We start from the raw sequence: 86367 nt of genomic DNA on the forward strand, positions 1-86367 counted from the left end.
TACCCCCTCCCCCCCCCCCCCCCCCCCCCCCCCCCCCCCTCTCCCCCCCCCCCCCCCCCCCCCCCCCCCCTCTTCCCCCCCCCCTCCCCCCCCCCACCCCCCCCCCCCCCCCCGCGTTCGACTGGGCCTGTATACCGTCCGGTAGGTCTTGCCGACCAGAAGCGGGAGGCGACGACTTCAGGCGGAGTCCCCGGTCACACTCCGGCCGCCGGTTCCGCCGCCGCGGCCGCCTGGAGCAGCGAATCGTCCTCCGGACGGGCCCCGGAGAGGCGGTGCCGGGCGGCGATGAGGGCCATGTCGACGTCCCTGGTGCCGGTGGCCACGCACAGCGTGTAGGAGATGTCCGTGAGCCGCTGCCGTGCCTGCGGACTCTCCTCGGCCCCGAGCAGCGTGAGGGCCTCGTACTGGGCGATGAGGTCCTTCAGTACAGCGGGGTGTGCCATCAGCATGCGTTCTGCCTCCCTGGTGTGTCGCCGATGTAGGAAGTCGCAGCGCGAATACCCGCATGTGCTGCACGCATGCGACATCGGTTTCACCGTCCGCGAACCCCCGGGCCATCACCCGGTCGGGTGCTCTCCGGTCGCCGCCCGCCCGGCGGAACGGCGCTGCCGTGATCCTTCCGTGATCATGCCCCTGTGAGTCTGCAACCCCGAAGTGCCGTGCGCCGCCGTGTCGTTCCGGCCGCGCTCGGCGCCCTCAGCGTCCTGTCCCTGCTGTCCGCCCTGCCCGCCACCGCTCAGCCGGCGGACGGGAACACCCGGCGCGCCGCGCCGCCGCCCCGGCAGATCACGGCGGCGGAGGCGCGCACCGACGCCTACCTCCGTTCCGTGCACGACCGGCCCGAGGCCCTGCGCGATTTCTTCCGGCGGCTGCCCAAGGGCGGGGACCTGCACAACCACCTCTCCGGCGCGGTGTCCACGGAGTACCTGATCGGGCTGGCCGCCGAGGACGGGCTGTGTGTCGACACCGCGACGCTGACCGCGGTCTCCCCGCCCTGCGGCGCGGGCACCCGCCCAGCCGCCGACGCGCGCACCGACCGCGCCTTCCACGACGCGCTCGTCCGCGCCTGGTCCATGCAGGACTTCCCGCCGGACCAGAACGGCCACGACCACTTCTTCGACACCTTCGGCAAGTTCGGCGAGGTCACCTGGCGGCACCGGGGCAAGCTGCTCGCCGAGGCCGCCGGCACCGCCGTACGCAACAATCAGTTCTACCTGGAGACGATGGTCACCCCCGCCTCCGACGGTGCGAAGCAGCTCGCCGACCAGGTCGGCTGGGACGACGACCTCACCGCCCTGCACCGCAAGCTGCTCGCGGGCGGCAGGCTGGACAAGCTCGTCGCCGACGCCCGCGAGGAGGCCGACGCCGGCGACGCCGAGTTCCGTGCCGCCGCGCACTGCGGCACCCCGCAGGCCCGGCCGGCCTGCGGGCTCGTCGTCCGCTGGATCTCCCAGGCGTCCCGGGGCAGCGCGCCGCAGCGGGTCTTCACCCAGCTCGCCCTCGGCATGCGACTGGCCGAGGCCGACCCGCGCTTCGTCGCCGTCAACCTCGTCCAGCCCGAGGACTGGGACAGCTCCCTGCGCGACTACAGCCTGCAGATGCGGATGGTCGGCTATCTGCGCACCCAGTACCCGAAGGCCCATGTCACCCTGCACGCGGGCGAGTTGTGGCCCGGGCTGGTGAAGCCGGAGGATCTGGGCTTCCACATCAGGGAGGCCGTCGGCGTCGCCCGCACCGACCGCGTCGGGCACGGTGTCGACCTCGTCCACGAAGACGACTGGCAGCACACCGCACAGACCATGGCCGCCCGCCGCGTGGCCGTCGAGGTGCCCTTCTCCAGCAACGCCCAGATCCTCGGCGTCAAGGGAGCCGAGCACCCCTTCACCACCTACCGCCGCTACGGCGTGCCGGTCGTACTCGCCACCGACGACCCCGGCGTCTCCCGGATCGACATCGGTCACGAGTACCGGTACGCGGCCGACACCTACGGCCTGCGCTACCCCGAGTTGAAGGACCTGGCCCGCGCCTCGCTGGAGTACGGCTTCCTGCCCGGCGCGAGCCTGTGGCGGGGCAACCCCACCGCCGAGGGCTATCACCCGGTCCCGGCCTGCCGCGGTGAACGCCCGGGCCTGCCCGTGCGTGGCGCGGCCTGCCGGCACTTCCTCGCGGCCAGCCCGAAGGCTCGCCTGTCATGGCGCCAGGAGGCCGCCTTCGCAGCCTTCGAGCAGACGCACGCCCGCGCGGTGCGCTGACCGTATCCAGGTGACGCCAGGGCGGTGGGCCGTGCGCCCGCCCTGGCGTCCGGAAATCCTCCCTTGGCCGAGAAGGAGCCCACCGCACAAACGGTGGCCCCCCTTCCGCCGGTGCCGGGAGGGTGTGTCCGCGCCAATACCGCCGCGCGGTCCAGTTCTCCGGTGAGCCCCGCCGGCACCCCTGGGAGATGTGCGTGTACGGCCTGCGACGCACCGTCACGAGTTCTCCGTGACTTCTTCACGCGACGATCACTTTCGGCCGATCGTCGTCCCGGGCCCGTCCGGCGGGGCAGACGCCGCGCCGGGCGCCTGCCTAGCCTCCCGGGCCATGCGATCACCTCTGATGAGACGCCTCGGTCTCACCGCCGTCCTCGCCTTCGTCCTCGCCGTCTTCGGGTTCGCGCCCGGCGCGAGCGCCGCCGACCCCGCGCCGGCCGCGCTCACCTTCGCCACCGACAGCGCCACCACCACGCCCGGCGGCACCGTGCAGCTCTCGATGACCATCACGAACAACAAGACCTACGACATCTGGTTCGTGTACCAGACCATCGACCCGACCTGGCTGACCACCCAGCGCCCGGACCTCAAGTACAGCTTCACCGGCTGCAGCCTGGCCACCGCCGCCGGCAGCACCCCCTGTTCCGGTACCGGCCCGAACAACCTCGGCGCCAACTACGGCGCCACGGTCCCGCCCGGCCAGAGCCGCACCGTCACGCTGACCCTCCAGGTCGCCGCCGACTCCGGCTGCAACGGCAACATCGGCTTCTACTCGTACTACTACGCCGAGTTCAGCGACAGCACCAGCACCAGCGGCGGCCCCGTCTACACGCCCGAGACGCGCGTGCTCTGCGCCTGACGGATTATCTGGTTCCGCGGCGCGATGTCCTGAAATCGGCCTCCCCGCCGCAGCCGCGCCGCCACCCGGATCACCGGAACGTCGCCCGGCGGACCATCACGGTCCGCCGGTGCGTCGTGGAACGGCCGGACCAGCGCACGGAGCCGTCCCGGCGCCGCCGGCCCCTCGCGGCGACGACGAAGGAACGGGCCGTCGGGTTGCCTCGGAGCGCCGCTGGACACCTGCACTTTTCCGTCAGGTTTCGTAAGTCGACCACAAAAGCTACACAGAGCCATCACCATGTGACGCGACGGATGCGTCGACGACCGGCTTCTGAGGGGGACGCCGGCGTCACGCAAGGGGGTGCGTCCGCTCCATGGGAGCCGTGCTCACCCCTGCCCGGGGAGGGGACTTCACCGCATGAAGCGGACCATACGCACCACCGTGTCGACGGTGGGCGCGCTCATCGCCGCGCTCGGCCTCGGGGCCGGCCCGGCACAGGCCGACGCCGCAGCACCGCGGATCGACCTCAGAGTCCTGGTGGTGAGCGACGGCGGTCCGGCCACGGATGCCATCGCCGCCGAACTCGACACCGCCGGAACGCCGTACACCGAGGTCGACCTCACACGCTCCGACCGGCCCACCATCGACGCCGCCTTCCTCGCGGACACCGTCGACGGCCTGCCCCGGGCGAAGTTCCAGGCCGTGGTCCTGCCCAACGACAACCCGTTCGCGGCGGGTTCCGCCGAGACGGCCGCGCTCTCCGCCTACGAGAAGACGTACGCGATCCCCCAGGTCGACGCCTACACCTACGCCCGCCCCGAGGCCGGCCTGCAGTACCCGGTCTACGGCGGCTACTCGGGCAGCATCGACGGTGTCCGGGCCCAGGTCACCGCCGCCGGCAAGGCCGGGCCCTTCGGCTACCTCGACGGCGCGGTCCCGTTCGAGGACAACTCGCCCTCGGTCGGCGAGAGCTACGCCTATCTGTCGACCCCGGCCGCGGGCGCCGACTTCACCCCGTACGTCCAGGCACCCGTCCCCGGTACGTCGAAGCAGGGCTCCCTGGTCGGCGAGTACCGGCACGACGGGCGGCGCGAGCTGGTCGTCACCTTCGTCTACAACCAGTACCAGCAGCAGTTCCGGCTGCTGGCCCGCGGCATCGTGGACTGGATGACCGGCGGGGTGCACCTCGGCGCCTCCCGCAACTACTTCGCCGTGCACGTGGACGACGTGTTCGCCGCCGACGACCGCTGGGACACCCAGCTCAACTGCACACCCGGCGACGTGGACTGCACCAACGGGGCGGGCACGCCCAGCCCGATCCGGATGACCCCCGCGGACGTCGACCACGCCACCGCCTGGCAGAACAGCCACCACTTCACCCTCGACCTGGTCTACAACGGCGCCGGCAGCGTCGACCAGCGCGAGGACAACGACGGCGTCGACCAGCTCGCCGACAAGCTCCTCGCCGACCGCGACCAGTTCCGCTGGGTCAACCACACCTACACGCACGCCTTCCTCGGCTGCGAGCAGAACGTCACCGTCGTGCCGTGGAAGTGCGCGACCAACGCCGACGGCAGCACCAAGTGGGTCAGCCGCAGCGCGATCGCCTCGGAGATCGCCACCAACCGCGCCTGGGGCCAGGCCGCCGGACTCCCGTTGCAGACCGACGAGCTGGTCACCGGTGAGCACTCCGGGCTGAAGATCCTGCCGCAGCAGCCCCAGGACAACCCCAACCTCGCGCTCGCGCTCGCCGACGACAACGTCAAGTGGCTCGCCTCGGACAACTCCCGCGACCCCCAGCAGCGCCAGATCGGCCCCGCCACCACGGTCTCCCGCTATCCCATGAACGTCTTCTACAACGCGGGCAGGGCCGCCGAGCAGGTCGACGAGTACAACTGGCTCTACACCAGCCGCGCCCAGGGCGGCAGCGGCATCTGCGAGGACAACCCCGCGACCACCACCTGTCTTCCGGCCCCGCTGGACACCGGCACCGGCTACGCCGACCACATCGTGCCGCTGGAGACCCGGATCGCGTTCGGTCACGTGCTGTCCAACGACCCCAAGCCGCACTTCATCCACCAGTCCAACCTCGCCGAGGACCGCATCGCCTACCCGGTGCTGAACGGCGTACTCGACGGCTACGACGCCCTCTTCGCCGACAACACCCCCGTGGTGAACCTGCGGATGAAGGACATCGGCGTCGAACTCCAGCGCCGGGCCGCCTGGAAGAGCGCCCTGAACGCCGGCCAGGTCACCGCCTATCGCATCGGCGACTCCGTGACCGTCCAGGCACCGGCGGGAACCGCCGTCACCGCGACCCTGCCCACCGGCACCACGCTGGGCGGCGACGCCTTCGGCAGCGCCTACGCGGGCGAGGTGTCCGGCTGGACCGCCTCCTCCGGCGCCGCGCTCGCCTTCGCCCTGCCGTCCGCCGCCGCAGCCCCGGCCGGCAGTGCGGACGCCACGGCGGCGGCCACCGCCCCGGCCCCGCGCACCAAGGTCCCGACGGGCGTGAGCGAGCCGGTCCCGTACACCCCGGACAACTGAACGGCGCACCGACCCGAGGGCCCTTCCGGCGCCTCCCCCCTGTGGCGGGAGCCGGCCGGACGGGCCCGGGTCCTGGCCGCCCACCGGCGGACAGCGGCCCGCACGACCACCCCACACCTCGGCCGTGGAGCACAATCGATGCACGTTCACCACGGCGCGCGCCGCCCCCGCGCGGCGCACGTCACCCTGCTCACCGAAGGCACCTACCCGCACAGCCATGGCGGCGTCAGCGTCTGGTGCGACCAACTCGTCCAGGGCATGCCCGACCTCGACTTCGACGTCATCGCCGTCACCGGCACCGGACGCGAACCCGTCGTATGGGACCTGCCCGCCCACGTCCACGAAGTGCTCTCCGTCCCCATGTGGGGAGCCCCGCCGGACGGCCGTCCACCCCGGGGACGCGCCCGCAACCGGCTCCACGCCGCCTACGAACGCTTCCTGACGGCGCTGCTCGACCCGCACGCCGAGGACCAGTTCGCGCCCGCGCTCTACACCATGGCCCGGGCCGCCGCCGACGGCACCCTGAGCCCGTTCCTGCGCGGCGACCGGGCCATCGCCATCCTCGCCGCGGTGTGGAACCGTCCGGGACTGGCCGTCCACGCGGCCCGGCCCACCCTGCACGACGCGGTCACCGCCACCGCCCTGCTGGAACACGCCCTGCGTCCGCTCGCCGCACCCCCGCCCCGGCACGGTGTGGCGCACGCGGTCAGCGGCGGCGTGGCCGTGCTGCCCGGCCTCGCCGGACTGGAGCGGTACGAGGTCCCGCTGCTCCTCACCGAGCACGGCGTCTACCTGCGGGAACGCTACCTCGGCTACCGCACCGCCCCCTACCGCTGGCCGGTGAAGGCCGTCGTGCTCGGCTTCTTCCGCCTGCTGGCCGAGGAGAGCTACCGCCGGGCCGCCCTGATCACCCCCGGCAACCGCTACAACCGGCTCTGGGAGGAACAGGGCGGCGCCGACCCGGGGGCCATCCGCACCGTCTACAACGGCGTGGACCCGGCCGTCTTCCCGCCCGCCGGACCCGAACCCGAACAACCCACGCTCAGCTGGGCCGGCCGCGTCGACCCCATCAAGGACCTGGAGACCCTCATCCGCGCCTTCGCCCTGGTCCGCGAGGAGATACCCGAAGCCCGGCTGCGGCTCTTCGGCGGCACCCCACGCGGCGGAGAGGCGTACCGGGAACGCTGCGAAGCCCTCGCCGCCGACCTCGGGCACGCCGACGCCGTCACCTTCGAGGGCCGGGTCGACGACATCAAGGACGCCTACGCGGCCGGGAACGTCGTGATGCTCTCCAGCATCAGCGAGGGGTTCCCGTTCACCCTCATCGAGGCCATGTCCTGCGGCCGGGCGACCGTCTCGACGGACGTGGGCGGTGTGCGCGAGGCCGTCGGCGACAGCGGGCTCGTCGTCCCGCCGCGCGACCCGGCCCGGATGGCCGCCGCCGCGCTGGAGCTGCTGGCCGACGCCGAGCGGCGGCGGGCCATGGGGGAGGCGGCCCGGCTGCGGGTGATCGAGCAGTTCACCCTGCGCCAGACCATCGACACCTTCCGCTCCGTCTACCTCGAACTGCCCGTGCTCTCCCGGGCGTCCACCGCACGGGCCGACCAGGGGCAGTCCGGCCGGATCGCCGCGGGGAGCCTGGCCGGATGAGCGGACCCATGGCCCTCGAACCGGGCGGCACCGAGCAGGACACCCTCGCGCTGCGGCTCGCCGGCACACCCGTGCGCCGCGACGGCAGCACACCGTCCCCGGGCCTGCCCGGACACGGCCTCGACGAGGAGGCGGTGAGCCGCCTGGCCGCCGAACTCGCCGACCGCATCGGCCCCGCCGTCCACCCCTACGAAGTGGCCGCCCTGCTGGAGGCCGAGGGCCTGACCGCCGACCAGATCAAGGAACGGTACGGCCACCCGAACCTCTTCTCCCTCGCCGCCGCGCTCTACGAACAGGTGCCCCGGACCTTCCCGGAGCCCGCACCGGCCGCCGACCCCTGGCGCCCGGACCACGTCCGCTGCCTGCTGCGCGGTGTGCTGTTCGCCCTGCCGGGACTGGCCTACCCGCTCACCGCGCCCCTGTGGCACCCCGGGCGGCACGCCGCCGCGCTGATCGTCGCGGGCCTCGTCTCCTGGGCCTGGGGCCAGGCGCTCGGCCACCGCGCCCACTTACGGCTGGCGACCGGACGCCGGGAGGCCGCCCGCACCCTGCTGTCCGGCGCATCCGTGGGAGCGGCACTGGCCACGGCCGCCGCCGTCCCGCTCGCCGGGAGCGCTCCGGTGATCCTGGCGGGCGCGGCGCAGTCGCTGTACCTCGCGGCGGCGGGCGTCCTGCTCGTCCTGGCGCGCGAACGTCAGCTGCTGGCCGCGCTCACCCCGCTCCTCGCGGGCGCCGCCGTACTGCCCTGGTGGGAGCCCGGCACCCCGCTGCGCACCGGGCTGCCCCTGCTGGCGCTGCTGGCGACGCTCGCCGTGACCGGCCACGCCCTGCGCGCCGCCCTCGCCGCCCCGGCCACCACCGACGGCAAGCGGCCCCCGCCGCTGTCGTCCCTGCCCTACGGGCTGTTCGGGCTGGCCGCCGGTCTGCTCGTCCTGCTGGAAGGCCGCCGGGAGCCGTACGCGGTGATCGTCCTGACCGTCAGCATGGGCCCCGCCGAATGGCTGCTGTACCGCTACCGGGGCCTTGCCGTCGCCGCCCTCCGCGCCACCGCCACACCCGCCGGCTTCCTGCTGCGCTCGGCGGCCGTCCTCGGCCTGTGCCTGCTGGCCTATCTGCTGCCGTTGCTGCCCGCCGCGTACCTCACCGGCGCGGCGCCGGCCACCCTGCTGCTGCTCGCGGCCACCCTGTGGACCGCGCTGCTCCTCCAGGCGTTCGGGACCGCCTGGCCACCGGCCGCGATCTGTCTCGCGGCCGCGTGCGCGGCCGGCGCGGTCACCCTGCTGGACCTGCCACCCGGGCCGGCCGCGCTGCCGCTGTGCTGCGGTGCCGCCGTCCTGTGTCTCGTGGCGTGTGTGCTGCGGCTGCTCGGCCGCCCCGCCCGGCACGCCTGATGCCGTTCCCCGTCTCGATCAACCCATCGGAAGGACCACGCAGTTGACCTCCGCACCGCTCGCCGCCGTCACCGGAGCCGAGGGCTTCATCGGCTCCCACCTCACCGAGGCCCTGGTCGCCTCCGGACACCGGGTCAGAGCCATGGCCCAGTACAACTCCTTCTCCTCCTACGGCTGGCTGGAGACCCTCGCCCCGGACGTCCTGGACCACGTGGAGATCGTCCTCGGTGACGTCCGCGACCCCGGCTCGGTCCGCGGCCTGCTCGAAGGCGCCGACGTCGCCTATCACCTGGCCGCCCTGATCGCGATCCCGTATTCCTACCAGGCCCCGCACAGCTACGTGGAGACCAACGTCACCGGCACCCTGAACGTGCTGGAAGCCGTGCGCGCCCTCGGTACGCCCCGGCTTGTGCACACCTCCACCAGCGAGACCTACGGCACCGCGCGGACCGTACCCATCACCGAGGACCACCCCATCAACACCCAGTCCCCGTACGCCGCCTCCAAGGCCGGCGGGGACCGGCTGGCCGACAGCTACCACGCGAGTTTCGGCACCCCGGTCGTCACCCTCAGGCCGTTCAACACCTTCGGGCCGCGCCAGTCCATGCGCGCGGTCATCCCCACCGTCATCGGCCAGGTGGCCGCCGGGGAGCGCACCATCACCCTCGGGGATCTGCGGCCCACCCGCGACTTCACCTTCGTCAAGGACACCGCTCAGGCCTTCCTCGCCGTCGGCGGCGCGCCCGCCGAGCAGGTCGTCGGCCGCACCTTCAACGCCGGTACGGGCGGGGAGATCTCGGTCGGCGACCTCGTCGCACTGATCGGAAAGGTCATGGACACCGCCCTGGACGTCCGCGCCGACCCCGAGCGCATCCGGCCGGCGAACTCCGAGGTCATGCGGCTGGTCGCCGACGCCACCCGGCTCACGGGGGCCACCGGCTGGCAGCCCGCCCACACCCTGGAGCAGGGCCTGGCGCACACCGTGGAGTTCTTCCGCGACCCCGGCAACCTGGCCCGGTACAAGACCGGCATCTACAACATCTGACCCCGTCCGGCACGTCCCCCGTTCCTTGCGTCAACGAAGGAGGAGCCCCATGCACGCAGTGATCCTGGCGGGAGGCAAGGGCGTCCGGCTGCGGCCCTACACCACCGCGCTGCCCAAGCCGCTCGTCCCCATCGGCGACCAGCACGCCATTCTGGAGATCGTGCTGCGCCAGCTGTCGGCGGCCGGCTTCACCCGCTGCACCATCGCCATCGGCCACCTCGGCGAGATCATCCGCGCCTACGTCGGTAACGGCTCGCAGTGGGGCATGAGCGTCGACTACGCCACCGAGGAGAGCCCGCTCGGCACCATGGGCCCGCTGCTCACCCTCAAAGACCGGCTGCCCGAGACGTTCCTGGTGATGAACGGCGACGTCCTCACCGACCTCGACTACGCCGACGTGCTGCGCCGGCACGAGGAGTCGGGTGCGCCGCTGACCATCGCCACCTACGCCCGCAAGGTGCACATCGACTTCGGCGTGCTCACCACCGACGCGAGCAAGGTGGTCGCGTTCACCGAGAAGCCCAGCATGGACTACCGCGTCTCCATGGGCGTCTACGGTCTCAGCCGCGCCACCCTCGACGGCTACACGGCAGGCCTGCCGCTGGGCTTCGACGAACTGGTCCTCGATCTGCTCCGGGCCCAGGACCCGCCGCACGCCTACGAGTTCGACGGCTACTGGCTGGACATCGGCCGTCCCGACGACTACGACCGTGCCAACGCCGAGTTCACCAGCCGTAAGTCCCTGCTGCTCAAGGGAGCCTGAGTACCACATGCGCATTCTCGTCCTGGGCGGCACCGGATATCTGGGCCGCCACGTGGCCGAGCGGCTGCGCGCCCTTCCGGGCGCGCGGATCCTCGCCGCCGGCCGCTCCTCGTCGGCCGAGTTCCGCATCGACCTCGCCACCGACCGGCCGGAGCAGCTCGCGAAGACCCTGGCGGCGGCCGCGCCCGACGCCGTGGTCAACTGCGCGGGCGTCACCGGCGGCGACCCCGTGTCCCTGGCCGAGGTCAACGCCCGCGGTCCCGCCGTGCTGTGTGCCGCGTTGCGCGAGGCGGCCCCCACGGCCCGCCTGGTGCATCTCGGCTCGGCCGCCGAGTACGGGCCCGGCACCCCGGACGTGCCGGACACCGAGTCGGCGCCCGCCGGCCCGGTCACCCCCTACGGCGTGACCAAGCTCGCGGGCACGATCGCGGTCACCTCCGCCGCCCTGGACGGTGTGGTGCTGCGGGTCGGCAACCCGGTGGGCCCCGGGGCACCCCTCGCGAGCCTGCCCGGCCGGATGGCCGCACTGCTCCGCTCGGCCGGCGCCGGTGCGGTGCTGCGGCTCGGGGACCTGTCCGCGTACCGCGACTTCGTCGACGTGCGCGACGTCGCCGGCGCGGCCGCCCTGGCCGCCACGGCCCCGGGACACCTGCCGCCCGTCCTCAACATCAGCGGCGGAACGGCCGTGGCCGTGCGGGAACTGGTGCGCGGTCTGGCCCGGCGGGCGGGGTTCCAGGGGCAGTGGGAGGAGAGCAGGGGCGGCTCGGCGCGCTCGGCCCGGGTGTCGTGGCAGTGCTCCGACATCACCGCCGCCGACCGGGCCCTCGGCTGGCGTCCCGCCCACGACCTGGACGACGCCCTCGACGCACTGTGGGCGGCCACGGCGGAGAGCGGGCGACTGCCGTGAGCCTGCTGATACCGCTGTACGTGCACCCGGCCGAGGACCCCGGCGCCTGGCACCGCCTGATCACGTCGGCCGCCCGCACCTACGCCGTGGTCCTCAACCCCGCGAGCGGACCGGGCACCGCCCCCGACCCCGCGTTCCGGGCGGCCGCCCGGGCGCTGCGCGCGGCCGGCGCCCGCCTGCTCGGCTACGTCGACACCGACTACGGCGTACGGGACCGGGCGGAGATCGCCGAGGACACGCGCCGGTATCAGGCCTGGTACGAGGCGGACGGCTGCTTCCTCGACCGCGTCACCGCCGATGCGGCGGGCCTGCCCGCCTGCCGGGGTCTGGTCCGGGAGCTGCGTCGGCTCGGCGCGGCCACCGTCGTCCTCAACCCGGGCGTCCACCCGGCCCCGGGCTACGCCCGCCTCGCCGACCTGATCGTCACCTTCGAGGGCCACTGGACCACGTACGTCTCGGCGTTCATCCGGCCCGACTGGACCGCGCGCCACCCGCCCGACCGGTTCTGCCACCTCGTGTACGGCGTCCCCGCGGCCCTCGTCCCGCTCGCCGTGCGCACCGCGCACGAGCGGGGCGCGGGGGTGTGCGGGCCGGTGACGGGCGAACCGCCCAACCCCTGGGCCGTGTTGAGCCCGGCGCTCACCGGCGGAGAGGATGTGGAAGGCTGAGGCGAGTCCGCGTCCGCGCAATGGGAGGCAACCACCGGCATGGCCGTCATCCACCACACCACCCTCACGCCCACCAAGCTCGAACTGCTCGCCGACTGGCTGCCCACGCGCCCCTGGTACCGGGGCACGGGCACCCCGGTGCCGGCGAAGTCCGGTGGCTTCCGGCTGGACGACCCCGAGGGCGAGGTCGGTATCGAGTTCATGGTGACCACCGACACGACGAGCCCCGCCCCGACGGCCTACCTGGTGCCGCTCACCTACCGCGGCGCACCGCTGGAGGGTGCCGACCAGGCCCTCGTCGGCACGACGGAGCACGGGGTGCTGGGCAAGCGCTGGGTCTACGACGGCTGCCACGACCCGGTGCTGGTCACCGAGTTGCTGTCGCTGATCGGGGGCACGGCACAGGCGATGGCCCAGAGCATCACCGACACCCCGGACCACGAGGTGGTCCGCTCCTACGCGGGAACCCCCTTCGCCCCCGCGGCCTTCACTCCGAAGCCGGCCGACGACCGGGACGGCACGCACCTGCCCACGCCGCAGGGCACGGTGCTCCACATCCACCGTGTGCTCACCCCCATCGACGGGAACCCGGCGCTGCCGCCCCAGGGAGCCCTCGGCCATGTCGCCACCGGCTGGGCGGGCCCGGACGACACCCGGCTGCGGGCCGTCCTGATGACGCTGCGCACCGCCTGAGGCCAGGCGCCGTCCGCCGCAGGGCGGGCGGCGCCGTCGTCGGCGGCACGGCCCGCCCATCGGTCTGGCATGGACCCGTCATATCTGCCACTCTTTCGGCAGTCGTCGCCCCGACCCCATGAGGGCACGACAGGCTCCTCGGCACGACGAACGCGCAAGCCGTCCGCGGCCGCCCCGGCGCACCCCAGCCGACCGCGCGGCCTTCGAGCAGGCCGGGACCCCGGCCGCCGCAAAAGGAGTAGCGTGTGAGACCGACCCCCCACAAGGCCCTCGGCATCGGTGCGCTCACCGTCGCCGCCGTGGCCGCCCTCGTGCTCCCCGGCACATCCGCGGCCGCCCGCCCGGCCGCGGCCCCCGCCGCCTGTACTCCGGCCCAGGCGGTCACCAACGGCGGTTTCGAGAGCGGGACAGCACCGTGGACGGCGTCCTCCTCCACCGTGATCACCAGCCGCTCCGGACAGACCGCGCACGGCGGCAGCTCCTACGCCTGGCTGGACGGAGTCGGCAGCACCCGCACCGACACCCTCACCCAGGGCGTCACGATCCCCTCCGGGTGCGGCACCGCCACCCTGACCTTCTGGCTGCACATCGACACCACCGAGACGACCTCGTCCACCGCGTACGACAAGCTGACGGCCAAGCTCGGCGGCACGACACTGGCCACCTACTCCAACCTCGACAAGAACACCGGCTACGTCCAGAAGTCGATCGACGTGTCCTCGTTCGCCGGCCAGAGCGTGAACCTGTCCTTCACCGGCACCGAGGACTCCAGCCTCCGGACGAGCTTCGTCCTCGACGACATCGCCCTCGACACCTCCGGCGGCACCACTCCACCGCCGGCCGACTCCACCCGCACCCCGGCCGCACCCTCGTACACCGTCAGCCTCAGCAGCGACACGAGCGGCACCGTCTGGAACGGCCACGAGAGCGTCACCTTCACCAACGCCTCCGCCACCGCGCTCAGCGAGGTCTACCTGCGGCTGTGGGACAACTACCACGGCAGCTGCGACGCGATGCCGGTCAAGGTCGGCAACGTCACCGGCGGCACCGCCGGAGCCCTCTCCGTGGCCTGCACCGCCCTGAAGATCGACCTGCCGTCCCCGCTCGCCCAGGGCCAGAGCGCCACCATCGGCTTCGACCTCGGCATCACCGTGCCCAGCGGCGCCGACCGCTTCGGACACGACGGCGCGTTCAGCTTCATCGGCAACGCCCTGCCCGTCCTCGCGGTCCGCGACGGAGCGGGCTGGCACCTGGACCCGTACACCGACAACGGCGAGTCCTTCTACTCCCTGGCCGCCGACTTCAAGGTGACCCTCGACCACCCCAGCACCCTGCTGGTCCCGGCCACCGGCACCTCCACCGACACCCCCGGCTCCAGCGGCCGTACGGTCACCACGGCCACCGCCACCAAGGTCCGGGACTTCGCCTGGGCCGCCGGCCCCTTCACCAGGATCTCCGGCACCTCGGCCGCCGGCGTCCCGGTCAACGTCTACTCCGTCTCGGGCATCAGCTCCTCCAGCGCCCAGTCCATGCTCAGCACCGCCAAGACCGCCGTGGACGCCCACGCGGCCCGCTTCGGCGCGTATCCGTACGGCGAGCTGGACGCGGTCATCGACAACAACTACTGGTTCGGCGGAATGGAGTACCCGGGCTTCGTCCTCGACGTGGTCAGCACCACCGCGCTCACCCACGAGATCGCCCACCAGTGGTGGTACGGCATCGTCGGCGACGACGAGTACACCAGCCCCTGGCTGGACGAGTCCTTCACCGACTACGCCACCGACCTCGCCCTCGGCAAGACCGGCACCAACTGCTGGAGCAGCGTCTCCTGGGCCGCCGACGCCGAGAAGATCACCAACTCGATGGCCTACTGGGACGCGCACTCCTCGCGCTACTCCACCGTCGTCTACGGCTACGGCAAGTGCGCCCTGCACGACCTGCGGCGCCTCATCGGCGACACCGCCATGGCCAAGCTGCTGAAGGACTACGCGACCGCGCACTGGTACGGCGTGTCGAGCACGGCCGAGTTCAAGGCGGCGGCCCAGGCCGCCACGAGCACCGACCTGACCTCCTTCTGGACCCAGCACCGCATCGACGACTGACCCGCACGCGGCCGGCCGAGGGAGGCGCCCGGGCGTTTCTCCCGGCCGGCCGGAGCCACCCATATGGGTCAAACCCGGCCCGGGATGGCTGCGTTGGGCGGTACCCGGAGTGCGGTGCCGCCCGACCCCGGGTCAGATGGATTCCGTGCGACCTTCCATACGCCTTCACCGCAGCCGCTCACGCCCGGCCGTCACGGCCGCCCTGACCGGCCTCCTGCTCTCCCTGTCCACACCGGCGGCCGTGCCCGCGACCGCCCCGGACACACCCGCGCGGGGCAGCGCCTACATGGGCATGGGCGTCCTCGCCCACGACGGCGCCGGTCCCGACGCCCCGCCCCCCGCCAGCCGCGCGACCCAGACGGAAGGCGTCGACGTCTCCAGCCACCAGGGCGACGTCGACTGGCCGGCACTGTGGAGCGACGGCACGAAGTGGGCCTACACCAAGGGCACCGAGGGGACGTACTACACCAACCCCTACTTCGCCCAGCAGTACGACGGCTCGTACGGCGTCGGCATGGTCCGCGGCGCGTACCACTTCGCCACTCCGGACACCACCGGCGGCGCCGCGCAGGCCGACTACTTCGTGGATCACGGCGGCGCCTGGTCCAAGGACGGCAAGACGCTCCCCGGCGTCCTCGACATCGAGTGGAACCCCTACGGGGACGCCTGTTACGGCAAGTCGAAGAGCGAGATGGTCAGCTGGGTCCGTGACTTCCTGAACCGCTACAAGTCCCGCACCGGCCGCGACGCGGTCATCTACACGGCCACCAGCTGGTGGACCCAGTGCACCGGCGACCACGCCGGCTTCGGCGCGACCAACCCGCTGTGGATCGCCCGCTACGCCTCCACGGCGGGCACGCTTCCGTCGGGCTGGTCGGCGTACACGATGTGGCAGTACACCTCCACCGGGAAGACGGTCGGGGACCACGACCGGTTCAACGGCTCCGAGTCCCAGCTGCGGGACTTCGTCGCCGGCTGATGCCGGTCCCCGCGCGACCGCGGGCACTTGCCGGGCTTCAGCCGTCGCACCACGGCGCGGACGGCGAGGAACGACAGGAACTGCCGTGGTGCGGGGCCGATTTGTCCTCGTGGGTCTGGAGCGCGGCACCGCCGAGGACGAGGACACCGACCAGGGCGGCGATGACGGACTGGCCGACGACCGTGACGAAGGCGCCGGCGCGGGCGGCGACCAGGGCCGCCACGAGGGCGAGCGCGCCGACTCCTCCGGCGGCGGTCAGGTAACCCCACAGGGAGTCGGCCTCCGTCGTCCTGTCCGGGTCCAGGTCGAACCCGGACAGGAACCAGAGCCCGAAGACGACTGCCAGGGCCGTCAGTTCCAGGGGCCAGACCGCACCCGGCTCCGATGTCGGCGCCCGTGTCGGCACGGCGGCGCTCCTGGGGGCCGCCGGTGGCGTCGAAGGCAGGCGGGGCGACGGGGAGGTTCATGACCGCCACGGTGCCGTGCCGGGCGGGACGGGCGCATGAGTACACGTACTCAGAGCCCGAAGCCCACCGGGGCCGACGGGGACCGCCGCACCCGGGCGGGCGAACACGGACTGCGGCGTCCGGGAGGCGCTGTGAGACTGCTGGGAAGACGACCGGTGCAGGGGTGGTGACGCAGAGGTGACGGCAGAGCCGAGCGGGGCGCCCCTGGAGGACTTCCTCGCCGATCCCGCCCACTGCACCCTGGACCTGGCGACCGCCGTGGCCCACTGCGCGAAGTCGCTGGGCCTGCGGCACGCCGTGGTGTACCTGGCCGATCTGCAACAGCGTCATCTCGTGCCCCCCACCGACGTGGCCGCCACCATGCCCGTCGACGACTCGCTCGCCGGGTGGTGCTACCGCACCCAGTCCCTGCGCGTGGAGGAGTCCGACCGGGACGGGATGACGGCCTGGTTCCCGCTGCTGGACGGCGCCGAACGGCTCGGCGTGCTCGCCGTCCACGCGCAGGCGCTCACCCCGGACGCCCTGCGCCGGGGCCGGGCCCTGGCCGCCCTCCTGGCGATGATGGTCACCTCCAAGCGCGCCTACAAGGACTCCTTCGTACGGCGGGCCCGCACCGAGGCCATGCACCTGCCCGCCGAGATGCTGCGGGCCTTCCTGCCGCCGCGCACCATCGGCAACGGTCGCGTCGTCTCCACCGCCGTCGTCGAGCCCGCCTCCGACATCGGCGGCGACGCCTTCGACCACTCCCTGACCACGGACGCCCTGCACACCGTCGTCCTGGACGCGATGGGACACAACCTGCTCTCGGGGCTGACCAGCGCGGTGGCCCTGGCGGCCTGCCGCAACGCCCGGCGCACCGACGCCGATCTGCGCAGCCTCGTGGACAGCGTGGACGAGGCGCTCACCCGATGGCTGCCGGAGCAGTTCTGCACCGGGATCCTGGCCCGGCTCGACCACACCACCGGGGTCCTGGAATGGAGCAACTGCGGCCATCCCGCGCCCCTCCTGATCCGCGACCAGCGGCTGATCGTCGACGCGTTGGCCCGTGAGGCCGACCCGCCCATGGGGCTGCGCTCCCTGCTCTCCTCCCGGGACCGCCGGGTGCGAGATGCGGCTCCGGCCGGGCGACCGCGTGCTGCTCTACACCGACGGGGTCACCGAGGCGCGGATGGCCGACGGGAGGCTGCTCGGCCTGGAACGCTTCGCCGACTACGTGATCCGTGCCAGCGCCACCGGCGAGATCGCCCCGGAGACGCTGAGGCGCCTGATCCACTCGCTCCTGGACTCCCAGGACAGCCGGCTCCGCGACGACGCCACGATCCTCATGTTCGAGTGGCAGCCACCCGGCTGAGCCGGCCCCCTCACCTCCCGAGGGCGGAGGTGAGCGCGGCATCCCGAAACTCTGGTTCAAAGCCATGGTGGCCGGGCTGCCGGCGGCCGGGGCGAGCGGTCGCCTGCCGGTGCGGGGCGGCACCGGCGGTGAGCTGATGCGCGGCGCTGGTTAGGCTCGGTGCGTGCCGCACGTCGAAATCCTCCAGCTGCTGGTCTCCCCGGTGCACCGGCTCGCGGGCCGGCCGGGCGACGGCATGCCCGAGCTGCCGCCCGACGAACTGGTGACGACGGCCGAGGTCCGCGCGGGACTCGGCATCGTCGGCGACCGCTACTTCAACCACCCCGCCCACCGCAACGCGTCGATCACCCTCATGGCGGCCGAACGCATCCCACGCCAGGGGCCGGACGAGGCGGATCTGCTGCGGACCCGGCGCAACGTCCTGCTGCGCGGGATCGACATCGACGCCTACATCGGCGCGACCGTCTTCCTCGACTGCGGCACCGGTCCGGTCGAACTGGAGGTGCGCACCGCGGCCCGGCCGTGCGCCTGGATGGACACCACCCTCGGCCCCGGCGCCCAACGCGCGCTGCGCGGCGGCGGGGGAGTGCGCTGCCGCCCGCTGACCGACGGCATCCTCACCGTCGGCCCGGCCGTGTTCGGGGTACGGGAACCCAGCACGGTGCAGGGACAGCGCACGCCGGGATGAGTACGGCTACTCAGGCGCCGCACCTCGAAGATCATGAAGGCTGAGGGCATGACAACGCCCTCACCGATGACCTGTCCGCCCCAGCCGCACCCCGCACCGCGGCCCGCGCCCGCCCGGTCGCGCCGCGGACGGTGGGCCGGGCTCGTGGCCCTGCTCCTCGTCGTGGCGTGTGCGGTGGCGGCCCTCTGGTGGACACGCGGCGGGGACTCCGGCCCGCTGGCCGGCCGCCCCCGGGTCACGGACACGCGGGCCGGCCTCTCCTACGGTGTCCCGGAGGGCTGGAAGCACGACGCGGCCAAGGACAAGGGGCTGATCGACGCTTTCTCCTCGCAGATCACCAGCAGGACCCACGGCGCGTCCTCGTCCGCCGGCGGCACCGTGATCGCGGGCCCGGCGGGGCGGACCGTGGCCCGCGCCGACCTGCGCCGGGTGACGGAGTCGGCCGCCCGCTCCAACGCCGAGTTCTTCTTCCCCGACCAGCCCGCCACGCTGGAGGAGTCGCACGCCGCCGTCGTGGACGGCCAGCCGGCACACACCGCCGTCCTGCGCGTCGAGGGCGACGACGGCGACGCGCGTCTGGAGATGACCCTCGTGACCGTCCACGGCGAGCGCACCTCCTTCCTGCTCGGGCTCACCACCGGCACATCGGACCCGGCGCTCACCGCCGACCTGCACGACGTCCTGGCCAGCACCACCGTCTCGTGACCGGGCGCCGCCTCCCGGCCGGGCGCGGTCAGGTCCCCGAGGCGATCAGCCGGTCGGCCAGCCGATGGGCCTGCGCCAGCAGGGCGCCGTAGGTGGCGACCTCGTCGGGGTCGTCCGTCGTGGAACCGGCCAGGGCCCGGCGCAGTTCCCGCAGCGTGCCGCGCAGCTCCGCGACGGCCTCGCGCAGCGCGTCTTCGCACTCGTCGGCGAAGCGGCTGTCGCTGTAGAGGCGCAGGGCGCGGGCGGTCTGGCGCAGGAACTGCGCGTAGTGGCGGGCCAGTTCGGGGTGCGGCCGGGACGCCGAGCGGTCCTCGGCGGTGGCCTCCAGCACCGTGCGGGTCACTCCCGCGGTGTGGACGGCCGCGTAGTCCAGGACCACGACCGCGTCGTCGTACTCCTTGCCGACCGGCGGCAGGATGCCGGTGCGGCGGCGGCGCACGTTGGCGCGCAGGCTCTCCCGGCTCCACTCGACCGCCGAGTGGGCCTGCTCCACGAGCCGGTGCAGCCGCAGCGCCCGCTCGTGCCAGGTGCCGGCCTCGTCGGCGTCCCAGCGTCCTTCGGTCAGCCCGTCCGCCACGTCCCGCAGGATGTCGTGGGCCTCCTCGGTGGCGTCCCGCAGCACGGTACGGCTGTCACGCAGATACAGCGGCGGCCGGACCAGCGCGTTGACGGCGATGCCGACCACCGCGCCGAACAGCGCCTCGCCGAGCCGGGCCGCGGAGGTGGCGACGCCGACGGCCCCGCCGGTGAGGACGAACAGGGCGCCGGTGGCCGCGTAGATGCCCTGGCTGCCCAGGCGCCCCCAGTGGCCGAGCAGCATCGCCAGGGGCAGCACCACCGCCATCGCGATGACCGTGTCGTGCAGCAGCAGCCCGACCGCGGTGGCCACGACGGTGCCGGCCGCGATCGCGCCCAGCTGCTGCAGGCCGTGCGCGATCGACCGGTACACGGTCGACTCCACCAGCACCACGGCCACCCACGGTGCGACGAACGCCACCGGCGCGTGCAGCCACCAGCCCGCCACCGCCCAGGCCACCCACGCGGCCAGCGCCGCCTTCAGCGCCTGGACGGCCAGATCCCGCTCCCGGCACGGCCCGGCACAGGCCAGGCGCACCCCGTTCGCCGCGGCGAGCAGATCACGCCGGAACGTCTGCCATGTCACTCGTATCGCACGCACGCCGTCCCGGGTGCCACCCGGGACGGCGGTCCATACCGCCCGTCCGACTCGCATACCGTCCGGGCGACCGGTGCCGAACCGGCACCGCGCATCCCGCTCGCGGGCGACGGCACCCGCCGGTTCACCCTTCCCCGGTCGCCCGCCCCGCCCCGGTCCAGGCCGCCTCGCGCAGCCGCAGCAGCCGCAGACCGTTGAGGCCGACGAGGACCGCGACTGCGGGCACGGCGGCCGGCTCGTCGCGCACGATCACCGCGTCGGCGGTCTCCAGGGCCGGGTCCGACCCGGCGCGACCCAGCGCGATGCCGGTGTGCGCGGCGGCCGGGTCGGGCGCGTCGTTGACGCCGTCACGCTCCCTCGACCAGGCCGTCCGTCACATCGAGCACCTGCGCCCGGGGCTCAGTGACGCCACGGACGCCGAGGGGCCGGAGGAGGCGCCGCTCGGCACCGCCCGTCCAGGCGTCCGCGGCGTCACGGCGCGGCCGGCTCGCGCACCATGAACACGTCGACCGGATCCTCGGTCTCGCGCGTGAACCCGAGCCGCTCGTACAGCCGCCGGGCCGGACTGCCCTGCAGCACGTTCAGCCGGACCAGGGTGCCGTCGCGGTCGCACCGCTGGAGAAGCTCACCCAGTACGGCCGCACCGATGCCGCCGCCCTGCACGTGCGGGGCCAGATAGAAGTGCTCCAGCCAGTGGGCGTCCTCGGCCGGCCGCAGCGCCACGCAGCCGGCGAACGCGCCGCCCACCTCGATCACCCAGGTGTGCGCCGGCACGAAGCCGTCCCGCAGCCGCTGCCGGACACGGTGCTCGTCGTACCGCCCGAGCCGCTCCAGATCGGCCCGCAGCACGACGGCCCGCAACTCGGCCACCGCCTCGACGTCCGCCGCCGAAGCCGGCCGGATCCCCCACTCCATCATGATCGCCAGGCTACGGGCCCGACTCCGCACGGCGGCGGTCGACATGGAAGGACGCCGAACCGTCACGGCGGTACCGCGCGCAGGGCGTTCAGCACCGCCCAGACCACGGAGACGAACGGAACGGCCACCACCGCGCCGATCACCCCCGCGAGGATGCTGCCCGCGATGACGGACACGGCGACGACGAGCGGATGCAGCTGTACCGCCCAGCTCAGCACCAGCGGATGCAGCACATGCCCCTCCAGCTGGCCGATCACGACGACGAGGGCCAGCACGGCCGCGGCCGTGAGCGGCCCGCGCCCGGCGAGCGCGACGATCGTCGCGACCCCGAGCGCCACCGGCGAGCCCACCAGCGGCACGAACGCGGCGAAGAACTCCAGCAGGGTCAGCGGCAGCGCGAGCGGTACCCGCAGCACGAGCAGGACCACACCGACCAGCACGGCGTTGGTGGCCGCCACGATGATGATGCCGCGCGTGTACCCGGCGAAGGTCCGCCAGGCCGCGCGCCCTGCCCGGTCCCAGGCCGGGCGGGCACTGCTCGGCAGCAGCCTGTCGCGCGTCCAGTCCCACAGACGCTCGCCGGAATGGATGAAGAACACCGAGGCGAACAGCGCGAGCGCCCCGCCCGTGACCAGCTCGACCACCCGGCCGAACTCGCTGACCGCGCTGCTGAGCAGAGCCGACCGGTGCGAGGTGACATAGCGCGTCACCTGGTCCTGCAGTTCGGAGAGCCTGCCGGGACCCATCCGGAACGGCGGCCGTTGCAGCCACTCCTCGATCCGGTGCACACCGCCGCGGAAGTCACCTACCAGCCGGGTCCACTCACCCGCCACCGCGTTGCCCACCAGGGCGAGCAGGGCCAGCAGGAGCAGCAGGCTGCCCACGAGGGCCACGGCCACGCTCAGCGGTCTCGGCAGCACCCGGCTCAGCAGATCGGTGAGGGGGCGCAGCACGGACGTCACGACCAGCGCCAGGAAGAGGGCGACGGCGATGAGCTGGAAGCTGCCGAGAAGGCCGAACACCCCGTAGACGACGATGGCGACGAGAATGAGCCGCCAGGCGTAGGCCGCGCCGATCCGCAGCCACGGCACCGTCCGTTCGGCCGCCGTCTTCGGGCCGGGGCGCGGGGACGCCGGGAGCCGCACGGAGTACGCGGGCCGGCTGCCCAGCACCGCGCGCCCCGCCCGGCGTCCGCCTCCCGGCCCGGCCGCCCGCCCACGCGCATCGCCCACCATCGCTCCCGCCCGCTCTCCGTCCCGTTCGCTGACGGTCGGTCACATCTAGAGAACGGTAAGCGCAAGCCGGAGGAGCGGCCGGTGCAACGCGCCCGCGTCCGGCTTTCACCGGCGGGGGCTCATCATCGCGGTGCTGCTGCTTCCCGTCCCCGGCGTCCTGCTGTACGGCCTGGGCCAGGTCGAGAACCGGTGGGTGGTGCGGCCCGGGCCTCCCGGCACGCGCGTCCCCGCCGGCACCGTCGTGCGAGGTCGGACCGTCACTGGCCCGGCCGCGTGGCCTCCGATCCGCTGTGGGTCGGGCAGGCTGTCGACCTGCGGAGCGTCAGTGCTGCGTCGGCCCCCGGTGCGTCGCCTCGGTGGGCGCTTGCGCCCGCATCGAACCAGCGACGCGCGGCGCGGTCACGCCGTGCCGGTCCGTGCGCAAGAGCACCCGTGCGCGAGCGACGGTGCGCTCAGCCGGGCTCCCCGGTGTCCTCGGTCGCGCGGCCCACCGGCAGCAGCTCGCGGATGTCCGCGGGAAGCGCGCCTGCCATCCGCTCGGTCAGTTCCGGGGCCAGTGCGGCGTCGAGCACCTCCAGCACGGCGGCGGCCTCCAGCAGCGCCGTGTCCTCGTCGGTGCCGGCGCGGTCGGCGATGCGGCCGGCGAAGGCGGTCAGCCCGAACCGCTCGCCCGCCACGCCGGAGCCCGCCCCGGACGTGTCGGCCGCCTCCCGCATCGCCGCCGCCATGTCGTGCGGCAGCTGGGCGGCCACGTGCCGGGCCAGCCCGGCCGGCAGCCGTTCCGACAGTGTGGTCACGACCGCGTGCGCGGCCCGCTCGGCAGAACCCCGGTCGGGCAGGTGGGCGAGCGCCTGCACCTTGCCGATCATCTCGTCGTGATGCATGAGGCCGGTCCCTTCGTCAGGAAGTCCCCTCGACGCGCTGCACCGAGTACCCCGTGCCCGCCGACTCCGACCAGCGGGTACGCGAACGGCTACCGGGGTCAGCCCTCGGCCGTCCGCTGGGTCCAGGTCCAGGCGTACTGCAGCCAGTCCGCCACCGTCAGCGCGCCGAGGCCGCCGCAGACCAGCCGCGTGAACCGGGGCGCCGCCGCGTAGGAGCACATCAGGGCACCCGCGGCCCAGGCCGAGACGCAGAACGGGCAGGACACCAGATCGCCGACCGCCCGCCGGACCCCGCTGCCCCGGGGCTCGTCCACGACCTCGCTCGCCTCGCCGTCGTCGGCGCGGCGCGTGAACGGCGCCCGGACGAAGCTGGTGATCTTGTCCCGGGCGAGCAGGCGCGACGCCTTGTACGTCGCCGTGCCCAGCAGCACCACGTCCCACGGCGGCACCTCCTGCGGCAGCCGCACGCCCCGGTGCCGGGCCAGCAGCACGAAGGTGCCGGCGCTCGCCGCGAACACGGAGGCGAGGGCGGCGTAGCCGCCCAGCGGGACTTCGTCCCGGTCGTCGTAACGTGCGGCATCCGTCGTCATGAGATCTCCCGGACCTCCCTCTGCGTCGTCCACCTTGCGGCGGGCCCGCCCCGGGTTCCCCGGAGCGCGGCGGCGACACGCGACGAGCGGCGCCCGGGGAGGCCCGGCGGCTGGGTGCCCACCAGCGGGCGACGTGGCGCGGAACGCGGCGGGCGACGTGGGGGAGGCCACATATGACCTGGTTCGCACCCCCTCCCTGACCGGCCGGGTGCCGGGCTACCGTTGCGAGGAGCCCTGTTCCCCTCGTACCTCGGACGGCCCGGCTGTGCTCACTGATCTGTCCCCCCTCATCGCCGCGACGGCGCGCTGGCTGACGGTCGCCTACCCGGCGTGCGGCGGCGCGCTGGCCTCCGCCCTGTGCGAGGCGCAGGCCCGGCAGGCCGTGACCGTCGCCGCGTGGCTGCGGTACCCGACCGAGATCGACGCGGCCCTGGTCACCATGGCGGGGCCCGGTGGCACGGCCCGCCTCGACTGGATCACCGGAGCCGAGCCGACGGGTGACGAGCCGCCCGCGGAGTGGGCCTGGCGCACCTGGGTGGACGAGGTCGTGGCCAGCTGGGCGGCGGGCCTGCTGACCGACCCCGAGCTGGCCGGACTCGCCGTCGACGCACTCGCCGACGGTGAGCACGCCTCGGGCGCCCCGGTCGAGTTCCGGCGCCTGGTCGACCCCGACGACGGCGACCGGCGCGCCGCCGCCCTGCTGCGCCACCCCGACCTCCTCGCCCCCGTGGCGGGACTCCACCACGGCCAGCTCCTGGACCGGCTCAGGCCGGGCAGCGCCCTCGCCGCCTGACCGCCCACGCCGACGCCCCTTGCCGGGGACGCCGCGGAGCCGACACGGCGGCGGCCCGCCCCGTGCCGCCCGGACGGCGGCCGACGCACCGGCTGCCGCCGGGTAAGGCTCGGCCATGACGTTCAAGAATCCCGTGCAGCGCGGCGGCTCACGCCGCGGCCGGTTCGAGCAGTTCGCCGAGTACGCCTCCAACTTCACCAGCTCCCCGGTCTTCTTCCTCTTCTGCCTGCTCCTGGTCGGATTCTTCGTCGCGGCCCACGCCGCGCACCTGCCGCTCGAACTGCTGCTGCTCGCGGGCGAGTCCATGACCGCGGTGGCCCTGCTGCTCCTGGCGCTGCTCAAGAACGCCGAGATGCGCGCCGAGCACGCCATCCAGCGCAAGCTCGACGCGATCGCCGCGGCCCTGCTGGAAGCGCACGCGGACAAGCACGGCCGGGCGTTCGAGGACCTGCGCAATGCGATCCGGATGGAGGAAGAGACCTGACCTGGGCGGAGGAAACGCCGCCGTGGTTCTTCACGGCACCCCGTACAGGGACGAACATGCCGTGTCATGGACATTCTGCTCGTCGCCAGCGCGTTCAACAGCCTCTCCCAGCGCCTGTACGCCGAACTGTCGGACCACGGCCACCGCGTGGACGTCGTACTCGCCTCGCACGGCCCCGAACCGGTCCGGGCCGCCGTACGTGAGCTGCGGCCGGAACTGATCGTCGCGCCGATGCTCAAGACGGCCCTGCCCGAGGACGTGTGGCGGGAGCACACCTGCCTCATCGTGCACCCGGGACCGCCCGGTGACCGCGGCCCGTCCTCGCTGGACTGGGCCATCGCCGCACAGGCGCCCCGATGGGGCGTGACCGTGCTCCAGGCGGAGGCGGCGATGGACGCGGGCGCGATCTGGGCGGCCGAGCCGTTCCCCGTGCCGGCCGTCGGCAAGAGCGACCTCTACCGCAACGAGGCCTCCGACGCCGCCGTGACCGCCGTCCACACGGCCGTACGACGCTACGCCGAAGGCTCCCACAAGCCCCTCCCGCAGACCCACGAGTCGATCAGTGTCGTCTGGCGCGACCCCTTCCGGCAGGACCGGCGGCGCATCGACTGGCAGCGCGACGACACCGCGACCGTCCTGCGCAAGCTCCGCGGCGCCGACTCACAGCCAGGTGTCCTGGACGACGTCCTCGGCCGGGAGGTGTTCCTGCACGGCGGCCACCCCGAGGACCGGCTGCGCGGCCGAGCCGGCGAGCTGCTGGCACAGCGCGCGGGCGCCGTCTGCCGGGCCACCCGCGACGGCGCGGTCTGGATCCCCGAACTCCGCCCCCGCAAGAACTCCGGCGACCCCGCCCCCTTCCGGCGCCCGGCCGCGTCCGTCGTCGCCGCCTTCACGGGCGAGGGCACACCGCGCCTGCCCGAAGCCCCCGTCCCGTTCGAACTGCCCCCGGACCGGCGCACCTGGACCGACATCCGCTACCGGCAGCGCGCCGACGTCGGCTTCCTGTCCTTCTCGTTCCCCGGCGGCGCGATGAGCACCGACCAGTGCCGCCGGCTGCTCGCCGCCTACGAGTTCGCGCTCACCCGCCCCACCCGCGTCCTCGTGCTCGGCGGAACCCGCGACTTCTTCTCCAACGGCATCCACCTGAACGTCATCGAGGCGGCCCCCGACCCGGCCGAGGAGTCCTGGGCCAACCTCAACGCCATGGACGACCTCGTCGAGGCGGTGCTGCGCACCACCGACCGGCTGGTGGTGGCCGCGCTCGCCGGCAACGCGGCCGCCGGCGGCGCCATGCTCGCCCTCGCCGCCGACCAGGTCTGGTGCCGCACCGGCACCGTCCTCAACCCGCACTACCGGCGCATGGGCCTGTACGGCTCGGAGTTCTGGACGTACACCCTGCCCCGCCGCGTCGGCCCGGAGCACGCCCGCCGGCTGACCACCGACGCCCTGCCGGTCAGCGCGGCCGGCGCCCACCGGCTCGGACTCGCCGACCGGCTCGTACCGGCCGCGCCGCACGACTTCACGGCCGGCGTCGAGCGACTGGCGGCGGAACTCGCCACCGACCCGGACCTGGACCGGCACGTCGCCGCCAAGGGCGCGGCACGGGCGTCGGACGAACGCGAACGCCCGCTCGCCGCCCACCGGCACGACGAACTCGCCCGCATGCATGCCATCTTCTTCGACCCCCGCGCCCCCTACCACGCCCTGCGTTCGGCCTTCGTCCGCAAGACGCCGAGCGGCTCACCCCGGCCCCTCGCCGCACCCGCCGGGGACGTCCGATGAGGCCGCGGCTCCTGGTGGCCGGCGTCGGCAACATCTTCCTCGGCGACGACGCCTTCGGCCCCGAGGTGATCCGCGCCCTCGAATCCCGCCCGCTGCCGCCCGAGGTCCGGGTGCACGACTACGGCATCCGCGGCATGGACCTCGCCTACGCCCTGCTGGACGGCTGCGCCACCGCCGTCCTGGTCGACGCGGCCCCCCGCGGCCACCGCCCCGGCACCCTCTCCCTGATCGAAGCGGAACCGCCCGACGGCACCGTCCCGCCCGAGGCCCACGGCATGGACCCGGCGAAGGTACTGGCCCTGGCCGCGCACCTGGGCGACGAGCCCCTGCCCCGGGTGCTCGTCCTGGCCTGCGAGCCCCAAGCGCTGCCGAGCGGCGACGACGACCTCCTTCCGGACCTCAGCGCACCGGTGCGGGAAGCCGTCCACCGGGCCGTGGACGCGCTGCACGCGCTGGTCCCGGTCCTGCTCGCCGATCCCGCCGCTCCCGTACCTTCGTTGGGCCGCCCGATGGAATCCGGGACCCGGCACACGGCTGCGCTGCCCGGCACGGCGCCCGCCGGCGCCGAAGATCGGTGAGACCCCGGGCCGTACGCGACGCGGCCCGGGCTCCACCTCCACATCCGAGGAGCAGCGCCCATGTGCCGGTCCGACGTCAGACAGGCCGTCCTGGCGAAGAACGACGACCTCGCCGCGCACCTGCGCGGCGACCTCGCCCGGCAGGGCGTGAGCGTCGTCAACCTGCTGTCCAGCCCGGGCAGCGGCAAGACCGAACTCCTCGGCCGGGTCCTGGCCCAGGCGGTGGAGCGCGGCGTGCCGGTGGCCGCGCTGACCGCGGACCTGGCCACCGAGAACGACGCCGTCCGGCTGGCCCGCTCCGGCGCGCCCGTCCAGCAACTGCTCACCGACGGGCTCTGCCACCTGGAGGCCCGTCAGGTCCGCGCCCGGCTGGACGGCTGGCTGCCGCCGGACACCTCCGTGCTCTTCGTGGAGAACGTCGGCAACCTCGTCTGCCCGGCCGCCTACGACCTCGGCGAGACCCTGCGGATCGTGCTGATGGCCGTCACCGAGGGCGAGGACAAACCGCTGAAGTACCCCACCGCCTTCGGCTCCGCCCATCTGGTCGTCATCACCAAGACCGACCTGGCCGAACCGGCCGGCTTCGACGAGGCCGCCTTCCGGGCGAACGTGCACCAGGTCAACCCGGGCGTGGAGATCGTACGGTCCTGCGCCCGCACCGGCGTCGGCGTCGGCACCCTTCTCGACCGCGCCCTCGCCGCGCGGGACGGAGCCCCGCCGCACCGGCCGCCCCTCGCCCCGCGTCCGCACGGCCATCACCACCCCGAGTCCGCCCCCGTCGCATGACCGCCCCCGCCACCGGCCTCGTCCGCCGCAGACTCACCGTGCGCGGCACCGTCCAGGGCGTCGGCTTCCGCCCGCACGTGCACCGCCTGGCCGCCGGTCTCTCCCTCGCCGGATTCGTCGGCAACACCGGTGACGGCGTGGTCATCGAGGTCGAGGGGCCGGCGCGCGAGGTGGACCGCTTCTGCGACCGGCTCGCCCGCGAAACACCGCCCCTGGCCGCCGTCACCGGCATCGCCGGGGAAGACCTGCCCCCCACGGGCGACCCCGGCCCCTTCACCATCCGCACCACCGAGCGGGCCACCGGGCGCACCCAGCTGCCGCCCGACACCGCGACCTGCGCCGACTGCCTGCGCGAACTGTCCGACCCGGCCGACCGCCGCCACCGGCACCCCTTCGTCACCTGCACCCACTGCGGCCCCCGCTTCACCATCGCCACCGGCATGCCGTACGACCGCGCGGCCACGACCATGGCCGCCTTCCCGATGTGCCCCGCCTGCGCCCGGGAGTACGGCGATCCGGCCGACCGGCGCTTCCACGCCCAGCCCGTCGCCTGCCCCGACTGCGGCCCGAGGCTCCGCCTCGCCACGGCCGACGGCACCGGTGTCCGCCCGGCCCGCGACGCGGCCGCCCTCGCGGCCGCCCGGGCCCTGCTCGCCGCCGGACGGATCGTCGCCGTCAAAGGCGTCGGCGGCTACCACCTGGCCTGCGACGCGACGAACACCCGGGCCGTCACCACCCTGCGCGGCCGCAAGGAGCGGGGCGGCAAGGCCTTCGCGGTGATGTGCGCGGACCTGCCCACGGCCGAGCGGATCGCGGTCCTCACCGACGCCGAGCGGGCCGCTCTCACCAGCGCCCGCCGCCCCATCGTCCTGCTGCGCCGCCGCGCACCGGAGTCCGGCCCTCCACTCGCCGCCCAGGTCTGCCCGGGCAGCCCGCACGTCGGCGTCATGCTGCCCTACACCCCCCTGCACACCCTCCTCCTCGGGCTGCCCGGCGATCCGCCCGGCCCCCGGGTACTGGTCATGACGAGCGGCAACCGCTCCGGCGAGCCCATCGTCACCGACGACGCCGAGGCGCTCGCCCGGCTGGCCGGCCTGGCGGACGCCTGGCTCAGCCACGACCGGCCCATCGCCTCGCCCTGCGACGACTCCCTGCTCCGGGTCCGCCCCGACGGCACCGAACAGGTACTGCGCCGCTCCCGCGGATACGTCCCCCGCCCCCTGCGTCTGCCGATCCCGGTACGGCCCACGCTCGCGGTCGGCGGCGACCTCAAGAACGTCCCCTGCCTGGGCGAGGGCGACCACGCCTGGTTCGGACCGCACATCGGCGACATGGGCGACCTGGCCACCCTGGAAGCCGCCGACCGCGCCGAGCGGCACCTCACGCGCCTCACCGGAGTCACCCCACGGCTGGTGGCCGCCGACCGGCACCCCGGCTACCACTCGACCGCCCGGGCGCGCCGCCGCGCCTCCCGGCTCGGCCCGCGACCCCCCGTCCTGGTCCAGCACCACCACGCCCACATCGCCGCCGCGATGGCCGAGCACGGCCTCGACGGCACCACGCCCGTGATCGGCGTCGCCTTCGACGGCACCGGGTACGGCGACGACGGCACCGTGTGGGGCGGCGAGATCCTGCTCGCCGACTACACCGGCTACCGGCGGTTCGCCCACCTGACCCCCGCCCCGCTCCCCGGCGGCGACGCCGGGGTGGCCAACCCCTGCCGGCTGGCACTGGCCCGGCTCTGGGCCGCGGGGCTGGCGTGGGAACCGCAGCTGCCGAGCGTCGTCGCCAGCTCGGACACCGAACGCGCGGTACTGCGTCGGCAGCTGGAGCGGCAGGTGGCCTGCGTTCCGACGTCCAGCATGGGGCGGCTCTTCGACGCGGTGTCGTCCCTCGTGGGCATCTGCCATCGCGCGGGACACGAGGCACAGGCCGCGATGGAGCTGGAGGCGGCGGCGACCGAGGCCAGGGACGCGGATGCGGTGGCGTACCCCTTCGGTCTCAGCGGGGGCGGCAGCCTCGCGTGCAGCCCCGAGCCGATGCTGACGGCACTGCTCGCGGACCAGCGCCGGCACACCCCCGCCCCCGTACTCGCGGCCCGCTTCCACCGCGGCGTCGCACGGGCCGTCGCCGAGATCTGCCGACGTGCCCGCGCGGCCGGCGGCCTGACGACCGTCGCCCTCACCGGGGGCGTCTTCGCCAACGCCCTGTTGGAGGGGGAGTGCGCCGCGCTGCTCGCCGCGGACGGGTTCACGGTGCTGCGGCACCACGAAGTCCCGCCGAACGACGGCGGGCTGGCGCTCGGCCAGCTGATGGTCGCGGGAACAGCAACCAACCACGAGACGGAGTGACCCATGTGTCTGGCAGTGCCCGGCAAGGTCGTGTCCATCGACCATCGTGCCGACCCCCTGACCGGGCTGATCGACTTCGGCGGGGTGCAGAAGCAGGCGTGTCTGGAATACCTGCCCGACGTGCGGGTGGGGGAGTACGTGATCGTCCATGTCGGGTTCGCGCTGCAGCGCCTGGACGAGGAGTCGGCCCGGGCCTCCCTGGAGCTGTTCGAACAACTGGGGCTGCTCGAGGAGGAGTTCGGCGACGCCTGGGAGCAGGCGGCACGGCAGGAGAGCGGGAGTGAGGCCCGGTGAAGTACATCGACGAGTTCAACGACCCGGACCTGGCGCGCCGGCTGCTGGACGAGATCCGCGCCACGGTCACCCGGCCCTGGGCCCTGATGGAGGTGTGCGGCGGCCAGACCCACTCCATCATCCGCCACGGCATCGACCAACTCCTGCCGGAACAGGTCGAGTTGATTCACGGGCCCGGCTGTCCGGTGTGCGTCACGCCCCTCGACGTCATCGACCAGGCCCTGGAGATCGCCGCCCGGCCGGGCGTGATCTTCTGCTCCTTCGGGGACATGCTCCGCGTGCCCGGCAGCGACCGGGACCTGTTCCGGGTCAAGGGCGAGGGCGGTGACGTACGGGTCGTGTACTCACCGCTCGACGCCCTGGACCTCGCCCGCAGGAACCCGGACCGCCAGGTGGTGTTCTTCGCCATCGGCTTCGAGACGACCGCCCCCGCCAACGCCATGGCGGTGCACCAGGCCCGCCGCCTCGGCCTGGACAACTTCAGCCTGCTGGTCTCCCACGTCCGGGTCCCTCCGGCGATCGAGGCCATCATGACGGCCCCCAGCTGCCGGGTGCAGGGCTTCCTCGCCGCCGGGCACGTGTGCAGCGTGATGGGCACCGCCGAGTACCCGGACCTGGCCGAGAAGCACCGCGTGCCGATCGTGGTGACCGGCTTCGAGCCGCTGGACATCCTCGAGGGCATCCGCCGCGCCGTCCACCAGCTGGAACGCGGCGAGCACCGGGTGGAGAACGCCTACGCGCGTGCCGTACGCGACCAGGGCAACCCGGCCGCCGTACGCATGATCGAGGAGGTGTTCGAGGTCGCCGACCGCAATTGGCGCGGCATCGGGCGGATCCCGGCCAGCGGCTGGCGCCTGACCGACGCCTTCCGCGCCTACGACGCCGAGCACCGCTTCGACGTCACCGGCATCCGTACCGAGGAACCCGCCGTGTGCCGGGCCGGCGAGGTCCTGCAGGGGCTGATCAAGCCGACCCAGTGCGAGGCGTTCGGCAAGGCCTGCACCCCGCGCACCCCGCTCGGCGCCACCATGGTCTCCAGCGAGGGGGCCTGCGCGGCCTACTACCTGTACCGCCGGATGAACGCCGCCCCGGCACAGCAGGGATCCCGCATCCCGCAGGAGGAGATGAACCCCGTTGGCTGACCTCGCCACCGAAGTCACCGCAGACACCGAAGTGACCGGAGTCACCCAAGTCACCGGAGTCACCGCAGACACCGAAGCCGCCGTGCCCGCCGCGACGGTCGTCGACCCCGCCGGCTGGAGCTGCCCCGTGCCCCTGCGCGACCAGCCGGTCGTCGTCATGGGCCACGGCGGAGGCGGCGCCCTGTCCGCCGAACTGATCGAGCAGGTCTTCGCCCCCGCCTACGGCAACCCCACCCTGGCCGCCCTCACCGACTCGGCCGTCCTCGAGCTGGGCGGCGCACGCCTCGCCTTCTCCACCGACTCCTACGTCGTACGGCCGCTGTTCTTCCCCGGCGGCAGCCTCGGCGACCTCGCCGTCAACGGCACCGTCAACGACCTGGCGATGAGCGGCGCACGGCCCGCGTTCCTGTCCACCGCCTTCATCCTGGAGGAGGGCGTGGAACTGGCCGTCGTCGAGCGCGTCGCGCGTGCCGTCGGTGCGGCGGCCGAGGCGGCGGGTGTCACGGTCGCCACCGGTGACACCAAGGTCGTGGAGTCCGGGCACGGCGACGGCGTCTACGTCACCACCGCCGGCGTCGGCCTCGTACCCGACGGAGTCGACATCCGCCCGCAGCGCGCCCGGCCGGGCGACGCCGTCATCGTCAGCGGTCCCATCGGCCTGCACGGCGTGGCCATCATGAGCGTGCGGGAGGGCCTGGAGTTCGGGATCGAGATCGCCTCCGACACCGCGCCCCTGGCGGACCTGGTCGCCACCATGCTGGCGGTCACCAAGGACATCCACGTCCTGCGCGACCCCACCCGCGGCGGCCTCGGCGCGTCCCTCAACGAGATCGCCCGCGCCTCCGGCACCGGAGTGCGGCTGCGCGAGCGTGCCGTCCCCGTCCCGGACGAGGTCGCGAACGCCTGCGGCTTCCTCGGCCTGGACCCGCTGTACGTGGCCAACGAGGGCCGTCTCGTCGCCTTCGTGCCCCCCGAGCACGCCGAGGCCGTCCTCGCGGCGATGCGCGCGCACCCCCAGGGTGCAGGCGCCGCCCTCGTCGGGGAGTGCGTGGCGGACCACCCGGGCATGGTCGTCGTCGCCACCGGCCTCGGCGGCACCCGGGTGGTGGACCTGCCCCTCGGGGAGCAGCTGCCCCGCATCTGCTGAACCCCCCGGTCCGGCCCCCCGGCCCCGACTCAGGTCGGGGCCGGGACCGGCTCGACCCCCGTGATCTCCAACTCCCGTCCGCTGCGCAGCTCCTGCGAGGGCCGGTCGCAGCGCGGGCACCAGAAGAACGGCGGCATGCCGACCGTGAACTCCTCGGCACACCCACCGCACCAGGCCCGCGCGGTGACCTGCTCCACGACCAGCCGCGCCCCGGCGAGCGCCGTGCCGTCGCGCGCCACCTCGAAGGCGAAGTGCAGCGCGTCGGGCACGACGCCGGCCAGCTCGCCGACCCGGACGGTCACCGACGACACACCGTCCGCGCCGTCCGAGCGGGCGATCTCCTGCGCCTGTTCCACGATCGCGGTCGCGATCGACAGTTCGTGCACGGCGGCCCTCAGGGGTAGCGGCGGTTCGCGCGGAGGCCACCGGTCATCCGGTAGATCCTCACCTCGCGGACCATGCCGGGCAGTTCCTTGACGAACAGAGCCAGCAGCAGACCGCCCACCAGGCCGGCCTGTGCGATCAGCACCTGACGTCCGGACAACGCCGACCTCGCCGTGCTCTTTGTTCGGCAGCGCTTCATCGCGGTCACTCTTTGCCCTCTCATCCCGGTGAGATGTTCGGCATGGCGTCCAGCAGGGCGTCGTGCCGCTTCCAGTGGATCCCGGTGGAGCGACGGGCGTCGGAGGTGCCGTCCTCATGGAATCCGGTCTGATGGTGGTGCGGGCCCCTGTTGCCCTGGTGCAGCCCGCGTACGTGCGCGGGGGTGTCGGGCCTCGCCTGGGGGCGGCCCACTCGGATGGTGCCCATGATCGATCTCCTTCCAGGTCCTCACGACCGCTCGGTGAGCTGCGCGAAGAACCGTTCCACGGCCGGCCACACCCGACCGCCACCGGACAGGCCCCGCCACTCGCGGCGGACCAGGGCGACCATCCGGTAGCAGTCGTCGACCGGCACGATCCAGTGTTCGTCGAGGCCGCGCACGGTGTTCACCAGCAGCGCCTCCACCCCGGGTGCCATGCCGGCGAGCTGCGGAAACGTGGTGGTCAGCCGCTGCCAGGCCGCCGCGTCCACCTCCCACCGCATCGCCCCGGCCGGACTCGGGCCCTGTGCGGTGACCGTGCCGTCGTCGTGCGGCACGAAGAACACCAGTCCCACCGGCACGCCCAGCACCCCGGTGTCCACGGACGGCAGCCGCACCCGGCGCCGGGGCACGAGCCGGTACCGGCCCCGGCCCGCCCCGTCCTCGGCGAACAGCACCGAGCACGGCCCGCACACGCACCGCACCTCCGCGGCCCCGGTCTCGTACAGGTGCGGGTGGTCGCCCGGCACGTGGGCGGCGCACAGCTCGCAGCGTTCGGCCTCGGCCGCCGCCGCCCGGTCGGCGGCCGAGCGGATCACCCGGGCCAGCGCTCCGTCCACGGTCACCGTGCCTCCTGCGGCCGCGGCGCGGCCCGGCGCGTGAGCGTGGTCAGGGGCACGAACGCCGGAGCCGCCCGTCGTTCGTCGGCGCCCGACACCGTCTCCACCGCCGTCAGCTCCGGCGCGGCGGCCAGCACCGCGGCCCGCACCGCCTCGACGACGTCGGCGGTGCCGCCGCCGCATCCGCCGCCGCAGCCGCCGCCCGTGCTCAGCCGCACCCGGCCCACCTGCCCGTCCACGCCCGCCCACGCCAGATCGCCGCCGCGTTCGCGCACCGCGGGCCGCAGCCGCTCGACCGCACGGGCGGCCCGCCGCTCCGCGGGCTCGGGATGGATGGCGTGCAGCACCAGCAGGTGCCCGAGCAGCTCGTCCTCGACGAGGCGTTCCCGCTGCGGCGCGTCGGTGCCGTCCAGTACCCGGGCGAGCGCCTCGCCGTAGACCTCGGTCAGCAGGGTCACCGCCTCCAGCGCCGGGCCGCGGACCGGCTCCAGCTCGGCCAGCACCGTGTCGAGCCGGGCGAGCCGTGCCTCCACGGCCGGGTCCGGGAGCCGTACGGCGGTGTCAGCCATGGCTCGCTCCGTACGTCGGCGAGTGCACCGTGGTCAGTGTCTTGCCCTTGCCCATGTACATGTGGACCCCGCACGGCAGACACGGGTCGAAGCTGCGGACGGTGCGCATGATGTCGACGCCCTTGAAGTCGTCGGGCCCGTTCTCCTCGAAGATCGGCTGTCCCTGGACGGCGTCCTCGTACGGGCCGGGGGTGCCGTAGATGTCGCGGGGGCTGGCGTTCCACGGGGTGGGCGGGTACGGGTGGTAGTTGGCGATCTTCTTGTCCCGGATCACCAGGTGGTGGGAGAGCACACCGCGCACCGCCTCGTGGAAGCCGCAGCCGATCGCCTCGTCCGGCACCTCGAAGTTCTCGAAGACCTTGGTGTCCCCGTCGCGGAGCATGCCCATCGCCTCCTCCAGGAACTGCAGGGCCATGGCAGCGGCATAGGCGACGAAGTACGGGCGGGCACGGTCCCGCTCGATGGTGTTGCTCCACTTCGGGATGTGCCACTCCAGCGTGGTCTCCGGCAGCGACTCGCCTTTGGGCAGGGAGATGCGCACGCTGTTGCCGGTGGCCTTCACGTACGGCGTGTCGACCAGGCCGCTCAGCGCGGTCGACCACAGCCGGGCGAGCGGGCCGCCGCCGGTGTCCAGCGCCAGATGCTGGCCGGACTCCGGGTGGTACCAGCGCGGGCTCATCACCCAGCTGTAGTTGCCGTCGAAGTCCCGCTTCTGCGGCACCGGGACGGTCGTCTGGTTCCACGGGTGCCGCATGTCGACCGGGTTGCCGAGCGGGTCGTGGGTGACGAAGGGCTGCTCGTTGACCCAGTCCTCGTAGAAGGAGCTGCCCAGCATGATGCGCAGGCCGAGGTTGATGTCGATGAGGTCGTTGGTGACCAGCTTGCCGTCCACGATGATGCCCGGGGTGACGTACATCGCCTTGCCCCACCGGTTCATGTTCTCGTAGCGGTAGTCGACCACGTCCGGGTTCTGCCAGGCGCCCCAGCAGCCCAGCAGGATGCGGCGCTTGCCGACCTCCTCGTAGCCCGGCAGGGCCTCGTAGAAGAAGTCGAAGACGTCGTCGTTCATCGCCACCGCCTTCTTCACGAAGTCGATGACGCGCATCAGCCGGGCGAGGTAGTCGGTGAAGGTGTTCGGCTGCGGCATCGTGCCGACGCCTCCCGGGTACAGCGTGGACGGGTGGACGTGCCGCCCCTCCATCAGGCAGAACATCTCCCGGGTGACCCGGCTGACCTTCAGCGCCTCCTTGTAGACCTCGCCCTCGAAGGGGTTGAAGGCCTTCATGATGTCGGCGATGGTCCGGTAGCCGTGGATGTCCCCCCGGGGCGCGGCGGTGCGTTCGGCGCGGGCCAGGACGGCGGGGTTGGTCGCCTTGACCATCGCCTCGCAGAAGTCCACGAACACCAGGTTGTCCTGGAAGATCGTGTGGTCGAACATGTACTCGGCGGCCTCACCGAGGTTGGTGATGTGCTCGGCCAGCTTCGGTGGCTTGACGCCGTAGGCCATCTGCTGGGCGTAGTTGGAGCAGGTGGTGTGGTTGTCGCCGCAGATCCCGCAGATGCGGGAGGTGATGAAGCCGGCGTCGCGCGGGTCCTTGCCCTTCATGAAGACCGAGTAGCCGCGGAAGAGCGACGAGGTGCTGTGGCACTCGACGACTTCCTGGTTGGCGAAGTCGATCTTGGTGTAGATGCCCAGGTTGCCGATGATCCGGGTGATCGGATCCCAGGACATGTCGACGATCTGGGCGGGCTTGCGTCCCGCGGTCCGGGACTCTGTGGTGGTCATGTGCGGTGGTGCCCTCGCTGTTCGGGTCGAGCGGTCTGTCGGGGAGGCGGGAAGGACGGCGTCACGCACGCCAGCGCGGGTCGTAACCGCTGGTCAGCTTGCGCTTGTTGTGGCGCCACTTCGGTTCGTGGTTCACCATGTCGTTGGTCATCCCGCGCAGCCGGCGCATGACGGCGCCGTACGGCTTGATGACCATGGACGACAGCGTGCCGCCGGGCGGCTCGTCCATGAACGGCATGAACGCGTCGGGGAAGCCGGGCATCGTGCAGCCGATGCAGATGCCGCCCACGTTGGGGCAGCCGCCGATCCCGGCCATCCAGCCCCGCTTGGGCACGTTGCAGTTCACGACCGGCCCCCAACATCCGGTCTTCACCAGGCACTTGGGCGAGTTGTAGTCGAGGCCGAAGTCGGCCTGCTCGTAGTACGAGCCCCGGTCGCAGCCCTCGTGCACGGTCTTCCCGAACAGCCACTGCGGGCGCAGCATGTGGTCCAGGGGCGGCGCGGGAGCGGCTCCGGCCGCGTGCTGGAGCACCCAGATCAGGGTCTCCATGAAGTTCTCCGGCTGGATGGGACAGCCGGGCACGTTGACCACGGGCAGCCCGGCCTGCGACGTGAAGTCCCAGCCGAGATAGTCCGCGAGCCCCATGCAGCCGGTCGGGTTGCCGGCCATCGCGTGGATGCCGCCGTACGTCGCGCAGGTTCCGGCCGCCACCACCGCCCAGGCCTTCGGCGCGAGTTGGTCGATCCACCAGTTCAGGGGCTGCGGCTCACCGGTGTCCGGGTCGTTGCCGAACGACGTCCAGTAGCCGTCGCCCTCGATGATGTTCTGGTTCGGGATCGAACCCTCGATGACGAGGATGAACGGGCTCAGCTCGCCACGGGCGGCCGCCCGGTACGGCGCCAGGAAGTCCTCGCCGCCCAGGCTCGGCGACAGCACCTTGTTGACGAGGTTCACCTTGGGCAGGCCCGGGATGAGGCCGAGCACCACGTCCTCGATGGAGGGCTGGTCCGCGGCGGTCAGCGAGACGGTGTCACCGTCACAGCTCATGCCTTCCGAGATCCAGAGGATGTGGATCTCGTCGAACCCCTTCCGCGCCTCGGCCCTGCTGGGCTCGCCGCGGACCTCGGTCGTACCGCTCTGTGTCGTCATGTCTGCGGCCTCCGTTGCAGCCGGTCTCGGAGTCGGTGGTGGGCTGCGGCCGACGGGGCCGCGTTCCGGTGGTCGTGCGCCGGCACCTCAGCAGCGTCCATCGAACCGTCCCTCCTCCGGCCGGTCGGCCGGGCGGGCGGGCCGCGGGGACTGCGGCCGGGGTGGCTGGACCGGACCCGGCGCGACCGCGCTTGCGAGCGGTTCGACCTCGTCGGGCCGGAAGTAGTGGAAGCGGCCGTACCAGCCGTGCAGTTCGGCCGCGGGGTCGTCGTCCACGGTGACGGCCAGGTGCACGCTGCCGTCCACGTCGTGGAAGACCGCGGCGACCTGTGCGGTCCGCCCGTCCAGGAACATGTCCTGGGCGTCGGCGCCCCGGCCGCGCGGACGCAGCCGGACCCGGCTGCCGCCGCCGACGCGCGCCCCGCCCACGAGCACCGTGTCGGTCGCCGGCGACAGTCCGTCGTCACCGCCCTCCTGCCACCAGGCGGGCCGCTCCGCGGCCGGCGTCCGCGCGGGGGTCAGGGAGCGGATGGTGCCGTGCAGCCGGGCGAACACCTCCGGGGGCATGGTGTCCACCCGGTCGAGGATCTGCGCGGCCCGCGGATCGGTGGCCCGCGCCTCGGCCTTCTCCTCGTCGGTCAGAAGCATCGTGCGCAGCGTCAGGATCTCGTCGATCTCGGCCGCGTCGTGCAGGTCGCCGGGGCTCTCCGGCGCCACCTGCGGATGATCCGGGAGGATGATCGGGGCGGAGAGCACGACGCCGCCGGTTCCGCTCTCCTGGGCGGCCCCGCCGAGTACGGGGAACGTGAAGGCGTTGCGGCAGCCGCGCACCTGCTCCGCGTACGCCGCGGGCGGATCGATCAGCGACACGAACTCCACGCCGTCCCCGCCGACCAGGGTGTGCGTGGCGATCAGTGCCTGCCGCAGCGCCTCACCGCGAGGTGCCGTGGGGTCCGCCGCGTCCCCGGAGTTCTCGGTGCGCACCCTCAGTCGGTACAGGTCCGGTGCGAGCGGCTCGGCCGTCACGGTCGTGCCGGCCCGCACCTCCCGGCGCCGCCGTACCGTCCGCCCCGCCCCCGACGGCAAGGGCGCGTACTCCGTGCCGGCGGGCGCTCCGACCGCGAAGGCACGTCCGCCCCGCAGCAATTCCGCCAGTGGCACCGTCAGCTCGGTCTCGCACGGCACCGCTTCCTCGAACGACAGATGGGTGACGCCGTCGTCCGTCCGCAGGGACTCGACCGGGCGGTGCCCCCCGCTCCCGTCGGCCGCCTCCACCTGCTTGTCCTGCATCTGCAGGTACCGCACCCGCACGCGTACGACCGCGTCGTCGCGCCGGACGCGCAGCAGACACTCCGTCCGCTGGTACCACGAGTCCGCCGAGCCGGAGATCCCGGGCGTGACCGGCTCGTCCCGCTCCACCCAGTTCCGGGGCAGCAGCACCCCGAACTGCCAGCGGACCCGGTTCTTCGGCGAGGACCGGCGATACGGATAGAGCAGGTAGCCCTCGTACAGTACGGCGTCCGCGACGGAACTCACCTGCGCGAAGCCGCCCTCGGGCGGCCCGTGCGCCGCGTCGGCCTCGTCCAGCACGGCAGCGCTCGCCGTGCCTGTCCCGCCGGCTCCGTCCGCCATGCCGCCGCCTCCTCGCCATCGGTGCACCGGGGCATCCCTTCCACCACGGTCACACCCCTCACGGACCCTCGCCCCTCCGGCGCATCGGCATTGCGCCGGTCAGGGGAACGGGGCGGGAGAGGGAGGTCCTGCCGGCCCGTGCTCCAGCCCGGCGGACGCGGTCCGTACGGCGTGCGCTCACTGCCCGGTCCTGGCCCGGGCCCGGGCCCATGCAGCGGGCGGCTGTGGGGCCGTGGGCGGGGGACCGGGGGTCCGGAGGCGGAGATTGGGGGATCGAGGGACCGGAGGACCGGAGTCGGAGAACGGGGGACCGGGGGTCGGGGGACCACAGGGCCGGGGGGACCGGGGGATCCGGAGTCGGGAGGCCGGGGGCCGGGGCCTAGGGCCTGGGGAACCGGAGGACCCGGAGTCGGGGAACCGGAGGACCCGGAGTCGGGGGACCGCTGGGCCGGGGGACCGGTGGATCCGGCGTCGGGGAACCGGAGGAACAGGGAACCGGAGGACCCGGAGACGGGGAACCGGAGGACCCGAAGTCGGGGAACCGGAGGGCCCGGAGTCGGAGGATCGGAGGACCGGTGGGACGGAAGCCGCCCCGGCGACGGGCGTGGGGGCGTGCCGGACCAAGCCCTGGAGAAGGCCGCCGCTCTCCTCGTGCGGGTCGTGGGGGGCGCGCGAGGTCGAGGCGGCAACGCACACCTCCCGTGCGACGGGATTCCGGTCGTCGGCCGGAGCCCGGGCTCAGTGGTGCAGCAGGTAGCGGGTGACCAGGGAACGGGCCCTGTCCGCTCCGATGCCCAGGGCACGCCCGAGACCTTCCCACCGCCGGTCGGTCTCCTCCTCGATCATGCAGGCCGCCTCCCGGCCGACACGGCTGGTCAGGCGGTCCAGCGCGGCCACGGCCCGCAGCGCGGCGGCCGGCGCGTCGTCGGCGAGCGCCAAGAGCCTGTCCTCGAGGTCGTCCATCAGCCCGGTCAGCTCGTCCGGCAGCGGCACCGTCCTGCGCTCGACCGCGCGGATGTGCTCGGCCCAGTCCTGGCGCGGACCCGAGACGTCCAGTTTCTCCAGGCCGTCCTCACCCAGCTCCGGCCAGGGGATCGGGACGCTCGGGCCGCGCCATCCGCATGCGCACGAGGCCCGGACCGCGTCCGCCCTCGGCCGGTTCGTCCTGCCGTCGTACGCCCACCACTCACACGTCTCGTGCAGGGTGGCACCGCTGCCGCCGTCGACATACGCGGGCTTCGGCTCGCTGCCGTCGGCCAGCACGGCCCCCACGATGCCCTCGTGGGACTCCCCGAACTCCTCATCCGTCCACCCCACGGCCGCCTCCCTCCCCCTCGCCGGTGCCTGCCATCGTCCCAGCCGGGGCGGCCGCCGGTGAGCGACTTCGCACAGGACGGCTTGTTCACGATCGTCCGCCCCGCCCGCCCTGGCCGCTCTGCCCGGCTCTCCCGCCTTGCCTGTCCCGGCCGCCCCCCCCCCGCGCCCGTGCGCCGTGCATGGCTCGTCCGTGTTCAAATCTCGACGAACGAACCGGTGTTCGGTCCTCTGTCGGGTGCGGCCGCGCGCCCGTAAACTGCGGGTCCGCAGTCAAGGGGGCGCGGTCGGTGGGGGGAGCCATCATGTCCGGAGGTCCGTACGGTCCGAGCCAGGGATTCACGGGGCCGCCGCTGCCGCCCATGCCGTCGAGCCCACCGCCCGCCCCGCCGGACGCCCTGCGGGCCGTCGCGGTCGCGCTGCTGAACCTGAGCGGTCTGGGCCTCGGGTACGCGCTCGTACGGCGCCGGCTGCCGATGGCCGCCTGCTGGGTGGCGACCGGCGTCCTGCTGTTCGTGGCGCTGCCCGCCGATGCCGACGGCGTGCCCGGGATCGCGGTCGCGGTCTACGGCGTCCTCCTGCTGCTGGCGGCCGTCCACGGCGGGCTCCTCGGCCTGCGCACCCGGCTGACCCGGCCGGGCAACGCACCCCTCGCGGCGCTGCTGGGCGTGCTGCTGCTCGCCGTACCGGCCGGTGGCGCGCTCTGGTACGAGGACGCCCACGACGAAGCCGTGGAGCAGGCGCTCCTGGACCGTCTGGACAAGGCCGACCAGCTGGTCGCGAAGGCCGGCCGGCGGTCGTTCACCGCCGCGTCCGCGGACTACCGGACGGCCCTGGAGTCCTACCGCGACCTCGCGGTGCACCACTCCGGCTCCCGTGCGGCCCGCCGGCTCCCCGACAGTCTGCGGACCTACTACGCGACGGTCGCCGCGGCCTACGGCCACCAGGACTACTGCGAGGCGGTGCAACCGCTCAAGTACCTGCGCTCGGTGCCCCGCACCATGCCCAGGGAGCAGCTCGGTTCGCTGGCGCGGTGGCCCGACGACCGGCTCGCGACCTCGCTGTACGAGTGCGGGTCGCAGAGCCTCGGGACCGGCGAGGCGGACTGGGTCACGCGCTTCGGCGACCTGCTGGACACCTTCCCGAGATCCGGAGCGGCGACCAAGGTGGGGCCCGCCGTCGACTCGGCGGTGAAGAAGGCGCAGAAGGCCGTCGGCGGGGACGAACCCTGCGCGGCCGTCGAGCGGTTGCGCGACCTGAACACCCGGATCGGCGACCTGTCGAGGTCGGCGGGCGACACGGTCGGCGGGCTGACCAAGGCCGCCGGACGCGCGCAGAGGAGTGGCGACGCGGGGCAGTACGCATGCGGCGTCGACCAGTACGAGGACGGCGACTTCGACGCGGCGCAGAAGACCATGGAGCAGTTCGTCTCGGACAACAAGCACAGCGGGAACCGGGAACGCGCCAAGAAGATCGCCATAGCCGCCGAGGTCGCCCAGACGCTCCCGGCGGCCGGCAAGAAGCTGCCCACCACCGCCTCCGGCGGCAGCATCTCCGTCACCGTCAAGAACGACAGCCCGGACGCCATCACCGTGCTCTACACCGGCCCGGTCACCGGCAGCTTCACCCTCAAGGGCTGCGGCGGCTGCACGTCGTACTCGCTCGCCAGCACCCTGCGCATCGGCTTCAAGCCGTGCCAGGACAGCGGCAAGAACTACCCGCAGCGCACCATCGACCTCCCGGTCGGCACCACGTACTTCGTGCACAAGTCGCACCGCACCAGCGCCGCCACCCCGGCCTCGGACACCGCCAGGCTCCGGTCCGGCTACCTCTACACGGAGTGCGCCTACACGACCCAGACCCTGGGCTCCGGTTCCTGAGCGGCAGCCGGGCCCGCTCGTCGGTTCCACCGGTCGACGGGGTCTCGTTACCATCGGCGGATGGCACGCAGCGAGAAGAAGGCACGACGTCTCGTGGTCGAGGGGGACACCTTCCTCTGGTCGTTGAGGCACGCCCACCGTCCCCTGGACGACGGCTCGCGCCAGGTCTGCCGCGAGACCCTCGTCATCCGGCCGTCCGAAGCGAGGGGGCGGCTTCGCATCGTGTTCGAGGGGGGTCCCGGCAGACTGGTCCCGGGCGAGTACCTCATGCCGTCCGGGGCCGTCGGCACGGACCTCACCAGGACTGTGAACCTGCACGAGCCGGGCACGGTCAGGGCCCTGCTCGATGCGGCCCTGAACCGGGGCTGGCGTCCCGACGATCCCGTGACGGCGGACATCGACGGCTGGAGCGTCTTCGACGAGGTGGCCACGCGCCGCGGAGCGGGTCCGGCCGACTGAGCCGCCGGCGCCGCGGACGCGTCTTCGCCGGAGAGCGCCCGGCCTTCCGCGTGCGCTGCCGCGCCGCTCGTCAGGGGCTCTCGTCCCGGGGCGGGCGGAAGCAGGCGGTGACGGTCTTGCCGCGGGGGCACGGCCGGGCCTCCCACTCGTCGGCCAGGGCGTCGACGAGCAGCATGCCCCGCCCGCCGAGGCGTTCGGTGCTGGGCGGGCGGGGCGTCGGCAGTTCGCTGGAGCTGTCGTGCACGGCGATGTGCAGGCAGCGGTTGTCCCAGGTCAGTATCAGCTGCGCGTTGCTGTGCGCGTGGGTATGCGCGTTGGTGACCAGCTCTGAGACGGTCAGCAGGACGGCGTCCACCGTCTCGGGGGCGCTGGTCGTCCACCCCAGGGACTCCAGGTGCTCGCGCGCCCAATCCCGTGCCGCTTTCAACTCGCTGTTCAGTGGCAGTGAGCGCGCCCAGCCCACTGCTCGGAGCGACGATCCGTCCACCGCTAGACCTTCCTGATCCGATCCGATCCGGCCTGACCGTGTCCGGGTACCCAGGGTCACCGGTGACAACGGAACCGCCGTCGGCCGGAACCCCCGCGTGGGTAGAGTCCGGGGCATGCACCCGGTCGAACGGTCCGGCGCACGCCTGGAACTGCGCGATCTGACCATCGATGACGTCGACGCGGTGTTCGCCCTCTACGGCAGCCCGGAGGCGACGGAGCATCTCTCGTTCGAGCCCCGCTCGCGCGAGCAGGTCGCTCAGCTCGTGGCGCGTTCGATCGCGGCAGCGACGGACACCCCCCGCACCGAGTACGGACGCCTGGGGCGTGGGCTACGGCCTGGAAACCGTACGTCTCCTGCTGGGGTTGGGCTTCGAGCGCCTGGACCTGCACCGCGTCTGGGGGGCTCGTTCCCCGCTCGACGAGGCGTCGGCGAGGACCATGGCGGCAGCGGGGACGACCGAGGAGGGCACGATCCGCGAGCACGTCCACAAGGCCGGCCGGCTCCCCCAACGGCCGGTCGGGCCGGCTCCCTTGCCCTGCGAGCGGCACCTTTGTCCTGCCAGTGGAAAAAGTCTGCGGTAATGCGTGCACGACTTCTTCCCAGGTTCGGCGGCCGCTGCTACGTTCCCTTCGAAAGCCGACACTGGTGGCCGAAATTGGCGGGGAGGGGCACGTGAGACGCATGACGGCACGACCGGCGAACGCGCACCAGGCCCGGCTGCTGAAGCTGCTGCGTGACGGCGGCCCCAACTCCCGTGCCCAGTTGGGCGATCAGGTCGATCTCTCGCGGTCCAAGCTGGCCGTGGAGGTGGACCGCCTGCTGGAGACGGGACTGGTGGTGGCCGACGGACTCGCCGCCTCGCGCGGCGGCCGCCGCTCCCACAACGTCCGGCTCAACCCGGAGTTGCGGTTCCTCGGCGTCGACATCGGCGCGACCTCGGTCGACGTCGCCGTCACCAACGCCGAACTGGAGATCCTCGGCCATCTCAACCAGCCGATGGACGTCCGTGAGGGCCCGGTCCCGGTCTTCGAACAAGTCCTGGACATGGCCGGGAAGTTGAGGGCCACCGGGCTGGCCGAGGGCTTCGACGGCGCCGGTATCGGCGTGCCCGGACCGGTGCGCTTCCCCGAGGGCGTACCGGTCGCTCCGCCGATCATGCCGGGCTGGGACGGCTTCCCCGTAAGGGAGGCCCTCAGTCAGGAACTCGGCTGCCCGGTCATGGTCGACAACGACGTGAACCTGATGGCGATGGGGGAGCAGCATGCCGGAGTCGCCCGGACCACGGCGGACTTCCTGTGCGTCAAGATCGGCACCGGAATCGGCTGCGGCATCGTCGTCGGCGGCCGGGTCCACCGCGGTACCACCGGCAGCGCCGGGGACATCGGCCACATCCAGGCCGTACCCGACGGCCGCCCCTGCGCCTGCGGCAACCGGGGCTGTCTGGAGGCCCACTTCAGCGGTGCGGCCCTGGCCCGGGACGCGGTCCAGGCGGCCGGGCAGGGCCTGTCCACCGAACTCGCGGCCCGGCTGGCGGCGAACGGCACCCTCACCGCCGTAGACGTCGCCGCCGCTGCCGCGGCGGGCGACGCCACCGCACTCGAGCTGATCCGCGAGGGCGGCACCCGCGTGGGCCAGGTCATCGCCGGACTCGTGTCCTTCTTCAATCCCGGCCTGGTGGTGATCGGCGGTGGGGTGACCGGACTCGGCCACACCCTGCTCGCCGCGATCCGCACCCAGGTCTACCGCCAGTCGCTGCCCCTGGCGACCGGCAACCTGCCCATCGTCCTGGGGGAGTTGGGCCCCACCGCCGGTGTGACCGGCGCGGCCCGGCTGATCAGCGACCACCTCTTCTCACCCGCGTAAGCCCCGGCCGGCTCGAGCGGCCGTCCCGTTCCACCCGTGCGAGCCCCGACCGGCTCGATCGGCCCTCCTGTTACACCCGTGCAAGCCCCGGTTCAGCGCAAGCGACCTCCGCTCACCACGCCCACTGACTCGTGTAACACCGCGCCTTGCCCGTACGGTGCTCGACCCTGCCCTGCCCTGCCCTCCCACGCCACGGCGCCCAGCCGTAGGCGCGGCACGCCCTGACACCGGCCCGCACGTCCGCCGAGGGGAACCCACATGGCATCAGAACCATCCCTGCTCAGCATGTCCGGGATCACCAAGTCGTTCCCCGGCGTCCGTGCCCTGGACGGCGTCGACCTCGACGTCCAGGCCGGTGAAGTGCACTGCCTGCTCGGCCAGAACGGCGCGGGCAAGTCCACCCTGATCAAGGTGCTGGCCGGCGCCCACCAGCCGGACGGCGGAACCATCCGCTGGCGCGGCGAGCCGGTCACCCTGCGCTCCCCGATCGCCGCCATGCGCCTCGGCATCGCCACCATCTACCAGGAACTCGACCTGGTGGAACACCTGTCGGTGGCGGAGAACGTCCATCTGGGCCACGAGCCGACGACCGCCGGATTCGTCGTCCGCGGCAAGGTGGCGCGTACGGCGACGGCCGGGCTGCTCAGGCGGCTCGGGCATCCGGAGATCGATCCCGCCCGGCTGGTCGGGGAGTTGCCGGCGGCCCAGCAGCAGATCGTCTCGATGGCCCGGGCGCTCTCGCACGACGTCCGGCTCATCGTGATGGACGAGCCGTCGGCGGCGCTCGACCCCGACGAGGTCGACAACCTCTTCCGGATCGTCGGTGACCTCACGGCCGACGGTGTCGCCGTCGTCTACATCTCGCACCGGCTGGAGGAGATCCGCCGCATCGGCGACCGGGTGACCGTGCTCAAGGACGGGCGGGCGGTGGCCGGGGGACTGCCCGCCAAGACCACCCCGACCCGGGACGTCGTCGCCCTCATGACCGGCCGCGACGTCGAGTACGTCTTCCCGGAGCGGCCCGCCCGGGCACCCGTCGCGGAGCCGGTCCTGCGGGTGCGGGGCCTGGCCCGCGACGGCGAGTTCGCCCCGCTCGACCTGGACCTGCGGCCGGGGGAGATCGTCGGCCTCGCCGGACTGGTCGGCTCCGGACGCTCGGAGATCCTGGAGACGGTCTACGGCGCGCGCAAGCCCACCGCAGGGCAGGTCCTCATGGACGGGCGGCCGTTGCGAGCCGGCAGTGTCCGCTCGGCCGTACGCGCCGGACTGGGGCTCGCGCCCGAGGAGCGCAAGGCACAGGCACTGCTGATGCTGGAGTCCGTCACCCGGAACGTCTCCGTCTCCGCCCTGTCCCGCTTCGCCCGGGCCGGCTGGATCGACCGGCGCGCCGAGCGGGGCGCCGCACGGGCCGCGACCCGTGAGCTGTCGCTGCGGCCCGACAACCCGGAGGTGCCCGTGCGCACCCTGTCCGGCGGCAACCAGCAGAAGGCCGTCCTCGCCCGCTGGCTGCTGCGCGGCTGCCGGGTGCTGCTGCTCGACGAGCCCACCCGCGGCGTCGACGTCGGCGCCCGCGCCGAACTGTACGCGGTGGTCCGCCGCCTGGCGGACCAGGGCCTCGCCGTGCTCCTCGTCTCCAGCGAGGTGCCCGAGGTGCTGGGTCTCGCCGATCGCGTGCTGGTGCTCCGTGAGGGCCGGGTCGTGCACACGGCACCGGCCCGGGAGCTGGATGAACACCGTGTCCTCGACCTCGTCATGGAAGGAAGTCCGGCGTCATGACGCAGCCCGTCTCCCCGCCCCGGGACACCGTCGGCAAGACCCCGCCGGCCGGCCGGCTCCCCGCCTGGCGCGGCCTGCTGGCCCGCGCCGACGTCCGCACCCTCTCGCTGCTCGGGGTGCTCGCCGTACTCGTCGTCATCGGCGGCGCCACCAAGCCGGACGAGTTCCTCGACACCCGCAACCTCCAACTCGTGCTCACCCAGGCGTCGGTGATCGGCGTGGTCACCGTCGGCATGACCTTCGTCATCACCTCGGGCGGCATCGACCTCTCCGTCGGCGCCGTCGTCGCCCTCTCCTCCGTCTGGGCGACCACCGTGGCCACGCAGGAATACGGCTTCGCGGGCATCCTCTTCACCGCGATGGTCGTCGGCCTCGGCTGCGGACTGGTCAACGGACTGCTCGTCGCCTACGGCGGGGTGGTCCCCTTCATCGCCACCCTCGCCATGCTGGCCTCGGCCCGAGGGCTCGCCCTGCAGATCACCGACGGCAGGACCCAGATCGTCACCGTCGACGGCATCCTGAAGCTGGGCGAGCGCGACTCCTATGTGCTGGGCGTCCCGCCGCTCGTCCTGGTGTTCGCGATCGTGACGATCGCCGGCTGGCTCCTGCTCAACCGGACCACCTTCGGCCGGCGCACCGTCGCCGTCGGCGGCAACGCCGAGGCCGCCCGGCTCGCGGGCATCGACGTCCGCCGCCAGCGGCTCTGTCTGTACCTGCTGTCCGGGCTGTGCTGCGGCATCGCCGCCTTCCTGCTCGTCGTGCTCGCCGGCTCCGGCCAGAACACCAACGGCAACCTGTACGAACTCGACGCCATCGCGGCCGCGATCATCGGCGGCACCCTGCTCAGCGGGGGCCGCGGCACCATCACCGGCTCCGTGCTGGGCGTGCTGATCTTCACGACGATCACCAACATCTTCGCCCTGAACAACCTCCAGAGCGACGTCCAGCAGATCGCCAAGGGCGCGATCATCGTCGCCGCCGTCCTGGTCCAGCGCCGCACCGCGAGCACGACCTGAGGAAAGGGTTCACCGCCATGTCGCACATCACCAGTCGCAGAGGACTGCTCTTCGGGACCGCGGCCGTCTCCGCGGGAGCCCTGCTCACGGCTTGCACCAGCAACGAGACGAAGGACGACAAGCCCGCGGCGAACGAGCAGCCGGCCGCCGACGACAAGCCCGGCAAGCACGTCACGATCGGCTTCGCCGGACCCCAGGCCGACCACGGCTGGCTCAACGCCATCAACGACAACGCCGAGAGCCGGGCGAAGAAGTACTCCGACGTCACCCTGGAGATCACCGAGGGCTCCAACGACACGGCCCAGCAGATCGGCCAGATCGAGACCCTGATCAACAAGAAGGTCGACGTCCTGGTCGTGCTGCCCGCCGACGGCAAGGCGCTCACCCAGGTCGGCCTGAAGGCGATGCGCGCCGGCATCCCGGTCGTCAACCTCGACCGCATCTTCAACTCCGCCCAGGCGTACCGCTGCTGGATCGGCGGCGACAACTACGGCATGGGCCTCAACGCCGGGCACTACATCGGCGAGAAACTCAAGGACAAGCCGAACGCCCGGGTCATCGAACTGGCCGGCCTGGACAACCTGGAGCTGACCAAGCAGCGCACCCAGGGATTCGACGACGCCCTGAAGAACTATCCGAACATCAGGAAGGTCGCCCGCCAGGCCGCCGACTTCACCGTCGAGTCCGGCCAGGCGAAGATGGCCCAGCTCCTCCAGGCCCAGTCGAAGTTCGACGCCCTGTGGAACCACGACGACGACCAGGGCGTGGGCGCGCTCCGCGCCATCCAGCAGGCCGGGCGGGACGACTTCCTGATGGTCGGCGGCGCCGGCGCGCTCTCCGCCTTCCAGGCCATCAAGCAGGACGACGGCGTGCTGAAGGCGACCGTCCTGTACCCGCCGACCATGGCCGCCTCCGCCATCGACCTCGCCCGCGCCCTCGGCCAGGGCAAGGGCGTCGGCGGCCTCGCCGAGTTCGAGATCCCCGCGTCGATCACGCTCTACTCGGCCGTCGTCGACAAGACCAACGTCGACCGGTACATGCCCACCGGCTTCCGGTGAGCCACTCCCGCCCGCACCCCCCACCGCGCGATGACCACCACCCCCCACCGCGCCACGACCAAGAGGAGGACGAGCGCATGGAACAGCCGCAGCAGTCAGCCGATCCGGAGGCGGCATCGGAGACCGGGAAACCACCGCTGCGCGTCGGCATGGTCGGCTACGCCTTCATGGGCGCCGCCCACTCCCAGGGCTGGCGCACCGCGGGACACGTCTTCGACCTGCCCCGCCGGCCGGTCCTGGCCGTGCTCTGCGGCCGCGACGGCACCGCCGCGCGGGCGGCGGCCGACCGGCACGGCTGGGCGGCCGTGGAGACCGACTGGCGTGCGCTGATCGCCCGGGACGACGTCGACCTCGTGGACATCTGCACCCCCGGTGACAGCCACGCCGAGATCGCCGTCGCCGCGCTGGCCGCCGGCAAGCACGTCCTGTGCGAGAAGCCCCTGGCGAACACCGTCGCCGAGGCCGAGACCATGACCCGGGCGGCCGAAGAGGCCCACGGCCGCGGCCTGCTGGCCATGGTCGGCTTCAACTACCGCCGGGTGCCCGCCACCGTGCTCGCCCGCCGGATGGTCGCCGACGGCAGGCTCGGCACCCTGCGCCACGTCCGGGTGACGTACCTCCAGGACTGGCTCGTGGACCCCCGGTTCCCGCTGACCTGGCGGCTGCGCAAGGAGCACGCGGGCTCCGGCTCGCTCGGCGACCTCGGCGCCCACATCGTCGACCTCGCCCAGTACCTGGCGGGCGAGCGGCTCGCCGGCGTGTCCGCCCTGACGGAGACCTTCGTCCGGGAACGCCCGCTGCCCACGGGGGCGAGCAGCGGCCTGACGGCGGTGTCGGCCGCCGGCACCGGCACGGTCACCGTCGACGACGCCGCCCTGTTCACCGGCCGCTTCACCTCCGGCGCCCTCGCCTCCTTCGAGGCCACCCGGTACGCCACCGGCCGCAAGAACGCCCTGCGCATCGAACTCAACGGCGAGCGCGGCTCGCTCGCCTTCGACCTGGAACGGCTCAACGAGCTGTGGTTCCACGACGCCACCGGGCCCGGCGCCGAGGCCGGCTTCCGCCGGATCCTCGTCACCGAACCCGACCACCCCTACCTGGACGCCTGGTGGCCGCCGGGCCACGGCCTCGGCTACGAGCACACCTTCGTCCACCAGGCCCGCGACCTCGTCCACGCCATCGCCGAGGGCCGCCGCCCCGACCCCTCCTTCGCCGACGGACTCCAGGTCCAGCGCGTCCTCGCGGCGGTGGAGGACAGCGCCGAGAAGAACTCCGTCTACACACCCGTCGCGGACTGAGGAGGCCCGTTTCCATGCCGCGCCCGTTCACGCTCTTCACCGGCCAGTGGGCCGACCTGCCCCTGGAGGAGGTCTGCCGCCTCGCCCGCGACTTCGGCTACGACGGCCTCGAACTCGCCTGCTGGGGAGACCACTTCGAGGTCGACAAGGCCCTCGCCGACCCCGGCTACGTGAAGTCCCGTCACCAGCTTCTCGACAGGTACGGCCTGAAGTGCTGGGCCGTCTCCAACCACCTCGTCGGCCAGGCCGTGTGCGACGCCATCATCGACGAACGCCACCAGGCCATCCTCCCGGGCGAGATCTGGGCCGACGGCGACCCGGAAGGCGTGCGGCAGCGCGCCGCCGACCGGATCAAGGACACCGCCCGTGCGGCGGCCGCCTTCGGCGTCGACACCGTCATCGGCTTCACCGGCTCCGCGATCTGGCACCTGGTCGCGATGTTCCCGCCCGCCCCCGAGTCGATGATCGAGCGCGGCTACGAGGACTTCGCCACCCGCTGGAACCCCGTACTCGACGTCTTCGACGCCGAGGGCGTGCGGTTCGCGCACGAGGTCCACCCCAGCGAGATCGCCTACGACTACTGGACGACCCACCGCGCCCTCGACGCCGTCGACCACCGCCCGGCCTTCGGCCTGAACTTCGACCCCTCCCACTTCGTGTGGCAGGACCTCGACCCGGTCGGCTTCCTGTGGGACTTCCGCGACCGGATCTACCACGTGGACTGCAAGGAGGCCCGTAAGCGCCTCGACGGCCGCAACGGCCGGCTCGGCTCCCACCTGCCCTGGGGCGACCCCCGCCGCGGCTGGGACTTCGTCTCCGCCGGACACGGCGACGTGCCCTGGGAGGACGTCTTCCGCATGCTGCGCTCCATCGACTACCGGGGCCCCGTCTCCGTCGAATGGGAGGACGCCGGCATGGACCGGCTGCAGGGCGCCCCCGAGGCCCTCGCCCGCCTGAAGGCCTACGACTTCGAGCCGCCGTCGGCCTCGTTCGACGCGGCCTTCTCCTCCTGACCGACCCGGTCAGCTCCCCACCGCTCCGGGATGACGGCGCATCCCGGCGTACCCACCCGCCCCGTACAACCAGCCCCACTCTGGAGGCCTTTCGTGCACGGGAACGACCGCACCACCCGGACCGGAACCCCAAGACCACGCCTGCGCAGGGCGATCGCCCTGCTCGGCGGTGTCCTGCTCGCGGGCGCCACCCTCACCCTCACCACCCCCCAGGCCGGCGCAGCCGTCGCCGACCAGGACACCACCGCGGCGGCGGAGGACTTCCAGCAGGTCACCCTCGCCAAGGGCGCGGCGGAGGTCGGCGAGCCCATGTCGCTCGCCGTCCTCCCGGACCGCTCGGTCCTGCACACCTCCCGCGACGGCGTACTGCGCCTCACGGACGCCGCCGGCAACACCCGCGTCGCGGGCAAACTGGCCGTCTACTCCCACGACGAGGAAGGCCTGCAAGGCGTCGGCGTCGACCCGGACTTCACCCACAACCGGTTCGTCTACCTCTACTACGCCCCGCCGCTGAACACCCCCGCGGGCGACGCCCCGGAGACCGGCACCGCCGCCGACTTGGCCCCCTTCGACGGCGTCAACCGGCTCTCCCGCTTCGTGCTGAACACCGACGGCACGCTGGACGCGGCCAGCGAGAAGAAGATCCTCGACGTGCCCACCACCCGCGGCCTGTGCTGCCACGTCGGCGGCGACATCGACTTCGACGCGGCCGGCAACCTGTACCTGTCGACCGGCGACGACTCCAACCCCTTCCAGTCCGACGGCTACACCCCGATCGACGAGCGCGCGGACCGCAACCCCGGCTTCGACGCCCAGCGCACCGCCGGCAACACCGACGACCTGCGCGGCAAGATCCTGCGCATCAAGGTCGAGGCCGACGGCTCCTACTCGATCCCGGACGGCAACCTGTTCGCGCCCGGCACGGACAGGACGCGCCCCGAGATCTACGCCATGGGCTTCCGCAACCCGTTCCGGTTCAGTGTCGACAAGGAGACCGGCATCCTCTACGTCGGCGACTACGGCCCCGACGCCGGCGCCGCCGACCCCGGCCGTGGCCCGGCCGGCCAGGTCGAGTTCGCCCGCGTCACCAAGCCAGGCAACTTCGGCTGGCCGTACTGCACCGGCGCCAACGACGTCTACGTCGACTACGACTTCGCGACGAAGACCTCCGGCGCCCCCTTCGACTGCTCCGCGCCGAAGAACGACTCCCCGCACAACACCGGCCTGACCGACCTGCCCCCGGCCCAGCCCGCCTGGATCCCGTACGACGGCCCGTCCGTACCGGAGTTCGGCGACGGTTCCGAGTCCCCGATGGGCGGCCCGGTCTACCACTACGACCCCGCGCTCGACTCGCCCGTGAAGTTCCCCGAGGCCTACGACGGCGACTTCTTCGCCGGCGAGTTCGGCCGACGCTGGATCAAGCGCGTCACCAGCGACGCCGACGGCACGGTGCAGGCGATCGACGACGTCCCCTGGAGCGGCACCCAGGTGATGGACATGGCCTTCGGACCCGACGGCGCCCTCTACGTGCTGGACTACGGCACCTCCTGGTTCGGCGGCGACGACAACTCCGGGCTGTACCGGATCGAGAACGCCACCGACGGCCACTCACCGGTGGCCCAGGCCGCGGCCGACCACACCTCCGGGCAGGCGCCGCTGAAGGTGACGTTCTCCTCGGCCGGCACCGGCGACCAGGACGGCGACGCGCTCACCTACAGCTGGGACTTCGGTGACGGCGCCACCTCGACGGCGGCCGGTCCCACGCACAAGTACAAGAAGAACGGCACCTACACCGCCACCCTGACCGCCAAGGACACCACCGGCCGCACCGGCAGCGCGAGCGTCCAGGTCGTCGTCGGCAACACCGCGCCCACGGTGACACTGCAACTCCCCCAGGACGGCAAGCTCTTCAGCTTCGGTGACGCCATCCCGTTCCAGGTGAAGGTCACCGACCCCGAGGACGGCAGGACGATCGACTGCTCCAAGGTCACCGTCACCTTCATCCTCGGCCACGACACCCACGGCCACCCGCTGACCTCCGCCCAGGGCTGCTCCGGCACCCTCCGGACCAGCGCCGACGGCGGACACGACGAGAACGCCAACATCTTCGGCGTCCTCGACGCCCAGTACACCGACGGCGGAGGCGGCGGCCAGGCCCCGCTCACCACGCACGACCGCAACGTCCTCCAGCCCCGCCACCGCCAGGCCGAGCACTTCGACACCGGCTCCGGCGTCACGGTGACCGCCCGGGACAGCGCCCACGGCGCCAAGGTCGTCGGCGACATCGGCAACGGCGACTGGATCGCCTTCACCCCGTACGCCCTGTCCGACGCCAAGAAGATCACCGCGCGCATCGCCTCCGGCGGTGCCGGCGGCACCCTCGAGGTCCGCGCCGGGTCGGCGACCGGCACCCTGCTCGGGAAGGCCACCGTGCCCGTGACCGGCGGCTGGGACACCTACCAGGACGTCTTTGCCGGCCTGTCCCGCGCACCGCGCGGCACCACCACCCTCTACCTGGTCTTCAAGGGCGGCAGCGGAGCCCTGTTCGACGTGGACGACTTCACCGTCACGACCGGCTGAGGCGCCCCGCCCGCGCCGTCCGGACCAAGGAGCCGCCCGTCAAGGGCTCCTGAACGGCGGCGGGCGGGAGACGCCGGACTCCCGCCCGCCGCTCACCGACCCTCCCTCTCCGCCCTCGTGGCACACCGGAGTGCCGGCACAGCGAAGGAGGCTGCCCATGTCCGCACCCCACTCCCGACCCCCGCGTGTCGGCGTCTGGCTGATCGGAGCCCGAGGCTCCGTCGCCACCACCGTCGTGGCCGGGTGCGCCGCCGTCACCGCGGGTCTGCGCCCGCCGGCAGGCCTGGTCACCGAGACCCCCGCCTTCGCCGCCGGCGGCCTGCCCGCACTGTCCTCCCTCGTCTTCGGCGGCCACGACACCACCGACTGCCCCCTGCCCAAACGCGCCGAACAACTGGCCGAAGGGGGAGTCCTCCCGCCCGGCCTCCCGGCCGCGGTCACCGCCGAACTCACCGCCGCCGACCGGGAGATCGCCCCCGGCGGCCCGCTCCCCGGAGACACCCGGGACGAGGAGGCGCTGATCTCCGTGTTCGCCGCCGACATCGGAGACTTCGTACGCCGCCACGGGCTGACCCGCGCGGTGGTGGTGAACGTGGCCTCCACCGAACCGGTCGCCACCGGCCCCGGCCTCCCGCCCAGCTCCCTCTACGCGGCCGCCGCCCTGCGCGCCGGCTGCCCGTACGTCGACTTCACCCCGTCCACCGGTCTGCACCATCCCGCCCTGGCCCCGCTCGCCGCGTCGAGCGGACTGCCGTCCGCCGGCCGCGACGGCAAGACCGGCCAGACCCTCCTGCGCTCGGTCCTCGGACCCATGTTCGCCCAGCGGGCGCTGCCGGTCCGCGCCTGGTCCGGGACCAACCTCCTCGGCGGCGGGGACGGCGCCGCCCTCGCCGACCCCGCCGCCGCAGCGGCGAAGAACGCGGGCAAGGAACGCGTCCTCGCCGACACCCTCGGCAGCGTCCCCGAGGGCGAGGTCCACATCGACGACGTACCGGCGCTCGGCGACTGGAAGACCGCCTGGGACCACATCGCCTTCGACGGCTTCCTCGGCACCCGCATGGTCCTCCAGACCATCTGGCAGGGCTGCGACTCGGCGCTCGCCGCCCCCCTGGTGCTCGACCTGGCCCGCCTGGTCGCCCGCGCCCACGAGACGGGCCGCACCGGCGCACTCGCCGAACTCGCCTTCTTCTTCAAGGACCCGGTCGGGGACGCACCGGCGGGTCTCGCGGATCAGTTCGCCCAACTGAAGCGCTTCGCACGCGAGCTGGGGGAGACGAGGTGAGCCGGACGCGCGCCTGGGCCGAACTCCTGCGCCTGCCCGCCCTGTTCACCGTGCCCGGGGACGCCCTCGCCGGAGCGGCGGCCGTCTCCGCCCGCCCGGGCCGGCGCACGGCGCTCGCGGTCGGCTCCTCCCTGTGCCTGTACGAGGCCGGGATGGCGCTCAACGACTGGGCGGACCGCGCCGAGGACGCCGTGGAACGCCCGCACCGGCCCCTGCCGTCCGGCAGGATCCGCCCCGCCGCCGCCCTGACCGCGGCCTGCGCCCTCACCGCCGCCGGCCTCGCGCTGGCGGCTCGCGCGGGCCGCCCGGCGCTGACGGTCGCCGTCCCGCTCGCGGCCACCGTGTGGTCGTACGACCTGCTCCTCAAGCGCACCCCGGCGGGACCCTTCGCGATGGCCGCCGCCCGCGGCCTCGACCTCCTCCTCGGCGCCGCCGCCACCGCCGGACGGCTCCGCCCCGCCCTGCCCTCGGCGGCCCTGCTCGGCACCCACACCCTCGCGGTCACGGCCGTCTCCCGGCAGGAGACCCGCCACGGCTCCCCGCTGCCCCCGCTGGCGGCACTGGCCACGACGGCCGCCCTGACCCGGATCGTCCCCGACCGCCCGCTCACCACCGCCCTCGCCCTCACCTACGCCACGACCACGGCCCGCCCCTATCTGCACGCCTCCCTCAACCCCTCACCCCCGCTCACCCGACGCGCCGTCGGCGCCGGCATCCGCGCCACCGTGCCCCTGCAGGCCGCGCTCGCCGCACGCGCCGGAGCCACCGCCGGCGCCCTGGCCACGGCGGCCCTCGGGCCGCTCGCGGCGAGGCTCGCCAGGAAGGTGAGCGTCACATGACCGCCCTGCGTTTCGGCTACGGCACCAACGGCCTCGCCGACCTCCGGCTCGACGACGCCCTCGCCCTGCTCGCCGACCTCGGCTACGACGGCGTCGGCCTCACCCTCGACCACATGCACCTCGACCCGCTCGCCCCCGGCCTCGCCGACCGTACCCGTCGGATCGCCGCACGCCTCGCCGAACTCGGGCTCGACGTCACCGTGGAGACCGGGGCCCGGTACGTCCTCGACCCGCGCCGCAAGCACGGGCCCTCGCTGCTCGACCCGGACCCCGAGGCCCGCGCCCGCCGTGCGGACCTGCTCCTGCGCGCGGTCCGGGTGGCGGCCGACCTCGGTGCGCGGGGCGTGCACTGCTTCAGCGGAACCGTTCCGCCGGCCCTCACCGACCCGGCCACGGCCTGGCAGCGGCTCGCCGCCTCCCTCACCCCGGTGCTGGAGGCCGCGGACATGGCCGGCATCCCCCTGGCCGTCGAACCCGAACCCGGACACCTCCTCGCCACCCTCGCCGACTTCCACCGTCTGCGGCGCCTTCTCGGCGACCCGCCCGCCCTCGGCCTCACCCTCGACATCGGCCACTGCCAGTGCCTGGAGCCCCTGCCGCCCGACGACTGCGTGCGAGCCGCCGCGCCCTGGCTGCGGCACGTGCAGATCGAGGACATGCGACGCGGTGTCCACGACCATCTCCCGTTCGGCGAGGGCGAGATCGACTTCCCGCCCGTCCTCGCGGCCCTCGCCGCCACCGGCTACCAGGGCCTCACCGTCGTGGAACTGCCCCGCCACTCCCACGCGGGCCCGCACCACGCCGCCACCTCTCTGCCGTTCCTCCGCCGCGCCGCGGACGGCACACGGGCCGCCGCGCCCGAAGGGAGCACCCCGTGACCCGTTCGACCGCCGCAACGGCGCTCTCCCTCGGCGCCCTGCGCGAGGACCTCGACACGCACCTCGAGCCGGCTGCCCGGGACTGGTTCCAGCGAGCCCTGGGCGAGGCCGCCGACCATCCCGGCGGCCACGGGCCGATCTCCGTGTGGGAACTGCGCCTCGCCGAGGCCGGACGCCGGTGCGGCAGCCGGTACGCCGACGCCGCCCGCGTCCTGATCCTGCACGCGGCCCGCGCCGACACCGCCGCCCTCACCCGCGTCTACCGGCAGGGCACCGCCGCCGAACGCCGGGCCGTGCTCCTCGCCCTGCCCCATCTCGTACCCGGCGCCGACGCGGTCCCGCTGGTCGAGGACGCCCTGCGCACCAACGACACCCGGCTGCTCGCCGCCGCCGTCGGCCCGTACGCGGCACGCCACCTGGACGCCCACGGCTGGCGGCACGCCGTCCTGAAGTGCCTGTTCACGGGCGTCCCCGTCGACGCGGTGGCCGGTCTTGCCGAGCGCGCCCGCGCCGACGCCGAACTCGCCCGGATGCTCGCCGACTTCGCGGCCGAGCGCACCGCCGCCGGCCGCCCCGTCCCCAGCGGCCTGTACCGCGTGCTGGCCCTGGCCACCGCGGAGTCCCGCAAGGAGTCCTGATGCGCCCGTTCGACCCGCACATCCACATGACGTCCCGGACCACCGACGACTACGAGGCCATGCGGGCCGCCGGGATCCGCGCGGTGGTGGAGCCGTCGTTCTGGCTCGGCCAGCCCCGCACCTCGCCCGCCTCCTTCCTCGACTACTTCGACTCCCTGCTCGGCTGGGAGCCGTTCCGCGCCGCCCGGTACGGCATCGCCCACCACTGCACCCTCGCCCTCAACCCGAAGGAGGCGGGCGACCCCCGCTGCGTCCCCGTCCTCGACGAGCTGCCCCGCTATCTCGTCAAGGACCAGGTCGTGGCCGTGGGGGAGATCGGCTACGACTCGATGACGCCGGCCGAGGACGACGCCCTCACGGCCCAGCTCCAGCTGGCCGCCGACCACGGCCTGCCCGCGCTCGTGCACACCCCGCACCGCGACAAGCTCGCGGGCCTGCGCCGCACCCTCGACGCCGTCCGCGAGTCGGCCCTGCCCGCGGACCGCGTCCTTCTCGACCACCTCAACGAGACCACCGTCAAGGAGGCCAAGGACAGCGGAGGCTGGCTCGGCTTCTCCGTCTACCCCGACACCAAGATGGACGAGCGGCGGATGGTGGAGATCCTGCGCGCCTACGGGCCCGAGAAGGTGCTCGTCAACTCCGCCGCCGACTGGGGCCGCAGCGACCCGCTGAAGACGCGCGGCGTGGCCGACCTGATGCTGGCCGAGGGCTTCGGCGAGGACGACGTCGACCTCGTGCTGTGGCGCAATCCCGTCGCCTTCTACGGACTCAGCGGCCGCCTCGACCTGGAGGTGGCCCCGCCGGACGCCACCCACGAGGGCAACTCCCTGGCCCGCGGAGGGGAGTGAGGATGCGCTTCCGCCACCCCGACGGCACGACCGTCCACCTCGCCTACTGCACCAACGTCCACCCCGCCGAGACCCTCGACGGTGTCCTCGCCCAGCTGCGCGACCACTGCGAGCCCGTCCGGCGCCGGCTCGGCCGCGACCGCCTCGGCATCGGCCTGTGGCTCGCCCACCACGCCGCCCGCGCCGTGGACACCGACCCCGCCGCACTGCGCACCCTGCGCCGCGAACTCGACCGGCGCGGCCTGGAGGTCGTCACCCTCAACGGCTTCCCGTACGAAGGGTTCGGCTCCGACGAGGTCAAGTACCGCGTGTACGAGCCCGACTGGGCCGACCCCGCGCGCCTGGAGTACACCACCGCCCTGGCCCGGATCCTCGCCGCGCTGCTGCCCGACGACGTCACCGAGGGCAGTGTGTCGACCCTGCCGCTCGGCTGGCGCACCACCTGGACCGCCGACCGCGCCCGCACGGGCCAGGAAGCCCTGCGCACTCTCGGCGCACGCCTGGACGCGCTGGCCGAGCTGACCGGCCGCTCCGTCCGCGTCGGCCTGGAACCCGAGCCCGGCTGCATCGTGGAGACCACCCAGGACGCCCTGGTCCCGCTCACCCGCGTCGGTCACGACCGCATCGGCGTCTGCGTCGACACCTGCCACCTCGCCACGTCCTTCGAGGACCCGAGGGCCGCGCTGGACGGGCTCGCAGCCGCCCGGATCCCCGTCGTGAAGGCCCAGCTGTCCGCCGCCCTGCACGCCGAGGACCCCGCCCGGCCCGAGGTCCGCGAGGCCCTCGCCGCGTTCGCCGAACCCCGCTTCCTGCACCAGACCCGCACGCCCGCACCCGCCGGGCTGCGCGGCACCGACGACCTCGCCGAGGCCCTGACCGGCGACGCGCTGCCGACGACGGCACCGTGGCGAGCCCACTTCCACGTCCCGCTGCACGCGGACCCCGCAGCACCGCTGACCGCCACGCTCCCCGTCCTGCGAGCCGCCCTCGCCCGGCTGGCCGGCGGCCCCCGCCCGCTCACCCGCCATCTGGAGGTCGAGACCTACACCTGGCAGGCGCTCCCGCCCGGCCTGCGCCCCCGCGGCCGGGACCGGCTCGCCGACGGCATCGCCGCCGAACTCTTCCTGGCCCGCGACCTGTTGACCGACCTCGGCCTCAAGGAGCTGCCATGACCGGGCCCACCCCGCTCCTCGTCCTCGACGTGGTCGGCCTCACCCCCCGCCTCCTCACCCACATGCCGCACCTCCAGGCCCTCGCCGCCGCCGGCTCCCTGGCCCACCTCGGCACCGTGCTGCCCGCCGTCACCTGCGCCGCCCAGTCCACGTTCCTGACCGGCACGATGCCCGCCGAGCACGGCATCGTCGGCAACGGCTGGTACTTCCGCGAGCTGGGCGAGGTCCTGCTGTGGCGCCAGCACAACGGACTCGTGGAGGGCGACAAGGTCTGGGACGCCGCCCGCCGCCTGCACCCCGGCTACACGGTCGCCAACATCTGCTGGTGGTACGCCATGGGCGCCGGCACCGACATCACCGTCACCCCACGCCCCGTCTACTACGCCGACGGCCGCAAGGAACCCGACTGCTACACCCGGCCGCCCGCCCTGCACGACGAACTCACCGAGAAGCTCGGGACGTTCCCCCTGTTCCACTTCTGGGGACCGGGCGCGGACCTGGTCTCCAGCCAGTGGATCACCGACGCCACCCGTCACGTCCTGCGCACCCGGCAACCGGACCTGGCCCTCTGCTACCTGCCCCACCTCGACTACGACCTGCAGCGCCACGGCCCCGACGACCCCCGCTCGCTGCGAGCCGCCGCCGATCTCGATGTGCCGGGCCGGCCTGCTGGAGGTCCACACTCAGGACGGCATGGAGTACCTCGACCCGATGGCGTCCCGCGCCTTCGCCGTGGCCGACCACCAGATCGCCCACGTCTACGTCCGCCGCCCCGAGGATCTCGCCGCCACCCGGGCCGCCCTCGACGGCCTGCCCGGCATCGGGCAACTCCTCGACGACGAGGGCAAGAAGGCCCACCACCTGGACCATCCGCGCTCCGGGGAACTCGTCGCCGTCGCCGAGCCGGACGCCTGGTTCACGTACTACTACTGGCTCGACGACGCCCGCGCCCCCGACTTCGCGCGGCTCGTGGAGATCCACCGCAAGCCCGGCTACGACCCGGTCGAGCTGTTCATGGACCCCCTCGACCCCTATGTCAAGGTCAAGGCGGCCGCCGCGCTCGCCCGCAAGAAACTCGGCCTGCGCTACCGCATGGCGGTCGTACCCCTCGACCCCGCACCGATCCGGGGCAGCCATGGCCGCCTCCCGGCGAGCGACGACGACGGTCCGCTCCTCCTGTGCTCCACCCCCCGCGCCGTCGGCGACCGCATCGCGGCCACCGACGTGAAACCGCTCCTGCTGCACCTCGCCGGTCTCGGCACCGACGACCCGTCCAGAGAGAGGCACCCGTGAACCCCACCCAGCACACCGACGAAGACCTGCGCCGCGGCCTCGGCATCGGCCGCCGCCGCTTCCTGAGCACCTGCACCGCCGTCGCGGCCGGCGCCATCGCCGCCCCCGCCTTCGGCGCGAGCCCCGTCCAGGCCGCACCGCAGGAGGGCGGCGGCAACGGACACGCCCTCGTCCCCGCGGACAAGCGGGGCATCATCCTCTACACCGTCCGTGACGCCATCGGCCGCGACCCGCTGTCCACCTCCCTGCCGTCCGGGTTCCGCGCCGTCTTCGAACAGCTCGCCCGCTTCGGTTACCGGCAGGTCGAGTTCGCCGGCTACGGCCAGCACCCTGGCGCCCCCGGCGGGGCGAACCTGGAATCCGCCGAGGGCGCCAAGCTGCTGCGCCGCTGGCTGGACGACACCGGCCTGCGCGCCCAGGGCAACCACGGCTTCATCCCCGGCTCCTGGCCGCTGACCACCGCCGACCTGGACACCTTCAAGAAGCACCTGGAGATCGCCAACATCCTCGGCATGGCGCACATGGGCACCGGCGCCGACCCCACCAGCAGCTCCTACAAGGCCGACTGGGACGTGGCCGCCGACAAGTGGCACGCCCTCGGGGACATCGCCCGCCGCGCCGGCCTCAAGCTGTACACCCACAACCACGACGCGGCCTACGGCTTCCTCCTCGACGGTGGCCCCCTGGACGCCCAGGGCCGCCCGACCCGCAGCTCCGGCATCCGCAAGCTGGAGTACTTCCTGTCCATCACCGACCCGAAGCTGGTCTGGCTGGAGATGGACGTCTTCTGGGCGCACGTGGCCCAGTACAAGTTCCGCACCTACACCGCCCACGACGGCTCCACGCAGACCGACGTCTTCGACCCGGCACGCCTGGTGACCTGCCACGACAAGCGGTATCCGCTCTTCCACGCCAAGGACGGCGTCGTCAACACGACCAACGGGATGGGCTACGACATGGTCCCGTTCGGCACCGGCGTCATCGACTACCGGCGGTTCTTCTCCCGCGTCGGCCACCGCAACCAGCACCACCCGATGGTCGAGCAGGACAACGCCCCGAGCGCCACCGCCCCCGCCCAGTCGCTGGAACACGCGGCCATCGGCTACCGCAACCTGGCGGCCCTGCGCCGCTGACACCGGCACCCCGCACCTGGCACCGGGCACCGGGCACCGGGCACCGGGTACCGGGCACGAGGGCCTCCCCGACGGACCCCGGGGGGCCCTCGCCCGCTGTCCCCGCGCCAGGTCCGCCGGGGCCGGCACCCCTGCGCTCACACCCGCCCGCCGGACCCTGTGCGGTGTGCTTAACCCCTGATGATCAGGTGCGGAGACACCCGCGTAATGAGCGGTTCGTACCGTCACGGAAGGTGACATCAGGTCGAGCACAGGAAAAGCAAGGGAGGCGCCCGTGGCCGCGCCCGGCTCGCGACGTGAGGGCACGACGAGGGTGCGGACGGTCTGCTCGTACTGCGGAGTGGGCTGCGGCATGGTCCTCGACGTCGGCACGGGACCCGACGGACGGCGTACCGTCCTGAAGGCGACCGGGGACAAGGAGCACCCGGCGAACTTCGGCCGGCTGTGCACCAAGGGCGCGACCACCGCGGACATGCTCGCCGCCCCCGGCCGGCTGACCACCGCGCTCGTCCGGCCGGACCGCGGCGAGGAGCCGCAGCCCGCGCCCCTGGCGGCCGCCGTCGCCGAGACGGCCCGTCGGCTGCGCCGCATCGTCGACGAGCACGGCCCCGACGCGGTCGCCCTGTATGTCTCCGGGCAGATGAGCCTGGAGGCGCAGTACCTGGCGAACAAGCTGGCCAAGGGCTTCATCCGGACCAACCGGATCGAGTCGAACTCCCGGCTGTGCATGGCGAGCGCCGGTACCGGCTACAAGCTGTCGCTCGGCGCGGACGGACCGCCCGGCTCGTACCAGGACTTCGACAGGGCCGACGTCTTCTTCGTCATCGGTTCGAACATGGCCGACTGCCACCCCATCCTCTTCCTGCGGATGATGGAGCGGGTGAAGTCGGCGGGCGCCAGGCTGATCGTCGTCGACCCGCGGCGCACCGCCACCGCGGCCAAGGCCGACCTGTTCCTGCAGATCAGGCCGGGTACCGACCTCGCGCTGCTCAACGGGCTGCTGCACCTGCTGCACGCGAACGGTCACATCGACACCGGGTTCGTCGCGGCACACACCGAGGGCTGGGAGGCGATGCCCGCCCTCCTCGCCGACTACCCGCCCGCCACCGTCGCGGAGATCACCGGCATCCCGGAGGACGACCTCCGCGAGGCGGCGCGGCTGATCGGCGAGGCGGGGGAGTGGACGAGCTGCTGGACGATGGGCCTGAACCAGTCCACGCACGGCACCTGGAACACCAACGCCCTGGTCAACCTGCACCTCGCCACCGGCGCGATCTGCCGCCCCGGCAGCGGGCCCTTCTCCCTCACCGGACAGCCCAACGCCATGGGCGGCCGCGAGATGGGCTACATGGGGCCGGGGCTGCCCGGACAGCGGTCCGTGCTCGCCGCCGCCGACCGGGCCTTCGTCGAGGAGCTGTGGGAGCTGGAACCGGGCGCCCTGCGCGCCGACGGTGTCGGCAAGGGCACGGTCGAGATGTTCCAGAGGATGGCCGACGGCGACATCAAGGCCTGCTGGATCATCTGCACCAACCCCGTCGCCTCGGTCGCCCACCGCAAGACGGTCATCGAGGGCCTGGAGGCCGCCGAGTTCGTCGTCACCCAGGACGTGTTCGCCGAGACGGAGACGAACGCGTACGCCGACGTCGTCCTGCCCGGCGCCCTGTGGACGGAGACCGAGGGCGTCCTGATCAACAGTGAGCGCAACCTCACCCTCGCCCAGCCGGCCGCCGACCCGCCCGGCGAGGCGACGGCGGACTGGCGGATCATCGCCGCGGTGGCCCGTGCGATGGGGTACGACCACGGCTTCACGTACGACAGCGCCGAGGAGGTCTTCGATGAGATCAAGCGCGCCTGGAACCCGGCGACCGGCTGGGACCTGCGCGGTGTGAGCTACGAGCGGCTGCGCACCACCCCGGTGCAGTGGCCGGCGGCGAGCGCGCAGGGACCCGACCGCAATCCGGTCCGGTACGTCGGCGAGGACGGCACGCTCTCCTTCCCGACCGCGAGCGGCCGTGCGGTCTTCTACCCCCGGCCCCACATCCCGGCGGCGGAGCTGCCCGACGACGACTACCCGTACGTGCTCAACACCGGCCGCCTCCAGCACCAGTGGCACACCCTGACCAAGACGGGCAAGGTGGCCAAGCTGAACAAGCTCGACCCGGGTCCCTTCGTGGAGGTGCACCCGCAGGACGCGGCCGCCCTGGGCCTCGCCGAGGGGGATTCGGTGGAGGTCGCCTCGCGGCGCGGGCGTGCCGTGCTGCCCGCGGTCGTCACCGACCGGGTGCGGCCGGGCTGCTGTTTCGCGCCGTTCCACTGGAACGACCTGTTCGGGGAGTACCTGAGCGTCAACGCGGTGACCAGTGACGCCGTCGACCCGCTGTCGTTCCAGCCCGAGTTCAAGGTCTGCGCGGTGTCGCTGACCAAGGTGGCCACCCCGGTGACGCTGCGCACTGCGGCCCCGGCCGCCGCACAGGCTCTGGCGCCCACCGCGGCCCCTCCGGCGCCCGCCGCCTCCGCCGCTGCCGCCCCGTTCGGTCTGGAACCCGCGCCGCCGCCGGTCCTGGCCGCACACGAGCGCCGGTATCTGACCGGCTTCCTGGCCGGCATCCCGTCGGGCGCCACGGGCGTGCCGGTGCTCCCGCCGGACGCCCCGTTCAGCCCGGAGCACGCCCAGTGGGTCAACGGCGTGCTGGCCGGGATGTACTCCAGGGCCGAGGCGATGCCTTCCCCGGCGTACGGCGTCGGCGGCTCGCCGGGTCCGGCCGCCCCGCCCGTGGCCTCTGCGCGCCGCCAGATCCTGATCCTGTGGGCTTCGCAGACCGGGAACGCCGAGGAGTTCGCGACCACCACCGCGGAGCGGCTCACCGCGGACGGACATCCCGCCTCCCTCCTGCCCATGGCGGAGGCGGACCCCGCCGCGCTGCCGTCCGAGGCCGACCTGCTGCTGATCACCAGCACCTTCGGTGACGGCGACGCCCCGGACAACGGCGCCGGGTTCTGGGACGCCCTGGCCGCGTCCGACGCCCCGCGCCTGGAGGGCAGGCGCTACGCCGTCCTCGCCTTCGGTGACTCCTCCTACGACGACTTCTGCGGCCACGGCCGCCGTCTCGACCGGCGGATGGCGGAGCTGGACGCGGTACGGCTGGCGCCGCGCACCGACTGCGAACCGGAGTACGAACCCGAGGCGGAAGCCTGGCTCGACCAGGTGCTCACCGCCCTGCGCAACCCCGAGCGGCCGGCATCCGCCCCCGCCCCCGCGGCCCCGGCGGCCCCCCGGCCGAGCCGTCCCGCCTCTCTCACCGCCCGCCTCACCGGCAACCGCCTGCTGAGCCTGCCCGGTGCGGGCAAGGAGGTCCGGCGCTTCACCTTCGACACCCGGGACAGTGCCACCCCGCTCGTCTACGAGGCCGGGGACGCCCTGGCCGTCCACCCGGTCAACCAGCCGGACCTCGTGACGGAGTGGCTGGCCGTCACCGGTCTGGACGCGGACGCGACCGTGCGGGTCAAGAGCGCCGGAGAGGTGCCCTTCGCCGAGGCGCTGCTGCGCCATCTGGACATCAGCCGCGTCACCGGCGACCTGCTGCGCTTCGCCGCCGACCGGACCCGCGACCCCCGCGAGCTGCGGAAGCTGCTGCGGCCGGACAACAAGGGCGAGCTGGCGCAGTGGTCCTGGGGACGCCAGGCCGTCGACGTGGTCACCGAGTTCGGCGTCCGGGCGGGGGCGCAGGAGTGGGCCGACGTACTGGGCCGCCTCCAGCCCCGCCTGTACTCCATATGTTCCAGCCCTCTGACGGACCCCGCTCTGGTGTCGCTGACGGTCTCCGTCGTCCGCTACGAGAACCTGTACGGCCGCCCCCGCCAGGGCGTGTGCTCCCCCTTCCTCGCCGACGCCGAGCCCGGTACCCCGGTGCCCGTCCGTGTCCAGCGGGCGCCGCACTTCCGTCCGCCCGCCGACCCCGCCACGCCGGCGGTGATGGTGGGCCCCGGCACCGGCATAGCGCCCTTCATCGGCTTCCTGGAGGAACGCCGGGCCCGCGGCCACCGCGCCCCGAACTGGCTGTTCTTCGGCGAACAGCACCGGGCGACCGACTTCTACTACGAGGAGGAGCTGACCGCCTTCCTCGCCGAGGGCACGCTCACCCGCCTGGACACCGCCTTCTCCCGCGACCAGCGCGCCAAGCTCTACGTGCAGGACCGGATGCGCGAACACGGCCCGCTGCTGTGGTCCTGGCTCAGGGACGGCGCCCACTTCTACGTCTGCGGCGACGCCTCCCGCATGGCCAAGGACGTCGACCAGGCCCTGCGGGAGATCGCCACCGTGCACGGCGGCATGGCGGAGGCCGAGGCGGCGGCGTACGTGAAACAGCTCGCCGCCGACAAGCGCTACGTGCGGGACGTGTACTGACGACGGCGGGCCGAAGTCCGGGGGCGACGACCTCTCAGCCGGCCGTGTGGTCGACGCGCATCCGCACCTGCTCCTCCAGGCGCCGCAGACTGCCGTCGAGCGCGTCGTACACCGCCTGCTCGCCCGGGTCGTGGCCGGCTTCGAAGAAGGACAGGTGCACGGTCACCTCGCTGGCGCCGCTGCCGATGCCGGCCACCTGCAGCCAGCCGGCGTAGCTGCCCTGCCCCCGGGTGCCCCACTCCAGGCGCATCTGGTCCGGCTCGGACCGCAGCAGGGCCGGCATGTCCTGGCCGGAGAGGTCCTCGTGGACGGTGACGGCGGGCGGGTCCTCCACGTCGACGTGCAGGGCGTCCGGGAGCCAGGCGTCGAGCTGGGTGACGTTGGCCGCCTGGTCGAAGACGTGCTCGGGCTGTGCGGGCATCGTGCGGGAACGTTCGTACTCGGCCATGGTCGTACCGCCCTCCGGTCGGAAGTCGTACCCCGACCGCGTGCCCCGTTGACGGGGACCGAAAAGCCCCACCGCGATCGGGCGGCAGAACCCCCTCGCGCGGGTGGTCACAGGCCCAGGGAGATCGCCATGCGGGTCAGCTCGGCGGTGTTGGTGATGTTGAGCTTGGCCCGGATCCGGCGCAGGTAGGCGTCGACGGTGTGGGTGGAGAGCCCCATGTGGCGGGCCGTCTGCAGGTAGGTGCGGCCGGCGGCGATGTGCCGGAGCGTCTCCCGCTCGCGCGGAGCCAGCGCGGGGGCGGGGGCTGCGGTGTGCGGAAGGGCGAGAGTGGCGCTCATGGGGGTTCCTCCGGCGGACGGCTCGGGGGGTGCTGCGCTGAGGCGACAGCGGGGAAGGTCTCTGACCGATTAGGGCCTTTTGCCCTTGTTTCAATAGATTGCGCGCCCGACTTCATGGGGATGTCCGCCGACTGTCACAGGCGTGTCACAGGGGCGGAGGAGCGGTTTGACCCACTCCTCCGCCCCTGTGCCGTACCGGTCCGCCGTCAGGCCATGGCGTCGCGTGCCGTCCGCTCCACCAGGGAGATGCCGTCGCTCATGGACGCGCTGCCGTTCGACAGGACCGCGACGAGATACCGGTGTCCCTTCACGGTGACCTGTCCGACGCTGTTGACGTCCCACAGGCCGGAGGGGTTGCGCTGCAGCCAGCCGTTCTTCAGTGGCCCCCGGGGGCCGGAACCGGAGAGTGCCGAGACCCCCCAGGTCTGCTCGGACACGACATGGCTCATCAGGGTGCGGATGTAGGCCCGGGACTCCGCGTTCAGCGCGGCGGAACCCGCGGTCGCCGTCCTGTCGGTGTCGAACACGGCGCGCAGCAGCCGTATCTGGTCGCTCGCGGTCGTCCGGGTCAGCCCCCACTTGGCGCCCGGGCCGCCGGTGGTCGAGGTCAGCCCCAGGCGCTTGTTGGCCGCGGCCAGACCGGAGGACCGGCCGATCTCCCGCCACAGGGCGTTGGCCGCCGCGTTGTCGCTGCGCGTGATCATCGGCTCGGCGCGTCCGCGCTCCTGGGCGGTGAGGTGCCGTCCCGCGTCCTGCGCCTTGAGCAGCAGCGCCGCGAGGATGTCGACCTTGACGATGCTGGCCGTGTCGTACGCCGTGTCCGTGCCGTGGACCACCGGTGTGCGGCCGGGGCCGTCCAGGTCGAGCACGGCCGCCGTCGCGTGCGCCGCCTTCCCGCGGTCGGGCGTGGTGCCGGCGGCGGCCGCCGGTGCCGGGGTGAGCAGGCCGAGGGAGAGCAGGGCCGCTGTCGACGCCGCGAGGGCGCCGGCCGTGCGACGTGCCGTGGGGGAGAGGTGGGACGACATGGGTCATGAACGTAGACAAAACGCGCGTCCGGCGACGTGGCTCCCGTCACTCCGGCCCCTGTTCGCCCCGAATTGTGAGAAGAGCCACCGTTGGGGCGCATCGCTGAGCCCGGTCGTTCCCGCGGCGGCGTGTACGCACGGCCGGGTCGCCGTCCTCGCCTATCGTCAGCCAGACACCGACATCCGGAGTGATAATGGAAAAATCGGATGAATTGGTTGGTGGGGTCGACGGTGCGACGGTCGTACCCGTCACTCCGCCCCTGCGCCGCGGCCGGCCGTGGCCGTTCGGCGCCGCTCTCACGATCGTGGCCGGTGCCACGGCCGTGCCCCTCCTCGCGGACACACAGTGGCTGGACCAGCCGGCCGTCCAGGCCTGGCGCACCGTCTGCCTGGCGATCACCGTCCAGGCGCTTCCCTTCCTCCTCCTCGGCACCGCCCTGTCCGGCGCCATCAACGCCTTCGTACCCGCCGATCTCTTCACCCGGGTGCTGCCGAAGCGGCCCGCCCTCGCCGTGCCCGTCGCCGGAGCCGCGGGCGCGGTGCTGCCGGGCTGCGAGTGCGCCTCCGTCCCCGTCGCGAGCAGCCTGATCCGCCGGGGCGTCACCCCGGCCGCCGCCTTCGCGTTCCTGCTCTCCGCGCCCGCCGTCAACCCCGTCGTGCTGACGGCCACCGCCGTCGCCTTCCCGGGCGACCCCGCGATGGTGGCCGCCCGGCTGCTCGCCTCCCTGGCCACGGCGGCCGTCATGGGCTGGCTGTGGCTCTGGCTGGGCAAGGAGGAGTGGCTGCGGCCGGCCCTGCGGCACCGGCACACCGGCCACCGGCACGGCCACAGCCGCCGGACCGAGTTCCGCCTCGGCTTCCAGCACGACTTCCTGCACGCCGGAGGCTTCCTCGTCCTCGGCGCCATGGCCGCCGCCACCTTCAACGTCGCCGTGCCACGCTCCGTCCTCGACACCTTCTCCGGCTCGCCCTGGCTGTCGGTGCTCTTCCTGGCCGCGCTCGCCGTCCTGCTCGCCGTCTGCTCGGAGGCCGACGCGTTCGTCGCGGCCTCGCTCACCGGATTCCCGCCCACCGCGCGGCTCGCGTTCCTGGTCGTCGGCCCCATGGTCGACCTGAAGCTCATCGCCCTGCAGGCGGGCACCTTCGGGCGCGCCTTCGCCTGGCGGTTCTCGACCGCGACCACCATCGTGGCCGTCGCCGCGAGCGTCCTGATCGGAGGCGCGCTGCTGTGAAACGCCCCGTCCAGTCACTGCTCCTGACCCTGACCGGCGTCGGCCTGCTGCACACGACCCTGTTCACCGACACCTACCTGCGCTACGTCAAGGCCGGACTGCGTCCCCCGCTGATCGCCTCCGGCGCGGTCCTGCTGCTGCTCGGCCTGGCGGGGGCGGCCGCCCGGGGCGGGCGGCACGGCGCTCCGGAGGCGGGCCACGACCACGGCCACGGCCACGACCACTCCGGCACCCCGCGCATCGCCTGGCTGCTCTTCCTCCCGGCACTGAGCCTGCTCTTCCTCGCCCCGCCCGCCCTGGGCGCCTACACCGCGGCACGCTCCGGCAGCCGGCCCGTCACCGTGCAGAAGGGATTCGCTCCGCTGCCCGCGACCTCCCCCCTGCCGCTGACCCTCACGAACTTCACCAAGCGGGTCCAGCAGGACCGCAGCCTGGCCATCAAGGGCCGCGCCGTCCTGCTGACGGGCTTCGTCACCCCCTCCGGGGAGGACGACGGCTGGTACCTCACGCGGATCGTCTTCACCTGCTGCGCCGCGGACTCACAGACCGTCAAGGTGCGGATGTACGGCTCCGAAGCACCGCCCGCCGACACCTGGCTGGCGGTGACCGGCACCTGGCATCCCCGGGGCGCCCTCGGCACCCGGACCGCGGAGGCGGCGCTCGACGTCACGGACGCCCGCCCCGTCGCCCAGCCGGTGAACGCCTACACCGACGACCTGCCCCTGCGCCCGTCCTGACCCACGGTGGCGGAGTCCTACCGCGAGGTCGTCGCCGTCATGCCGCCGGACGCTCTTCTCTGGCGGTCCGGCGCCGCCGCGCGCAGCGTGGAGACGAGGGGACGACGGGCGAGGCGGACGCATCTGCCGCAGGAGAGGTGACACACATGGACAGGGATGTCTCCAGGCCCCGGGTCGTGGTCGGGGTCGACGGCTCGCCGTCCTCGTACGAGGCGGTGCGCTGGGCCGTACGCTACGCCGCCCTCGTCGGCGGCACCGTGGACGCGGTCGCCGCATGGGAACTGCCGGGTCTCTACGGATGGTCGGCACCCGCCGTGGACATGGACGTCGACAAGGACGAGGCCCGGCAGCGGATGGCCCAGGAACTGAACGAGGCGCTCGGCGCGGACGCGGCCGCCTCCGTCACCACCCATATGGCGCACGGCAACCCCGCCGAGGTTCTGCTGCGGGCCGCCGAGGGCGCCGAGATCCTGGTCGTCGGCAGCCGGGGCAGAGGCGGCTTCGCCCGCGCTCTGCTCGGTTCCGTCAGCCACCGCGTGGCGCAGCACGCCGGCTGCCCCGTCGTGATCGTGCGCGCCACGGAATCGTGAACGCGGACGCCGCGGGGCGGTGAGTTGCGTGCCGCGGGGCCGTGGGCGTGCGTGCCGCGGGGCCGTGGTCGTGAACGTCGCGAGGCGGTGGTCCTTCGCCGTCCTCGCGCCGTCACGGCCGGTACGGCTCCAGGTGGGAGGCGAGGACCGCCGCCTGCACCCGGCGCTGCACGCCCAGCTTGGCCAGCAGCCGCGAGATGTGGTTCTTGACGGTCTTCTCCGACAGGTGCAGCCGCTTGCCGATCTCCCGGTTGGTGAGGCCGTCGCCGATCAGGGCGAGGATGTCCCGTTCGCGCGGCGACAGGCTCGCCAGCTCGGGCGGCAGCGACGGTGTGTCGGCCGGGTCGGCCCGCAGGGAGCGCATCAGGCGGGCCGTGGTCGCGGGGTCCAGCATCGACTGCCCGGACGCGACCGTACGCACGGCCGACACCAGGTCCGAGCCCTTGATCTGCTTCAGCACGTACCCGGACGCCCCGGCCATGATCGCGTCCAGCAGGGCGTCCTCGTCGTCGAACGAGGTCAGCATCAGACACGCCAGCTCCGGCATCCGGTCCCGCAGCTCCCGGCAGACCGAGATGCCGTTCCCGTCCGGCAGGCGTACGTCGAGCACGGCGACGTGCGGGCGCAGGGCGGGGCCGCGGACGAGCGCGTGTTCCACGGTGTCGGCGTCTCCGACGACGGAGATGTCCGGTTCCGCGTCGAGGAGGTCGGCCAGGCCGCGCCGTACCACCTCGTGGTCGTCCAGCAGGAACACCCGGATCGGGTCCTGCTCCGTGAAGGTGCGTGTCTCGGTCATGGTGACCTCTCGTTTCCCCGGTCGGATGGACTGCGGGCCGTCCACGAGGCCGATCATCACCCGAGCGGGCCCGACGCACTAGGGCCGACCGGCCCTGTCCGCTCCGGCACGCGCGGCCCTCCCCGCGCGACCGATGCTCCGCACCGAGGAGAATGCACGTAGGGAGGCAGCCGTTCCGCGCGACCGCATCGGGGCCCGGAACGTCTTCGTCTTCGCATGGGGTGATGACCATGATGGAACGGCCGATCGTCGTCGGCGTCGACGGCTCCGAGTCGAGCCTGTGCGCCGTGGACTGGGCGGCCGACGCGGCCGCCCTGCGCGGGGCACCGCTGCGCCTGGTGTACGCCTCGCTGTGGGAACGCTACGAAGGCGCCCTGATCGCCCAGGAGGCCGGCAGGCCCGCCGAGGAGGTGATGGCCCGTGACGTCGTCGGCACCGCGGAGGACCGCGCGCGGCGCCGTCGGCCGGGACTGAGCGTCACCACCGATGTGCTGCCCCAGGAGCCCGAGCGCGGGCTCGTGCTGGAGAGCCTGACCGCCCTCGCCGTGGTGCTGGGCAGCCGGGGCCGCAGCGGGATCGCCGAGGTCCTCCTCGGCTCCGTGGGCGTGACGGTCGCCGGGCACGCGCACTGCCCGGTGGTCGTGCTGCGCGGCGGTCACGACCACCAGGTCCGGTCCGGGCCCCCCGGACGCATCGTCCTCGGCGTGGCCGGGCCCGCGAGTTCCGCCGCCGTGCGGTTCGCCACCGAGGAGGCCGTGCTGCGCGGCGTGCCGCTGGAGGCCGTACGCGTCTGGCGGCGCGCCGGGCACGCCGTCCGCGGTCACCTGCCGCACCCGGGCAAGCCCGCCCCCGTACCGGAACGGGAAGCCGCCGAACTGGTGGAGAAAGCACTGCGGGACGCGCCGGACGGCCTGGAGCTGCGCCGGCGCACCGTCGAGGGACGCGCCCGCGACGCCCTGCTGGCCGCCTCCCGCGACGCCGGGCTGCTCGTCGTCGGCGCCCGTCACCGGGTCGGCCGCGCCGGCCTGCAACTGGGACGTGTCGCCCACGGCGTGCTGCACCACGCGGCCTGCCCGGTGGCCGTCGTACCGGACACTCCGCCCCACCCGGCCGAGGAGTCGTCTCCCCCCGGCGACGACTAAGGGAGGCTGCCGGTCTCCGGCAGGTGCTCGGGGATGCGCGGGTGCACCTCGAAGACGTCCCGCAGACCCGTCATGCGGAGCAGCCGCAGGAAAACCACGTCGTCCGCGACCAGCCGCAGCCTGCCGCTCCGGGCCAGCGCCCGGTTGCGGGCCCGGCACAGGACGCTCAGCCCGGAGCAGTCGATGAAACCGACCGGCCGCAGGTCCAGCACCAGGTCGGGGCGCGGGTGCGCGGTGAGCGCGTCCAGCCGTTCCGCCAGAGCGGGCGCGGTCAGCAGGTCGATCTCCCCGTGGAGGGGGAGGACCGTCGTCCCGCCGGGCGCACGGTGGACCGCGACGGCGGCGGGCCCGGCGTGCTCCGCGGCCCCGGACCGCGTGTGGTTCTCGGACATGGGAGAAGCGAAGCGCGACCGCGGGGGTGCCGGATAGGGCCGATCGGCCCTTGCTCGAGGCCGTCCACGGCACCGGGACCGCGGCCGCGCCCCGGTGCGGGTGGCGCCGGCATGCGGACGGAGCGGCACCGCGGGGGATCGGTGCCGCTCCTGATCCCACTGTGGGTCGGCGCGCGCGGCCTGTCCAGTGCCGTTCGGCCCTTGAGAAGGCGGACCGGAAATCCCGCCCCTGGGCGGCCGCCGCCGTCGCGAACGTCGTACGCGGTGCCGTCCGCCGGGTGCCCGTGCCGTCCCCGGCCGGGTACCGCTACGGTGGCATTGACCCGACTGTTCCGGGTCGCCGCACCGAGGGCACTGGAGGAACGGTGGCGAGCCCCGAGGCGCCCCGTGTACGACTGCCGCAGCTCAAGCTCGACGAACTGCTGGAGGAGTTGCAGGCCAGGATCGACGCGGCCCGAGGGACCCGCGACCGCGTGCACAGCCTGCTGGAGGCGTTGCTCTCCGTCGGCCGGGAACTGGACCTGGAACAGGCCCTGCGCTCCATCGTGGAGGCCGCGGCGGTCCTGGTGGACGCCGAGTACGCCGCCCTGGGCGTCATCGGCCCGGACGGAAAGAGGCTGTCCGCCTTCCACACCGTCGGTGTGAGCGAGGAGGAGATCAAGCGGATCGGCCCGTTCCCGGAGGGGCACGGCATCCTCGGCGAGCTGATCCGCCACCCGCAGTCCCTGCGCCTGTCGAAGATCTCCGAGCACCCCGCCTCGTACGGCTTCCCGCCGGGGCATCCGCCGATGAACAGCTTCCTCGGCGTTCCGATCCGGGTCCGCGACCAGGTCTTCGGCAACCTCTACCTGACCGAGAAGCGCAGCGGGGCGGAGTTCGACGAGGAGGACGAGTCGGTGTTGTCGACGCTGGCCGTCGCCGCGGGCGTCGCCATCGACAACGCCCGGCTGTACGAGGAGTCCCGGCTGCGTGAGCGCTGGCTGCTGGCGAACGCGGAGATCGGCCACAGCCTGATGTCCGGCAGCGCACGAGCCGAGGCCCTGGACCTCATCGCGGAGCGGGCCCGCGAGATCACGGGCTCGGCCCTCGCGGCCGTCGCGATGCCCATGGAGGACATCGACGCCCTTTCCGTGGAGATCGCCGTCGGGGCGGAGGCGGAGGTGCACCGCGGACTCGTCCTGCCGCTCGGAAACAGTCTGATGGGCCTGGCCTTCTCCGCCGCTGTCCCGGTCACCAGCGACGACGTCGTCCACGACGACCGGATCTCCCCCGAACCCCCGCGCTTCCGCGGACTGGGTCCCGCCGTGGCCGTCCCCATCGGCACCGGCGAGGGCGGCGTGCGAGGTGTGGTCCTGGTGGCGCGCGCGTCCGGGTGCCCGGTCTTCTCCAAGAAGGAGACCGAGATGCTCCAGGGCTTCGCCGCGCAGGCCGCGATCGCCATGGAACTGGCCGAGCGGCGGCAGGACGCCCAGCAGATCGCGTTGCTGGAGGACCGCGACCGGATCGCCCGAGACCTCCACGACCTGGCCATTCAGCGACTCTTCGCCACCGGGATGACCCTGCAGAGCGCGGGCCGCTTCATCGAGCACCCGGAAGCCGCCGAACGGGTGCTGCGGGCCGTCGACGACCTCGACGAGACCATCAAGATCATCAGATCGACGATCTTCGGACTGCGAGCACGCGCCGGCTCCGCCGAGAGCGGACTACGGGCCCGGGTCGTCCGCGTGGCCGGCGAGACGGCCCGGGTGCTCGGCTTCGCGCCCAGCGTGCGCATGGAGGGCCTCGTCGACACCGACGTACCGCGCGAGATCGCCGACAACGTGGTGGCCGTGCTCTCGGAGGCCCTCGCCAATGTCGCCCGGCACGCGCACGCCGACCGGGCCGAGATCCTGCTCGCCACCGACGGCCGTGAGGTGCGCCTCAGCGTCCGCGACAACGGCGTCGGCATCCCTCCCGACGGCCGGCGCAGCGGCCTGCGGAACATGGCGCAGCGGGCGGAACAGTTCGGCGGCCGGCTCGAGGTGAGCGGTGGCGACGGCGACGGGGCCAGGGTGGAGTGGCGGGTCCCGCTGCCCGGGGCGTAGGCGTTCCCCGCGAGGCGCGCGGCCGCCGGGGCCCTTTTCGGCGTCCGCAGAGCCGCGATCCGGCTCGGGGTGCACGATGGTGGTGTGACACTCGGTGGCCGGGTCCGGGAGACCGGCCCGTGCCCGCCGGCCGTCCGCCTCGCGCGCTCCGTGCGGGCGTGGTGGACGCACGGCGCGCGCTGACCGGGCCGCCCCGGCGCCCGGACCTCGACCCGGACCTGCCGACGCCGACCGGACCGGCGCGCCGTGAGGCGGAGCCGCCGGCGGACGAGAGGAGGCGGTGACGATGACCCGGACACCTCCCACGACGGTCACCCCGGTACGGCTGTGGCGATGGCGGCGCAACCCGCTCCGACGGCACAGCGACGTCGTCGAGGCCTGGATCGTCCTCGCCACCTGGTTGCTCGTCCTCGTCGGCGGGGCTTTCGCGGGTGTCGTCGCCGCGCACGCCTCCGATGCGGCGTTCTCGGCCCGCCGGGCCCAACTGCAGGCCGTGTCCGCCGTCCTGACCGACGACGCGGCGCGGACACCGCCTGCCGGGTCCGGATACGACGACGGCCGGGTCTGGGCCACCGTGCGCTGGACGGACGCGGACGGTTCGGTGCACACCGACCGGGCGAAGGTCTTCCCGGGAGCGTCCGCCGGAAGCCGGATGACGGTGTGGACGAACCAGGCGGACCGGGTGGTCTCGGCACCCGTCACCGGAGCCGCGGCCGACCTGCAGGCTGCCCTCACCGGTGCGCTGGTGGCCCCGTCGGCCGGAGCGGTCGTCTGGTGCGCGGGCTGGGTCGTCCGCAGCCGGCTCATCCGGCGCCGCATGGCCGAGTGGGACGAGGAGTGGAAGCAGATCGGGCCCCGGTGGGGCAATTTCAGCGGTGCCTGAACGGCGGCCGCCTGCCGGTGCCGTCACTCCTCGCCGGCCGCGACGAGACGGCGGTCCACCCCTACGGCACCCCCGCGGTTCGCCCCCACGACACCCTCGACGCCCCGTGCCGCGGCGGCACCGAGTTCAGACCAGCCCGCCGCTCCCGTACGGGGCGTACAGGTCCAGCAGCCGGACCCGGGAGGCATGCAGCCGCTGCGCGACCACCCGCCCGACCCAGACCGCGATCGCCCGCCCGAACTCCGGGTCCTCGACGCACCTCTCGCGCACGGCCCCTGCCTCGAACTCGTAGGCCCGCACCGGGCTCATCGCCTCGGCGCCCAGATGCCAGACGTAGGGCGGGAAATGCCAGGACCAGCCGATGAGTTCGCCGTGCCCCAGCGTCTCGATGACGGCGGGGCGACGGCCGGGCACATGCAGGTCGAGGGCGACGGTGCCGGTGCGCACGATCCAGAAGCGGTCGGCGCGCCGGCCCTCCTCGAACAGGCGGGCGCCGGCCGCGAAGAAGGCCTCACGCGCGAGGCGCATCAGCCGGTCGCGGTGCACGGACTCGAGGGCCGTGGTCATGGTGGTGGCGGAGGTCATCGCACCGGCTCCGTTCGGGCCTTGTGCTCCCGGCGCGGGCGTCGTGCCCTGCTGTTCCCAGCGTGGGCAGCCCCGGCACCCGGCACCATGGGCCGCTCGGACCCTCCCGGGGCCCTTCGGCCCGCGCCCCGGTGAACGGCACGCCGCGCACGCCGGCAGCGCGAAGGACAGGACCGGCAGCGCGAAGGGCGGGACCGGCAGCGCGAAGGGGAGGACCGGAAACGCGAGGGGCAGGTCAGGGCGGGAAGGGCCATCCGCTTCTCGCGGATCCTGATTGCGCGGTGCGCGGTTCCCGTCCGCTTCTCCGCGTCTGTCTCGAGTCCTTCCCGCCACTACCAGCACACCACGGAAATCTCCGGCCCACCAGGGCCGGCGGGCCCGGATTCCGCGTCCGTACCTGCCCGGCAGACGGCGGCCCACCCGCGTACCCGGGTCCGCGTCTCGCCGTCGCGTCCCCCGAAGGGGTTGTTCCGGTGGCTCTGTGCGGCCCTCGGCGCATGGCCGGGGCGCAGCGGGTGAGACATCCGGCATGCAGCAACCGACTCCGGACGGCCCGTTCCCGGCTCAGCGCCCCTGTCGCCGGCACCGACCGAGGTCGTCCTCACCGCGGACTTCACGGACACGGGACAGTGGGTGGCGGGCCGGTCATGGGCCTATCCCGACGGGGGCCCGGCGGGTGGAACACGGCCTGCTGACCACGGAGGGCGGCGCGCAGGGCTTCCGGCCGCGTCCCGGCGACGTGCTGGAGGCCCGGGTGCGGCCGCCCCGCGAGGTCGGGGCGTGGCCGGCGATCTGGACCTGGCGCGACGGCGACCAGGAGATCGACGCTTCGAGTACCACCCGGACCATCCGGACCTCCTGGAGTTCGGCAACCACGTGCGCGGTACCGGCTCCTCCTTCCGCGACGACGCCGTCGGCCCCGGCGCCTGGGCGGACCTGCGGACCGAGTTCGGGGCCCGCTCCGTCGCGTGGTGGGTGAACGGCTCGCGGGTCTTCTCGGACGGGCGCGGCGTGGGACGTGGCCGGCACGCCTGTCTCCTCGTCAACCTGTCGGTCTGCGCGGGCCGTTATCACCCCGCTCCGGCACCGGAGACGGCCGAGATGTCGTTCGAGGTGAGCAAGCTCGTCGTACGCCGCCCGGTGGTGGACGGGGGCGTCTCGGGCAGGACGGCGTCCGCCGAGGCCGGGGAGCCGGCCGCCCTGGACGACATGGCCGGACAGCGGACTCCGTCCTCCCCTCAGCCCCCCGCGGGCATCGGACAGAACTCAGGACTCCAGGGCGTCGCGGACGCTCGGGCAACAGTCGATGAGGGCGGTGAGGCCGACGATCTCCAGGGTCCGCAGGACCGGCCTGCGGACTCCCGCGAGCCGCAGCCGGCCGCTCGGGCCGTGGGCCTGGTGGGCGGCGATGAGGGCGTTGATGCCGCTGGAGTCCATGAAGGCCACGCCGGTGAAGTCCGCGACGGTGCGTGCTGCCGCCGCGGGCTCTTCGGGCGCCAGCGCCTGGCGGAGCAGACCGGAGGTGTGGTGGTCGATCTCCCCGGTCACCGTGACCACGGCGACGCCGTCGACGACGGCACGGCTGATCGCCAACCGGTCCGGATCGGCCGGTTCCTTGGTGTCCGCAGTGTCTGTCACGTATCCCTCGACAACGCTCGACGATTCTTGACCAGAGCTTCCCCCACCAGGTGGCTGCCCCGGATCGCCCGCGGGATGCCTACCCGGCCCCGCTCAGCGCCCGCCCGCTCCCGCCCCTGTCCCACCCAGCCCGCGCGTTCGTGACCGGCAGGTGTGCGGGGCGCGAAGGCGGGTACACGCGCATCCGTGAACGGGGTGACGAAGCATGTCCGAAGGGAATCGGGCGCCCTCCACGAGGGGCCCTCGGTGCCGGACCACGAGCCGCCGCACATCGCGGTCGAACTCGACGGCGGCGACGGCGGGTGCATCGCCGAGGCCCGCGACCGGGCGGGAGCCTTCCTCGCCCGGGCGCAGGCCGTGCACGGGCTGCCGGTGACGGCCCGCACGATGCATCTGGCCCGGTTGGTGGTCAGCGAGCTGGTCACCAACGCCTGCAAGTACGCGCCCGGCCCGGTGCTGCTGCGGGCGCGGATCGCCGACGGGGCGGTAGAGCTGGAGGTCTGGGACAGCGATCCCGTCCTGCCGGTGGCCAGGGCCGCCGATCCGGGCCGGGTGGGCCAGCACGGTCTGGAGATCGTGATGGCCGTCGTCCAGGGCTTCGAGGCGCGCCGGGAGCCGGTCGGCAAGCGCATCACCGCCCGGATCGCCCTGTGGGACGACCCCGTCGGCGGCCTCACCGCACCCGGCCCCCGCTGACGCGCGCACCGCGCACGACCCGACGGGCGGCCATCGGCGACCGTGTCGGCCACGCCGGTGAACGGCGGCCGGCCGTGTCGTACCCGTCGCACGGCCGTGCCCGGTCGCACCCGCCGCACGGCCGTGTCGCACCCGCCGCCCCGGCCACGTCGGACACACTGACAGGCCACCAGGTGAACCGGCCCGCCTCGCGGAGAACGGAGCGCACGATGCGCAGTGGCACGGTCGAGGCCGACGGAGCCGAGCTGTACTACGAGGTGCGCGGAAGCGGCCCCGCCCTGCTGCTCATCAGCGGGGCGGGAGGAGACGCCGGGTACTACTCCGGCATCGCCGCCGAACTGGCCGACGCCTTCACCGTGATCACCTACGACCGGCGGGGCAACTCCCGCAGTACCGGGCGGTGCGGCACCCCCATGCGGCTGGCGCGGGAGTCGGCCGACGCCCGTGACCTCATCGTCGCTCTGGCCGGCGGGCGGGCGCTGGTCTTCGGCAACAGCGGAGGCGCGATCATCGGGCTCACCCTCGCCGCGTCGCATCCCGAGGTGGCCGCGGGCCTGATCGCCCACGAACCGCCCGCGGTGAACGTCCTGCCCGAGGGCGACCCCGCGCGAGGCTTCTTCCCGGAGCTGGCCGCACGGTACGCCGCGGGCGGCGGACCCGCGGCGGGCCGGCGGTTCGCGGAGACGGTGCGCGGGGAGGGCACCTATCGCTGGCCCGACGATCTGTGGCAGCGGTTCCTGGGCAACCAGGACCATCTCTTCGGATCCGAGTGGGCGGCCTTCGCCGGCTTCCAACCCGACGAGGCGGCGCTGCGGGCCGCGCCGTTCCCCATCGTGCTCGGCGCCGGCGCGGAGGATCGCGGCACGTACTACGCGCGGCCCTCGGTGGAGATCGCCCGCCGGATCGGCGCGCGGTGGGCCGAGTTCCCGGGCATCCACATAGAGTTCCTCCGGGGCCCGGCGGTGTTCGCGGCGGCGCTGCGGGCCCTGGCCACCCAACTGCTCAGCGACGGAGGCCGCGTGCCGCAGTTGTGGGAGGGCCCCACCGATACCCGCTGAGCGATCTCCCGCACCGCACGGCGCCGCCTTGTCGTGGGGGGCGTGCCACGGCGACTCCGGCGGGCCCGACTCAGGGGTCGTCGACGGCGCCTTCCCGCCCCTTCGTGAAACTGCCGTGGCGCCGCACCGCATGCCGTAACGCCGCACCGCAGGTCCGCACCCGTCTTCCGGCCACCGCCGGTCGGTTCGCCTCCCCGGTGCCTCCCGACGCACAGGGCCCCCACCGGAACACCTGGTCCGCTGGGGGCCGTTGGGCCGGGCCGGCCGATGACGGGCTCCGTCCGGCGGCGTCAGTGCCGCACCATGACCCGGCTCAGCGCGGCCACGCCGAGTGCCGCGAGGGCGATCTGGATGAGCCATTCGACCCAGTCGACGCCCTTGGTGTCCGCGACACCGACACCGGCCGCGACGGCGGTTCCGATGAAGGCGGCGACGATACCGATCACGATCGTCCACAGGATGCCGATGTGCTGGCGGCCGGGGACGGCGAGCCGTCCGAGGACGCCGATCACGATGCCGATGACGAGCGCGCTGATGATCCCGGATATCTCCATGACTGGTATGCCACCCCTCTGTCGTCGATGGCATACGAGTGCCCGTTCGAAATTGCGCCACGCCTGTCCGTACGGCAGGCAGACTTGAGGGGGTGTCAGCTGCGACCGCGGGCACTCGTGAGGTGGCCACCGCCGGTGAGGGTGGCCGGGCGGGAAGGAGGGTGCGGGGTGGGCCCGGTTTCAGGGGCACTGCTGGGGGCGCCGGCGGGCGGCGCCGGCGGTGAGGCCGGGTGGCAGGCCTGGGCCGCGCTCGGCGCGCTGGTGCGGCGCCCGTTCCGGCGGGGCACCGGTGAGGCGGCCGATGCTCCCGAGGTCGGCTCCGGCGGGGCGGAGCCGGCCCGGCTGCGGGAGGCTCCGGCCGACCTGGCGCGCGCCCAGGCGCTGAGCACGGCCCTGGTCGTCCGGGCCGCCGTCGACGCAGGCTTCTCGGCCGGTCCGTGGGACTGGCACGAGCGGGCGCGCGAGCTGCGCACCGGCGACGCCGACCTGCACAACGCGATCAGCGGCGGCACCTTCTCCGGCCCGGTGGTCCTGGGCCGCGACGTCCACGGCACCTCCTTCCCCGCCACCCCGCCCCGCCCGCGCCTCCGACGGGGAGCTGAGTGCTGCTGACACCCCGGGTTTGTTACATTGCGCAACCACGCAACCGAGGTGAACCATGGGGGTGGGAGATGAGCGACCCGTGGGACGGGACCGCAGGTCAGGCCACGCGTAGCGCCGGCGCACGGGTGCCCGGGCAGCGATCGGCCGGCTCCGGCGGGACGCGTCCGCCCGGTGGCCGGGTTCCGGGTCGGCCGACCGCCCGCTCCCGCGGCAGGCGGATGCTGAGGATCCTCGGGACATGCCTGTCCGTGCTCATCGTGGTCACCTCCGGCGCCGGCTGGTGGTTCTACCAGCACCTGAACGGCAACATCCACAGCGTCTCGCTCGACGGCAAGGGCGGCACGGAGAAGGCCGACGCCTTCGGCCGTACCCCGATCAACATCCTGGTGATGGGCTCGGACGGCCGCACCAGCAAGGCGGACTGCAAGCTGGGCGGCGGCTGCTCGAGGACCGGCGTGCAGTCCGGCAGCAACGCGGACGTGCAGATGGTGCTGCACATATCCGCGGACCGCTCCGACGCCACCGTGATGAGCATCCCGCGCGACACCATGACCAAGGTCCCGGCCTGCAAGGACAGTGACTCGGGCCAGTCCACGAAGGGCTACTACGGGCAGATCAACAGCGCGCTGCAGTACGGTCCCGCCTGCCAGGTGGCCACCGTCCACCGGCTCACCGGCATTCCCATCGACCACTTCGTCAAGCTCGACTTCTCCGGCGTGGTCAAGATGTCCGACGCGGTCGGCGGTGTCCCGGTATGTGTCAGCGACGACGTCTACGACACCTACTCGCACCTGAAGCTGTCCCGGGGCACCCACACCCTGAAGGGTGTCGCGGCCCTGGAGTTCGTCCGCTCCCGGCACGGCTTCGGCGACGGCAGCGACCTGGGCCGGACCGTCTCGCAGCACATCTTCCTCAGCGCGATGATCCGCAAGTTCAAGAGCGCGGGCACACTCACCGACCCCACCGCCGTCTACGCCCTCGCCGACGCCGCCACCAAGGCGCTGACCGTGGACGACGGCCTCGGCTCGGTGAAGAAGCTGATCGGGCTCGCGACCGATGTCAACAAGGTGCCGGCCAAGCGGATCACCTTCACGACGATGCAGACGGCCCCCGATCCGGGCAACAGCGACCGTGTGGTGGTCGGCGCGGGCGCGAAGTCCCTGTTCGCCGCGATCGCCGGCGACCGGTCGCTGACCGCCGGGTCGGGCAAGAAGTCCACCGCGGCCTCCGCGACCGCGAAGCCCACGGCCACCGCCCCGGCGGTGCCCGCGTCCGAGATCGCCGTCACGGTGGAGAACGGCACCGGTATCACCGGCCGCGCCTCCGCGGTCGCCACCGCCCTGACCGAGCAGGGTTTCAGCCCCGCCACGACCACGGGCAACGCCCCGAGCCCCGCCGCGACCACCACCCTCACCTACGGCACCGGCCAGAAGGGCGCGGCCCGGACGGTCGCCAGGGCGCTCGGTCTGTCCGGCGCACGGCTGAAGCAGGGCACCGGCACCGGCCTGACCCTCGTGGTCGGCAGCGACTGGCCCAGCGGCACCAGCTACCCGGGCGGCGCCTCCGCGCCCGCGCCCGCCGACACCAGGGCCGCGGTCTCCGACGCCCACGCCTCCACCGCCGACCAGGCCGAGGCCTGCGCCAGGGTCAGCCCCTACCGGACGGTGGAACTCAACGGGGTGCCGATGACGCCGTCCCAGGCCTACGCCGCGGCGCGGAGCAAGCCCGACTCCGACGCATGACGAGCAGGCCCCGGACCGGCGGTCGGTGCGCCGGGGTCCGGGGCTCGGGCGATCAGGGGCTGGCGATGTCGAAGCCGTACCGCACAGGCCCGTCGGTCACGGTGTAGTCGCGGCGGTAGAGGTACACCGCTTCCGCGCGCACGCCGTCGACGGACTCGGCCTCCAGCCGGCAGGGGTACGTCACCTGGATCACGCGCGGCCGGTCGGAGACCTTCATCCGCAGTCCGTCCGCGGGCCCTCCGTCGAGCACCGCGATCTCCCAGCCGGTCACCTCGGTCGTCTCCACGGCGACAGTTTAAAGGTTGCGCAAGTCTCCGCCGCGTGAGACGGGTCACGGCCGGCCCTTCGGCGTCGTGGCAGGTCAGGGGCGCGGTGCGGTCGAGTCCCGGTCGACGACGGAGCCGCTGATCACCCGGTCCGAACCGGACGGCGCCGCGTCCTGATCCCTGAGCGCCCCGGCTTCGCTCTTGAAGATGCGGGCCGCCTTGCCGGCCGACCGCGTCAGTTCGGGCAGTTTCCTGATCCCGAGCACCACGGCGACGACCACCAGGATCACGGCCAGCTCGCTCAAGCCGAACATCGGACCTGCCCTCCGCATGCAATCTACAGTGTTGTAGAAGTATCTCCCGGCGGGTGATCGTCCGACAAGCCCGCCCCGGTGCGCGGGCCCCTCAGATCCTGCGCCAGCGCGCGTCGCACCACGAGAAGAGACCGAACGCGGCCAGACCGAGCGCGATCACGGCGAGCAGCCAGGGCCCGGCGGGCAGATCCCGGAAGGCGCGCAGGGTGTCGTCCATGCCCTTGGCCTTGCCGGGCTGATGCTGGACGGCCGCGACCACGGCGAACACGCCCGCGACGGCGAAGACGACCCCGCGCGCCGTACCGCCCGTCACGCCCAGGACGTCGCAGACCCGCTCCGTCCGCCGTGACATGTCCGTGGTCCGCAGGTCCTCGCGGAACTTCCGCCGCGCGGCCCGGACCGCGATCCACAGCCCGGCGACCACCACGGCCGCACCCGCGATCCCCACGATCCACTGGCCGCCCGGCCACTTGAGCGCCTCTGCGGTGACGTCGTCGGTGTGCTTGTCGGAGGAACCGCTGCCGCTGCCCCGGTTCCCGGCCGCATAGGACAGCACCGAGTACGACAGGAAGACGTAGAAGGCGAAACGGCCCGCGTTCGCCGCCCGCTTGGTGAGCCGGGAACCCTTGGGGCCCGCCCCGCCGAAGACCGCCTCCGACAGCCGCCACAGTCCCATGCCCGCGAGCGCGATCCCCACGACCCACAGCATCACCGACCCGAACGGCTTGCCGGCCAGCTCGTCGAGAGCACCACCGCGGTCGGCCTGCTGCCCGCCGCCGTCACCGTCGAACGCGATCTGCAGCGCGATGACGCTCACGAGTACGTAGATCAGCCCGCGCGCGGCGAACCCCGCCCGGGCCGCGGCGGCCATCGCCGTGCTGTCGGCCGCCCGGCGGGCCTGAAAGCGTCCCCGCAGTTCCCATGACTGTGTCCCCATACCTCGCCGATGCCCCCGCGCCCCGGTCCGACACCTGGTCCACGGGCCGTGGCCGCGCACGCCGCTACCCGGTCCGCTGCGAGGCGGCCGCGGTGGGGCGCAGGTCGGCGAGAGTGAGGGGACGGACCGGTGGGTCGGGCAGGGCGAGCCGCGATGTGGTGTGCAGACGGTGGTCGACGTGCAGCAGCTCGCCGGACTCCATGAGCCGCCAGTGCGGGTTCTCGTCCAGGGGCTCACTGGCCACCACGACCGCGGGACGGTCGCCCAGGCCCGCGGAGCGTACGCGCAGCCGGCCGTGGCGGCCGCTGTGGTCCAGATGCCGCGATCCGTGATGGCCGCCCGCGGGACGCTGGAGCACGTACAGCTCGTGCGTGGCGGGATACCGCAGGGCCCACAGGCCCTCGACGGTGACGAGAACGATGTTGAGGGCGTACAGGGGCAGGTTCTCGGCCGTCCAGCGTGCCGCCGAGACGATGCCCGCGGACACGTCGCCGCCGTGCGCCGCGGTCTCCCGGGTCACCAGGGCGAAGAAGCGCTCGGAATCGGTGTCGCCGCGCACCAGCGAGAGGTCCGCGCCCAAGTGGCGGTCGAGTGCGTCGAGCCCCTCGATCACGCCGTTGTGCGCGAACAGCCGCCCCTCCTGCTCGAAGGGGTGGGTGTTGCGCACGTCCAGGCCTCCGGTCGAGGCGTAACGGATGTGGGCGAGGAAGGTGGCCGACTCCACCTGCCGGGCCTCCTGGGCGAAGGCACGGTCCTCGTAGGCGGCGATCGGTGCCTTGTGCACCTCAGGGGTGCCGTCCCCGGCGAAGTAGCCCAGGCCGGTGCCGTCGGGTTCGCGGCGACTCTGGGCGCTGAGACTGTCGGGGGCGTCCAGCAGCCAGAACGTGGCGTACGTGCGCAGGGGAGAGCTGCTCAGCCCGAAAAGGCGGCACACGACATCCTCCTTCGTCTCCGGCCTCCGCGGGAGGCCGTGGCCGGTCTCCCGCCGGAGGCCGTGACCGTGCAGTGGCCTGATGACCATGGTCCCGCGCTCGGCGCACCCCCGCATGTGGCGCGCGGGGCGCCCGAGGCGGGACGTGCCGAGGGCGCGTCCCGCCCGGCCGGCCCCGTCAGCCGTCGATCTTGTGCGGGACAGGCATGCATCCCGGGTGGCCGGGTAGTCGGCGTGTCGTTGACGACACCGGCAGTGACGGACCCATCCGGGAGGGGAACACCATGACAGCGCAGACCGTGGCGGGCCAGGTGACGCGGACGGCAGCCGGGTTGCCCGAGGTCGCCGATCCTTGTGGCGTGGCTCCCCGGGACGCGC

Annotated in this window: 80 protein-coding genes and 3 pseudogenes; 52 read left to right on the forward strand and 31 right to left on the reverse strand. The window is 73.4% G+C overall.

From position 1 onward, the window contains the following. Positions 1-194 precede the first annotated feature (194 nt). On the reverse strand, positions 195-449 hold the full coding sequence (locus ACZ5CW_RS27240; RefSeq protein WP_468605785.1) for a DUF5133 domain-containing protein: 255 nt from the start codon (positions 447-449) through the stop codon (positions 195-197). 186 nt (positions 450-635) lie between these two features. On the opposite strand from ACZ5CW_RS27240, the gene ACZ5CW_RS27245 reads away from it, so the two are divergent. The 12 genes from ACZ5CW_RS27245 (at position 636) to ACZ5CW_RS27300 (ending at position 15835) form a co-directional block, all read left to right on the forward strand. Next, entirely contained in the window at positions 636-2252 is a 1617-nt protein-coding gene (locus ACZ5CW_RS27245) for an adenosine deaminase family protein (RefSeq protein WP_468605787.1), read from the forward strand. Between the two features lie 328 nt (positions 2253-2580). Next, on the forward strand, positions 2581-3108 hold the full coding sequence (locus tag ACZ5CW_RS27250; protein WP_468605789.1) for a hypothetical protein: 528 nt from the start codon (positions 2581-2583) through the stop codon (positions 3106-3108). A 399-nt stretch (positions 3109-3507) separates the two neighbouring features. Next, the gene (locus ACZ5CW_RS27255; RefSeq protein ID WP_468605791.1) at positions 3508-5637 is read left to right on the forward strand and encodes a hypothetical protein; all 2130 of its coding nucleotides are present in this window, start codon (positions 3508-3510) and stop codon (positions 5635-5637) included. Positions 5638-5775: 138 nt separating this feature from the next. Next, positions 5776-7287, forward strand: coding sequence for a GT4 family glycosyltransferase PelF (gene pelF, locus ACZ5CW_RS27260; RefSeq protein ID WP_468605793.1), 1512 nt, complete (start codon positions 5776-5778; stop codon positions 7285-7287). Continuing rightward, entirely contained in the window at positions 7284-8678 is a 1395-nt protein-coding gene (locus ACZ5CW_RS27265) for a hypothetical protein (RefSeq protein WP_468605795.1), read from the forward strand. Before pelF ends, ACZ5CW_RS27265 begins: the two co-directional genes overlap by 4 nt. Positions 8679-8721: 43 nt before the next feature. Further along, the gene (locus ACZ5CW_RS27270; RefSeq protein WP_468605797.1) at positions 8722-9723 is read left to right on the forward strand and encodes a GDP-mannose 4,6-dehydratase; all 1002 of its coding nucleotides are present in this window, start codon (positions 8722-8724) and stop codon (positions 9721-9723) included. Between the two features lie 49 nt (positions 9724-9772). After that, positions 9773-10486 (forward strand): nucleotidyltransferase family protein, encoded by a 714-nt coding sequence (locus tag ACZ5CW_RS27275; protein WP_468605799.1) that lies wholly within the window; start codon positions 9773-9775, stop codon positions 10484-10486. Positions 10487-10493: 7 nt separating this feature from the next. Further along, positions 10494-11393, forward strand: a complete 900-nt coding sequence (locus ACZ5CW_RS27280; protein ID WP_468605801.1) for an NAD-dependent epimerase/dehydratase family protein — start codon at positions 10494-10496, stop codon at positions 11391-11393. Next, entirely contained in the window at positions 11390-12061 is a 672-nt protein-coding gene (locus ACZ5CW_RS27285) for a spherulation-specific family 4 protein (RefSeq protein ID WP_468605803.1), read from the forward strand. Before ACZ5CW_RS27280 ends, ACZ5CW_RS27285 begins: the two co-directional genes overlap by 4 nt. A gap of 39 nt (positions 12062-12100) precedes the next feature. Beyond that, positions 12101-12754, forward strand: a complete 654-nt coding sequence (locus tag ACZ5CW_RS27290; protein ID WP_468605805.1) for a maltokinase N-terminal cap-like domain-containing protein — start codon at positions 12101-12103, stop codon at positions 12752-12754. 245 nt (positions 12755-12999) lie between these two features. Then, positions 13000-14856 carry a M1 family metallopeptidase gene (locus ACZ5CW_RS27295; protein WP_468605807.1) on the forward strand — a complete coding sequence of 619 codons (1857 nt, stop codon included), beginning with the start codon at positions 13000-13002 and terminating at the stop codon, positions 14854-14856. Between the two features lie 136 nt (positions 14857-14992). After that, positions 14993-15835: a lysozyme gene (locus tag ACZ5CW_RS27300; protein ID WP_468605809.1), complete on the forward strand. Its 843-nt coding sequence runs from the start codon at positions 14993-14995 to the stop codon at positions 15833-15835. A gap of 37 nt (positions 15836-15872) precedes the next feature. Here ACZ5CW_RS27300 and ACZ5CW_RS27305 read toward each other — a convergent pair whose 3' ends face one another. Beyond that, positions 15873-16241 carry a DUF6234 family protein gene (locus ACZ5CW_RS27305; protein ID WP_468605812.1) on the reverse strand — a complete coding sequence of 123 codons (369 nt, stop codon included), beginning with the start codon at positions 16239-16241 and terminating at the stop codon, positions 15873-15875. Between the two features lie 265 nt (positions 16242-16506). Here ACZ5CW_RS27305 and ACZ5CW_RS27310 point away from each other — a divergent pair. From ACZ5CW_RS27310 to ACZ5CW_RS27320, 3 genes and pseudogenes are all read left to right on the forward strand, one after another. After that, positions 16507-17653, forward strand: a pseudogene (locus tag ACZ5CW_RS27310) (PP2C family protein-serine/threonine phosphatase); the annotation flags it as partial. Positions 17654-17816: 163 nt separating this feature from the next. Beyond that, positions 17817-18341, forward strand: a complete 525-nt coding sequence (locus ACZ5CW_RS27315; RefSeq protein WP_468605814.1) for a molybdenum cofactor biosysynthesis protein — start codon at positions 17817-17819, stop codon at positions 18339-18341. 144 nt (positions 18342-18485) lie between these two features. Beyond that, positions 18486-19046, forward strand: coding sequence for a hypothetical protein (locus tag ACZ5CW_RS27320; RefSeq protein ID WP_468605816.1), 561 nt, complete (start codon positions 18486-18488; stop codon positions 19044-19046). Positions 19047-19074: 28 nt separating this feature from the next. Here the strand turns inward: ACZ5CW_RS27320 and ACZ5CW_RS27325 are convergent, their stop codons facing one another. The 6 genes and pseudogenes from ACZ5CW_RS27325 to ACZ5CW_RS27350 form a co-directional block, all read right to left on the reverse strand. Then, positions 19075-20223 (reverse strand): FUSC family protein, encoded by a 1149-nt coding sequence (locus tag ACZ5CW_RS27325; RefSeq protein ID WP_468605818.1) that lies wholly within the window; start codon positions 20221-20223, stop codon positions 19075-19077. A 121-nt stretch (positions 20224-20344) separates the two neighbouring features. After that, a pseudogene (locus ACZ5CW_RS27330) lies at positions 20345-20569 on the reverse strand (heavy metal translocating P-type ATPase); the annotation flags it as partial. Between the two features lie 122 nt (positions 20570-20691). After that, positions 20692-21138, reverse strand: coding sequence for a GNAT family N-acetyltransferase (locus ACZ5CW_RS27335; RefSeq protein WP_468605820.1), 447 nt, complete (start codon positions 21136-21138; stop codon positions 20692-20694). Between the two features lie 62 nt (positions 21139-21200). Beyond that, complete coding sequence (locus ACZ5CW_RS27340; RefSeq protein WP_468605822.1) at positions 21201-22373, reverse strand: AI-2E family transporter; 1173 nt, start codon at positions 22371-22373, stop codon at positions 21201-21203. Positions 22374-22825: 452 nt separating this feature from the next. Then, entirely contained in the window at positions 22826-23257 is a 432-nt protein-coding gene (locus ACZ5CW_RS27345) for a DUF2267 domain-containing protein (protein ID WP_468605824.1), read from the reverse strand. A 98-nt stretch (positions 23258-23355) separates the two neighbouring features. Next, the gene (locus ACZ5CW_RS27350) at positions 23356-23847 is read right to left on the reverse strand and encodes a DUF1360 domain-containing protein (RefSeq protein ID WP_468605826.1); all 492 of its coding nucleotides are present in this window, start codon (positions 23845-23847) and stop codon (positions 23356-23358) included. A 265-nt stretch (positions 23848-24112) separates the two neighbouring features. On the opposite strand from ACZ5CW_RS27350, the gene ACZ5CW_RS27355 reads away from it, so the two are divergent. The 9 genes from ACZ5CW_RS27355 (at position 24113) to hypE (ending at position 33204) form a co-directional block, all read left to right on the forward strand. Continuing rightward, complete coding sequence (locus ACZ5CW_RS27355; RefSeq protein ID WP_468605828.1) at positions 24113-24640, forward strand: hypothetical protein; 528 nt, start codon at positions 24113-24115, stop codon at positions 24638-24640. Positions 24641-24755: 115 nt separating this feature from the next. Beyond that, positions 24756-25124, forward strand: coding sequence for a hypothetical protein (locus tag ACZ5CW_RS27360; RefSeq protein WP_468605830.1), 369 nt, complete (start codon positions 24756-24758; stop codon positions 25122-25124). Positions 25125-25190: 66 nt separating this feature from the next. After that, on the forward strand, positions 25191-26906 hold the full coding sequence (locus ACZ5CW_RS27365; RefSeq protein WP_468605832.1) for a hydrogenase maturation protein: 1716 nt from the start codon (positions 25191-25193) through the stop codon (positions 26904-26906). Beyond that, positions 26903-27484 carry a hydrogenase maturation protease gene (locus ACZ5CW_RS27370; protein WP_468605834.1) on the forward strand — a complete coding sequence of 194 codons (582 nt, stop codon included), beginning with the start codon at positions 26903-26905 and terminating at the stop codon, positions 27482-27484. The genes ACZ5CW_RS27365 and ACZ5CW_RS27370 overlap by 4 nt, the downstream gene beginning before the upstream one ends. Positions 27485-27544: 60 nt before the next feature. Further along, the gene (gene hypB, locus ACZ5CW_RS27375; protein ID WP_468605836.1) at positions 27545-28270 is read left to right on the forward strand and encodes a hydrogenase nickel incorporation protein HypB; all 726 of its coding nucleotides are present in this window, start codon (positions 27545-27547) and stop codon (positions 28268-28270) included. After that, the gene (gene hypF / locus ACZ5CW_RS27380) at positions 28267-30621 is read left to right on the forward strand and encodes a carbamoyltransferase HypF (protein WP_468605838.1); all 2355 of its coding nucleotides are present in this window, start codon (positions 28267-28269) and stop codon (positions 30619-30621) included. Before hypB ends, hypF begins: the two co-directional genes overlap by 4 nt. 3 nt (positions 30622-30624) lie before the next feature. Next, complete coding sequence (locus tag ACZ5CW_RS27385; protein ID WP_468605840.1) at positions 30625-30915, forward strand: HypC/HybG/HupF family hydrogenase formation chaperone; 291 nt, start codon at positions 30625-30627, stop codon at positions 30913-30915. Beyond that, entirely contained in the window at positions 30912-32057 is a 1146-nt protein-coding gene (gene hypD / locus ACZ5CW_RS27390) for a hydrogenase formation protein HypD (RefSeq protein WP_468605842.1), read from the forward strand. Before ACZ5CW_RS27385 ends, hypD begins: the two co-directional genes overlap by 4 nt. A 157-nt stretch (positions 32058-32214) precedes the next feature. After that, positions 32215-33204, forward strand: a complete 990-nt coding sequence (gene hypE / locus ACZ5CW_RS27395; protein WP_468605961.1) for a hydrogenase expression/formation protein HypE — start codon at positions 32215-32217, stop codon at positions 33202-33204. Positions 33205-33233: 29 nt separating this feature from the next. Here hypE and hypA read toward each other — a convergent pair whose 3' ends face one another. The 9 genes from hypA to ACZ5CW_RS27440 all read right to left on the reverse strand — a co-directional run bounded on the left by hypA (position 33234) and on the right by ACZ5CW_RS27440 (position 41080). Then, positions 33234-33590 carry a hydrogenase maturation nickel metallochaperone HypA gene (gene hypA / locus ACZ5CW_RS27400; RefSeq protein ID WP_468605844.1) on the reverse strand — a complete coding sequence of 119 codons (357 nt, stop codon included), beginning with the start codon at positions 33588-33590 and terminating at the stop codon, positions 33234-33236. An 8-nt stretch (positions 33591-33598) separates the two neighbouring features. Continuing rightward, a complete protein-coding gene (locus ACZ5CW_RS27405; protein WP_468605846.1) occupies positions 33599-33748 on the reverse strand; it encodes a hypothetical protein in 150 nt (49 codons plus the stop codon). A gap of 59 nt (positions 33749-33807) precedes the next feature. Then, positions 33808-34014, reverse strand: a complete 207-nt coding sequence (locus ACZ5CW_RS27410; RefSeq protein ID WP_468605848.1) for a hypothetical protein — start codon at positions 34012-34014, stop codon at positions 33808-33810. A gap of 21 nt (positions 34015-34035) precedes the next feature. Then, positions 34036-34632 carry a DUF5947 family protein gene (locus tag ACZ5CW_RS27415; RefSeq protein ID WP_468605850.1) on the reverse strand — a complete coding sequence of 199 codons (597 nt, stop codon included), beginning with the start codon at positions 34630-34632 and terminating at the stop codon, positions 34036-34038. Next, positions 34629-35195 carry a NifU family protein gene (locus ACZ5CW_RS27420; protein ID WP_468605852.1) on the reverse strand — a complete coding sequence of 189 codons (567 nt, stop codon included), beginning with the start codon at positions 35193-35195 and terminating at the stop codon, positions 34629-34631. Before ACZ5CW_RS27420 ends, ACZ5CW_RS27415 begins: the two co-directional genes overlap by 4 nt. Beyond that, positions 35188-36981, reverse strand: coding sequence for a nickel-dependent hydrogenase large subunit (locus ACZ5CW_RS27425; protein WP_468605854.1), 1794 nt, complete (start codon positions 36979-36981; stop codon positions 35188-35190). Before ACZ5CW_RS27425 ends, ACZ5CW_RS27420 begins: the two co-directional genes overlap by 8 nt. Before the next feature lie 61 nt (positions 36982-37042). Further along, a complete protein-coding gene (locus ACZ5CW_RS27430) occupies positions 37043-38131 on the reverse strand; it encodes an NADH-quinone oxidoreductase subunit B family protein (RefSeq protein ID WP_468605856.1) in 1089 nt (362 codons plus the stop codon). Between the two features lie 87 nt (positions 38132-38218). Beyond that, on the reverse strand, positions 38219-39763 hold the full coding sequence (locus ACZ5CW_RS27435) for a hypothetical protein (RefSeq protein ID WP_468605858.1): 1545 nt from the start codon (positions 39761-39763) through the stop codon (positions 38219-38221). Positions 39764-40501: 738 nt separating this feature from the next. Continuing rightward, complete coding sequence (locus tag ACZ5CW_RS27440) at positions 40502-41080, reverse strand: hypothetical protein (RefSeq protein ID WP_468605860.1); 579 nt, start codon at positions 41078-41080, stop codon at positions 40502-40504. Between the two features lie 302 nt (positions 41081-41382). Here ACZ5CW_RS27440 and ACZ5CW_RS27445 point away from each other — a divergent pair, with 302 nt between their 5' ends. Together ACZ5CW_RS27445 and ACZ5CW_RS27450 are read left to right on the forward strand one after the other, a co-directional pair. After that, positions 41383-42957, forward strand: a complete 1575-nt coding sequence (locus tag ACZ5CW_RS27445; RefSeq protein WP_468605862.1) for a hypothetical protein — start codon at positions 41383-41385, stop codon at positions 42955-42957. A gap of 60 nt (positions 42958-43017) precedes the next feature. After that, positions 43018-43416 (forward strand): hypothetical protein, encoded by a 399-nt coding sequence (locus tag ACZ5CW_RS27450; protein WP_468605864.1) that lies wholly within the window; start codon positions 43018-43020, stop codon positions 43414-43416. A 70-nt stretch (positions 43417-43486) separates the two neighbouring features. On the opposite strand, the gene ACZ5CW_RS27455 is transcribed toward ACZ5CW_RS27450, so the two are convergent. Beyond that, positions 43487-43903, reverse strand: a complete 417-nt coding sequence (locus ACZ5CW_RS27455) for an ATP-binding protein (RefSeq protein ID WP_468605866.1) — start codon at positions 43901-43903, stop codon at positions 43487-43489. A 684-nt stretch (positions 43904-44587) separates the two neighbouring features. Between ACZ5CW_RS27455 and ACZ5CW_RS27460 the strand changes: the two genes are divergently transcribed. The 16 genes and pseudogenes from ACZ5CW_RS27460 (at position 44588) to ACZ5CW_RS27535 (ending at position 66998) form a co-directional block, all read left to right on the forward strand. Then, positions 44588-45769 (forward strand): ROK family transcriptional regulator, encoded by a 1182-nt coding sequence (locus tag ACZ5CW_RS27460; protein WP_468605868.1) that lies wholly within the window; start codon positions 44588-44590, stop codon positions 45767-45769. Between the two features lie 258 nt (positions 45770-46027). After that, positions 46028-47545, forward strand: a complete 1518-nt coding sequence (locus tag ACZ5CW_RS27465; RefSeq protein ID WP_468605870.1) for a sugar ABC transporter ATP-binding protein — start codon at positions 46028-46030, stop codon at positions 47543-47545. Then, on the forward strand, positions 47542-48561 hold the full coding sequence (locus ACZ5CW_RS27470) for an ABC transporter permease (RefSeq protein WP_468605872.1): 1020 nt from the start codon (positions 47542-47544) through the stop codon (positions 48559-48561). Before ACZ5CW_RS27465 ends, ACZ5CW_RS27470 begins: the two co-directional genes overlap by 4 nt. 17 nt (positions 48562-48578) lie before the next feature. After that, positions 48579-49619, forward strand: a complete 1041-nt coding sequence (locus ACZ5CW_RS27475; RefSeq protein ID WP_468605874.1) for a substrate-binding domain-containing protein — start codon at positions 48579-48581, stop codon at positions 49617-49619. A 77-nt stretch (positions 49620-49696) separates the two neighbouring features. Next, positions 49697-50917 (forward strand): Gfo/Idh/MocA family protein, encoded by a 1221-nt coding sequence (locus ACZ5CW_RS27480; protein WP_468605876.1) that lies wholly within the window; start codon positions 49697-49699, stop codon positions 50915-50917. A gap of 14 nt (positions 50918-50931) precedes the next feature. Then, positions 50932-51930, forward strand: coding sequence for a sugar phosphate isomerase/epimerase family protein (locus ACZ5CW_RS27485; protein ID WP_468605878.1), 999 nt, complete (start codon positions 50932-50934; stop codon positions 51928-51930). Positions 51931-52023: 93 nt separating this feature from the next. Then, positions 52024-54510, forward strand: a complete 2487-nt coding sequence (locus ACZ5CW_RS27490) for a PQQ-dependent sugar dehydrogenase (RefSeq protein WP_468605880.1) — start codon at positions 52024-52026, stop codon at positions 54508-54510. 157 nt (positions 54511-54667) lie between these two features. After that, positions 54668-55792, forward strand: a complete 1125-nt coding sequence (locus tag ACZ5CW_RS27495) for an inositol-3-phosphate synthase (RefSeq protein ID WP_468605882.1) — start codon at positions 54668-54670, stop codon at positions 55790-55792. Further along, positions 55789-56631, forward strand: coding sequence for an SCO3242 family prenyltransferase (locus ACZ5CW_RS27500; protein ID WP_468605884.1), 843 nt, complete (start codon positions 55789-55791; stop codon positions 56629-56631). The genes ACZ5CW_RS27495 and ACZ5CW_RS27500 overlap by 4 nt, the downstream gene beginning before the upstream one ends. Further along, positions 56628-57509, forward strand: a complete 882-nt coding sequence (locus ACZ5CW_RS27505; RefSeq protein ID WP_468605886.1) for a sugar phosphate isomerase/epimerase family protein — start codon at positions 56628-56630, stop codon at positions 57507-57509. Before ACZ5CW_RS27500 ends, ACZ5CW_RS27505 begins: the two co-directional genes overlap by 4 nt. Further along, positions 57506-58147, forward strand: a complete 642-nt coding sequence (locus ACZ5CW_RS27510) for an EboA domain-containing protein (RefSeq protein WP_468605888.1) — start codon at positions 57506-57508, stop codon at positions 58145-58147. Before ACZ5CW_RS27505 ends, ACZ5CW_RS27510 begins: the two co-directional genes overlap by 4 nt. Continuing rightward, positions 58147-58995: a TatD family hydrolase gene (locus ACZ5CW_RS27515; RefSeq protein ID WP_468605890.1), complete on the forward strand. Its 849-nt coding sequence runs from the start codon at positions 58147-58149 to the stop codon at positions 58993-58995. Before ACZ5CW_RS27510 ends, ACZ5CW_RS27515 begins: the two co-directional genes overlap by 1 nt. Before the next feature lie 2 nt (positions 58996-58997). Then, complete coding sequence (gene eboE / locus ACZ5CW_RS27520; RefSeq protein WP_468605892.1) at positions 58998-60167, forward strand: metabolite traffic protein EboE; 1170 nt, start codon at positions 58998-59000, stop codon at positions 60165-60167. Then, positions 60164-61460, forward strand: a pseudogene (locus tag ACZ5CW_RS27525) (alkaline phosphatase family protein). Before eboE ends, ACZ5CW_RS27525 begins: the two are co-directional and overlap by 4 nt. Further along, positions 61457-62593 (forward strand): sugar phosphate isomerase/epimerase family protein, encoded by a 1137-nt coding sequence (locus tag ACZ5CW_RS27530; RefSeq protein WP_468605894.1) that lies wholly within the window; start codon positions 61457-61459, stop codon positions 62591-62593. The pseudogene ACZ5CW_RS27525 and the gene ACZ5CW_RS27530 overlap by 4 nt, the downstream one beginning before the upstream one ends. A 352-nt stretch (positions 62594-62945) precedes the next feature. Next, on the forward strand, positions 62946-66998 hold the full coding sequence (locus ACZ5CW_RS27535) for a molybdopterin-dependent oxidoreductase (protein WP_468605964.1): 4053 nt from the start codon (positions 62946-62948) through the stop codon (positions 66996-66998). Between the two features lie 34 nt (positions 66999-67032). Here ACZ5CW_RS27535 and ACZ5CW_RS27540 read toward each other — a convergent pair whose 3' ends face one another. From ACZ5CW_RS27540 to ACZ5CW_RS27550, 3 genes are all read right to left on the reverse strand, one after another. Then, positions 67033-67446 carry an SRPBCC family protein gene (locus ACZ5CW_RS27540; protein WP_468605896.1) on the reverse strand — a complete coding sequence of 138 codons (414 nt, stop codon included), beginning with the start codon at positions 67444-67446 and terminating at the stop codon, positions 67033-67035. 107 nt (positions 67447-67553) lie between these two features. Further along, positions 67554-67784 carry a response regulator transcription factor gene (locus tag ACZ5CW_RS27545; RefSeq protein WP_468605899.1) on the reverse strand — a complete coding sequence of 77 codons (231 nt, stop codon included), beginning with the start codon at positions 67782-67784 and terminating at the stop codon, positions 67554-67556. Positions 67785-67990: 206 nt separating this feature from the next. After that, on the reverse strand, positions 67991-68809 hold the full coding sequence (locus tag ACZ5CW_RS27550; protein WP_468605901.1) for a serine hydrolase: 819 nt from the start codon (positions 68807-68809) through the stop codon (positions 67991-67993). A gap of 194 nt (positions 68810-69003) precedes the next feature. On the opposite strand from ACZ5CW_RS27550, the gene ACZ5CW_RS27555 reads away from it, so the two are divergent. From ACZ5CW_RS27555 to ACZ5CW_RS27565, 3 genes are all read left to right on the forward strand, one after another. Further along, positions 69004-70041, forward strand: a complete 1038-nt coding sequence (locus ACZ5CW_RS27555; protein ID WP_468605903.1) for a permease — start codon at positions 69004-69006, stop codon at positions 70039-70041. Next, the gene (locus ACZ5CW_RS27560; protein ID WP_468605905.1) at positions 70038-70778 is read left to right on the forward strand and encodes a TIGR03943 family putative permease subunit; all 741 of its coding nucleotides are present in this window, start codon (positions 70038-70040) and stop codon (positions 70776-70778) included. Before ACZ5CW_RS27555 ends, ACZ5CW_RS27560 begins: the two co-directional genes overlap by 4 nt. Positions 70779-70924: 146 nt before the next feature. Next, a complete protein-coding gene (locus tag ACZ5CW_RS27565; RefSeq protein WP_468605907.1) occupies positions 70925-71368 on the forward strand; it encodes a universal stress protein in 444 nt (147 codons plus the stop codon). Between the two features lie 112 nt (positions 71369-71480). Here the strand turns inward: ACZ5CW_RS27565 and ACZ5CW_RS27570 are convergent, their stop codons facing one another. Next, positions 71481-72164 (reverse strand): response regulator, encoded by a 684-nt coding sequence (locus ACZ5CW_RS27570; protein WP_468605909.1) that lies wholly within the window; start codon positions 72162-72164, stop codon positions 71481-71483. 233 nt (positions 72165-72397) lie between these two features. Here ACZ5CW_RS27570 and ACZ5CW_RS27575 point away from each other — a divergent pair, with 233 nt between their 5' ends. Further along, positions 72398-73306 (forward strand): universal stress protein, encoded by a 909-nt coding sequence (locus tag ACZ5CW_RS27575; RefSeq protein ID WP_468605966.1) that lies wholly within the window; start codon positions 72398-72400, stop codon positions 73304-73306. Here the strand turns inward: ACZ5CW_RS27575 and ACZ5CW_RS27580 are convergent. Further along, positions 73303-73698, reverse strand: coding sequence for an STAS domain-containing protein (locus ACZ5CW_RS27580; RefSeq protein ID WP_468605911.1), 396 nt, complete (start codon positions 73696-73698; stop codon positions 73303-73305). The genes ACZ5CW_RS27575 and ACZ5CW_RS27580 overlap by 4 nt on opposite strands. 365 nt (positions 73699-74063) lie before the next feature. Between ACZ5CW_RS27580 and ACZ5CW_RS27585 the strand changes: the two genes are divergently transcribed. Next, the gene (locus ACZ5CW_RS27585; RefSeq protein WP_468605913.1) at positions 74064-75782 is read left to right on the forward strand and encodes a sensor histidine kinase; all 1719 of its coding nucleotides are present in this window, start codon (positions 74064-74066) and stop codon (positions 75780-75782) included. A gap of 286 nt (positions 75783-76068) precedes the next feature. Continuing rightward, on the forward strand, positions 76069-76665 hold the full coding sequence (locus ACZ5CW_RS27590) for an Rv1733c family protein (protein ID WP_468605915.1): 597 nt from the start codon (positions 76069-76071) through the stop codon (positions 76663-76665). Between the two features lie 126 nt (positions 76666-76791). Here the strand turns inward: ACZ5CW_RS27590 and ACZ5CW_RS27595 are convergent, their stop codons facing one another. The 3 genes from ACZ5CW_RS27595 to ACZ5CW_RS27605 form a co-directional block, all read right to left on the reverse strand. Then, positions 76792-77250, reverse strand: a complete 459-nt coding sequence (locus ACZ5CW_RS27595; RefSeq protein ID WP_468605917.1) for a cyclic nucleotide-binding domain-containing protein — start codon at positions 77248-77250, stop codon at positions 76792-76794. Positions 77251-78320: 1070 nt separating this feature from the next. Beyond that, positions 78321-78461, reverse strand: a complete 141-nt coding sequence (locus tag ACZ5CW_RS27600) for a hypothetical protein (protein ID WP_468605919.1) — start codon at positions 78459-78461, stop codon at positions 78321-78323. 55 nt (positions 78462-78516) lie between these two features. Further along, the gene (locus ACZ5CW_RS27605; RefSeq protein WP_468605921.1) at positions 78517-78888 is read right to left on the reverse strand and encodes an STAS domain-containing protein; all 372 of its coding nucleotides are present in this window, start codon (positions 78886-78888) and stop codon (positions 78517-78519) included. A gap of 246 nt (positions 78889-79134) precedes the next feature. Between ACZ5CW_RS27605 and ACZ5CW_RS27610 the strand changes: the two genes are divergently transcribed. Both ACZ5CW_RS27610 and ACZ5CW_RS27615 read left to right on the forward strand, forming a co-directional pair. Beyond that, on the forward strand, positions 79135-79584 hold the full coding sequence (locus ACZ5CW_RS27610) for an ATP-binding protein (RefSeq protein WP_468605923.1): 450 nt from the start codon (positions 79135-79137) through the stop codon (positions 79582-79584). Between the two features lie 209 nt (positions 79585-79793). After that, positions 79794-80642 carry an alpha/beta fold hydrolase gene (locus ACZ5CW_RS27615; RefSeq protein ID WP_468605925.1) on the forward strand — a complete coding sequence of 283 codons (849 nt, stop codon included), beginning with the start codon at positions 79794-79796 and terminating at the stop codon, positions 80640-80642. Positions 80643-80932: 290 nt separating this feature from the next. Here the strand turns inward: ACZ5CW_RS27615 and ACZ5CW_RS27620 are convergent, their stop codons facing one another. Further along, on the reverse strand, positions 80933-81196 hold the full coding sequence (locus ACZ5CW_RS27620; RefSeq protein ID WP_468605927.1) for a GlsB/YeaQ/YmgE family stress response membrane protein: 264 nt from the start codon (positions 81194-81196) through the stop codon (positions 80933-80935). 168 nt (positions 81197-81364) lie between these two features. Between ACZ5CW_RS27620 and ACZ5CW_RS27625 the strand changes: the two genes are divergently transcribed. Further along, a complete protein-coding gene (locus ACZ5CW_RS27625) occupies positions 81365-81808 on the forward strand; it encodes a hypothetical protein (RefSeq protein ID WP_468605929.1) in 444 nt (147 codons plus the stop codon). Positions 81809-82017: 209 nt separating this feature from the next. After that, positions 82018-83541, forward strand: a complete 1524-nt coding sequence (locus tag ACZ5CW_RS27630; protein WP_468605931.1) for an LCP family protein — start codon at positions 82018-82020, stop codon at positions 83539-83541. 52 nt (positions 83542-83593) lie between these two features. On the opposite strand, the gene ACZ5CW_RS27635 is transcribed toward ACZ5CW_RS27630, so the two are convergent. From ACZ5CW_RS27635 to ACZ5CW_RS27650, 4 genes are all read right to left on the reverse strand, one after another. Next, positions 83594-83827, reverse strand: a complete 234-nt coding sequence (locus tag ACZ5CW_RS27635) for a hypothetical protein (RefSeq protein ID WP_468605933.1) — start codon at positions 83825-83827, stop codon at positions 83594-83596. A gap of 75 nt (positions 83828-83902) precedes the next feature. Next, positions 83903-84121: a twin-arginine translocase TatA/TatE family subunit gene (locus ACZ5CW_RS27640; RefSeq protein WP_468605935.1), complete on the reverse strand. Its 219-nt coding sequence runs from the start codon at positions 84119-84121 to the stop codon at positions 83903-83905. 91 nt (positions 84122-84212) lie between these two features. Beyond that, the gene (locus ACZ5CW_RS27645) at positions 84213-85058 is read right to left on the reverse strand and encodes a DUF1206 domain-containing protein (RefSeq protein ID WP_468605937.1); all 846 of its coding nucleotides are present in this window, start codon (positions 85056-85058) and stop codon (positions 84213-84215) included. 64 nt (positions 85059-85122) lie between these two features. Further along, positions 85123-85992 carry a class II glutamine amidotransferase gene (locus ACZ5CW_RS27650; RefSeq protein ID WP_468605939.1) on the reverse strand — a complete coding sequence of 290 codons (870 nt, stop codon included), beginning with the start codon at positions 85990-85992 and terminating at the stop codon, positions 85123-85125. Between the last annotated feature and the right edge of the window lie 375 nt (positions 85993-86367).

Source organism: Streptomyces sp. NPDC031379 (assembly GCF_055569615.1).

Bases quoted from the DNA above. Each gene is read 5' to 3' on its own strand.
- pelF (WP_468605793.1), top strand. From the start codon at position 5,776: ATGCACGTTCACCACGGCGCGCGCCGCCCCCGCGCGGCGCACGTCACC.
- ACZ5CW_RS27420 (WP_468605852.1), bottom strand. From the start codon at position 35,195: ATGGCTGACACCGCCGTACGGCTCCCGGACCCGGCCGTGGAGGCACGG.
- ACZ5CW_RS27345 (WP_468605824.1), bottom strand. From the start codon at position 23,257: ATGCATCACGACGAGATGATCGGCAAGGTGCAGGCGCTCGCCCACCTG.
- ACZ5CW_RS27515 (WP_468605890.1), top strand. From the start codon at position 58,147: ATGCGCCCGTTCGACCCGCACATCCACATGACGTCCCGGACCACCGAC.
- ACZ5CW_RS27495 (WP_468605882.1), top strand. From the start codon at position 54,668: ATGTCCGCACCCCACTCCCGACCCCCGCGTGTCGGCGTCTGGCTGATC.
- ACZ5CW_RS27435 (WP_468605858.1), bottom strand. From the start codon at position 39,763: ATGGCGGACGGAGCCGGCGGGACAGGCACGGCGAGCGCTGCCGTGCTG.
- ACZ5CW_RS27615 (WP_468605925.1), top strand. From the start codon at position 79,794: ATGCGCAGTGGCACGGTCGAGGCCGACGGAGCCGAGCTGTACTACGAG.
- ACZ5CW_RS27485 (WP_468605878.1), top strand. From the start codon at position 50,932: ATGCCGCGCCCGTTCACGCTCTTCACCGGCCAGTGGGCCGACCTGCCC.
- ACZ5CW_RS27550 (WP_468605901.1), bottom strand. From the start codon at position 68,809: ATGTCGTCCCACCTCTCCCCCACGGCACGTCGCACGGCCGGCGCCCTC.
- ACZ5CW_RS27565 (WP_468605907.1), top strand. From the start codon at position 70,925: ATGGACAGGGATGTCTCCAGGCCCCGGGTCGTGGTCGGGGTCGACGGC.
- ACZ5CW_RS27460 (WP_468605868.1), top strand. From the start codon at position 44,588: ATGACGGCACGACCGGCGAACGCGCACCAGGCCCGGCTGCTGAAGCTG.
- ACZ5CW_RS27450 (WP_468605864.1), top strand. From the start codon at position 43,018: ATGGCACGCAGCGAGAAGAAGGCACGACGTCTCGTGGTCGAGGGGGAC.
- ACZ5CW_RS27590 (WP_468605915.1), top strand. From the start codon at position 76,069: ATGACCCGGACACCTCCCACGACGGTCACCCCGGTACGGCTGTGGCGA.
- ACZ5CW_RS27475 (WP_468605874.1), top strand. From the start codon at position 48,579: ATGTCGCACATCACCAGTCGCAGAGGACTGCTCTTCGGGACCGCGGCC.
- ACZ5CW_RS27370 (WP_468605834.1), top strand. From the start codon at position 26,903: ATGAGGCCGCGGCTCCTGGTGGCCGGCGTCGGCAACATCTTCCTCGGC.
- ACZ5CW_RS27580 (WP_468605911.1), bottom strand. From the start codon at position 73,698: ATGTCCGAGAACCACACGCGGTCCGGGGCCGCGGAGCACGCCGGGCCC.
- ACZ5CW_RS27505 (WP_468605886.1), top strand. From the start codon at position 56,628: ATGACCGCCCTGCGTTTCGGCTACGGCACCAACGGCCTCGCCGACCTC.
- ACZ5CW_RS27385 (WP_468605840.1), top strand. From the start codon at position 30,625: ATGTGTCTGGCAGTGCCCGGCAAGGTCGTGTCCATCGACCATCGTGCC.
- ACZ5CW_RS27545 (WP_468605899.1), bottom strand. From the start codon at position 67,784: ATGAGCGCCACTCTCGCCCTTCCGCACACCGCAGCCCCCGCCCCCGCG.
- ACZ5CW_RS27535 (WP_468605964.1), top strand. From the start codon at position 62,946: ATGGTCCTCGACGTCGGCACGGGACCCGACGGACGGCGTACCGTCCTG.
- hypF (WP_468605838.1), top strand. From the start codon at position 28,267: ATGACCGCCCCCGCCACCGGCCTCGTCCGCCGCAGACTCACCGTGCGC.
- ACZ5CW_RS27275 (WP_468605799.1), top strand. From the start codon at position 9,773: ATGCACGCAGTGATCCTGGCGGGAGGCAAGGGCGTCCGGCTGCGGCCC.
- ACZ5CW_RS27425 (WP_468605854.1), bottom strand. From the start codon at position 36,981: ATGACCACCACAGAGTCCCGGACCGCGGGACGCAAGCCCGCCCAGATC.
- ACZ5CW_RS27265 (WP_468605795.1), top strand. From the start codon at position 7,284: ATGAGCGGACCCATGGCCCTCGAACCGGGCGGCACCGAGCAGGACACC.
- ACZ5CW_RS27645 (WP_468605937.1), bottom strand. From the start codon at position 85,058: ATGGGGACACAGTCATGGGAACTGCGGGGACGCTTTCAGGCCCGCCGG.
- ACZ5CW_RS27360 (WP_468605830.1), top strand. From the start codon at position 24,756: ATGACGTTCAAGAATCCCGTGCAGCGCGGCGGCTCACGCCGCGGCCGG.
- ACZ5CW_RS27630 (WP_468605931.1), top strand. From the start codon at position 82,018: ATGCTGAGGATCCTCGGGACATGCCTGTCCGTGCTCATCGTGGTCACC.
- ACZ5CW_RS27480 (WP_468605876.1), top strand. From the start codon at position 49,697: ATGGAACAGCCGCAGCAGTCAGCCGATCCGGAGGCGGCATCGGAGACC.
- ACZ5CW_RS27280 (WP_468605801.1), top strand. From the start codon at position 10,494: ATGCGCATTCTCGTCCTGGGCGGCACCGGATATCTGGGCCGCCACGTG.
- ACZ5CW_RS27300 (WP_468605809.1), top strand. From the start codon at position 14,993: ATGGATTCCGTGCGACCTTCCATACGCCTTCACCGCAGCCGCTCACGC.
- ACZ5CW_RS27465 (WP_468605870.1), top strand. From the start codon at position 46,028: ATGGCATCAGAACCATCCCTGCTCAGCATGTCCGGGATCACCAAGTCG.
- ACZ5CW_RS27445 (WP_468605862.1), top strand. From the start codon at position 41,383: ATGTCCGGAGGTCCGTACGGTCCGAGCCAGGGATTCACGGGGCCGCCG.
- ACZ5CW_RS27350 (WP_468605826.1), bottom strand. From the start codon at position 23,847: ATGACGACGGATGCCGCACGTTACGACGACCGGGACGAAGTCCCGCTG.
- ACZ5CW_RS27335 (WP_468605820.1), bottom strand. From the start codon at position 21,138: ATGATGGAGTGGGGGATCCGGCCGGCTTCGGCGGCGGACGTCGAGGCG.
- ACZ5CW_RS27600 (WP_468605919.1), bottom strand. From the start codon at position 78,461: ATGTCGTCCAGGGCGGCCGGCTCCCCGGCCTCGGCGGACGCCGTCCTG.
- ACZ5CW_RS27240 (WP_468605785.1), bottom strand. From the start codon at position 449: ATGCTGATGGCACACCCCGCTGTACTGAAGGACCTCATCGCCCAGTAC.
- ACZ5CW_RS27255 (WP_468605791.1), top strand. From the start codon at position 3,508: ATGAAGCGGACCATACGCACCACCGTGTCGACGGTGGGCGCGCTCATC.
- ACZ5CW_RS27430 (WP_468605856.1), bottom strand. From the start codon at position 38,131: ATGACGACACAGAGCGGTACGACCGAGGTCCGCGGCGAGCCCAGCAGG.
- hypE (WP_468605961.1), top strand. From the start codon at position 32,215: ATGGGCCACGGCGGAGGCGGCGCCCTGTCCGCCGAACTGATCGAGCAG.
- ACZ5CW_RS27290 (WP_468605805.1), top strand. From the start codon at position 12,101: ATGGCCGTCATCCACCACACCACCCTCACGCCCACCAAGCTCGAACTG.
- ACZ5CW_RS27555 (WP_468605903.1), top strand. From the start codon at position 69,004: ATGGAAAAATCGGATGAATTGGTTGGTGGGGTCGACGGTGCGACGGTC.
- ACZ5CW_RS27620 (WP_468605927.1), bottom strand. From the start codon at position 81,196: ATGGAGATATCCGGGATCATCAGCGCGCTCGTCATCGGCATCGTGATC.
- ACZ5CW_RS27575 (WP_468605966.1), top strand. From the start codon at position 72,398: ATGGAACGGCCGATCGTCGTCGGCGTCGACGGCTCCGAGTCGAGCCTG.
- eboE (WP_468605892.1), top strand. From the start codon at position 58,998: ATGCGCTTCCGCCACCCCGACGGCACGACCGTCCACCTCGCCTACTGC.
- ACZ5CW_RS27595 (WP_468605917.1), bottom strand. From the start codon at position 77,250: ATGACCTCCGCCACCACCATGACCACGGCCCTCGAGTCCGTGCACCGC.
- ACZ5CW_RS27570 (WP_468605909.1), bottom strand. From the start codon at position 72,164: ATGACCGAGACACGCACCTTCACGGAGCAGGACCCGATCCGGGTGTTC.
- ACZ5CW_RS27540 (WP_468605896.1), bottom strand. From the start codon at position 67,446: ATGGCCGAGTACGAACGTTCCCGCACGATGCCCGCACAGCCCGAGCAC.
- ACZ5CW_RS27640 (WP_468605935.1), bottom strand. From the start codon at position 84,121: ATGTTCGGCTTGAGCGAGCTGGCCGTGATCCTGGTGGTCGTCGCCGTG.
- ACZ5CW_RS27410 (WP_468605848.1), bottom strand. From the start codon at position 34,014: ATGGGCACCATCCGAGTGGGCCGCCCCCAGGCGAGGCCCGACACCCCC.
- ACZ5CW_RS27470 (WP_468605872.1), top strand. From the start codon at position 47,542: ATGACGCAGCCCGTCTCCCCGCCCCGGGACACCGTCGGCAAGACCCCG.
- ACZ5CW_RS27340 (WP_468605822.1), bottom strand. From the start codon at position 22,373: ATGGTGGGCGATGCGCGTGGGCGGGCGGCCGGGCCGGGAGGCGGACGC.
- ACZ5CW_RS27250 (WP_468605789.1), top strand. From the start codon at position 2,581: ATGCGATCACCTCTGATGAGACGCCTCGGTCTCACCGCCGTCCTCGCC.
- hypB (WP_468605836.1), top strand. From the start codon at position 27,545: ATGTGCCGGTCCGACGTCAGACAGGCCGTCCTGGCGAAGAACGACGAC.
- ACZ5CW_RS27365 (WP_468605832.1), top strand. From the start codon at position 25,191: ATGGACATTCTGCTCGTCGCCAGCGCGTTCAACAGCCTCTCCCAGCGC.